The 115,343-nt window shown below is 53.0% G+C and carries 102 protein-coding genes and 5 pseudogenes (2 of these 107 only partly in view); 41 read left to right on the top strand and 66 right to left on the bottom strand.

Annotated features, from left to right (window positions below; genetic code table 11):
- Window positions 1–556: the 5' end (the start) of a cytochrome-c peroxidase gene (locus Q9L42_RS13790; protein WP_305907823.1), read on the bottom strand. 755 nt of this gene lie to the left of the window's left edge; only the first 556 of its 1,311 coding nucleotides appear in the window; its start codon is at window positions 554–556; its stop codon lies beyond the left edge, outside the window.
- A gap of 367 nt (window positions 557–923) precedes the next feature.
- On the opposite strand from Q9L42_RS13790, the gene Q9L42_RS13785 reads away from it, so the two are divergent.
- A complete protein-coding gene (locus tag Q9L42_RS13785) occupies window positions 924–1,538 on the top strand; it encodes a hypothetical protein (protein WP_349431256.1) in 615 nt (204 codons plus the stop codon).
- A 115-nt stretch (window positions 1,539–1,653) separates the two neighbouring features.
- A complete protein-coding gene (locus tag Q9L42_RS13780; protein ID WP_305907826.1) occupies window positions 1,654–2,049 on the top strand; it encodes a hypothetical protein in 396 nt (131 codons plus the stop codon).
- Between the two features lie 233 nt (window positions 2,050–2,282).
- Here Q9L42_RS13780 and Q9L42_RS13775 read toward each other — a convergent pair whose 3' ends face one another.
- The 12 genes from Q9L42_RS13775 to Q9L42_RS13720 all read right to left on the bottom strand — a co-directional run bounded on the left by Q9L42_RS13775 (window position 2,283) and on the right by Q9L42_RS13720 (window position 18,527).
- On the bottom strand, window positions 2,283–4,592 hold the full coding sequence (locus tag Q9L42_RS13775; protein WP_349431255.1) for an acyl-CoA dehydrogenase: 2,310 nt from the start codon (window positions 4,590–4,592) through the stop codon (window positions 2,283–2,285).
- A 66-nt stretch (window positions 4,593–4,658) separates the two neighbouring features.
- Window positions 4,659–6,971, bottom strand: coding sequence for a 3-hydroxyacyl-CoA dehydrogenase/enoyl-CoA hydratase family protein (locus Q9L42_RS13770; protein ID WP_305907829.1), 2,313 nt, complete (start codon window positions 6,969–6,971; stop codon window positions 4,659–4,661).
- Window positions 6,961–8,109, bottom strand: coding sequence for a thiolase family protein (locus Q9L42_RS13765; protein ID WP_305907830.1), 1,149 nt, complete (start codon window positions 8,107–8,109; stop codon window positions 6,961–6,963). Before Q9L42_RS13765 ends, Q9L42_RS13770 begins: the two co-directional genes overlap by 11 nt.
- Entirely contained in the window at window positions 8,106–10,445 is a 2,340-nt protein-coding gene (locus tag Q9L42_RS13760; protein ID WP_349431254.1) for an alpha/beta hydrolase, read from the bottom strand. The genes Q9L42_RS13765 and Q9L42_RS13760 overlap by 4 nt, the downstream gene beginning before the upstream one ends.
- A 269-nt stretch (window positions 10,446–10,714) precedes the next feature.
- Window positions 10,715–10,975, bottom strand: a complete 261-nt coding sequence (locus tag Q9L42_RS13755; RefSeq protein WP_305907834.1) for a hypothetical protein — start codon at window positions 10,973–10,975, stop codon at window positions 10,715–10,717.
- 335 nt (window positions 10,976–11,310) lie between these two features.
- Entirely contained in the window at window positions 11,311–12,765 is a 1,455-nt protein-coding gene (locus Q9L42_RS13750; protein WP_305907835.1) for a TrkH family potassium uptake protein, read from the bottom strand.
- Window positions 12,766–12,785: 20 nt separating this feature from the next.
- Window positions 12,786–14,147, bottom strand: coding sequence for a Trk system potassium transporter TrkA (trkA, locus tag Q9L42_RS13745; protein WP_305907836.1), 1,362 nt, complete (start codon window positions 14,145–14,147; stop codon window positions 12,786–12,788).
- A gap of 864 nt (window positions 14,148–15,011) precedes the next feature.
- Window positions 15,012–16,382, bottom strand: a complete 1,371-nt coding sequence (locus Q9L42_RS13740; protein ID WP_349431253.1) for a TrkH family potassium uptake protein — start codon at window positions 16,380–16,382, stop codon at window positions 15,012–15,014.
- A gap of 4 nt (window positions 16,383–16,386) precedes the next feature.
- Window positions 16,387–17,040 carry a potassium channel family protein gene (locus Q9L42_RS13735; RefSeq protein ID WP_305907839.1) on the bottom strand — a complete coding sequence of 218 codons (654 nt, stop codon included), beginning with the start codon at window positions 17,038–17,040 and terminating at the stop codon, window positions 16,387–16,389.
- A gap of 257 nt (window positions 17,041–17,297) precedes the next feature.
- Window positions 17,298–17,855, bottom strand: a complete 558-nt coding sequence (locus tag Q9L42_RS13730) for a transposase (RefSeq protein ID WP_305907840.1) — start codon at window positions 17,853–17,855, stop codon at window positions 17,298–17,300.
- Window positions 17,792–18,049, bottom strand: a complete 258-nt coding sequence (locus tag Q9L42_RS13725; protein WP_305910319.1) for a hypothetical protein — start codon at window positions 18,047–18,049, stop codon at window positions 17,792–17,794. The genes Q9L42_RS13730 and Q9L42_RS13725 overlap by 64 nt, the downstream gene beginning before the upstream one ends.
- The gene (locus tag Q9L42_RS13720; RefSeq protein WP_349431252.1) at window positions 18,030–18,527 is read right to left on the bottom strand and encodes a helix-turn-helix domain-containing protein; all 498 of its coding nucleotides are present in this window, start codon (window positions 18,525–18,527) and stop codon (window positions 18,030–18,032) included. Before Q9L42_RS13720 ends, Q9L42_RS13725 begins: the two co-directional genes overlap by 20 nt.
- Window positions 18,528–18,819: 292 nt before the next feature.
- Between Q9L42_RS13720 and Q9L42_RS13715 the strand changes: the two genes are divergently transcribed.
- Together Q9L42_RS13715 and Q9L42_RS13710 are read left to right on the top strand one after the other, a co-directional pair.
- Window positions 18,820–19,248 (top strand): hypothetical protein, encoded by a 429-nt coding sequence (locus tag Q9L42_RS13715; RefSeq protein WP_305907841.1) that lies wholly within the window; start codon window positions 18,820–18,822, stop codon window positions 19,246–19,248.
- 208 nt (window positions 19,249–19,456) lie between these two features.
- Window positions 19,457–19,888, top strand: a complete 432-nt coding sequence (locus tag Q9L42_RS13710) for a hypothetical protein (protein ID WP_305907842.1) — start codon at window positions 19,457–19,459, stop codon at window positions 19,886–19,888.
- 372 nt (window positions 19,889–20,260) lie between these two features.
- Here Q9L42_RS13710 and Q9L42_RS13705 read toward each other — a convergent pair whose 3' ends face one another.
- The 4 genes from Q9L42_RS13705 to Q9L42_RS13690 all read right to left on the bottom strand — a co-directional run bounded on the left by Q9L42_RS13705 (window position 20,261) and on the right by Q9L42_RS13690 (window position 23,628).
- Window positions 20,261–20,767, bottom strand: coding sequence for a GTP-binding protein (locus Q9L42_RS13705; RefSeq protein ID WP_349431251.1), 507 nt, complete (start codon window positions 20,765–20,767; stop codon window positions 20,261–20,263).
- Between the two features lie 44 nt (window positions 20,768–20,811).
- A complete protein-coding gene (locus Q9L42_RS13700) occupies window positions 20,812–21,912 on the bottom strand; it encodes an IS701 family transposase (protein WP_305910195.1) in 1,101 nt (366 codons plus the stop codon).
- A 119-nt stretch (window positions 21,913–22,031) separates the two neighbouring features.
- Window positions 22,032–22,382, bottom strand: coding sequence for a hypothetical protein (locus Q9L42_RS13695; RefSeq protein ID WP_305907844.1), 351 nt, complete (start codon window positions 22,380–22,382; stop codon window positions 22,032–22,034).
- A 79-nt stretch (window positions 22,383–22,461) separates the two neighbouring features.
- Entirely contained in the window at window positions 22,462–23,628 is a 1,167-nt protein-coding gene (locus Q9L42_RS13690) for a Fic family protein (protein WP_305907845.1), read from the bottom strand.
- A gap of 400 nt (window positions 23,629–24,028) precedes the next feature.
- Between Q9L42_RS13690 and Q9L42_RS13685 the strand changes: the two genes are divergently transcribed.
- Window positions 24,029–24,964: an IS1595 family transposase gene (locus Q9L42_RS13685; protein WP_305907846.1), complete on the top strand. Its 936-nt coding sequence runs from the start codon at window positions 24,029–24,031 to the stop codon at window positions 24,962–24,964.
- Window positions 24,965–25,378: 414 nt separating this feature from the next.
- Here the strand turns inward: Q9L42_RS13685 and Q9L42_RS13680 are convergent, their stop codons facing one another.
- The 5 genes and pseudogenes from Q9L42_RS13680 to Q9L42_RS13660 form a co-directional block, all read right to left on the bottom strand.
- The gene (locus Q9L42_RS13680; RefSeq protein ID WP_349431453.1) at window positions 25,379–25,792 is read right to left on the bottom strand and encodes a group II intron maturase-specific domain-containing protein; all 414 of its coding nucleotides are present in this window, start codon (window positions 25,790–25,792) and stop codon (window positions 25,379–25,381) included.
- A gap of 105 nt (window positions 25,793–25,897) precedes the next feature.
- Window positions 25,898–26,403: pseudogene (locus Q9L42_RS13675) on the bottom strand (reverse transcriptase domain-containing protein); the annotation flags it as partial.
- 1,076 nt (window positions 26,404–27,479) lie between these two features.
- The gene (locus tag Q9L42_RS13670) at window positions 27,480–27,716 is read right to left on the bottom strand and encodes a hypothetical protein (RefSeq protein WP_305907847.1); all 237 of its coding nucleotides are present in this window, start codon (window positions 27,714–27,716) and stop codon (window positions 27,480–27,482) included.
- 50 nt (window positions 27,717–27,766) lie between these two features.
- A complete protein-coding gene (locus Q9L42_RS13665) occupies window positions 27,767–28,336 on the bottom strand; it encodes a sigma-70 family RNA polymerase sigma factor (RefSeq protein ID WP_305907848.1) in 570 nt (189 codons plus the stop codon).
- Window positions 28,337–28,560: 224 nt separating this feature from the next.
- Entirely contained in the window at window positions 28,561–29,298 is a 738-nt protein-coding gene (locus Q9L42_RS13660; protein WP_305907849.1) for a DUF547 domain-containing protein, read from the bottom strand.
- A 205-nt stretch (window positions 29,299–29,503) separates the two neighbouring features.
- Between Q9L42_RS13660 and Q9L42_RS13655 the strand changes: the two genes are divergently transcribed.
- From Q9L42_RS13655 to Q9L42_RS13635, 5 genes are all read left to right on the top strand, one after another.
- Window positions 29,504–31,084 (top strand): FMN-binding glutamate synthase family protein, encoded by a 1,581-nt coding sequence (locus Q9L42_RS13655; protein WP_305907850.1) that lies wholly within the window; start codon window positions 29,504–29,506, stop codon window positions 31,082–31,084.
- A 134-nt stretch (window positions 31,085–31,218) separates the two neighbouring features.
- Window positions 31,219–31,542, top strand: a complete 324-nt coding sequence (locus Q9L42_RS13650; RefSeq protein ID WP_305907851.1) for a Slp family lipoprotein — start codon at window positions 31,219–31,221, stop codon at window positions 31,540–31,542.
- A 537-nt stretch (window positions 31,543–32,079) separates the two neighbouring features.
- Window positions 32,080–33,369: a transposase gene (locus tag Q9L42_RS13645; RefSeq protein WP_432648903.1), complete on the top strand. Its 1,290-nt coding sequence runs from the start codon at window positions 32,080–32,082 to the stop codon at window positions 33,367–33,369.
- Between the two features lie 98 nt (window positions 33,370–33,467).
- Window positions 33,468–33,758, top strand: coding sequence for a hypothetical protein (locus Q9L42_RS13640; RefSeq protein WP_305907852.1), 291 nt, complete (start codon window positions 33,468–33,470; stop codon window positions 33,756–33,758).
- 479 nt (window positions 33,759–34,237) lie between these two features.
- Window positions 34,238–35,020, top strand: coding sequence for an MlaA family lipoprotein (locus tag Q9L42_RS13635; protein WP_305907853.1), 783 nt, complete (start codon window positions 34,238–34,240; stop codon window positions 35,018–35,020).
- A 143-nt stretch (window positions 35,021–35,163) separates the two neighbouring features.
- Here Q9L42_RS13635 and Q9L42_RS13630 read toward each other — a convergent pair whose 3' ends face one another.
- From Q9L42_RS13630 to Q9L42_RS13610, 5 genes are all read right to left on the bottom strand, one after another.
- Complete coding sequence (locus Q9L42_RS13630; RefSeq protein ID WP_305907854.1) at window positions 35,164–35,703, bottom strand: hypothetical protein; 540 nt, start codon at window positions 35,701–35,703, stop codon at window positions 35,164–35,166.
- On the bottom strand, window positions 35,700–36,647 hold the full coding sequence (locus Q9L42_RS13625) for an MlaD family protein (RefSeq protein ID WP_305907855.1): 948 nt from the start codon (window positions 36,645–36,647) through the stop codon (window positions 35,700–35,702). The genes Q9L42_RS13630 and Q9L42_RS13625 overlap by 4 nt, the downstream gene beginning before the upstream one ends.
- Window positions 36,622–37,404, bottom strand: a complete 783-nt coding sequence (locus Q9L42_RS13620; RefSeq protein WP_305907856.1) for an ABC transporter ATP-binding protein — start codon at window positions 37,402–37,404, stop codon at window positions 36,622–36,624. The genes Q9L42_RS13625 and Q9L42_RS13620 overlap by 26 nt, the downstream gene beginning before the upstream one ends.
- The gene (locus Q9L42_RS13615; protein WP_349431249.1) at window positions 37,401–38,540 is read right to left on the bottom strand and encodes an MlaE family ABC transporter permease; all 1,140 of its coding nucleotides are present in this window, start codon (window positions 38,538–38,540) and stop codon (window positions 37,401–37,403) included. The genes Q9L42_RS13620 and Q9L42_RS13615 overlap by 4 nt, the downstream gene beginning before the upstream one ends.
- Window positions 38,541–38,929: 389 nt before the next feature.
- The gene (locus tag Q9L42_RS13610) at window positions 38,930–40,705 is read right to left on the bottom strand and encodes an SLC13 family permease (RefSeq protein ID WP_305907858.1); all 1,776 of its coding nucleotides are present in this window, start codon (window positions 40,703–40,705) and stop codon (window positions 38,930–38,932) included.
- Between the two features lie 282 nt (window positions 40,706–40,987).
- Between Q9L42_RS13610 and Q9L42_RS13605 the strand changes: the two genes are divergently transcribed.
- The 15 genes from Q9L42_RS13605 (at window position 40,988) to Q9L42_RS13535 (ending at window position 56,802) form a co-directional block, all read left to right on the top strand.
- The gene (locus Q9L42_RS13605; protein WP_305907859.1) at window positions 40,988–41,446 is read left to right on the top strand and encodes a DUF6789 family protein; all 459 of its coding nucleotides are present in this window, start codon (window positions 40,988–40,990) and stop codon (window positions 41,444–41,446) included.
- 118 nt (window positions 41,447–41,564) lie between these two features.
- A complete protein-coding gene (locus tag Q9L42_RS13600) occupies window positions 41,565–41,711 on the top strand; it encodes a hypothetical protein (RefSeq protein WP_305907860.1) in 147 nt (48 codons plus the stop codon).
- A complete protein-coding gene (locus tag Q9L42_RS13595) occupies window positions 41,708–44,353 on the top strand; it encodes an MGH1-like glycoside hydrolase domain-containing protein (RefSeq protein WP_305907861.1) in 2,646 nt (881 codons plus the stop codon). The genes Q9L42_RS13600 and Q9L42_RS13595 overlap by 4 nt, the downstream gene beginning before the upstream one ends.
- Window positions 44,354–44,627: 274 nt before the next feature.
- Entirely contained in the window at window positions 44,628–44,813 is a 186-nt protein-coding gene (locus Q9L42_RS13590; RefSeq protein WP_305907862.1) for a YezD family protein, read from the top strand.
- A 91-nt stretch (window positions 44,814–44,904) separates the two neighbouring features.
- Window positions 44,905–46,401 (top strand): alginate export family protein, encoded by a 1,497-nt coding sequence (locus Q9L42_RS13585; protein WP_349431248.1) that lies wholly within the window; start codon window positions 44,905–44,907, stop codon window positions 46,399–46,401.
- Between the two features lie 40 nt (window positions 46,402–46,441).
- Window positions 46,442–47,446, top strand: a complete 1,005-nt coding sequence (locus Q9L42_RS13580) for a sulfate ABC transporter substrate-binding protein (RefSeq protein ID WP_349431247.1) — start codon at window positions 46,442–46,444, stop codon at window positions 47,444–47,446.
- 305 nt (window positions 47,447–47,751) lie between these two features.
- A complete protein-coding gene (gene cysT / locus Q9L42_RS13575; RefSeq protein WP_305907864.1) occupies window positions 47,752–48,579 on the top strand; it encodes a sulfate ABC transporter permease subunit CysT in 828 nt (275 codons plus the stop codon).
- 12 nt (window positions 48,580–48,591) lie between these two features.
- A complete protein-coding gene (gene cysW / locus Q9L42_RS13570; protein WP_305907865.1) occupies window positions 48,592–49,455 on the top strand; it encodes a sulfate ABC transporter permease subunit CysW in 864 nt (287 codons plus the stop codon).
- 112 nt (window positions 49,456–49,567) lie between these two features.
- Window positions 49,568–50,611 (top strand): sulfate/molybdate ABC transporter ATP-binding protein, encoded by a 1,044-nt coding sequence (locus Q9L42_RS13565; RefSeq protein ID WP_305907866.1) that lies wholly within the window; start codon window positions 49,568–49,570, stop codon window positions 50,609–50,611.
- Window positions 50,612–50,637: 26 nt separating this feature from the next.
- A complete protein-coding gene (locus Q9L42_RS13560; RefSeq protein ID WP_305910196.1) occupies window positions 50,638–51,558 on the top strand; it encodes a LysR substrate-binding domain-containing protein in 921 nt (306 codons plus the stop codon).
- 67 nt (window positions 51,559–51,625) lie between these two features.
- A complete protein-coding gene (locus Q9L42_RS13555) occupies window positions 51,626–51,838 on the top strand; it encodes a hypothetical protein (protein WP_349431246.1) in 213 nt (70 codons plus the stop codon).
- Window positions 51,839–52,221: 383 nt separating this feature from the next.
- Entirely contained in the window at window positions 52,222–53,139 is a 918-nt protein-coding gene (gene epsC, locus Q9L42_RS13550) for a serine O-acetyltransferase EpsC (RefSeq protein ID WP_305907867.1), read from the top strand.
- Window positions 53,140–53,165: 26 nt separating this feature from the next.
- Window positions 53,166–54,089 (top strand): family 2A encapsulin nanocompartment shell protein, encoded by a 924-nt coding sequence (locus Q9L42_RS13545; RefSeq protein WP_305907868.1) that lies wholly within the window; start codon window positions 53,166–53,168, stop codon window positions 54,087–54,089.
- Window positions 54,076–55,872, top strand: coding sequence for a family 2A encapsulin nanocompartment cargo protein cysteine desulfurase (locus Q9L42_RS13540; RefSeq protein ID WP_305907869.1), 1,797 nt, complete (start codon window positions 54,076–54,078; stop codon window positions 55,870–55,872). Before Q9L42_RS13545 ends, Q9L42_RS13540 begins: the two co-directional genes overlap by 14 nt.
- 213 nt (window positions 55,873–56,085) lie before the next feature.
- The gene (locus Q9L42_RS13535) at window positions 56,086–56,802 is read left to right on the top strand and encodes a sulfite exporter TauE/SafE family protein (RefSeq protein ID WP_305907870.1); all 717 of its coding nucleotides are present in this window, start codon (window positions 56,086–56,088) and stop codon (window positions 56,800–56,802) included.
- Between the two features lie 91 nt (window positions 56,803–56,893).
- Here the strand turns inward: Q9L42_RS13535 and Q9L42_RS13530 are convergent, their stop codons facing one another.
- From Q9L42_RS13530 to Q9L42_RS13520, 3 genes are read right to left on the bottom strand one after another with little or no spacing between them, the layout of a single operon-like run.
- Complete coding sequence (locus tag Q9L42_RS13530; RefSeq protein ID WP_349431245.1) at window positions 56,894–57,721, bottom strand: hypothetical protein; 828 nt, start codon at window positions 57,719–57,721, stop codon at window positions 56,894–56,896.
- Window positions 57,721–58,350 carry an RBBP9/YdeN family alpha/beta hydrolase gene (locus Q9L42_RS13525; RefSeq protein ID WP_305907872.1) on the bottom strand — a complete coding sequence of 210 codons (630 nt, stop codon included), beginning with the start codon at window positions 58,348–58,350 and terminating at the stop codon, window positions 57,721–57,723. The genes Q9L42_RS13530 and Q9L42_RS13525 overlap by 1 nt, the downstream gene beginning before the upstream one ends.
- Window positions 58,351–58,394: 44 nt before the next feature.
- Window positions 58,395–59,264 carry a hypothetical protein gene (locus tag Q9L42_RS13520; protein WP_349431244.1) on the bottom strand — a complete coding sequence of 290 codons (870 nt, stop codon included), beginning with the start codon at window positions 59,262–59,264 and terminating at the stop codon, window positions 58,395–58,397.
- 273 nt (window positions 59,265–59,537) lie between these two features.
- Here Q9L42_RS13520 and Q9L42_RS13515 point away from each other — a divergent pair, with 273 nt between their 5' ends.
- The gene (locus Q9L42_RS13515) at window positions 59,538–60,440 is read left to right on the top strand and encodes a LysR substrate-binding domain-containing protein (RefSeq protein ID WP_305907874.1); all 903 of its coding nucleotides are present in this window, start codon (window positions 59,538–59,540) and stop codon (window positions 60,438–60,440) included.
- A gap of 387 nt (window positions 60,441–60,827) precedes the next feature.
- Here the strand turns inward: Q9L42_RS13515 and Q9L42_RS13510 are convergent, their stop codons facing one another.
- The 4 genes and pseudogenes from Q9L42_RS13510 to Q9L42_RS13495 form a co-directional block, all read right to left on the bottom strand.
- Window positions 60,828–62,384, bottom strand: coding sequence for a mercuric reductase (locus Q9L42_RS13510; RefSeq protein WP_305907875.1), 1,557 nt, complete (start codon window positions 62,382–62,384; stop codon window positions 60,828–60,830).
- 457 nt (window positions 62,385–62,841) lie between these two features.
- Window positions 62,842–63,855, bottom strand: a complete 1,014-nt coding sequence (locus Q9L42_RS13505; protein WP_305907107.1) for an IS110 family transposase — start codon at window positions 63,853–63,855, stop codon at window positions 62,842–62,844.
- A 384-nt stretch (window positions 63,856–64,239) separates the two neighbouring features.
- A complete protein-coding gene (locus tag Q9L42_RS13500) occupies window positions 64,240–64,908 on the bottom strand; it encodes a haloacid dehalogenase type II (protein ID WP_305907876.1) in 669 nt (222 codons plus the stop codon).
- 137 nt (window positions 64,909–65,045) lie between these two features.
- Window positions 65,046–66,471: pseudogene (locus Q9L42_RS13495) on the bottom strand (transposase); the annotation flags it as partial.
- A gap of 198 nt (window positions 66,472–66,669) precedes the next feature.
- Here Q9L42_RS13495 and Q9L42_RS13490 point away from each other — a divergent pair.
- A complete protein-coding gene (locus tag Q9L42_RS13490) occupies window positions 66,670–67,446 on the top strand; it encodes an IS701 family transposase (RefSeq protein ID WP_349431243.1) in 777 nt (258 codons plus the stop codon).
- Complete coding sequence (locus Q9L42_RS13485; RefSeq protein WP_349431242.1) at window positions 67,418–68,014, top strand: transposase; 597 nt, start codon at window positions 67,418–67,420, stop codon at window positions 68,012–68,014. The genes Q9L42_RS13490 and Q9L42_RS13485 overlap by 29 nt, the downstream gene beginning before the upstream one ends.
- A 16-nt stretch (window positions 68,015–68,030) precedes the next feature.
- On the opposite strand, the pseudogene Q9L42_RS13480 reads toward Q9L42_RS13485, so the two are convergent.
- Window positions 68,031–69,680 (bottom strand): annotated as a pseudogene (locus Q9L42_RS13480) (DUF4158 domain-containing protein); the annotation flags it as partial.
- Between the two features lie 292 nt (window positions 69,681–69,972).
- On the opposite strand from Q9L42_RS13480, the gene Q9L42_RS13475 reads away from it, so the two are divergent.
- From Q9L42_RS13475 to Q9L42_RS13465, 3 genes are read left to right on the top strand one after another with little or no spacing between them, the layout of a single operon-like run.
- A complete protein-coding gene (locus Q9L42_RS13475) occupies window positions 69,973–70,299 on the top strand; it encodes a recombinase family protein (protein ID WP_349431241.1) in 327 nt (108 codons plus the stop codon).
- 13 nt (window positions 70,300–70,312) lie between these two features.
- A complete protein-coding gene (locus tag Q9L42_RS13470) occupies window positions 70,313–70,462 on the top strand; it encodes a helix-turn-helix domain-containing protein (protein WP_349431240.1) in 150 nt (49 codons plus the stop codon).
- 37 nt (window positions 70,463–70,499) lie between these two features.
- Complete coding sequence (locus Q9L42_RS13465; protein ID WP_305907880.1) at window positions 70,500–70,688, top strand: hypothetical protein; 189 nt, start codon at window positions 70,500–70,502, stop codon at window positions 70,686–70,688.
- Here the strand turns inward: Q9L42_RS13465 and Q9L42_RS13460 are convergent.
- The 29 genes and pseudogenes from Q9L42_RS13460 to Q9L42_RS13320 form a co-directional block, all read right to left on the bottom strand.
- Complete coding sequence (locus Q9L42_RS13460; RefSeq protein WP_305907881.1) at window positions 70,685–71,065, bottom strand: hypothetical protein; 381 nt, start codon at window positions 71,063–71,065, stop codon at window positions 70,685–70,687. The genes Q9L42_RS13465 and Q9L42_RS13460 overlap by 4 nt on opposite strands.
- Before the next feature lie 6 nt (window positions 71,066–71,071).
- Window positions 71,072–73,150: an RHS repeat-associated core domain-containing protein gene (locus Q9L42_RS13455; RefSeq protein ID WP_349431239.1), complete on the bottom strand. Its 2,079-nt coding sequence runs from the start codon at window positions 73,148–73,150 to the stop codon at window positions 71,072–71,074.
- Window positions 73,128–74,030, bottom strand: coding sequence for a hypothetical protein (locus Q9L42_RS13450; RefSeq protein WP_349431238.1), 903 nt, complete (start codon window positions 74,028–74,030; stop codon window positions 73,128–73,130). The genes Q9L42_RS13455 and Q9L42_RS13450 overlap by 23 nt, the downstream gene beginning before the upstream one ends.
- 44 nt (window positions 74,031–74,074) lie before the next feature.
- A complete protein-coding gene (locus tag Q9L42_RS13445; RefSeq protein ID WP_349431237.1) occupies window positions 74,075–75,067 on the bottom strand; it encodes a hypothetical protein in 993 nt (330 codons plus the stop codon).
- Between the two features lie 14 nt (window positions 75,068–75,081).
- On the bottom strand, window positions 75,082–76,356 hold the full coding sequence (locus Q9L42_RS13440; protein WP_349431236.1) for a tetratricopeptide repeat protein: 1,275 nt from the start codon (window positions 76,354–76,356) through the stop codon (window positions 75,082–75,084).
- A gap of 321 nt (window positions 76,357–76,677) precedes the next feature.
- Window positions 76,678–77,511, bottom strand: a complete 834-nt coding sequence (locus Q9L42_RS13435; RefSeq protein ID WP_349431235.1) for an alpha/beta fold hydrolase — start codon at window positions 77,509–77,511, stop codon at window positions 76,678–76,680.
- Between the two features lie 150 nt (window positions 77,512–77,661).
- Entirely contained in the window at window positions 77,662–78,177 is a 516-nt protein-coding gene (locus Q9L42_RS13430; protein WP_349431234.1) for a redoxin domain-containing protein, read from the bottom strand.
- Window positions 78,178–78,231: 54 nt separating this feature from the next.
- Window positions 78,232–78,924, bottom strand: a complete 693-nt coding sequence (locus Q9L42_RS13425; protein WP_349431233.1) for an HAD family hydrolase — start codon at window positions 78,922–78,924, stop codon at window positions 78,232–78,234.
- A 222-nt stretch (window positions 78,925–79,146) separates the two neighbouring features.
- Window positions 79,147–79,854 carry a ZIP family metal transporter gene (locus Q9L42_RS13420; protein ID WP_305907885.1) on the bottom strand — a complete coding sequence of 236 codons (708 nt, stop codon included), beginning with the start codon at window positions 79,852–79,854 and terminating at the stop codon, window positions 79,147–79,149.
- Window positions 79,855–80,185: 331 nt separating this feature from the next.
- A complete protein-coding gene (gene pgi / locus Q9L42_RS13415; protein WP_305907886.1) occupies window positions 80,186–81,835 on the bottom strand; it encodes a glucose-6-phosphate isomerase in 1,650 nt (549 codons plus the stop codon).
- A 2-nt stretch (window positions 81,836–81,837) separates the two neighbouring features.
- A complete protein-coding gene (zwf, locus tag Q9L42_RS13410; RefSeq protein WP_305907887.1) occupies window positions 81,838–83,406 on the bottom strand; it encodes a glucose-6-phosphate dehydrogenase in 1,569 nt (522 codons plus the stop codon).
- On the bottom strand, window positions 83,403–84,392 hold the full coding sequence (gene gnd / locus Q9L42_RS13405) for a phosphogluconate dehydrogenase (NAD(+)-dependent, decarboxylating) (RefSeq protein ID WP_305907888.1): 990 nt from the start codon (window positions 84,390–84,392) through the stop codon (window positions 83,403–83,405). Before gnd ends, zwf begins: the two co-directional genes overlap by 4 nt.
- A 392-nt stretch (window positions 84,393–84,784) precedes the next feature.
- On the bottom strand, window positions 84,785–86,185 hold the full coding sequence (locus Q9L42_RS13400; RefSeq protein ID WP_305907889.1) for a glycoside hydrolase 100 family protein: 1,401 nt from the start codon (window positions 86,183–86,185) through the stop codon (window positions 84,785–84,787).
- A gap of 434 nt (window positions 86,186–86,619) precedes the next feature.
- Window positions 86,620–87,429 (bottom strand): annotated as a pseudogene (locus Q9L42_RS13395) (reverse transcriptase domain-containing protein); the annotation flags it as partial.
- A gap of 207 nt (window positions 87,430–87,636) precedes the next feature.
- Window positions 87,637–87,936, bottom strand: a complete 300-nt coding sequence (locus Q9L42_RS13390; protein ID WP_349431232.1) for a hypothetical protein — start codon at window positions 87,934–87,936, stop codon at window positions 87,637–87,639.
- Between the two features lie 639 nt (window positions 87,937–88,575).
- Window positions 88,576–89,799, bottom strand: coding sequence for an alpha/beta hydrolase (locus tag Q9L42_RS13385; RefSeq protein ID WP_349431231.1), 1,224 nt, complete (start codon window positions 89,797–89,799; stop codon window positions 88,576–88,578).
- Window positions 89,800–90,007: 208 nt separating this feature from the next.
- Window positions 90,008–91,622: pseudogene (locus Q9L42_RS13380) on the bottom strand (ISNCY family transposase).
- Between the two features lie 470 nt (window positions 91,623–92,092).
- Window positions 92,093–92,626 (bottom strand): hypothetical protein, encoded by a 534-nt coding sequence (locus tag Q9L42_RS13375; protein ID WP_305907891.1) that lies wholly within the window; start codon window positions 92,624–92,626, stop codon window positions 92,093–92,095.
- A gap of 460 nt (window positions 92,627–93,086) precedes the next feature.
- Window positions 93,087–94,715 (bottom strand): NAD-dependent malic enzyme, encoded by a 1,629-nt coding sequence (locus tag Q9L42_RS13370; RefSeq protein WP_305907892.1) that lies wholly within the window; start codon window positions 94,713–94,715, stop codon window positions 93,087–93,089.
- Window positions 94,716–95,792: a cobalamin-independent methionine synthase II family protein gene (locus tag Q9L42_RS13365; protein ID WP_305907893.1), complete on the bottom strand. Its 1,077-nt coding sequence runs from the start codon at window positions 95,790–95,792 to the stop codon at window positions 94,716–94,718.
- The gene (locus tag Q9L42_RS13360) at window positions 95,789–96,757 is read right to left on the bottom strand and encodes a DUF3179 domain-containing protein (protein WP_305907894.1); all 969 of its coding nucleotides are present in this window, start codon (window positions 96,755–96,757) and stop codon (window positions 95,789–95,791) included. The genes Q9L42_RS13365 and Q9L42_RS13360 overlap by 4 nt, the downstream gene beginning before the upstream one ends.
- Window positions 96,758–96,776: 19 nt before the next feature.
- Window positions 96,777–98,210: an aldehyde dehydrogenase family protein gene (locus Q9L42_RS13355; protein ID WP_305907895.1), complete on the bottom strand. Its 1,434-nt coding sequence runs from the start codon at window positions 98,208–98,210 to the stop codon at window positions 96,777–96,779.
- Window positions 98,211–98,224: 14 nt separating this feature from the next.
- Window positions 98,225–99,865, bottom strand: a complete 1,641-nt coding sequence (locus tag Q9L42_RS13350) for an acetolactate synthase large subunit (RefSeq protein ID WP_305907896.1) — start codon at window positions 99,863–99,865, stop codon at window positions 98,225–98,227.
- Between the two features lie 621 nt (window positions 99,866–100,486).
- On the bottom strand, window positions 100,487–101,326 hold the full coding sequence (tssL, locus tag Q9L42_RS13345) for a type VI secretion system protein TssL, long form (protein WP_349431230.1): 840 nt from the start codon (window positions 101,324–101,326) through the stop codon (window positions 100,487–100,489).
- Window positions 101,327–101,361: 35 nt separating this feature from the next.
- Window positions 101,362–101,799: a DUF3592 domain-containing protein gene (locus Q9L42_RS13340; RefSeq protein WP_349431229.1), complete on the bottom strand. Its 438-nt coding sequence runs from the start codon at window positions 101,797–101,799 to the stop codon at window positions 101,362–101,364.
- A 13-nt stretch (window positions 101,800–101,812) separates the two neighbouring features.
- A complete protein-coding gene (gene lpdA, locus Q9L42_RS13335; RefSeq protein ID WP_349431228.1) occupies window positions 101,813–103,960 on the bottom strand; it encodes a dihydrolipoyl dehydrogenase in 2,148 nt (715 codons plus the stop codon).
- A 292-nt stretch (window positions 103,961–104,252) separates the two neighbouring features.
- Entirely contained in the window at window positions 104,253–104,834 is a 582-nt protein-coding gene (locus Q9L42_RS13330) for a redoxin domain-containing protein (protein ID WP_305907899.1), read from the bottom strand.
- A 23-nt stretch (window positions 104,835–104,857) separates the two neighbouring features.
- Entirely contained in the window at window positions 104,858–105,262 is a 405-nt protein-coding gene (locus Q9L42_RS13325) for a hypothetical protein (protein WP_305907900.1), read from the bottom strand.
- On the bottom strand, window positions 105,259–105,690 hold the full coding sequence (locus tag Q9L42_RS13320; protein ID WP_305907901.1) for an SRPBCC family protein: 432 nt from the start codon (window positions 105,688–105,690) through the stop codon (window positions 105,259–105,261). Before Q9L42_RS13320 ends, Q9L42_RS13325 begins: the two co-directional genes overlap by 4 nt.
- A 119-nt stretch (window positions 105,691–105,809) precedes the next feature.
- Here Q9L42_RS13320 and Q9L42_RS21480 point away from each other — a divergent pair, with 119 nt between their 5' ends.
- From Q9L42_RS21480 to Q9L42_RS13285, 8 genes are all read left to right on the top strand, one after another.
- Window positions 105,810–106,007 carry a TetR family transcriptional regulator gene (locus Q9L42_RS21480; protein ID WP_432648842.1) on the top strand — a complete coding sequence of 66 codons (198 nt, stop codon included), beginning with the start codon at window positions 105,810–105,812 and terminating at the stop codon, window positions 106,005–106,007.
- Window positions 105,913–106,434: a TetR family transcriptional regulator C-terminal domain-containing protein gene (locus tag Q9L42_RS13315; protein WP_349431227.1), complete on the top strand. Its 522-nt coding sequence runs from the start codon at window positions 105,913–105,915 to the stop codon at window positions 106,432–106,434. The genes Q9L42_RS21480 and Q9L42_RS13315 overlap by 95 nt, the downstream gene beginning before the upstream one ends.
- Before the next feature lie 139 nt (window positions 106,435–106,573).
- Window positions 106,574–106,966, top strand: a complete 393-nt coding sequence (locus Q9L42_RS13310; protein ID WP_305907903.1) for a hypothetical protein — start codon at window positions 106,574–106,576, stop codon at window positions 106,964–106,966.
- Window positions 106,857–107,258, top strand: a complete 402-nt coding sequence (locus tag Q9L42_RS13305) for a phosphate ABC transporter ATP-binding protein (RefSeq protein WP_349431226.1) — start codon at window positions 106,857–106,859, stop codon at window positions 107,256–107,258. The genes Q9L42_RS13310 and Q9L42_RS13305 overlap by 110 nt, the downstream gene beginning before the upstream one ends.
- A 296-nt stretch (window positions 107,259–107,554) precedes the next feature.
- Complete coding sequence (locus Q9L42_RS13300) at window positions 107,555–107,878, top strand: HvfA family oxazolone/thioamide-modified RiPP metallophore (RefSeq protein ID WP_349431225.1); 324 nt, start codon at window positions 107,555–107,557, stop codon at window positions 107,876–107,878.
- A 15-nt stretch (window positions 107,879–107,893) separates the two neighbouring features.
- Entirely contained in the window at window positions 107,894–108,742 is an 849-nt protein-coding gene (locus tag Q9L42_RS13295; protein WP_349431224.1) for an HvfB family MNIO-type RiPP peptide maturase, read from the top strand.
- A gap of 9 nt (window positions 108,743–108,751) precedes the next feature.
- Window positions 108,752–109,564 (top strand): HvfC family RiPP maturation protein, encoded by an 813-nt coding sequence (locus Q9L42_RS13290; protein ID WP_305907905.1) that lies wholly within the window; start codon window positions 108,752–108,754, stop codon window positions 109,562–109,564.
- Window positions 109,557–110,120 carry an HvfX family Cu-binding RiPP maturation protein gene (locus Q9L42_RS13285; RefSeq protein ID WP_305907906.1) on the top strand — a complete coding sequence of 188 codons (564 nt, stop codon included), beginning with the start codon at window positions 109,557–109,559 and terminating at the stop codon, window positions 110,118–110,120. The genes Q9L42_RS13290 and Q9L42_RS13285 overlap by 8 nt, the downstream gene beginning before the upstream one ends.
- A 686-nt stretch (window positions 110,121–110,806) precedes the next feature.
- Here the strand turns inward: Q9L42_RS13285 and Q9L42_RS13280 are convergent.
- Window positions 110,807–111,496: a Crp/Fnr family transcriptional regulator gene (locus tag Q9L42_RS13280; RefSeq protein ID WP_305907907.1), complete on the bottom strand. Its 690-nt coding sequence runs from the start codon at window positions 111,494–111,496 to the stop codon at window positions 110,807–110,809.
- Window positions 111,497–111,590: 94 nt separating this feature from the next.
- On the opposite strand from Q9L42_RS13280, the gene hcp reads away from it, so the two are divergent.
- Together hcp and Q9L42_RS13270 are read left to right on the top strand one after the other, a co-directional pair.
- Window positions 111,591–113,255 carry a hydroxylamine reductase gene (gene hcp, locus Q9L42_RS13275; RefSeq protein WP_305907908.1) on the top strand — a complete coding sequence of 555 codons (1,665 nt, stop codon included), beginning with the start codon at window positions 111,591–111,593 and terminating at the stop codon, window positions 113,253–113,255.
- A 15-nt stretch (window positions 113,256–113,270) separates the two neighbouring features.
- Window positions 113,271–114,299, top strand: coding sequence for an FAD-binding oxidoreductase (locus tag Q9L42_RS13270; protein ID WP_305907909.1), 1,029 nt, complete (start codon window positions 113,271–113,273; stop codon window positions 114,297–114,299).
- A 382-nt stretch (window positions 114,300–114,681) separates the two neighbouring features.
- Here Q9L42_RS13270 and Q9L42_RS13265 read toward each other — a convergent pair whose 3' ends face one another.
- Window positions 114,682–115,343: the 3' portion of a transposase gene (locus Q9L42_RS13265; protein WP_305907910.1), read on the bottom strand. The gene runs 478 nt beyond the window's last position; the window shows 662 of its 1,140 coding nt (coding positions 479–1,140); the start codon falls outside the window, past its right edge; its stop codon occupies window positions 114,682–114,684.

The raw sequence follows: 115,343 nt of genomic DNA, 5'->3' as shown, positions 1-115,343 counted from the left end.
CTGTAGTGACGTCACCCGCAGCGGCGGCATCGGCGACCGGGTTTTCGCCGGCTTGGCCAGCCATTTCGGTATTCGATGTCGGCGGAAACATCGCCTGTACGGCCAAGGAGTGATCCAGGCCGGGCGGTAACGCATCGCCGGCTGGAGAGTCGAATCCAGATGGATGATCCGGATTTTCAGTCACTCGGCCGTCATGGAACATCGTTACGAATTCCTTTGCGCCCAGGTTATATAGATGCGGCGCATTTCTCGGTACGCGCTCGTGAATGGCGTCACTGCCAGATCCGGTGTCGCGGGTGACACCCAATCCCTTGCCGCCTTCACCAACCGGCAGAGCCAGGCCGTCGCCGGTGCCGGCTAAGGGATGGTGGCAAGTGGCGCACGAGGTGTTTTTATTGCCCGATATGATTTTGTCATAAAACAGAAACTGCCCGAGTTTGATTTTTTCCGGACTGGCGTTATGAAAATCCATATCCGTTAATGCGCTGTGGTTAGCGGCGTGGGCTGCAGGGCTTATCATTGCCCCCAGCAAAATGGTCTTTATTATATTTTTCATTGCTTGGTTTCTACTTGATTGAATCACACACATGCTAGGTTTAAGCAAAAGGAGTGCCAACCATAGATCTCTAACATAATAAAAATAAAGCCGCTTCGAAACAATTTCTTACAGCATGTGTGATTAATCTGACAAGATGCTAGCTTAATGACGAAGTTCATAACTGTGTTATATGACATATTGGGGGGAGGTGAAATAACACAGTTAGCAATGTTTAAAGAAGTGACGTTAAGCGATAAAAATAAACTTGCGCGTTTTATTTATTTGTTACATTTTTAGCTAGTCCGGATATTTGCAAACTGTAACGGGAAAATGGCCATCTTTGTGAAATATCCAGGCTAGAATCGATTGAACTACAGGAACGATGATGAACAAAGATAACAAGATTCCAAACTGGAGTATGGACAGCGCGTTACGCTATATCTACATCAATGAAGTAATATTCGTCGTGTTGGTGTTGTTGTGCTTTATCGGTGAATTATTGGCCGAAGCAACCGATCGTATTGCGTTTTTTTATTGGTTATGCGTCACGCCGCTCTTTTTCTATTGCTCTTTATTGAGTGAAAAAGCTAAAGCCATCAGTACCGGTATTAGCAACAAACATCTGATCCGTTATGAGTTGTTCTACTGGGGCAGTGCCTTCGGTTGTGTATTATTGGTTTTTTTGATGTGGCATGCAGAAACGATCACGCCTGGAGGCGGCGCGATGACCATTCATATTATTCTGGCTCATACGATGTTTTTGAGCGGTATCGTATTGGGTGTTCATTATTATCTGATTGGCGGAATTCTGTTTGTGACGGCTGCATTATCGATTGTGATGGGCGGAAACTTCGGTGTGGATCTAGTTTTGTCGCTGCCATTTATCTGGTTGGGATTTTATCTTGAAGAAACGCTGTTGTTTCCAACCCTTAAAAGAAAGAATGATTACCTTAAAGAACGGGAAGAATCTGATTGGCAGGAGGGGGATCGGCGATCCTAGCCACGGAAAAAGTTTTAACTCGAAACCGCCATGGACACACTGTATACTGAAGTTTGAACCATAACTTCTCTGACTCTCTGTATGCCTTTCTGAGAATCTAAATAATAAATCAAACATGCTAAATAAGCTTACACCAAAACTATCCGCCATTTTAGTAACTGCCGTCGTCATCGTCTTGTTCTTATTTTATCAGTGGTTTTCTAGTAATAACCAGATCAATACGGCTGATATGCCACCGAGGGTTACAGAGCCTGTCCTTAATATACTCCATAAGCAAAACCTCGATAAACGTCTGGAATATGCCGAGTCTATGCCGATCATACGAGACATGACAAAATATCTTTACCAGCTTGATGCGTTAATACAAACCAATAAGGACAAGGCAAGAGCGCCATTATCGATCGTGTATCGTAGGCTCTTATATCTGAAAGCCAAGGGTTTAAACATTGACGGTGCGAACAAAATACTGAAAGATCACACCACAAAATACTTGGCAAAAGAAGAGCCGTAAGACGAATTCGGCAATATCAAGTCGCTAAGCCTAATCAGATGTAAATGACTGATATTACCTTACACATGGTCGCTACAAGATTTGGTTGTCTGTCGCAACGTATAGTTACTGAATGAGGCATTGCGCAGCATCTGCGCCCAGCCCTGAGCTTCTTCTAGTTCGGGACGTTTTCTTCCGATCGACCGCCGTTTGGAAGAATTTTTGGGGCACAAGTATTAATCTCCACTGAAACGTTAGTGTTCGTTTGACTCAAAGAAACCGGTCAGTTGCTCCGGGGTGAAATCGTCGACGCGAATGGCATTCCGTCGGGCTTGCCCAGCTCGCCGCATCGATGCGGCCTCCGAGGGGTCAATAATGCCGTCTTGCAATGCGTCAGCCAATATTTCATCTGGCGTTCCGGTGGAAAGTCGACCTTGTTTCTGAGCAAGGTGAATCTTTGCTTCGACCGGCGCCGCCGCCAGCACCGCCTTGAATGCTGCTTCGATACGGCCGCTGGCGTCCTCAGGCATGGCATTGATGTATATTCCCGCCGTCAAGCGTTCTCGAGCAGGGTTGTCGGTCAAAAGTTTTTGCGCCAGCGCGCCGGTCAACGACTCTTGCGGCGGCGCATAGGGCTTACCCAGCGGAAACAGCGCATGGCGCAAAAGCTGGGCGGGCACCCTTGCCGGCAACAGCCCGAACACCGCCAACAGAGATTGTTGGGCGCGATGTAGACTGTATTGGCAGGCCCAATCCAGCAAGGGCAGATCATCCCGCTGTGATCCCTGGTTTTCGAAGTGTTTCAGTGCGCACGAACAGAGATACAGATGACTGAGGATGTCGGCGAAGCGGCCGGAGAGACGCTCCTTGCGTTTCAGTCGACCACCGAGCGTCAACAGCGCGAAATCTGCAGCCAGTGCGAAGCCAGTGCTGAGCCGGGTTAATTGCCGGTAATAACGCCGGGTCTGTTTATCGCCCGGCGTGCGAACCAGTGCTACACCTCCCAACCCGAAGCAGAAGCCTCGGGTCAGATTGCCCAAAAAAAAGCCGACATGCCGCCACAGGAGATCGTCGAACTCCGCTAGGGACCGGTCCGGGTCAGGCTCGTTCAGCGCATTCATTTCGAGTTGTACGAAAGGATGGCAGCGCACCGACCCCTGGCCGAAGATCATCATCGTCCGGGTGAGGATATTGGCGCCTTCGACGGTAATGCCGACCGGAATCACCTGATACAAGCGACCGATGAAGTTCGAGGGTCCAAGGCAAATGCCTGAACCGCCCTGAATATCCATGCCGTCGTTGATGATGCGGCGCATGGCTTCGGTGGCGTGGTATTTGAGTATGGCGGAAATGATCGCCGGTTTTTCGCCGACATCGAGTGCGGCGCAGGTAATATGCCGTGCGGCATCCAGCAAATAAGTCAAACCAGCCATCCGCGCCAGCACTTCCTCGATCCCTTCGAAGACGCCTATGGGTCTATTGAATTGGGTGCGAATCCGTGCATAGGCGCCGCAGTTGCGGCAAACGAATTTGGCCGCACCAACGCTGAGCGCCGGCAGTGAAATAGCGCGACCGGTAGCGAGACTTTGCATCAGCATTCTCCAGCCCTGGCCGGCCTGGGCTACGCCGCCGATGATCCAATCGAGCGGGATGAAAACGTCTTTACCCCAATTGGGGCCGTTTTGAAAAGCCGAATCGAGCGGAAAATGGCGATGTCCGATCGAGATGCCGGAGGTGTCGGTCGGGATCAATGCGACAGTGATTCCCAGGTCTTCAGTTTCTCCTAACAGATGATCCGGGTCGTATAATTTAAAAGCCAAGCCTAGCACCGTGGCGACCGGCCCCAGGGTAATGTAACGTTTTTCCCAGTTCAGACGGATACCCAATATCTTTTCGTCGCCTTGGAAAGTGTCGTAACAAACCACGCCGTTGTCGGTCATCGATCCGGCATCGCTGCCCGCCTCCGGACTCGTCAGCCCAAAGGCGGGTATTTCCAGGCCATCCGCCAGACGGGGTAAATAATGTTGCTTTTGCTGTTCCGTGCCATAGGCCAGTAACAGCTTGGCCGGACCCAATGAATTCGGCACCATTACCGTGACGGCGGCGGAAACCGAACGGCTGGCTATTTTCATGACGACCTGGGAGTGAGCGAATTCGGAGAAATCCAGGCCGCCATAGGATTTGGGGATGATGAGGCCGCAAAATTTATGTTGTTTGATATACTTCCAAACTGCTTCGGACAAGTCACGGCGATTGTGAGTAATATCCCAGTCGTCGAGCATTGCACACAAGGTCTCCACCGGGCCGTCGAGATAGTCCCGTTCCTCCTTACTTAATTGTGCGGGAGCAAGGCTGAGTTTGCGCCAGTCAGGCTTGCCGTTGAACAATTCGGCATCCCACCAGGTGTTGCCGGCTTCCAATGCCTCTCGTTCTGTTTGCGACATCGTTGGCATACGTTTTCGCATCCATTTGAATAACGGCCGGGTCAGAAATTGCCGTCTCAAGGGTCGAACCACCAGTATCGTTACTGCGCCAATGACGATGATCAGAAAAAATTCGTTCATTGCATACTCCTTTTCTGTCGTTCCCATTGTTACCGGAGAGCGTGACAGCTTCTTGGTCCTTACTCCTCAGTTACGTAAGGGCTTGCCTGTTTTCAGCAAATGTTCCAAGCGCGCCTGAGTGCCGGGCTGCTGGACCAGATGCAAAAATGCTTCCCGTTCAAGGTCGAGCAGCCCCTGTTCGCTCAATGGCAGGGTGATGTCGGTATCGTCGCCGCAGAGGACATGGGCGAGCTGCCTGGCGATGACGCCGTCGTAGGCGCTCGCCTTGCCGGACTGTTGCTGGTTACGCACAGCGATATCCAACGTCGCCTGGGCCGATGCGCCGGGCAAATAAAACTCGTAAGGCTCCGGCGGCGAGTAATTTTCCGTTAAACTCAAGGCGAGAGCTTTGGCGTCGGCTAACAAGCGTTCCTTGTTCATCGTGATGCCGTCGGATCGATCGAGAAAGAGAAATTTCTTGGCGTCGAATGCCGATTGCGATACCTTGGCCAGGGCGATGGTCTCAAAGCATTGCGCGATCGCCGGCATCGGACCGCCCGGGCGTTTCGGAAATTCCAGCCAGCGCCGCAGTAATTCCTTGCAGCCGCCCCAGCCGGGCACCAAACCGACGCCGGTTTCCACCAGGCCTACATAGAGTTCGGCATGGGCCTGAATGGCATCGCAGTGCAACAGAATCTCGCAGCCGCCGCCGAGCGCCAGGCCGGTCGGCGCGCCGACGACAGGGAAGGGGGCGTATTTCAAGGCCGCATAGCTTTGCTGACCGAGGCGCAAAATGTCATCGACCGCTTGCCAGTCTTGTTGCATCAGCGAGGGCGCCAATAACTTGAGGTTAGCCCCTGCGGAAAAGTTTTCGCCTTCGTTGTAGATCACCAGGCCTTGGAAATCCTGCCGGATCAATTCGGCTGCTTCGCTGAGCAAGGTGAGGCTGTCGGGATCCAGCGTGTTCATCTTGCTATGAAATTCGAAACAAACGATGCCGTCGCCGATGTCCCAAAGACTGGCCGACGCATTATGCAACAGCGCTTCGCCGCTGTGTTTGAGGGCGTTCAAGGACAGCACGCCCGGCCGTATCGGCAGTGGACGATAGTGTCCCGGTTGATGCTTGAATTGCAGCCGGTGCTTGTCGAAACGGTAGAAACTCTGGCCGTCCGTCAGCAGCGAGGGCGCGGGGCGACCTTCATCGCGCAAGCGCTGGGCGAACCAATCGACGCCGAAGCGATCCAGCAGTTGAAACGGGCCGTAACGCCAGTTGTAACCCATTAGCATGGCGTCGTCGATGGAGACGATATCGTCGGCGATTTCGGGTATCAGCTCGGCGCAATAAGTCAAGGTCTCGGACCAGACCCGCCAGGCATAACGGTTAAGCGAACCGTCGCCAGCTAAGAATTTTCGTAAAGACTCGGGACTGTCGCCGACGTCTTCGATGCGGAATTTTTCACTGGTATGATAGTCTCCGTTTTTGAGATCAATGGATTCTTTGATCTTATCGGTGCTGCCTGGTTTTAGGCGGTAAAAGCCACCCTTGCCTTTGCGGCCGGTATAGCCTTGTTCGATCATGTCCGTCATTAACGATGGAATGGCGGCGATGTCGCGCAGCTTATCTTCCGCCGGCAGGGTTTGTAGAAAACTCTTCAGGATATGCGGCATTAAATCCAGACCGACTAGATCCAGCAATCCGAATACGCCGGTTTTGGGAATGCCAAACAACGTCATGACGGCATCGCTTTGTTCGACGCTTAAATTCAGGGCGATGGCTTCCCGTATCGCGGTTTGAATCCAGAAAGTGCCGATGCGGTTGGCTATGAACCCCGGCGTGTCGTGACACAATACACAGCCCTTACCGAGTTTTTGGTCGGCGAAGACGCGAATGCGGTCAAGCGCCTCGGGCGCCAGGTCCGAAGAAGTAACCAGTTCCAGCAGACGCATATAGCGCGGTGGATTGAAAAAGTGAGTGATCAGGAAGCGGCGTTTGAAGCTGTCGGGCAATTCCTGAGTCAAGACATGCAACGGCAAGGATGAGGTATTCGAAGAAATGAGCGTGCCGGGACGACAAACCTTATCCAGCTTTCGGTATAAATCGCGTTTGACGGCCGGATTTTCGACCACCGCCTCGATCACCCAATCGACCTCGGCGAGACGGAATAAATCGTCCTCGTTGTTTCCGGGATGGATCAAACCCACATTTTCCGAGAGCATCAACGGCGGCGGTTCGGTTGTGAGTAATTTGGCGATGGCGGCTTCGGCAATGGCATTGCGATTAGAGCCTTCCTGGGCCGGTAGATCCAATAAATAGACCGCTATGCCGGCATTGGCGACTTGCGCGGCGATGCCGGAGCCCATGACACCGGCGCCGATGACGGCAACTCTTTCAATGTTCATGACAGGTCTCCAATATTGTCGCAATGCCTTGACCACCGCCGATACATTGAGTGGCCAGGGCGTAGCGTTTACGTTCACGTTGCAATAACGCGGCGGCCTTGCCCGTAATGCGCGCGCCGGTTGCGCCAAGAGGATGGCCCAGAGCGATCGCGCCGCCGTCCAGATTCAGTTTGTCCGCGGCGACAGGAAGCTCTTTAAGAACGGCCAAGACTTGTGCGGCAAAAGCTTCATTCAATTCGACGATGTCGATGTCGTCGAGCCTCAATCCCGCCCGGCGCAAAGCTTTATGGCTTGCCACGACCGGCCCGATGCCCATGATTTCGGGCTGGCACGCGGAAACTGCGACAGCCTTGATGCGCGCCAGTTTAGGCAGATTGTGCGCGTCTGCATACGCCTCGCTGCAAACCAGGACGGCCGCCGCACCGTCGGTCAAGGGCGATGAGGTTGCCGCCGTGACGCTGCCGTTTTCGCTAAAGGCCGGAGAGAGTTCGGTCATGGCTTCCGGCGTCGTTTCCGGACGCAAGCAACCGTCCCGTTCGATACCTTCGCCGCTCGCAGTCACGATCGGGATGATTTCATCGATGAACAGCCTCTGTTGCTCGGCCGCATGGGCTTTTTGCTGACTGGTCAATGCGAAGGCCTCTTGATCGGCGCGGGCGATGGCGTATTTCAACGCCAGGTTTTCCGCAGTTTCCCCCATGCCAATATAGGCCTGAGGATAGTCCCGGTAAAGTCCGGGATGGGGCAGAGTGTTGAATCCCCCCATCGGCACTCGGCTCATCGATTCGACGCCGGCGCAGATAAAGACGTCGCCGGCATTCATCTGAATCGCGCCGGCGGCCATATGGATGGCTTGCATCGAGGAACCGCAGAAGCGGTTGACGGTTACGCCGGCAATGCCGATGGGCAATTCCGCCAGATGCACGACCAGGCGGGCCAAGTTCAACCCTTGCTCACCTTCAGGAAAGGCGCAGCCTAAAATCAGGTCTTCGATGTCGTTGAGGTCGATCCCGCTTTCCCGGACTAAAGATTTGACCAATTGCGCGGCCAGCTCATCCGGTCTGACGGCGGCGAGAGCGCCCTTGTGCGCGGGAGTGAATGGCGAGCGCGCATAACCCGCGATAATGGCATTGTTCATGAGGCAATCTCCTTGATGAGTTCTGTAACGGGTGTTAAAGACATTGGTGATGGACGCCGCCGTTGTTTTTGTATGAATGCATCGATCACGGCCCAGGTTTCGCCCAAATTTTCCATTAAAATGCCGTGCCGATCGGCCGTGACCGCTTGCAATTGTTTATCTTTCGCTCCGATTTTGTTGAAAAATATTTCCGCGCTTTCCGGCGCCACGATCGGATCTTGGTCGGCATAAACTAAGAGCGTCGGTGTTTCAATATCGCCTAATAATGCTTCCGTATGTTGAATGAGGCGTCTCAATTCATACAAAGCGCGGACAGGGATGTTGCGGTAATTGATGTCGGGATGCTCCGGTTTGTTTTCGATGAACGGTTTAACGCCTTCGAAGGAAGAAACCCAATGCACCAAAGCGTTGGTGTTATGCAGCAAGGAAACCAGCATGAAAGCGGGGTTAGTGAATTTGACCGGGACTGTTACAGCAACCACGCCAGCCAATTCAGGCGGATTATTCGCCGCCAGTTTCAGGCCCAGTACCCCGCCGGTGGAAAAACCGACGATGAAGAGTTTGTCGCAATGAATTTTCAGGATGTTAAAACCGTGCCTGACGCTTTCATCCCAGTCTTCAAAACTCAAGTCGCGCAGAGCGTAAGGCGAAGTACCATGTCCCTTGAGTCTGACCCCCATCACCGTATATCCTTGTGAGGAGAGCTTTCGACCATAATCCCGGACTTCCGCCGGGCTGGCCAACAAACCATGAATCAACAGAATACCGAAGCCGTTGGCTTGTTTCGGCTGGATCAGAAAAGGGGAGGGATCGGCAATTGCGGTTTCGCTATCCTTGAAGTTCCCGTTTTGCCGCTTGCTGCAGCTTTCCTGCTCGATCGCCAGCGCCAGTTGTTCATCCTCGAAGCGCCAGGCGGCCAGTTGAAGGGGGGAGATTTGCGGGTATGTCCGGTCTGCCGTCAGCAAGGCTTCGCGCACGCTGCTTAACGGCGCGGCTTCGTTATGGTAAACGATAATGGGGTTTTCCAGGCGAACCTGATCGAAATCGTGATCCTCACAGAGTTTAGGTAAAAATCGGTAGCACTCGTCTTGTTCGGCGATCAATCCGGCTTCCTTGGCGACGCATATGAAATGATCGAATCGGCGATTGACGCCATGCGCTAAATCGCCATATTCGTCGGGAATCAACAGGCTGCGGTGGAGATAGATGTCAGGATTTTTTTGCAGGTTTTTGATGGCAATATACAGCACCGTATAGAAACGGCTTTTTTCGATGTAGTCACGTTTGTCGCCCAAATAGTTCATGATTAACGTCGATGCCAAATGGCTCAGGTTGATCGTGACCGAGGCGTAGATTTTTTCCATATATTGATTGCGCGAACATTGTGCGTTTTTTATGAAAAAATACCCCAATAATCGCTGTTTCCAGTTTGTCGCTTGCTTGTTCAATTTGAAAACGGTATTTGAATCGGTGATGTCCGGCGCCAACTTTTCCATGAGCCAATGCGTGCGCCAATCCCAAACGCAACAAGGATTGACCGGATCGCCCAGGCGTATATCCATGTCGGTATCTTTGAGCAGTATGTTGCCTTCGATCAATAGCTCCTCGGATTGCCGTTCGGTCAAGTCGCCGGAAAATCTTTCAACAATTTTGAACAACAGGTTTTCCGAGGATCGGATCGGATAAAAGGTGATGCTGCCCGGCACGATCAAGGTCGGTTTCAGCGACACTGCCATCAAGACATCTAAACTGTCGAATTTCAGTTGATCTTGCCAGTGTTGCAAGCGCTCCTGGTCATGGATTTTAAAAGCATGGCGAATGGCCGCTTTCAAGGCCTCTACGCCTTGGCCCAACACTGCCGGTCCGGTATGAAGTTTACGCCGCTTGCCGGTGGATCGAGAAAAAATACTGTATTGACCTTTGTGATCGATCACGCGGTGGTCTTTGACCATACTCCCTTCCGGAAAAACGATGACCTTGCGTCCGCGCAGTATTTGTTCCGCCAACATGGCGAATAGGCGAGGATGATCGTGAGGAAAGACACCGACCTGCATGAGATAATTAGACAGAATAGTGTCTTCCTTGAAAAATTCGCCGGACGCAATCGCGCAACTGTAGGCGCCGGTTTGTTCGAAAATCAGAAACTGGGGTATGAAGGTTTCGAAACGAGAGAAATGATTGAACAGAAATATATCGCCTTGCAGCACTTGGGTGTCGGCAAATAGTTCTAATTTAACCTTGAGCAGGTTCTTGAGGTTCCTGAACAGCTTGACTGAGCGGTTGTAAAGCACGGTGTCGATGTCGGGCCAGTCTTCGGCATAGATGGGGTGTTTCATGTTAGCCTCCACTTCACTGCATTGACGATGTCAGGCAAACCCGTTCAATGGGTCGAAAAAAAAACGGACAATGCTTATCGTTAAGTCGTCTTCCTCGCCCCAGACTTACACAACGACAGACAATAAATCGTAATTACATAATTAATCACTGTGACAGAATCTAAAAAAATAGGTCATTTAACACACACAAAAGCGGTTGACAGGATCATTTAGACTCTGATTATTTGAATTAGACAGATAATCACAAAAATTGATCCGACACCGTGGCGTTAGGCGATAAATCCGCCGTTCATGCCGACGTCGTATCGGATAGGATTGGTGTAATCCATTCGACGCCTCTGATCGCGGCGATGTCCGGGAGGGAGGGGTAGGTCGGCAAGACGCCGCCGTGGTCGGGCTTCGCCCTGGGAAAGCTTGATTTCGATTATTTTGACTTGCGGTTGCGGCGCTTTTTCGGCAAATAACCCTTCATCAAACATGCCCCGTGCGTTGCGGCAATCAAAATAAACCGTGTCGATTTGCCAAATCAAATCTTCGCCCGTGGGATGACGGGATCTTAACCGATGTGTCGGTTCAGGTAATTTAATGAGGGAGCCCTGGCTCGTGCCATAAGTTATCGAGAAGTTACTTCGAACTTTGCTGATTTTTTTTAACCGGACAGTAGTGCGTCAATGTGTAACTTCTATTTAAGTTGTTTGCTTCAGGAAGACTAAAAGAAAGAAATGAATAGCCTAGGGTATTTAGGCGCTGGGTGAATACCTTAGCTATATGGCTGCAACGCCTGAACATCAGAGTCAATGGACCCGATAAATCAATTACCTACTCATCTTGATAATAGTCCGCTGAATAATTACAAAAATGGATGTCAATAGCGCCAGTAACGAGGCGATAGCAAAACCAAGATAGTGAAAATTTCCAGTCGTCCCAACAGCATGGCGAAACAACCCAACCATTTGACCGGATCGGAAACGGTAATGAAGCTCACGGCAACTTCACCAAGCCCCGGACCTACATTGTTGATGCAAGCCGCGACTGCGGCGAAGGCAGATACCTGGTCGAGACCGAATTCCATCATCAACAGCATGATAATGACAAAGGCGACAACGTACAACGAGAAGAAGCCCCAGACTGCATCGATAATGTTTTCCGCCTGCACTTCATTATTTACCTTGACCGGTATGTAGGCGTTTGGGTGAATCAAGCGTTTGATTTCCCTTTCTCCCTGTTTATAGAGAAAGATGACGCGGATGACCTTCAGGCCGCCGGCTGTCGACCCCGCACAGCCGCCGATAAATCCGGCAAACACCAGCAACACCGGCACCACGCCCGGCCACAGATAAAACTCGGTGGTAGTAAATCCTGACGTAGTCATAAAGGAAACGGTTTGGAACATGCCGTGCCGCATGGCGTCGAACAGTGATAAACCGGCGGTTCCATTAAAATAGATATGCCCTCCAACCAGGCCGCCACAGATCAACAAGATGGAGATGTAGGTGAAGGCTTCGCTGTCCTTGAAGTAGCAAGAAATTGATCGTTTTTGCAACGCGATGAAATGCAGGGCGAAATTGAGGCCGGACACCATCATGAAGAAAATCGCGATGAACTCTAGGGCAGGGTTGTTGAAGTAACCGAAGCTGGCGTCATGAGTTGAGTAACCGCCATTGGCGACGGTCGAAAAGGAATGTGCGATGGCGTCGAACCAATCCATACCGGCGAGTCGATAACAAATTGCACAGACCACAGTGATAAAAAGATAAATGACCCATAGCGCCTTGGCAGTCTCGGTAATGCGTGGCGTCAATTTCGCATCCTTGACCGGCCCCGGCACCTCCGCCCGATATAACTGCATGCCGCCGATACCGAGGATGGGTAGAACGGCCAACGCCAACACGATGACGCCCATGCCGCCCAGCCATTGCAATTGTTGTCGGTAAAACAGGATCGATGGCGGCAATTGGTCTAACCCTTCCAGTACCGTGGCGCCTGTGGTGGTAAATCCGGAAATCGACTCGAACACCGCATCGGTAAAGCTCATATTGGGTGTTTCGGCCAGTTGAAAGGGAACCGATCCAATGGTGCCCAGAATCATCCAATAAAAGGCCACGATTAAAAAACCATCACGGTGGTAGAGCTGATGCTTTTCTTTGCGCAGTGGAAACCACAGCGACAAACCGATCACGAGGATAATTAAAAAGCTTTGCCAAAAAAGATGTTCGTTTTGGTCATGAAAAATGATAGAAACCAGCAGTGGCGTGAACATCGTGAAACTAAACAAGATCAGCAACAGGCCGATGCTTCTGAGGACGACTTTAGCTTGCATAAGGGTAGGGTGCTCTTGTGTCAGAGGCGTTGAAAATAGCTTTCAACGTGTTTAATCAGCATTTTATCGAGCACGAACATGACGATGTGGTCGTTTTCTTCGAAAACGGTGTCGTGATGGATAGGAATGATCTTGCCGCGTCTGATCAATGAACCAAGAACCACCCCCTCGGGCAGTTTGATCTGTTCTACTTTCAGGCCCACCACGGAGCGTGCCGCGCCGTCTTTATGGGCGATCGCTTCCAGAGCTTCGGCGGTTCCGCCACACAGCGAACTGACTCGGGCGACATCGCCTTTGCGAACATGTTTTAGAATGCTGCCCAACGTTTCTTGATTCGGCAGCACGACGACATCGATATCGGTTTCTTCGACCAATTTGACGTAGGCGCTATGATTGAGCAGGCAAATGGCTTTTTTGGCGCCCAGTTTTTTTGCCAGCGCGGCCGAAATGATGTTTGCGCCGTCGTTATTGGTCACCGCGCAAAACAAATCGGTTCTTTCGATCATTTCATCAAGCAGAAGCGTTTCATCGGTGCTGTCTCCGTGCAGAACGGTGGCTTTTTTCAGATCGACCGCGATATTTTTGATACGATCGATATCCTGTTCGATCACCTTGACTTGATGTTCTTTTTCCAAAGCCATCGCCAAGCGCTTGCCGACATGTCCACCGCCGGCGATGATAACGCTCTTGATGGGCTCTTCCAGCGTATGGAGTTCGGTCAGCACTTTACGGATTTTCTCTCTGGGAGAAACGAAGAATACTTCGTCGGCTTCCTTGATGACGGCCTCGCCATTGACCGGAATAGGGGAGCCTTGCCTGAAGATCGCGACCACACGAATTTTTCCGCTGGTCAATCGCTCTTTCAAGTCTTTGATCCGTCTTCCGGTCAGAAAGCCTTCAGCCGCCGCCTTGATCGAGAACAGTCTGACCATGCCATTGGCGAAGGAAGAAATATGTTTGACGCCCGGAAACTTGATCAGATTATGAATGGCTTGCATGACGATCTGTTCGGGACTGATCACGATGTCAATGGGAATGCCGCCGGGGCGAAACAGTTCGGGATGCTTCAGATAATCGATCGCCCTGACACGGGCGATGGTTTTCGGTTTACTGTAAAGCGTGTTGATGATCTGGCAGGCGAGCATATTGGTTTCGTCCCGATCCGTGACCGCTATGACGATATCGGCATTTTGTACGCCGGCTTCCTCCAATATTCTTGGATGTCCGGCATTGCCCGTTACCGTGGCGATATCCAAGCGCTCTTTCAGATTAGCCAGCAAATGCGTCCTGATATCGATCACGACAATATCATTTTCCTCGCTGGCCAAAGCGGTGGCGACTGATGAGCCGGTCACTCCGGCCCCTAAAATGACAATTTTCATTTTTCGTTAGGTGATAGGATGATAGTGTTTTGATAGGAAACCGGTTGACATGCTCAGTAGCCGCCTCTAGCCTAGTTAAGGCGTCTAAAGTAACATAGAATGGGATGCAGGCATCAATCTTAACAGACTAAAAGACATGGACGTTAATTTGTGAGTTCATGCGTATTTTTTGAATTCCAAAACATCAGCCCGCTGATGCTCCCCGAGAACCGAAAATACAAGTTGTATAATATAGACAGGATTGTTATTTTTTGGACTTTCATGGAATAGCAATTATAGAGAATATGGCTAAAAAATTCTACGCTGAATAGTTATAAATGCAGGGTTCCCTCATTAAAAAGTACCTGAACCAACACATTGGTTAATATCGCATCATCCCTCTGGGCGGGGCGGGTTATTTCACCCGCCCCAAACGTTTGAATCGTTCAGGACCACGTTGACCTGCATTTCGCATAGCGACATGCGGCTACTTGCGCCGCGGCTCCGCCGAAGTCTGCCCGTAGGAGGAGGCCCGCCCTCGGGCCGAATGGCTCTTTTCGCGCCGAGGGCGGCGCTCCTACGCAAAGCACCGTCTTGCCTTCGGATGTTGAACAGCGTGAGCGGCTTCGCGAAGCAAGCTGCCAAAAACCGCCACCGGGGCAAAATTGGTCATGCACGCGAGGCGGGGTATTTAACACACCCTAAACGTTTAACTTACTTCAGGCGTATTTGTCGTTAAATTCTGTTTTGCCACTCATTCATTTAATGAGGTAGCCCTGGTTATAAATGACTTAACTTTTGGGGTGATATTTTATCGTCTTGCGCCGCAAGATGCTTTCCTTTCAGAGAAAAAACTATAGGGTTGGGTCAAGTCAGCTTGGTGAATTATCCGACCTGAATATCGACTCCAGGGTACTTGATGCGTCGCTGTCTCGGCGTTGCGATTACGTAAACAAAGGTCAAGGGCCCTAAGCGACCCACGAACATCAGCACCATGATCAGCCATTGGCCGGCAACGGACAACTCGCCGGTCAGGCCTCTCGACAAGCCCACAGTGCCGAGAGCGGAAACCACTTCGAACAAGATGTCAATCAACGGCGCTTGTTGCAACACCGACAATAACAGCGTGCCGGCAAATACAAGAGCCAGGGAAATCACGCTGATGGCAAAAGCCTTCATGACGGTATTTTGGGAAATCGATCGATGCATCAAGGTCACTTCGTCCCGTCTTCCCAGAAAAGCGTAAATCGACATAAAAATGACGATGAACGTGCCTAATTTGATGCCGCTTGCGGTGCTCAGGGAGCCGCCGCCGATAAACATCAACAACAGCGTCATTAGGGTCGTCGAATCGCTCAACGCTTCGACCGGCAAGGCATTGAAACCGGCCGTGCGCGGCGTCACCGCCTGAAACCAAGCGGCGGTCAATTGATCGGCCAGTGGAAGGCTGCCAATCGTGCCGGGATTGTTCCGCTCAAACAGCCAGACCAGCAACCAAGCTAACAGATTGATGATTACGGTGCTGCCGATCATTGCTTTGCTGTAGATCTGGAGTTTCTTCCAGCCCCGGATTTGCCAAAGATCCAGCAACACGACGAAGCCGAGCCCGCCGATAATGAACAACGCGCTGACAACCAGGTTGACCGGCAGATTGAACGCATAGCGCGTCAAACTGTCCGCCGATAACGCGAAACCGGCATTATTGAAGGCCGAGATCGTATAAAAAAAGGCCTCATACAGTGCCTGGCTCCAGCCGTGATCGGTGCTCCATAACAGGGTCAGCAATACGATGCCGGCCGCTTCTATGGAGAAGGCGAAATAAAACACCGCAAAGGCCACTTCCCAGATTTTACTGAGACTGGTCTGGTTTAGCGCCTCGAGCGCCAGCAATTGATGTTTGATGCCGATGCGCTTGCCCATGCTCATCGCGGTCAGAATCGAAAACGTCATGAATCCCAAACCGCCGGCCTGAATCAGTAGGGCAATGACAATTTGTCCGAATACAGTGAAGTCGGCGCCGGTATCGAGCACGACCAGGCCGGTCACCGTGACGGCCGATGTTGCGGTAAATAGGGCATCAAGCCAGCCGATCGCTTTAGGGGTCGCAATCTGAAGTTTGAGCAATAACGTGCCGGTGACGATCAGACCCAGATAACCGGCAATTAGAATCGCGGGAGGACTGGCTTTCAAAACGGTATTGGACAGATGAATTCGAGCTAATTTGAATCGACGCCGCAAAGAGAACATGATTGTCATCGAATTATACGAGTCTCGGCACCAGCTTGGTCAATGACAGTCGGTCTCCCGCTAGCACCAACATGTCGCCTTGTTCGATGACGAATTGCTCGTGCGGGGACGGATAGAGTTTCTCTCGCCGCTTGATCAACAGACAAAAGACATGCCCAGTCACTTCGGACAATAAATCGGAAAGCACCGTCCCCGACAGTTTTTCGATGGCGGGGATTTCGACCACGTATTGTCTGTCGCCCAAAGACATGTACTCCCTTATCATCGGATAATAAAGTGTTCGCGCCGTCCTGACGCCCATTTCCTCTTCCGGGTGAATGATGCGGCTGACCCCCAGACTCTTTAAAATGAGATGGTGCTCGTCGGTCGTCGCTTTCACCCAAATGTTTTGGAGACCTAAGTTTTTTAAATGGACGACGCAAATCAGACTGGCCTTCATGTCCTCGCCGATCGCGACGACCACGGCATCGTAATAGGCCAGGCTCAATTCCTCCAACGCGACTTCGTCGGTCGCGTCGGCGATCACCGCGTGAGAGAGCGAGCTGGCGACGCTTTCGACCACCTTCCTGTCGTTATCGATCCCGATGACCTCATTTCCCATCTTCGCCAATTGCAAGGCCAGCGTGATGCCGAAGCTCCCCAAACCAATGATTGCGTACTGAGCCATTTCTTTTCCTCAAATCAATCCAAAATCTTCCATTCGTGAAACGAGGCGCGGATTCACAAATTATTCAAAACAACGGTTCGCGTTCCAACCGGCGCTACCAGGAATGCTTGTTTTTAGCTATTTTATGGTAACACGCGTTATTCGCGATCAAATCAAAATGCATATTTTCACAAGAGCAAACAACCTATGCAAATTAAAAATCAAAAAGTTTCCGCAATTGAAGCCTAGTACTCGCCTTCTGAAATACCTTCGATAATTTAGACAAGTAGAGGCTTACCAATATAGGTCCATCGAAACGGTTTTGCCAATGTTTCATTAAAAAATGCAATGAACGCCTGAATTCTTTGATTCAGAGCCTTAATCGAAGGGAAACTTCCGCGTTTGAGTAAGCGACGGCTTAAAATGCCGAACCAAATCTCGACTTGGTTCAGCCATGAACAATGTTTTGGTGTATAAACAAAACGGATACGGTGCTCGGTGCATTGTAAAAAGTCCGCGCGCGACGCCATGTTCTCTAAAATGCCGGATTGTCCTTTCTCGCCCAGCGGGGCTTCGATGCCGCAGAGTTCTGCCACACATTTCACCAATGAAGCGGATTTATGCGTATTCAGTTGGTCGGCAATAAATACCCATTTTGCCGTGGGGTCAGTAGCGACGGTCGCCTGGATATGGGCCACAAAATCGTTTTCTGTTCGGGTGTCGCCCAACGTTGGACACAGGATTTTTCCGGTCGCTACTTCAAAATTGGCTATCAGGGTTTGTGTGCCATGCCGTTTGTACTCAAATTCGTGTAATTCCAGTTTTCCTTTGGACATCGGGGGTGATCCGGATGAATCCGTTCCAGCGCCTGAATACCGGTTTTCTCGTCCACACTGATCACATGTACACCGGATTCGTGTAGCTCTTGAGCTTGATGGTAGAGCTTGCAAACGTCTCTCACTTCTTGTCGAAAGGTCGCTTCATCTTCGGCTTTGTGGTTGAGCCAATATTTAGTGCGATGCGGTTTCAAATCCCCCTGATTTTAAAAAACGCCCGATACTGCTGAGCGAAATGGTGTCTACAATCCCCCTATCAATAGCGGTTCGGACGAGTGCCGGTTGCGTCCAATGACTGAGATGCTCGGGAGGCGTTTCACAAGCGAGCGCCAATAACTGGCAAATCTGCTCCGCAGTAAAGACGCCGGGGCAGCCAGCGCGTGGTTTGTCGGCCAACACGTGACTGATCGCCTCGCGCAACTTTTTTGATTGGTCGGCATATTTTTCCAACTCAATACTGTCGCCTAACCAACGCTTTCGCCAAAACCCGACCGTTTCTTCACAGAGCCCCAGGTTTTGAGCGATCGATTTATTGGTGTTGCCGACGTGGGCCAATAACACGATTTGAGCACGTTGCACCAGACTGTGTGGCGCTTCGCGACTTCGAACAATGGTTTCCAAAATGCTCTGCTGTTCAGAGCTCAATGTCAGTGGGAGGAGTGGGCGTGCCAAGGGATTATTTTATTGGTTTCAAATCGTTGTATTATCCAATATATTTCAAGTTTATTGTACTAGGAGGTCAATTCATAAAAATATCGTAAAGAATTTCTAGGGTAATGAGGCTTTGATAAATAATCAATATGTTCGCATAATGTATATTATGTCAAATTACAAAACTCGCCGCCGTCGCAATCGTTACCGCATGCGTCATCCTATTTTCCGGTGGCTTTTATGGTCTATTTTCCCGATCCCCTGGCCAACGCATCAACCGGCCATCGGGTTGCGCGCCTGTTAGGTGGACGTGATGACCCTGTCCGAATTCCATTGGCTGATGATCGATGCCGGTTTCCACACGGAAAAAGAACTGGCCGACTTCTTCGAGGTCACCGAAAGAACCGTGCGCAATTGGCAAAAGCATCGGTTGCCGAAACCGGTACGGGCCTGTCTGGAACTGATGAGCGGCAAACTCGATTGCCTAGGTAAACCCTGGCGAGGCTTCCGGTTGACGCCGGAAGCCATCGAATCCCCCAACGGCGATTTCATTTATGCCCATGAAGTCCGCGCGATCGCCTATGTCTACCTGGCGGCCGACATCGATCGCGCTCGGCTTTGTACCATGCTGAAGTATACGACCCCGATCCGTCGGCGCAACCGTTGCCGGAAAGCGGAAAAACCGGCGCTGACCGTCGTCACGGACACAGCGCATCCATGCAAACATAAGACGCGAAATTGACACAATCCCGTCAAACCGTTGAGCCACCAAGGATGGCGCCAATCACGAATCCTTTGGTTGTTACTAAGCATAACGCGACGCTGAGTCGATGGAATGTAGCTATAGACTGACAAAATCATCGCGATCCCCCCTCAAAAGTCCCTAACATCATAAAAAAAGGAATTGCCCGGCCGATATCGAATATCAATCGTGTTTTCAGGAGATGCCGATGAATCAAGCCCATTTTCACTGGTTGCTCATCGACGCCGGTTTTCGAGATGAAAAAGAACTGGCGGCTTTTTTTGAAGTGACCGAAAGAACCGTCCATAATTGGAAAAAACAGCGTCCGCCTAAGTCCGTGCAAGCGTGTTTGGAACTGATGAGCGGTCGCCTCGATTGCTTGGGCAAGCCGTGGCGAGGTTTTCGTTTGACGCCGGAAGCCATCGAATCCCCCAACGGCGATTTTATTTATGCCCATGAAGTCCGCGCGATCAGATATGTGTATCAAGCGGCCGGCATCGAGCGCGCCCGCCTCTGCACCATGCTGAAACATACGACGCCGATTCAGCGACGCGAGCGAAGCTCGAAGCTTAGTGACGTTTCTGGAAAAAATAAACAACTCAACTTAGAGGTTAGTAAGCTTGATACCGATACTTCTTAAGTAACTGCGGATTAACTAAAAAGGGTGATAGCCATTGTCCGCACTGATTTGCTCGGGCAGTAGTTGCCCAGCGTTGTCTTGCAGATCTTGAAGGGCCGGCCCAACCTCCAGCTTGTCGTTGGCGTGCTGACTGAGGTGTTGGCCTACGATGATTTGATGATCGGCATCGACACTGATTTTCCCATTGTAGGCGAATTGCCTGTTTGGCGGCTCGAATTTTAGCCAATCGGCTTTGTTTGAATTACAAATCTTCCGGGAGCTCGTAGTATGTGAATCAAGCGGCCGGCATCGAGTGCGCCCGCCTCTGCCTCAGAAACGCGGTCGGAATTTGAAGAACTCGGCCATCATGCGACTGTTTTTAGACGCCTCCGGTCAAGTCACGTTCAACAGGCCTCGCTGAACGATAAAACCGACTACCTTATTCAAGCCCTCCGCGGTTTTAAGATTTGTAAAAACAAAGGGATGCCCTCCTCGCATCTTACGGGCATCGCTATCCATCACATCAAGTGAAGCGCCGACATAAGGCGCCAAGTCGATTTTGTTGATCACCAGCAAATCGGAACGGGTGATGCCCGGCCCGCCCTTGCGGGGAATCTTGTCGCCGGCAGACACATCTATGACATAAATAGTCAAATCGGCCAATTCCGGGCTAAAGGTCGCACTCAAGTTGTCACCGCCGGTTTCGACGCCCAAGATACGTTCCTCGGGCAAGGCCTGGCTGCGAATCAGGAACTGTTGATCTTCTCGCGTGTATATATCGTTGGTCACGACGCCGATTTGATAATCCTGGCTCATTTCTTTGCACAAGGCATCGACCAGTGCAGTCTTGCCTGACCCGACCGGGCCGCCTATACCGACTCTCAGAATTTGTTTATCCATTTTTATGGTCCTTTATTAATGTCCTGAAGTTTCCTAAAAACGCCTCAAGCCACCATGCGTAACAACACCGCGACCAGCGAATTTTTCATGGGATTGGTGGGTTTATGGCAAAGCCTATCAAAATCTTCACTCAGTGAGGCTTCGGCGATGAGGCGCCGGACATCGGAAAAGGCGAAACTCGTCCGCCCCTTGACCTTGTGCCGACGTTGCGGATCCGCTTTGATGCGATCGGCGTACATCCAGGTGACCGTGGTGGCCATCATACAGAAATGCAGGTGGTTTATCACGGCCTGGGCATTCCGGCTCTGGCATTTTTGACTGCCAATGTCTTGCTTGAGTTCTTTAAAGCCGGACTCGATCTTCCACCGAGCGCCATAATATTCGATGACCTGGGTGACCGACAAGTCGAGATCGGTCGTAAACAAGGCGACCCACTGGGTTTTACGAAACACCCACACGACCTTGATGGGGCATTTTAAGGTCTTCAGCATGACGGTTTTCTCAACCGCCAGTACTTCGCGTACTTTGCCATACAGGTTAACCTGATAGGCAGCAGTTTGCTGCCGGAGCGCGTGCGCTCGGTCGGTCACGGTCCCCAGACGCTGGCCGTATTTACGGGGGCGTCCGCGTGTCTTGGCATCGGCGGGCCGGGCGTCGGGGAGCGCATAGAGCACCTGGTTGCTGCGCAATCGGGATAACAGGTGAAAACGTTCGCCTACCGTTTGGCGCACCGGCTTCCATAACCCCTGATTCCCAAACCAGCTGTCGGTGACCGCCAGCATCGGTGTCGAAGCAAAGTGACCGGCGACGGCGATTAGCATTTCCGCCGCTTGCGTGAGTTTGCTTTGAAACGGCGCGACTTGGCCTTTGATTTTGGCGGTTTCCTTTTGTTCGGCGATCATGTGACGGGGTAAGTAAAAACGAAAGCCCAAAAACAAACAGGCCCAACGACCTTTGACCTGCTTCAGTAAGCCGATCGACACCACATTTTGCGCCCAGGGGTAACGGCTTTGATTCGCTTTGGCGGCATGATCGAAAATCGACGCGCAGCCGAAAATGTGTTGACCCACTTTGAGGTTGATAAAATCGTCCAAGCCAATCAATAAGCGGCCATCGGTCGTGGGGGACGGAATCAATCCCCACAGCGTCCTTGTCGAACAACCATAGATGGACGATATCGCCGAATAGATTAGCCTTCGGCATTCGGCCGCTCATTTTGTCCAGCCGATCCGGATTGCCGATATTCACCGTGCGATCAGCCGCATCACCCACAAAGGTCAACCGGTTCAATCCGCCTTCGCTGTTCGGCAAAGTCAATCGAGCCAATTTTCTCTTGCACCACGTCACCGACACCGGGAAACGCGACGTTAAAACGCCGGGCTTTGGCGGCGGCTTTCTCTCGCAGGTAATCGGTGAAGCTTTTACCGTTGTAGTCGCTTTCCAGGTTATGGAAGTGTTTCGCGGCATCGAAGAAAGCTTGGAAGGCTTGTTCGGGATCGTTAATCCCCTCTCTTGCCATAAAGGAGGTTAAACCGGATAAGCCGTTGATAAACAGCCAGCGATCCGAAGGCAGATTGGCCGCCCTGACAGCAATCGAAAGCGCTTGATCCGGCATCTTTTTCCCCAAACAGAGAACGGACGTAAGTTCGACTCATTCCGCCATGCCCAGCGTAACAAATTCAAACCACATCCGACTAGCGTGGCAGCTCGGTACCTTCGTTCATTATCCGGATGTATTCTACATAGGAATAAAGGCGGTTTCGCTTCTGACCGGTTACCTCTTCGACAATGCCAAGTTGTTCCAGTTCACGCAGGCATGCGTTAACGGTTGCCGGTGACAGCTGGGTCTTCTCCTGAATCCAGTTTGGCGAGGCCATCGGCCGCTCCAGCATCACTTTGTGAATCAGATGCGCAGAGCCGGAAATGCGTTTGAGACCATTGATACGTTGACCATCCTCAGCAGAAAGCTTCATCAGTTGCTGGGCTGTCTCCACTGCCTGAGTGGCTGTATGGATGACGGCGTCAGCAAAGAAGTCCAGCCAAGCCTCCCAGTCACCAGTCAGGCGTACTTCATTCAGCAGTTCATAATACCGCTGCCGATGAGTTTTGAAATACAAACTCAAGTAAAGCATCGGCTCTTTAAGCACTCGCTCAGAACAGAGCAGCAGAGTGATGATCAAACGCCCCAGACGTCCGTTACCATCTAAAAACGGGTGGATGGTTTCAAACTGAACATGGGCCAGAGCCGCTTTGATAAGAACAGACGTCTTTTCCGGTTGATCGTGCAAAAACAGCTCCAGCTTACCCATGCACTCCTGAACATATTCCGGAGGCGGAGGTACGAAAGCAGCTGTACCGGGACGGCTACCACCAATCCAGTTCTGGCTTCTGCGAAACTCACCCGGATCACATTCCTTACCGCGCCCCTTCGACAGCAGAACACTGTGAATCTCTTTCAGCAATCGGAGAGAGATAGGAAAATCTTCATTCAGTCGATTCAAGCCGTGATTCAGCGCCGCCACATAATTACTGACCTCCTGCACGTCATCCAGCGGCACACCGGGTTGATGCTCAAATTCAAACAACAACAGGTCGGAAAGCGAAGATTGTGTTCCCTCAATCATCGAGGAAAGAACCGCTTCTTTACGCACATACATATAAAGAAAGAGCGAGGTGTCCGGGAGCAACACCGAAACACTGTCCAGACGACCGAGAGCCAACAGGGCCTGATCAAACTTTTCCCTGAGTTCGGATGACCATTCAATAGGTGGCGTTGGCGGCAATGGAGCCGGAACAAAGGCTTGTGCCTTTTCACCAACTGTCGAAATGGTTATGTAATGGCCTTGTAGATCCCTGTTCATGCTCTTATTTCACTTTTTGAATTAACAGTTCTTTTATTTTAACTTAGGCCTCTATCTAAAATAAGGTCGCAACAGGAAATTGTCAAGGGAGCGTTATGGAATGTCGTTCAGACTCGGTTAGAGGATTGATGTACATCCTCTAGGCGGTGCAGACTTGCCGATTTTTCGGAAAGGGAAAACCGCGTTAACTTCGTTTCCCGAGCCATCCGGACCAAAATTGCCAAAATCAGCTGTCTGCCGGTGCCATGGGTGGGGAAATCGACATTTTTGACCCTTCCCAAGCGTTTCTCCAGACTTGAGTTACCTGATTAGCAAGCTTCTTCAGCTAAAGCCCAAAAACCAGGATATTCTCGACCAGAAGGCGCATACTGGCCACTTAATTCCCCCAGGAGTCCAACTCATGGCCATGAATAAAATTCAGTTTCAAACAGGCCTGTCACTGCCTGCCTTTTTAGCGCAATGTAAAGTCAGCCTGGAACAGTCCCGTTGGCCCCAGGGCTTTCGCTGCCCCGGCTGCGGGGATGCCGAACACTATGTGCTTAAATCTGGCAGGCGCAAAACCTTCCAATGTCGGTCCTGCCGGTTACAGACGTCGCTGATTTCGGGCACTTTATTCCAGAGCACCCACCTTAAACTGACGGTCTGGTTTCTGGCGATCTACTTGATCAGCCAGGCTAAGACCGGCTTGTCCGCCCTCACTTTGAAACGGCAATTGGGCGTCAGTTACCCCACTGCATGGTTGATCCAGCAGAAACTGATGCAAGCGATGGTCGAACGGGAGGCCCGATACACCTTGGACGGCGACATCCAGGTAGACGATGCCTATCTCGGGGGCGAATTAGCTGGCGGCAAGGCCGGTCGCGGTTCGGAGAACAAGGTACCGTTTATCGCGGCACTCTCACTCACCCCCGAGGGACAGCCGAGGTTTATCAAGATGGCGCCGATTCCCGGTTTTACCCGCAAAGCCATTGCCAATTGGGCACAAGATGATCTCAGCTCCGGCTGTGTCGTGCGGTCCGATGGCTTGGCCTGTTTTTCCGGCGTGACCGATGCCGATTGCAAACACCAGGTGATCATCGCCGGTGGCCGGAAGCCCAGGGACCTGCCGGAATTCTGTTGGATCAATACGGTGCTGGGCAATCTCAAAACCAGTCTAGGCGGCGCCTACCATGCTTTCGATTTCGCAAAATACGGCACCCGTTACTTAGGTGCGTTCGCATACCGCTTTAACCGACGCTTCCGTCTCGATACCATTACGACGCGCCTTATCGTGGCTGCGGCTACGACTGAACCCCGCCCGGATTATTGGCTTCGGCAAGCTGACGCATCTTGCTAATCAGGAAATTCATTGGTTTATTAAGCTATGATTTGTCGGAAACTTTCTACAAAGGAATTCTTGCAGTCATATCCAAGTTAATATTGCCTCGGTTTCTGCCGTAGCCAGGCACAGCGCTGTGGTGTATTTAACCTAGCGCGCCACTATTTCTGCGAAAGCTTGTTTTGGGCATCCCAGCCCAAGCAAGCGGCAGAAATTACGTGGCGATTATTGCCTCCGGCGGCCCCGATTCGTCCTGCGTCCGTGCCACTCCGCCATATCATCGTAAACTCGATGCTGGCTCCGTCGCACTCCCACAAATGACTTGACGGCGTTTCGGGAGACCTTTTATTTTGTCTCCACCTTATCGGGTCAGAGGGAGCCGCAGCTCCCGTCTGCCCACAGAACCGTGCGTACGGGTCCGTACACGGCTCCTCACGTAAGACGAATCCATTGAGATACCTCAAACCAATGCGCTAACTGTCGGTCGGATCGTATTTCCTGTCCCATCAGGTTGATAAACCAACTGTTCGGATAGGCTCTCGTCACCGCTCGGGTTGCGGAAAGCGCCCACCGTTTCTTGTTGGAAAAGACCGTCTGGGCGGCTTGCTTTCGCGGTACGCCCCGTTTGACCAGGTTTCGATACAGATGCTGTTTCCGCTTCTGCTGACTCACCAGCCTCGCTCGTAATCGTCGCCGGATATGGGCTTCGATTTTCCTCAGCTGGGACGGGTATTGGGTCAAGCTGTAGTAGTTGGCCCAGCCCACGTACCACTGATTAAGGTCGGCCAGGGTGTGATTCAGCGTCTGATGGGTGCCTCGCGGCGTTAAGGCTTTGACTTTACTCATGGCCGTTTGCAGGGCTTTGTGCGCAATCGCTACCGTCCCGTCGACCACGGTAAAGCCTAAGAACTTTACCGCATCGGATTTAGCCACTTGGCTTTTCTCCCGGTTCACCTTCAGTTTCAGCTTGTTTTCGATGAATTGGCTGACTTTCTCCATCACTCGCTCCGCCGCCTTTTGCGACCCAACGAAAATGTTGCAGTCATCGGCAAACCGACAAAATTCCAGTCCGCGCTTTTCCAATTCCTGATCCAGTTCGTCCAGAACAATGTTGCTCAGCAAGGGCTTAACGGTCCGCCCTGCATCGCACCTTCCTTGTTAGGGTTGACGACGCCGTTGATCATCACGCCACTGCGCAGCATCATGCCGATCAAGCGCAAGATGCGTTTGTCGGCGATCCGTTGCCCCATCCGGCCAATCAGCCGGTCGTGGTGAATACGATCGAAGAACTTCGATAAGTCGATGTCCACCACATAGGGTTTACCGCTTTCCACGATCCGTTGCGCCGCTTGCACCGCTTGGTGTTGACTCCGTCCCGGACGAAAGCCATAGCTGTGCCCTGAAAAATGCGGATCAAAGATCGGTTCCAGCAACAATTTCAGGGTCGTCTGTACCACACGATCCCGCACCGTCGGTATGCCGAGCAGACGTACGCCCTTGCCGCCAGGCTTAGGTATTTCCACTCGGCGAACCGGCGAGGGTTGGTAAGTCCAATCCTGCAATTCCTGTTGCAGACGACTTAGCTCTTCGTCTAAACGGGCTTCAAAGTCGGCTATCGTGACCCCGTCAATGCCGGGTTTGCCTTTGTTCTTCTTCACCTGTTCAAATCCGCACTCAAATACAACGTTGAGCACAGTTGGTCAAAGAGTCTTGGTTCCTCAATCAATCGGTCATGTTCGTTCATTTCACTTTTTCTCTCTCTTGCAATGGCCTTTCTTCAATCTCGCGCAATCGATTCGTTCACTGTTTACGACGCGAATAGTCGATTGCTCCTGTCAGGCTGATCTCAGACCCTCAGTTTATAATCAACGGCCATGGCCGCTACGTGTTCCACCCTTCACCTCCAACTTCCTGTCACTGGTTCGATGTTTTCCCTCAGCTATGTCACCATAACCTCATCGGCATCGAACTTTACGATTACTACGGCTTCATCTGCAGACCCTCGGTTCATCACGTCAGCATTACTGCTGCGCTTAGGGCTTAAGGTGTCGCAGTTACACCGACCCGAAGCCGACGGCCCTTCACTGGGTAAGATAGTCAACTTTATCTCGGTCCACCTACCTTCAATACAACAGCAAGTTACGGTGAGAATATCGGACTTCGGTGGACGCGGGCACCTCATCCTCTTGCTGCCGCCTTACGAAGGTTCACTCTCGTTTAGGTGACCGATTCGGCTAGAGCTTCTTTCAGATTCCGCATTGGCTCTCGGTAACCGTGCTTCCCTGTTGGGTAGCTACCGGGAGTTTCTTTGGACACCCTTGCTTTCGCCTACTTCTTCCCTTCTCACAGGGCAAAGGCTGGACTTTCACCAGCTAGCTGACTACCATGCCAGTCACACCGCTCTCGCTTCGATTCCGACAAAACAATCGGCCCTACGCCTATCGGGGACTAAAAATCTTCACTTCGCTGGCGCTCCGTTTCCAAGATTTTCAGCGGATGCGTTAAAACGGTACGGGACACTGCTATTGTTTAGTTAAACCCGATCATCACCTTCATGCTCCATGGATTTGGCCAACACTTGTTTGATACGAGCTTTCGATTGCTTCGAAAGCGTTACCGATTCCGGTAGTAACACGCCGCCCGTTTGCCTCTTACGACGCAAGAGTGAGCGCAGTTTTTTCATATCTCTGACATAGCGCCGGCACAAACCGCACATCGCAATATGAAATGAAAGTCCCAAACGCTCACGCCAGGTCAATTTGGTATCCATTGATTTCGAAGCCAAATGGCTCGCTTGTTTACATGTCAACATGGCCCTTCTCATTTCTGACCAAACCAATTCAAGTCAAGACAATGCCGCAATTGCGTACGCATCCTCGACATCATTACCCACAAATTATTCAATGTTGAAATAGACAATGTCTGCCTCAGCTCCTCGCTTTCCATTCCGTCGACTTCGCGCAGGATAAACAATTGCGCCAATCGCGGCGGTAATCTATCAATGCATTCTTGTAGTACTCGAATGAATTGCTCTTGTTCCAATACCTTATCCGGATTCGACCAGGAAGCCAGATCAATACTCCAATTGCCTTGCTCATCGAAAAAATCATTCTCTGGATCATTGGCCAAACCATCGTCATATTCCTGTGCTTGTTCCTTGGTCGCCTTACGGAAATAATCCATGATTTTATGTTTCAGTATGCCAATCAGCCAGGTTCTCTCGGAAGCCTGACCTGCATAATTTTCCTTCGCCTTCAAGGCAGCCAACAAAGTTTCTTGCACCAGGTCCTCGGCCACATCGGGGGCTCTCACCCTGGCTAGGCTAAATCGGTACAAAACATCTCCATATTTATCCAACCATTGTTCAGGTGCGGAACCTTTATGCGGCATCTCGGTAACCTTATAGTTATTATTGAAAAAGTTACCGCTATTTTATCCAAGATGAGGCCCCGGGTCATGCATTGACAACATTTATAGCCGACTATCATCGGTTAAATGGAGCTTATATTCGCAAATTACTGGCGTTTATTGTCTCGTTTGACAATCAATCTCTATCGTGATGCTTGATTAAAATGTAAACGCTTAAACTCTACACCCTTTAATCAGACCTGACATTATGATCCATTAACCGACCAGTCGTAAGGAATGTTCGTCTTGATCCTCAAATCCGGCAATCCGGGACGATAACGCTTGATAAAAGACGCTACGCCACCATAGGCCTCGAAATCCTCTTCGAACCAGTCGAAAATCTTCGATACTTGGATGACCTTCCCCGCTATCCTCAGACCCTTTCCCGAATTATCCAGAAATTGACGGGTCTGCTCGTCCAATTGTTCGTTTAAACGAACGGCCGTATAAGGTTCGGCTCTGAGGTCGGGACAACTGACCGAGGCGCAAACAATGGCCATGTGGATACGCGGTTCCCCCATCTTGCGCAAGATCTCATGTTCAACTTCCCCCAGCGTCACCGTTTTGCCGCCCAGTTGACCGGCGGGTTTATTCCAGACCGGACTGAAAAAACTGCCGGCATCCTTGATGCTGTCGGTCGGCCAATGGTCGGCGACCATCTTCAACGCCAATATATTGTACGCGTTGATATAAAACGCCAACCGCTCTTCCTTGCTAGCTAGGTGGTTAATATCGAATGCGGATAGATTTCGATAGGCCTTTTCCAGACTGCCGTCGCTGTTCAGTGCGGCATAATCGACCTGCATCAATTTCACGCCATTTTTCAGACCCGGTTTCACATGCTTCAACACACTACGGTAATCATTCCAGTCCGGTTCTTCGGCGGCAACGGGTTGAATCGCCAGCGCGACTACGATAATAAAAAATAATGCTCTCAACGACATGATTCGCTCCATTTTTAAATTTACACGTTTTTTAAATTTACACGTTGGTCGTATTCGATACGCAATCCTTACAGGCGGCTAAAAAAAAGCGCCCTGAATGTTGGTTGTAAGGATCTTCCTTTGAGCGCGACAGCTTAATATTCATCAAGATCTTTAAGATCTTTTGATTTTCATTCAACATCTCCAAAGAAAAGGATATAACCTCATGCGCCTTCAATTTATTTTTGTCAGCCTCTGCCTTTTATTAGCTATTGCGCTGTTCTCATACTATTGGCGATCGCTATTGTGGACTCTGGCCATCGTATTGCCGGTTGTATTCTTAGGGCTGTATGACATGTTGCAACGAAGGCATTCCCTGCTCAGGAATTATCCGGTAATCGGTCGGGCGCGCCGAATGATGGAAAGCCTAAGGCCTATGGTTCAACAATACTTCATCGAACCGGACACCGAAGGTGCGCCGATCAACCGGGTATTCCGTTCGGTGGTCTACCAAAGGGCTAAATGCGAACTGGACACCGTTCCCTACGGCACCAAATTCGATGTCTATCGGGTCGGCTACGAATGGATCGGACATTCCCTGGCGGCGCAGAACCTAGCCGAGATCGAGAAGGATTTACGGGTAACCGTGGGCGGTCGGTTCTGTAAACAGCCCTATTCCGCCAGCATCCTGAACATTTCAGCAATGAGCTTCGGTGCGCTCAGCCGCAACGCCATCATGGCGCTTAACGGCGGCGCCGCCTTGGGCGATTTTGCCCATAATACCGGCGAAGGCGGACTCAGCGACCACCATCTGCAACCCGGCGGCGATTTGATTTGGCAAATCGGCACCGCCTATTTCGGCTGCCGCAATGCGCTCGGGCTATTCGATGAAAGTCTGTTTGCCGAAAAAGCAGCGCATCCGCAGGTTAAAATGATCGAAATCAAACTTTCCCAGGGCGCCAAACCCGGCCACGGCGGCGTCCTGCCGGCCTGCAAAAACACCCCGGAAATTGCGGCGATCAGAGGCGTCGAAGCCTATAAACAGGTCAATTCTCCTGCCGTTCATTCGGCCTTTTCCTCGCCATTGGAATTGATGGCATTTATCCGGAAACTGCGTGATCTGTCCGACGGCAAACCGGTAGGCTTCAAGCTCAGCATCGGCCGGCGTAGCGAATTCATTGCTTTATGCAAGGCCATGTTGGAAACCGGCATCACCCCGGATTTCATAACCGTGGATGGCGGCGAAGGCGGCACCGGTGCAGCTCCGCTGGAATACACCAATTCCGTTGGCATGCCGTTACTCGACGCATTGGCCTTCGTCAGCGATTGCCTGGTTGGTTTCGGTCTAAAACCGGAGATCAAGATCATCGCCTCCGGCAAGGTATTCACCGGCTTTCATCTGGTCAAACGTTTGGCGCTGGGTGCGGATCTGTGCAACAGCGCCCGCGGCATGATGCTCGCGTTAGGCTGCATTCAATCGTTGCAATGCAACAAAGACACCTGCCCGACCGGCATCGCTACGCAAAACAAAGCGCTCATGAAGGGCCTGGTAGTAACCGATAAAAAACGGCGGGTGGCTAATTTTCAACGCGAAACGGTCATCAGCGCGGCGGAAATCATCGCAGCGGCCGGCCTTCGGCATACCCAGGAATTGAACCGTAGTCATATTTTTCGCCGGGTCAGCGCGACCGAAATAAAGCGCTACGCAGATATCTATCCCAGCCTGATCGAGGGTTGTTTGTTGAGCGATGATCTATCCGATGCTTACCGCGAAGATATGCGTTTGGCCAATTCCAATCGTTATTAAAGTCAGTGAAAGGGTCTGTAAGTTTTCGTTTTCCAAGCCGACTGATGGGTATGGAATCCTAAAGAGACAGCTCTTTAGGCCCCTGAATTAACAAGAAACCTAAGTGAACATTTTATCACTTGCTGGAGGTTATTATGTTCAGACCCGCAATATTGGCGCTTACTTTGATGGCGAGCGCCTGCTCGACAATACCCGAGCAGATTCGGCATGCGCCAAGCCCTGATGTTCGTCTGCCGGAAGTTCAAGAAGATTTCTCGGCGCATCAGGGTAAATCGGTGCGTTGGGGAGGAACCGTACTGGAGGTGATCAATGACGAATCTTTTACAACAATACAAACTCTCCATTACCCGTTACAGTCTAATGGCCGTCCAGAAACGGACGATCCATCGAATGGCCGTTTCATCATCAAAAGCGAAAAGTTTCTCGACCCGCCGTTTATACGAAAGGGCGCGAACTGACGGTGACAGGAACGCTCAGCTCAGCGAGCTGAGCGAGAACAAAGGCGGTCACAAAACCCTTAAATTACCTGTTATCGAGTCACGGCAAATTCATCTTTGGCCGCAACAACATGAGTATCGCCATTACGGTTATTGTGGCTATTATCCCTTGTATGGCGGTTATCATTACGCGGGATGTCATCGTCCACCGGTCAGGAGATATTCAGCAAAGGGGGTAGTCAGTTAGCTCCTCTTAGTACAATATATAGTGGTGGAACAATTTGACGATTGCTCGAGCAAGCGGTTGTTACAGGTCCAGTAATCGACTCTGAAATTGCCCATGGCTATGATTGGTTGCACCACAACATGTAGTAGGTAGAGGAGCTAACCGACTACCCCGTTTCAGCAATTCCCATATATGGACTGTTTGAGTATTATTGCGGGGTTTAGGGCATGGTCACAGCAATTCCCAATTTAAAACCCTGGTAAAATAGTGGCAATTTTAAACCTGTAAATCACCCCCCATAATCCCATAGGTCAATTCAAATGGACTTGGAAATAATTAACCAGATTCGCACTACCTTCGAAAACCTGCCTGACCACCGCAAACCCGGCAACAATCGGAAATATGCGGTGGAAGATGCCGCCCTGAGCGCCTTCTCGGTCTTCTTTACGCAAAGCCCGTCTTTTCTGGACTATCAGCAGCGAATGCAAAAGCTTCACAATCGAAATAATGCGCAATCAATTTTTGGTGTCCATCAAATTCCTTCGACCAGCCAAATCGGCAACCTGCTGGATCCGATTGCACCGGAAACACTCTATCCGGTGTTGGCCGAGGTGGGTGACCAGCTTTACACGCAGGGTTGTCTGAAGCCGTTCATGAGTGTTGGCGGCACCTTGTTGGTGGCGATGGACGGCACCGATTCCTTCAGCTCGGAAAAGATTTCCTGTCCGTGCTGTACTCAACAAACGCTGAAAAACGGCCAAACCTTATACCGTCACACCGTCGTGACACCGGTGATTGTCGCCCCCGGGCAAAGCCGCGTGGTGCCTTTGCCGCCGGAATTTGTTCGCGTCCAAGACGGCGTCGACAAACAAGACTGCGAATTGGCGGCGGCCAAGCGCTGGCTCACCACGTGGGGTGCTCATTACGCTCCTCGAGGCATCACCGTGCTGGGCGATGATTTGTATTGTCACCAGCCGTTTTGTGAGGCCGTGCGTGCGCAGCACCTGGATTTTCTGTTCGTCTGCAAGCCTGATTCCCATGCGTTATTGTACGAATGGCTCGACGATTTTACCCGGACCGGCGAGGTCCAAACGCTCGAAAAAAGCCGTTGGAACGGCAAACAACGCCTGACCGAACGCTACCGTTACCTCAATCAAGTCCCGCTCCGCAACAGCGACGATGCGTTAATGGTCAATTGGTGCGAAGTGACGATCCTCAATGCCAAACAAGAAGTGGTCTACCGTAATGCCTGGGCGACATCACACACCCTCGACGAACACAATGTGATCGACATGGTCGCTGCAGGCCGCGCGCGCTGGAAAATAGAGAACGAAAACAACAATGTTCTCAAGAATCACGGCTATCATTTCGAGCATAACTTTGCCCACGGCAAGCAGCATTTGTCCAACTTCTTGGCGACCCTTAACTTATTGGCTTTCCTCGCTCATACCGCGCTTGAATGGTTGGACGAGGCTTACCGGGCCGTCCGCCATGCGGCGCCCTCCAGGCGCACTTTCTTCGAACAATTCCGAACCTTGCTTCAGTTCATGCCTTTTGATAATTGGCAGCATCTGATGCGGTTCATGCTATATGGTGAAAATCTAATACCCAGGAAAACGTAAGGTTTTAAATTGGGAATTGCTGGCATGGTCACTAGATTTTGTTAAGCCATGAAAATGCGTACTCGAAATAAGTGATCATCCGAAAAACGGAGGCGATCATGAAAACTATTCTGTTGACCCTGGTATTATTAAGTTTTTCCTTTGTAGGCTCACAAGAAGCGGAAGCCAGGCGCTTCGGAGGCCACCATTTTAGCCACGGCCGGCATCATCCCCATACAGGTTATGGCCGTCGACATGTCAAACCCAGATATGGATTGCCGTTAAATTATCGCCATGGTCATCGCCGGAATCATTTTCATGGCGGCCACCACTACGGCCGTAGGCGATTTTATTATGGCAATCGTTATCCTGGTTATCGATTTTATTACGGAAAACGCTTTTATCGCTAAACAACCGGCGCCGCGTCGGGTAGCATGAAGTTACTCAACGCGGCTCTCCCCCCATGCCCTAAACACAGCACAAATGCTCAAACCGGGAATATCTGGCGCCTGCCGAGTACCCGTCATATATAAAATGACTGAGCACTAGATTATAGATCCGTTTGTTTTGCCAGCCAATCGACCAATTCCTGCTCTTCTATAATCCTCAAGTGACGGATTTCCTGATGATCGCGACTAAAAAATGCGTGACCGGCAATTCTCCTCGCCAACGCTTATTGACGTCGAAATAAATTTTTTACGGAACTGCTCAAGCCTTTGCGTTTCTTACCATTCAGATCGCTCTCCCCTATTCTTCTTTCGCAGCGCGAATAGGTCCGGCATGATGGAGGTCTACCTGTCTAACAACCCGAACATGGCTATTCACTGTAAGTAAAACCATTTCATTACGACTCATTATTAAACGATAACAATCCATTCAGGAGCGCGCTATGGGCAAGTCCATACGAAACAGAAATGTATTTATCGTCAGTGCAGTGTTGCTGGCTTCATCGAGTGGCTGTGTCTCGGTCCCGGTGGAAAATCCGGATGATCCATGGGAAAGCTGGAACCGCGGCGCGCAACAGTTCAATGACGACTTCGACGAGAACATTATGAAACCATTGGCGAAAGGCTATCTGGTCGCCACCCCGGAGCCTGTCGACCGGGGCATCAGTAATTTCTTCAGTAACATCGATGATATCGGCGTCACCCTCAACGATGCGTTGCAATGGAAAGTGCAACAGGCGGGCATGGACATGGGTCGTTTTCTGCTGAACACCACGGTCGGCGTCGCCGGCTTCATCGATGTCGCGACCGACATCGGCCTGCCCAAGCACAATGAAGACTTCGAGCAAACCCTGGGCGTTTGGGGCGTATCGTCCGGCCCCTATTTGGTCATTCCCTTTTGGGGACCCAGTTCGCCTAGAGGCGTCGGTGGCCTGATCGGCGACGCCGCGATGGATCCCGTCAACTATACCGTCTTCGGCGGCGTCGCCGCGAATGTCGCCGGCACCGCCTCCGATCTATTGGACGTCACTGATCGCCGAGCCGGTCTGATGACCACCGAAAAAATCGTCGACGAAGCCGCGATAGACCGTTATGCCTTCATCCGGAATTCTTATCAGCAACACAGAGAATACCTGGTTAATGATGGAAATATACCTGAAGACGACTTGCTGGAACCGATTGAGAGCAACGAAAGCGAAGGAATGACTATGGAGCCGAGTCAATAATTTTCTTTATGGCTCCCAAGATCCAGTTTACCCAATGGCGCATCGATGGAAACCGCCATCACTGACCTTTTGACCCCCCTTGTTTTACCAAAAGCTTTCAACGGCGACAATGGCAACATCCGAATCTACGCTGGATTTTGTTGCTATAGCGCCTTGAGCCACCTGTGAATTTCACTTCGGGCCCTTTCTGTTAACGCGGCCAAACCCGCAATAGCACCTGCCGCATCGGGGCTTACGGGGTCTTGCGATAAAACGATCGAACGACGGCCTAACAGGCGGTTGTCGCGACCGTTCAAGGCCTCGATCTTCATGTCGATGAACAACCTGGCATGATCCGGGGTGACGAATTGTTGCTCGAAGCGATCGAGCCGAATCTTCAATGTTATCGATCGTTGTCCGGGAATGGCGAGGTAAGGCTCGATCAACACCGGCAGCGGCGCTTCCCAGCGATCCAGGTTGTAATAGCGAATCGCCGAGGGGTCCCGGTATAACAGTCGGTAGCGGATCCGCTCGTCCCATAGCCAGGCCGGTGCATCGACGCGCACCTGGACTCGTTGTTCCGACGCTATGTCAATCGGCCCCAGATCGTGTTGGAGCGGCAGTCTCCGGCCCGCACCGCCCGAGCAGGCGGCGACGGTCAACGCCAGAAAGAGCCAGCTTGCGCGTATCATAAACGGTTTCATCGTGCCTCCTCGAAGCCCGGTTCGCCGGGCGCGGGTTGTAATGGATCTGCGCCCAGCAACAGGGACTGCGGATCGTATTCCAAAATTGTCGCGATTCGATCGAAACGCCGCGCGGAATCTTGTAATCGCAGCATCAGACGGTCGGCTTTCGGCAGGGTCGTATCGAGCAGATGGCGGCCAACCTGCCGACCGGTCGCCAGCGTCGCGACGCTCTCCTCGCTCAATACCTGCAGATCGTCGCGAACTTGTCCGCCCAACATCCGATATTCGTCCGCCAGTCGATGGACATCAGTCAATGCGCGGCGCGCGTCGGCAAGCAGCGCCGGCGCATCGTCCAAAACAGTCAAAACGTGATCCTGAAGTCGATTGAAACGCAGGCTTGCGCGCTCGAGATTAAGCAGCGTCCCTTGCGCATGGGCGATGGTTTCGTCGTCCAGCAAGCGATTCAAACGCCGTATCAGTTCCCGGCTTTCCACCAGTGTATCTTCGCCCGACTCGGACAAGCGGTCGATCAAGGAAGGCTCGATAGGGATACGCTTGCCCGGGTTATCGCCCTCCGGCAGATAACCGCCCGGCATATTCTCGCGGTTTTTCAGCGCGATCCGGGTCAGCCCGGTGACGCCCTGCATTTCCAGCGTCGCATAAACGCCCCGTTTCAGCCTTACGCCTTCGTTAATCGCCATCGGCACGACGATCAGGCCCGGGTCGTCGGGGTCGAAACTCACGTCACTGACCTTGCCGATCGCGATCCCCCGGTAATAAACGGTAGAACCCGGCTTCAGACCGGTCACCGCCCCCCGGCTGACGGCGACATAGGTATGACTGCGGTGGTCGAATTCGCCCAGCCAGATGACGATGATCACGCTGACAGCGATCAGAACCGCCATGAACAAACCGGTCAGCAACGCGAAACTGTCTTTACCCATGGTCGGACTCCATTGCATTGAACACTCGCCGGGCGCGGTGATTCTGGAAAAATTCCCCGATGAAAGGATGGTCGATTTTCAACACCTCAATCAAGGGTGCGAACGCGATCAGCCGACCATCCGCCAGCACCGCGATCTTGTCACACAAGTCGCGCAGGATATGAAGGTCGTGAGTCACCATCACCACGGTAAAATTCAGTTCATGGTGCAATTCACGCAGCAGCGAGACGAAGTCCTCGCTGGCGACCGGATCCAGCCCCGAGGTCGGTTCGTCCAGCAACAGCAGCTCGGGTTCAAGAATCAGGGCCCGGGCCAGCGCCGCACGCTTGACCATGCCGCCGGAAAGTTCGGCCGGCATCAACATCGCGTCATGCGCGTTCAGGCCGACCATGGCCAGCCGCATGCATACCAATTGCCCAATCAATCCTTCGTCGTCGATACCCAGTTCGCGCAGCGGCAAGGCGATATTATCGAAGACGCTCAAGGCGCTGAACAAAGCCCCTCCCTGAAACAGAACGCCGATATGATTACGCCGTTGCCGGCAATCCAGCGCACAGGTGTCCGCAACCTCCTCGCCCAAGACGCGCACATGCCCCCTGCTGGGATATTCCAGCCCCATCATTTCGCGCAACAAGGTGGTTTTGCCACTGCCGGAGGCGCCCACAAGGCCGACGATTTCGCCGGCCGGAAGATGCAAGCTGATGTCGCGGTGGACACGGTGTGCGCCAAAAGCCGTATGGATATGATCCAGCTCGACCGCATAAGGACTATTCATGGCAATCCCACCTCCCTGAACAAAATTGAATAAACGGTATCGACCATGATCACGACAGTGATGGCCGCCACCACGGCGCGCGTGGTTTCCCGGCCCAGGCTTTCGCTGTTCGGCTGGATCAAAAAACCGAAATGGCAGGCGATCAGGGCGATCATCATGCCGAAGGTCACGCCCTTGGCGAGACCGATATAGAAATTGACCACCGGCACCGCCTTCGGCAGCTGATCGATAAACTGCCGGTAGCCGATGTCCAGCGTCAACTGCGCCGATATCATGCCGCCCACCAACGCCATGATATCGGTCCAGACGATCAGCAACGGCACGGCCAGCGACAGCGCGGCGACTTTCGGCAAGACCAGCCGCTGAGAATGCGACATACCCAATACCGCCATCGCATCCAGTTCCTGGGTTACGCGCATGATGCCGATTTCGGCGGTCATCGCGGAACCGGAGCGGCCGGCGATCAATATGGCAGCCAGCATCGGCCCCAACTCGCGAATGATGGAAAGCCCGAGCAGGTCGATGATATAGATTTCGGCGCCGAAACGCTGTAATTGCAAAGACGACAGATAGCTCATCGACACCCCCACCAACAGGCCGATCAACGCGGTAATGCCCAGCGCGCTGACTCCCGCCTGGTAAATCGTGATAGAGGTTTCCTTGAGCGGAAATGAAGCGGGATGACGCAGCATAAAGCCGATATCGAGCAATAGGCGCCCGAACAAGGTCAGCCAAGCCGAGAGATGGCGGTAAAAACCCTCTCCAAGACCCCGCCAGTAAGCAGCCAGCCCCGACAAATTCACTTTCATCGGCGCCTGGCGGGGAATCGTCCGGCCGCGCCAGTAGAGGAACAAAGCCCGATGCTCGGGACGCATCTCGATGTCATCCGGCAACTTTTCGCCCCAGGCCTGCCAAAGCAAAAAGGCTGCCGCCCGATCCATGCTTTCGACGGCTTCGAGATTCCATGTCCGGCCGTTTGCGTCGTCCAGTTTGTTGAGTCTCCGGCGCACTTCGGGCGCCGTGGCCAACGACCGCAACGTCCATCGGCCTTGCAGCCTTATCGTACCAGTCATCTCTTCCGACACTTTCAGAACAGCCATGTCATCGTCGTCGTTTGCCTTCGGCTTATGGGTCATAATGCACGTATTAATAAAACAATTTTTTAATAAGTCGGTTGCCGGAGCCAAACCTTACGGGCCCCTAAGGAAATGCTGATTAATTCAGCATTTCCTGGAGTGCAAGGATGCACGACCAAAATCGATCGCCATAACCGATTGGTTTTGTGAGGTTAAGGGAGGTCGCATTTTCCTTAACTGGGCGCTGAGAAATCCAGGACGGATTTATTCAGCGCTTCCCTAATATAAACTCCGGCATGGATTCACGGTGATGCTGCCCGGCCTACCGTAAAAGAGAGATCCCCTTCCGTCCACTCCGTTTTGGAGCAGCGCTTGAATAGAGCTTTCTCGGCGCCCGTAAGTCTTGGCACACCGTGAACTAAGGATTTAATCGGTATTTCGCTCGAAAATCACGCATAAATCGGCCAACCGATAACCAATACGACTAATGTGACGATGCCAATAAAGATATTCATTGGCAGTCCTACTTTCAGAAAATCCGTGAAACGGTAGCCGCCGGGGCCATATACCATCAAGTTGGTTTGGTAGCCTAAGGGTGTGGCGAAACTGGCCGATGCCGCCATCATGATCGCGAACACGAACGGTTCCTGGTTCAATGATGCTTTTTCGGTAATCTCGAGTACCACCGGCAGCATCAATACGGCCGCGGCATTGTTGGTGATGGTTTCGGTCAACAACGACACGGCTGCATAGGTCAGGATCAGCAACAACAGACCGTCGCCGTGACTAAAGCCGACGATATTTTCCGCCAGGAAGGCCGCGACGCCGGTTTTTTGCAGCGCCGCGCCCAACGCAAACGAAGCCGCGATAGTCATGATCACGCTCAGATCCAGGCTTTTTTCCGCCTGACTGACCGAACAACAGCCGGTGGCGATCATCGCCACCGCCCCGATCAACGCCGCGTTCAACATCGAAATCCAGCCCACCCCGGCCGCCGAAACCACCGCGATCAGAATAGCCCAGGATAACAGCGCGCGTTCATGCCTGGGTGGTTCGTGATCCAGTTCATTGATCAACAGAAAATCCTTGTTGTAACGTTGCCGGGTGACGAAGGCTGGACGCGCCTCCAACAACAAGGTGTCGCCCGCCTGCAGTCTGATATTGCCCAAGTTGCCCTTAACCCTTTCGCCGTTGCGGGCGACCGCCAATACGATGGCGCCGTAGCGATTTCTGAAGCGGGCATCGCGTATCGCATGACCGATTGCGTCGCAATGCGGCGACACGACCGCTTCGACCAATCGGCGCCCCGCCCTGTTTTCACTCAGCGTCTGCTGCGGATCCAAATCCGCCGAGGAAGCGATGCCGTTGATTCGCAGCAGTTCCGAAATCGCTTCGGTATCGCCGGCGAAAATTAAATGATCGTCGCCTTGCAGAATCTCATCGGACGATACCGCCGTTAAGACGACGCCCTGGCGTTCGATTTCCACCAAGTAAACGCGCTTTAAATCGCGCAAGCCCGCCTCGACGATGGATTTGCCGACCAGCGGCCCATTCGGTGTGATCTTGACCTCGAGCGTGAATTCGCGCAGATTGTCAAATGCTTTCTTGTCGCTGCGATCGGGCAGCCACTTGGGAAAAAACAGCCAGATAAACAGCAGTCCCAGGATGGCGACCGGCAAGCCGACGGCCGTTATCGCGAACAGCGAGAATCCCGGTTGACCGGTCAACGCTTGATATTGGCCATTCAGAACCAAATTGGTGCTGGTGCCGATCAGGGTCAGGGTGCCGCCTAAAATAGCCGTGTAGCTCAGCGGTATCATCAACTTGGATGGCGCGATATTGATTCGTTTCGCCCAGGTATTGATGGCCGGAATCATCGTCGCGACCACGGGCGTGTTGTTCAGAAAGCCGCTCAACAGAACCACCGGCAGGAAGATCCGCGACAGGGCCGAACGTTCGCTCTTAGGAGCCCCCAACACTTTGTTGACCAAAAGATCGACGCCCCCCGACGAATGGATGCCGGCGGCCACGACAAACATCGCCGCGACGGTAATCAAGCCGGTATTGCTGAAACCGGCGACCGCCTCGGCGCCGGACAGCACGCCGCAAACGCTCAGAATCGTCAACACGGTAACCAACACGATGTGCGGACCTATTCGGGTAAAAATGAGCGTAACGAGCGTACCCACAGTGAGAGATAAAGACAACCAACCCTGCCATTCCATAACCAATCCGGTCTCTTGCTTGTGTTAAAACAGCACATTTTATAGGACATCGTTTATGATAAAAAGAATTTAAAAACGATATAGTTATTACTTTTTAGAATATAGGCGCCGTCGAATTGCCTGTCGGCAAAATAACGACGCCTGACTCAAACCCACGCCCCGCAAAATTTCACGGCTGCCAACCTCATTCAGGATTATTTTGTAAGGCTAACCCGAACACTGCGACACACGTATAGCTATCGAACATAGCGAACTCATTCATTATCAATCCGGAGGTGTATTATGAACACGAAATTAATCAAAACGTTGGCCGGCGGTTTCGCCGGCACATTGGTCATGACCCTGATGATGCGGTTCGCAGCGCCGATGCTGGTCGGGCAACCGATGGACATCGCCGCGATGCTGGGCAACATGATGGGCGGCATCTATGCGTTGGGCATGGCGGTTCATATCATGCTTGGCGTCGTTGCGTTTCCATTGCTGTACGCCTTGTTACTGTACCGCTTTTTGCCGGGCGCGCCGGTCATGAAAGGCCTGTTGTTCGGTACAGCATTATGGCTACTGGCCGCCACGATGGTGATGCCGATGGCCGGCGCTGGTTTCTTCATGGCCAACATCGGCGGCTTCAAGGCGGCCATGGCGGCTTTGATGGGACATTGGGTGTACGGTGGCCTGCTGGGTGCGGTAGCCGGAAAAGTGGGATGCGACCATTGCACCGAGCATTCCCATGTTCATGGATGACCGATAGCCAATTGGAGGCGCTGGCTCCAAAGCGATCGGCTCCCGCTGTCCGTCCCTTATCTTTAAGGGGCGCTACCGCGCCGGTCCGATAGCTTCGAATACTCAGGAGGACTCAGCCATGAACAGTAAACACACAATAACCCTGCACGAAGAGACCGGCCCGAAAAGCTATCCGCTAACGCGGTTAGCCGGAACGCTTGGCCCCGATGTCGTCGACATACGCCCGCTTTATCGCCGAACGGGCCAGCCGGAGCAACGACTATGAACATCAAACCCGCCGCGGCCGAACAACGCCGCATCGACGCGCAGAGCAGCGGACATTCCGATTCCGCCTGGCGCGATTGGGGTCCCTATCTGAGCGAACGGCAATGGGGCACGGTGCGGGAGGATTATAGCGCCGACGGCGAAGCCTGGGACTACTTTCCGTTCGAACACGCCGGCAGCCGCGCCTATCGCTGGGGCGAGGACGGCATCGCCGGTTTTTGCGACATCCGCCAGCACTTATGCCTGAGCGTTGCCGTATGGAACGAAAAAGACCCCATTTTGAAAGAGCGCCTGTTCGGCCTCGGCAACGGCCAAGGCAATCATGGCGAGGACGTCAAGGAGCTGTATTACTACCTCGATGCGACGCCCAGTCATGCCTATCTGAAAATGCTCTACAAATATCCACAGGCGGCGTTTCCATATAGCCGCTTGGTCGAGGAAAACCGCCGCCGGGACAGACACGAACGAGAATACGAACTGCTCGACAGCGGCGTGTTCGACGAGGACCGTTACTTCGACGTCTTCGTCGAATACGCCAAGGCCTCCCCGGACGACATCCTGATGCGCGTCACTGCCCATAACCGAGGGCTCGAACCCGCGCCGCTGCATATCCTGCCGCAACTGTGGTTCCGCAACACCTGGAGCTGGGGCTATGATGCAAGCCGGCCGTCGCTGTCCGCCACCGAAACAGGGTGCATCGTCATCGAGCATGAAGCCCTGGGCGCCTACCATTGCTACCTGGACGGCTCACCGGAACTCTTGTTCTGCGACAACGATACCCATGTCAAGCGGCTCTATGACATCGAAGCCGAAGGATTCTTCAAGGACGGTTTCCACGACGCCGTCGTGCACGGCAATCGCCGGGCCGTCAATCCGGCCGAACAAGGCACCAAGGCCTGCGGCCATTACGCCTTGACCTTGCCCGCGGGCGGGCATAGCGAATTCCGCTTGCGCCTGACCCGGACACCCAACCGCAAAGCGTTCATCGATTTCGACAAAATCTTCGCCGCCCGCATTGAAGAGGCCGATGAATTTTACGCCGTCTTGCAACAGGATTTGACCGATGCCGAATCACGCCGGATTCAGCGTCAGGCGCTCGCCGGCATGATCTGGAATAAACAGTTTTATTATTACGATATTCCTCAATGGTTGAACGGCGACCCAGGACAGCCCGCGCCGCCGTCGGAACGCCGACGCGGACGCAACCGTAACTGGTTGCATCTGAACAACGCCGACATCATCTCGATGCCGGACAAATGGGAATATCCGTGGTACGCCTCGTGGGATCTGGCGTTCCACTGCGTGGCGCTGGCGATGATCGACCCGGCCTTCGCCAAGCATCAGATCCTGTTGATGACGCGGGTCTGGTACATGCACCCCAACGGCCAGATTCCCGCCTACGAATGGTCGTTCGACGACGTCAATCCGCCGGTGCATGCCTGGGCCGCCTGGGAAGTGTACAAAAGCGAATGCGATGCCAACGGCGGCGTCGGCGACCTGGATTTTCTCGAACGGGTTCTACACAAACTGATCGTCAATTTCACCTGGTGGGTCAACCGCAAGGATATCGACGACAACAACGTGTTTCAGGGCGGCTTTCTGGGCCTGGACAACATCGGCGTTTTCGACCGCAGCGCCCCGCTGCCGACCGGCGGCCACCTCAACCAATCGGACGCCACCAGTTGGATGGCGATGTATTGCCTCAACTTGATGCGCATCGCGCTGGAGCTGGCGCTGCATAACCGCACCTATGAGGATATCGCCACCAAGTTTTTCGAACATTTTCTCTACATCGCCAAGGCCATGACCCATATCGGTGATGATGGATTCGGCCTGTGGAATGAAGAAGACGGCTTCTTTTACGACGTGCTGCGCCTTCCCGATGGCCAGATGATGCCGCTGAAAGTCCGCTCTATGATCGGCCTGATTCCGCTGTTCGCGGTCGAAATTCTGGAACCGGAAATCCTCGATCGTTTGCCCGATTTCAATCGGCGCCTGCAATGGTTTCTGAACTACCGACCGGATTTGGCCGGACTGGTGTCGCACTGGAACGAACCCGGCCGCGGCAACCGCCGCCTGTTGTCGCTGCTGCGCGGGCATCGCATGAAATTGCTGTTGAAACGCATGCTCGATGAAAGCGAATTTTTGTCCGATTACGGCGTCCGTTCGTTGTCGCGCGTCTATCTCGATGCACCCTATGTGTTCGATTGCTGCGGCGAACCGGTCTCGGTGCGCTATCAACCGGGCGAAACCGAAACGGTGATGTTCGGCGGCAATTCCAACTGGCGAGGACCGGTCTGGTTTCCGGTCAACTATTTGATCGTGACCTCGCTGAAACGCTTCGCGTCGTATTACGGCGACGATTTTAAAATCGAATGTCCGACCGGATCGGGGCAATTTCTGAATATCACCGAAATCGCCGACGAACTGACGTTGCGCTTGACCCGCTTGTTCCGCTACGACCGGAACGGACAACGGCCGCTGTTCGGCGCCGCTGATAAACTGCAAAAAGGCCCGCATTTCAGAGATTATCTGTTGTTTCATGAATATTTCCACGGCGACGACGGGCGAGGTCTGGGCGCGTCGCATCAGACCGGCTGGACCGGCCTGGTGGCGAAACTGCTGCAAGCCGATAAGCGGTAGGATGCAGTCGATAGGCGAATGCCGAGCATTCCGGCCTCGCCGAACGTATTAATCAGCGCTCTATGAAGAAAACCTTAAGGGCGCCTGTCTAACTCCGTGCGCTTCACGTTTCCAATCCCTTCCGTAACAATTCCTCTTGTCCCCGTATTTTCAATATCTAATTATCAGATATCATAATCGAATTATATCGTTTCATTTGTCTTGCGCAATTCATTAACATTTCCCCAACAAAAGTTCACTACCAAACAACAAAAGCGTGAAAGCCCGAGGTTATATGGATAAGCCAATAAAGTTTGATTTATCGAAACCGGAAAACCACAACGAAATCGCGATACAGATCCTGTCGATTTTACAAGATATTCGTTTCGGTTCTATCGAAATCGTGGTGCATGACGGCCGCGTGGTGCAAATCGACAAACACGAAAAATACCGGATCAAGACCGGACACAACAAACAGTAAATCCACCGAACCCATCGGAGATACATAAAAAGATTGAACGGTTGACTGACCGGAACACCGGAAGCGGCCGTGTTTTCAGGGGAAACGAAACATGACCAATAACAAACAGTCCGCGCTGGCGTTGGCGGTTGCGAGTTTGATCGCGCAACCGGCGTTGGCGTCAGACGGCTCGATTATCGAATCGGCCTACGACAGGGCCGAGAAGGCTTATTACTCAAAAGAATGGAAAGAACTGCCCGACGAAGCCTTGATTCGATCGAATCGCATCAAATGGAACCGGGTCGCCAAGGCGGCGCTGAACCTGCCCGACTGGGTCGAGTTCAGCCTCAGTCAGCGCACCCGTTACGAGAATGTCGGCCATAACTGGCGTTCCGGGCAAAATCCCGGCACCAACGACCAATTGCCGCTACTATCACGCATTCACTTGGGCGTCAATCAGGGGCCGTTCTGGGTCATGTTCGAAGGTCAGGACTCACGCACGCATTATGACGAGCCGGGCGATTTTACCCGGCGCATGGTCAATGAGTTCGATATTTTGCAATTGTTCGGCTCGGCCACGTTCAAGAACGTGTTCGACACCGGCTTGCGCACCGATTTCCATGTCGGCCGCATCACGCTGGAATTGGGTAAGGCGCGCTTGATCGGCCGCAACAATTATCCGAATACCACCAATGCCTTCGACGGCGGCCACATCGCGCTGGGCAACGACAAGGACTGGCGGGTGCGGGCGTTCTTGACCTCGCCGGTCAATCGCTTTGAACGGCAGTTGGATGAAAGCAGCAAGAAAACTCTGTTCTGGGGAACGGCGTTCGAGTCGAAACAACTGAGTTGGCTGAACGGCGAGGTGTATTACCTGGGGATCAGCGAAAACAAAGATCCCAAACGCAGCCGCCATTTCTCGACCTTCGGCGCCCACGGTTATGTAAAAGAAATCAAGAAAACAGGGGATTTTAACAAAGGCGAGTCCGGGCGCTGGTACTATGATTTCGAAGGCATCGTGCAAGACGGTGAGAGGCGGAACAAGGATCATTTCGCCTATGCCGGTTTCGCCAGAATTGGCTACTCCTTCAATGTTCCCTGGATTCCGCAAGTGTTGGCCGAATACGTTTATGCCAGCGGCAGCGACGATCCGAATAGCGGCAAAAGCCAAACCTTCGACCGGCTGTTCGGCTTGCGCCGTACCGGATCCGACCTGATGCAGACCAGCCTGTACGGACCGTTCGGCCATTCCAACCTGGAAGCAGCCGGTTGGCGCCTTTCGGTGAGACCGACCGGCAACAGCAGGATTCACTTCAAGCACCACGCCAACTGGCTGGCGGAAGCCAAGGACGCCTTCGACGGCTCGCAAGTGTCGGGCGGCAACCTGCAGGACAAGACTGGCAGCTCAGGCCGTTGGCTGGGCCATGACATCGAGCTGCTCGGTGAATACAAATTCGGCTCCAACTGGATTCTGTCGGCCGGCTACTCGCACTGGCTCAAGGGCGATTATTTCGACCGGCTGGCGCAACTGCCGAACCGCGGAAAACTGCCGCAAGGCGGTGAAAAGGATACCGATTACTTTTTCGTACAGTCGGAACTGCGTTTCTGACAGCCTTTTTTAACCTTCATTTAACGACAAGAGAATTATTATGAAAGCATTTAAATTACTCGCATTGCCTATTCTGGCCGCCAATTTGTTGATTGCCCCAACCGCGCAAGCCGATCGTAGCCTACTCAATATTTCCTACGACCCGACCCGGGAGCTGTATCAAGAATTCAACCAGAAATTCATCGACCACTGGCAGGAAAAAACCGGCGAGACGGTCACGATCCAGCAATCGCACGGCGGCGCCGGCAAGCAGGCGCGCGCGGTCATCGACGGACTGGAAGGCGACGTACTGACCTTGGCGCTGTCCTATGACATCGATCAGATCGCCAAGCTCACCGGCAAGCTCGATAAAGACTGGCAAACGCGTTTGCCGAACAACAGCGCGCCGTACACCTCGACCATCGTGTTTCTGGTGCGCAAGGGCAATCCGAAAGCCATCAAGGATTGGGACGATTTGATCAAGGATGGCGTGTCGGTCATCACCCCAAATCCGAAAACGTCCGGCGGCGCGCGTTACAACTATCTGGCCGCCTGGGCCTTTGCCGAGAAAAAATACGGCAGCAAGGACGCCGCCAAGGATTTCGTGAAAAAGCTGTATAAAAACGTGCCGGTCTTGGATTCCGGCGCGCGCGGCTCGACCACCACCTTCGTGCAACGCGGCATCGGCGACGTGTTGCTGGCCTGGGAAAACGAAGCCTTCCTGGCGGTCAATCAACTGGGTCCCGATCAGTTCGACATTGTCGTGCCAAAGGCCAGTATCCTGGCGGAAACGCCGGTCACGGTGCTTGATAAAGTCGCCGAGAAACACGGCGCCACGGATCTGGCCACGGCTTATCTGGAATATTTGTATTCACCGGTAGGCCAGCGTCTGGCGGCCAAGTATTACTATCGTCCGCAACAGCCGGAGCACGCCGACCCCAAAGACCTGGCGCGTTTCCCAGAACTGGAACGCTTTTCGGTAGATGAGGTGTTTGGCGGCTGGCAACAAGCCCAGGAAACCCACTTCAACGATGGCGGCACCTTCGACCAGATTTATGCACCGTAATACCCGCATCGTTCCCACGCTCCGCGTGGGAACGCATCGCGAGACGCTCCGCGTCGTATCCCGCCCCGTCGCTCTACACAGCGCGGGAACCGGCATCACTTCGCGCCAAACACAAAAACGGATGAGAGATAAAACACCGCCGTTTTTTGCCATTTAACTCCACTCATTCCCAAGCTCTTTGCTTGGGAATGTGGGCAGAGAAGCACTAGCTTCTCGAAACCGGCAAGCTAGAGCTTGCGGTAATGGTTTTCCCAAACGGAGTTTGGGAAACAGGAAAATGATTACTATTTAAAAAGGCTAACGACATGCCACAAAGTTACATCATGCCGGGATTTCGCCCGGCCCTGGGGTTTACCCTGTTTTATCTGGCGCTGATCGTGCTGATACCCTTGAGCGCGCTGGTATTCAAAAGCCTGCAGCTCAGCCTGGATCAATACTGGGACATACTGACCAACCAACGAGTCCAGGCCTCGTTCCGGGTCAGTTTCGTCTCGGCCTTGATCGCCGCCGCCATCGCTGCGTTATTTGGCTTCATCATCGCCTGGACCCTGGTGCGCTATCCGTTTCCCGGCAAGCGCTTGTTCGATGCCCTGATCGATTTGCCGTTCGCGTTGCCGACCGCGGTCGCCGGCATCGTGCTGGCGGCCATCTACGAACCGAAAGGCATCATCGGTGAAATCGTCATGCAGACACTCGGCGTGCAAATCGCCTACAAGCCACTCGGCATCGTATTCGCGCTGATTTTTATCGGCCTGCCGTTTGTCGTGCGCACCATAGAGCCGGTGTTGCAGGAATTCGATACGGCAATGGAAGAAGCGGCTGCCAGCCTCGGCGCCAATCGCCTGCAAACGTTTATCAGAATTATTCTGCCCAATATCCTGCCGGCGGCGCTGACCGGTTTCGCCTTGGCGTTCGCGCGCGGGGTCGGAGAGTACGGCTCGGTGATTTTCATCGCCGGTAATATGCCTTATGTCTCGGAAATCGTGCCGCTGCTGATCATCACCAAGCTGGAACAATATGATTACGCCGGCGCGACCGCCATCGGCCTGACCATGCTGATTATCTCGTTTTTATTATTATTGCTGGTCAATGCGCTGCAATGGTGGGTGCGCCGGCGCAGCGGCCAACTTTAAAAGGGAACTACGATGAATACACTTACAAATTCCGCTACGAACCCTGAAGCCATCGTCCTAAGCGAACCGGACTGGGTGCGCTACGGCTTGACCGGACTGACGCTGTCCATTATCGGCCTGTTCTTGATTCTGCCGTTGGCCACGGTATTACTCGAAGCCTTTTCCAAAGGATGGGAAACCTATAGCGCCAGCCTCGGCCATCCCGACACCTTGGCCGCGATACGCCTGACGCTGTTGACCGCAGCCATTACCGTGCCATTGACCACTGTGTTCGGCATCAGCGCGGCCTGGGCCATCGCTCGCTTCGAATTTCGCGGCAAAAGCTTTTTGATCACATTGATCGACCTGCCGTTTTCGGTGTCGCCGGTCATCGCCGGCTTGATTTATGTACTGGTATTCGGCGCCCAGGGCTGGCTGGGGCCTTGGTTGTCCGAACATGATATCAAAATCGTGTTCGCGGTGCCGGGCATTATCCTGGCGACCCTGTTCGTCACTTTTCCGTTCGTCGCCCGTGAGCTGATTCCGCTGATGCAGGAAATGGGACACGAGGAAGAAGAAGCGGCCTTGTCGCTCGGCGCCAGCGGCTGGAAAACCTTTTTCAGGATCACCCTGCCCAACATCAAATGGGGACTGCTGTACGGCGTACTCTTGTGTAATGCCCGCGCGATGGGTGAATTCGGGGCGGTATCCGTGGTGTCCGGCCACATTCGTGGGCTGACCAATACGCTGCCGCTGCACGTCGAAATTACCTATAACGAATACGACTTCGTCGGCTCCTTCGCTAGCGCCTCGTTATTGGCCGGTTTGGCGGTGGTCACGCTAGTCGTGAAGACCTATTTGGAATGGAAGCAAAACCAGGATCGGAAAGTGGCATAAGTCGGCAGTAGGCTGGGTTGAGCGATAGCGATACCCAGCAGAAATAACCGAAAAGCTGGGTTTCACGTTGTTCAACCCAGCCTACATAAACGAATTGAACGAGAGCACCACGATGAGTATCACCCTTAACAACATCAACAAGAACTTTGGCGGGTTTACCGCGCTGGACAACATTAACCTGGAGATTCCCGAAGGCGAACTGGTCGCCTTGCTGGGACCGTCCGGCTGCGGCAAAACCACGCTGCTCAGAATCATCGCCGGCCTGGAACAGGCCGATCAAGGAGAAGTGTTCCTCAAAGGCGACAATGTGACCGATCAACCGGTCAAAAACCGGCAAATCGGCTTCGTGTTCCAGCATTACGCCTTGTTTCGGCATATGACCGTGTTCGACAACATCGCCTTTGGCTTGCGCGTGAAACCTCGCAAGGAACGCCCAAGCGAGGTGGAAATCAAGGACAAGGTGCATAAATTGCTCAACCTGGTGCAACTGGACTGGCTGGCCGACCGCTTTCCCGATCAACTGTCCGGCGGCCAACGTCAACGCATCGCCCTGGCCCGCGCCCTGGCGGTGGAACCATCGGTGTTGTTGCTGGACGAGCCGTTCGGCGCGCTCGATGCCAGCGTGCGCAAGGACTTGCGGCTGTGGCTGCGACATCTGCACCACGAATTGAACGTCACCAGCATCTTCGTGACCCACGACCAGGAAGAGGCGATGGAAGTCGCCAGCCAGATCGTCGTGCTGAATCACGGCAAAATCGAACAGAAAGGCACGCCCAGCGAAATTTATGATCACCCTAACAACGATTTCGTCTCCCGTTTCATCGGCCATACCAACGTGTTTCATCTGGAAAAGGACGACAGCGCTTGGCTGCAAAGCGCCGGCATCATCATCGACGAACCCAAGGGCGTTATCGCGCATGTGCGCCCGCACAATATTCAAATCGAAAAACCTATCGATTCGGCTAATACACCGGTTTATTTGAAGGATTGGCAGCACCTGGGCGGCACTATCCGACTGGAATTAAGCAAAGACGGCGCCAACGGCAACGCGGCGACGATCTATGCCGAAATGCCGAACGAACAATTTCGCGCATTGGATTTGCACAAAGGCGACGGAGTGGCATTGCGCATCAAGCATGCGCATTGGTTCAACTGATCGAACCCGGCATCGATGTCAACAATATGAATCTAAATCAATTGGAAATTTTGCAGTATTTACAGGAAACCGGCTACAACGTGACCAAGGTGGCGGAACGCATGAATATCGTGCAGTCGGCGGTCAGTCGGCAACTGCTGATGCTGGAGGACGAACTAGGCAGTCCGCTGTTCAAGCGCCACGGTAAACGCCTGATTGGCTCCACCGCGTTGGGAAACAGCATCCTGGAACAGGTGGCCACCATCAGGCAAGCCAAACGCAACATCCGCATGCTGGCCGACGATTATCTGGAAAACCGCAACGGCACACTGAACATCGCGACCACGCATACCCAGGCTAAATACCTCTTGCCGAAACCGATCACCCAATTCAAGAAGAAATACCCGGACATCAAAATCTACATCGAACAATCATCGCCCGATAATTTGATTCACTTGCTGCATGAGCAAAAGGCCGACATCGCCATCTGTACCGAAAAGCTCGATGACGACCCGAAACTGGTCATCAAACCTTGCTACCAGTGGCACCATGTCGTCATCGTGCCGCACAGCCATCCGCTAACCCATGGCGAAATCACGTTGGAACGTCTGGCGAATTTTCCGATTCTTACCTACAGCCGGGGCTTTACCGGCCGCAGCAACCTGGAAAAAGCCTTCGCCGCGGCCGGCATGGAGTTGGATGTCACGCTGGCGGCGGCCGATTCCGATGTGATCAAGACCTATGTTCGCTTGGGTCTTGGCATCGGCTTGATTGCAGAAACATCGTTGGAACCCGGAACGGATTACGACCTGTCGATACTGAGCCTCGAGCATTTGATTCCGCACTCGACGACAAAATTCGCCTATTTGAAAGACAGTTACTTGCCTGCCTATACCCATTATTTCATCGATCAATTGCTGGCGGCATCCAGAAACAATGCGTTGTTCAGTTCCGATAATAAATGTTAGGAATCATTCCTAGAAACCGTGTGAGGAAAATATTATCTCGGGAATTTCCTCGGGGGCGGCCGTTACCGTGGCGGACCGTATTGCCAGGCGCCAGGAAAACGCAGGCAAAACCATCGTCGTGGTGCTGCCGGACTCGGGCGAGCGCTATTTAAGCTCGGTGTTGTTCGAGGGGCTTGTTCGATACATAAAAGCCGGCCCCGTCATCACATACCCATCCGCATACGGACTTTTGATGACTATTGGCAGCAATTCCCAGTTTGAGCATTTTCGCGGTGTTTAGGGCATGGGCCGTGTCTGTCGAGGAGCGCCGTTCACTCAGCACCTAAATAAACGACGATAATAAATCATAGCCAATAGTCTATGGTATTTAGGTGCTGGGTAAACCCTTCCTTGGGGGCTTGACGGCAGCAAGCCTTGCTGCCGACATCCTCGCCAAACACGCCCCATGCCCTTTTTGAGCTCCAAATTGGTATTGGCATGACTGTTGACAATGAGTGCACAAGAGCTGTATCTTAGCCCTAACGTCACAAGCTGACCGGACAACCGGAAGCCAGTGACGCCAGAGCGCTCAGCGCTCTGGCGTCACTGGCTTTTTTTATGTCTGAATATATTGGCCTTTACACAGCTATTGCCTGAATAATTCGGAGTTCAGAGTAAACACTTATGAATAATCGAAGGAATGAAAAAGCGTCGACCGGCTTAAGCATCGACGGGATCGTCGCGCAGTTACGCGGCCTCCGCAACCATTCACTGGAGTTGCGCGAACGTCTTGACAAACCGCCAAAACTGCCGTCCCGCACCGCGCTGGCAGCGGTCGTCGAGGGGCTGAGCGCCGCGTTGTTTCCCAATAGACTCGGGCTGCCCGACCTTGACGAAGACGGTATCGATGCCTACGTCGGTCACACGCTCGATACCCATTTACGCGGCCTGAAAAAGCAAATTCGGCGCGAGCTGGGCTTTAGATCGCGCCAAGATTGTTATAGCGATCCGGTGCAACGGCAGGCAACCCAATTGATCCGCGGCTTCGCCAATGAGTTGCCGAAAATCCGGCAGCTGCTTGACACCGACATCCAGGCCGCCTTCGAAGGCGACCCCGCCGCCGGCAGCAGCGACGAGGTATTGGTGTGCTACCCGGGAATCAATGCCATCATTCATCACCGTATCGCGCATGTCCTGTACGGGCTGGGAGCGCCGCTGACCGCGCGCATGATTGCCGAAATTGCCCATTCCGCCACCGGCATCGACATCCACCCCGGCGCCACGATCGGCGAAAGTTTCTTCATCGATCACGGCACCGGCGTCGTGATCGGCGAAACCGCGGTCATCGGTCGGCATGTCCGCGTGTATCAGGCCGTCACCTTGGGCGCCAAACGCTTTCCGAAAAACCCGGATGGCAGCCTGGTGAAAGGCAACCTCCGCCATCCCATCGTCGAAGACGACGTGGTGATTTATGCGGGCGCCACCATTCTGGGCCGTATCACCCTCGGCAAAGGCTCCACGATCGGCGGCAATGTGTGGCTGACCGAAAGCGTTCCGCCCGGCAGCGTGATCACGCAACAACACATGCAACAACAAAATTGAACTTAATAACAACCAGGAGATAAATCATGACCGAATCCGATATTCATCAAGCCCATACCGCGCTAGGCGACGTCGCCGCGCGTACGCTGTCGAATGCGACCAAAACCGTGCCGATGATGGGGACGATCACGCCGCGCTGGCTCGTTCATCTGTTGCCCTGGGTGCCGGTCGAAGCCGGTATCTACCGTGTCAACAAAGTCAAGAGCGAAACCAGTATCGCGGTCGATTGTTCCAGCCTCGACGAAAAAGTGTTGCCGCAAACCTATGTCGATTACGAGGAATGGGGCCGCGAATACCGTTTGAACGCGGTGAATACGGTACTCGATGTCCACACCCGCGTCGCCGATTTATACAGCAGCCCGCACAATCAAATTCACGAACAGTTGCGACTGACCATCGAGACCGTCAAGGAAAGGCAGGAAAGCGAATTGATCAACAACGCCGAATACGGCTTGCTGAACAATGTCGCCGATTCGCAAAAGGTGCAAACCCGTAATGGCGCACCGACCCCTGACGACCTTGACGAATTGATCTCAAAAGTGTGGAAAGAACCTGCGTTTTTCCTCGCGCATCCGCGCGCAATCGCCGCCTTCGGCCGGGAAGCGACCCGCCGCGGCACACCGCCGCCGACCTTAAGCCTATTCGGTTCTCAATTCGTCACCTGGCGCGGCATTCCGTTGATTCCCACCGATAAACTCAAAGTCACCAATGAAACGACCAACATCCTGCTGCTGCGCACCGGCGAAAGCCGCCAAGGCGTCGTCGGTCTGTATCAACCCAACCTGACCGACGAACTGAGCATGGGCTTGTCGGTGCGCTTCATGGGCATCAATCATAAAGCCATCGCTTCATACTTGGTATCACTCTATTGTTCGCTGGCCGTTTTGACCGAAGACGCGATCGGCGTACTCGAAAATGTTGCCGTGGACCAATACTATGACTACAAATAATTCAACAAACATCGACTCAAGCGCATTAGGCCTACCCGATGAAAGCCAGTTAACGCAGTGGGCCAACGCGCTGTTCGCCGCCCCGCCGGTTTCGGAGGCTGATTTCGGCGTACCGGGCTCGGCTGCCACGCATAATCCGGTTCAGCCGATTCCGGCAGCGGAGCAAGCGATTATTGGCCGTCATTCGTTGCAACCGAGCGGCTTGCCACTGGAAACCGATCTCAAGGAACAACTCAGCGATTATTTACAACGTTCCGCCAAAGCACCCGTCAGTTCGGAAACGCAAGCTTTGGACTTGAAAATTCCAGGCTCGGCGGCGACTCACGAGTCGATCCCGCCGATTCCGGCTGCCGAACAATCGTTACTCGGTCGGCATCCGCTTCAACCCAGCGGTTTGCCGTTACAAGCGGAACTCAAAACCTTGTTAGCGCAACATTTGAAGGCTCCGGCAAATACTTTGGCAACGCCACAGTCGGTAGGTGGTTATTATTTTCTCAATGAAGTAGCGCAATTGGGCCGTGCGGCTCAAGAGGCCGGGTTGGGTTCGACTCATCCGCCATTCGATGTCCATGCCATACGCCGTGACTTTCCGATATTGAGCGAATTAGTCAATGGCCGGCCTTTGGTATGGTTTGACAATGCCGCGACGACACAAAAGCCGCAAGTCGTGATCGACCGGTTGAGCGAGTTTTACAGCTACGAAAACTCGAACATTCACCGTGCTGCCCATGAACTGGCCGCGCGTGCGACCGATGCCTATGAAAAAGCTCGCGATATCGTCACACGTTTCCTGAATGCGTCATCGCCAAAGGAGATCGTGTTTGTGCGCGGGTCCACCGAAGCTATCAATCTAGTGGCGCAAAGTTACGGCAGACAACATATCGGTGAAGGCGACGAAATCGTCATCAGTTGGCTCGAACATCACGCCAACATCGTGCCGTGGCAACAGCTTTGCCGGGAAACCGGCGCGGTGCTGCGCGTCATTCCGGTCGATGACAGCGGCCAGGTCATTTTGAGTGAGTATCAGAAACTGCTGAATGCCAAAACCAAACTGGTTTCGTTCACGCATGTCTCGAACGCTTTGGGCACGATTACACCGGCTGAGGAAATGATCGCGATGGCGCAACAGGTCGGCGCAAAGGTCTTATTGGATGCCGCGCAATCGGTGTCGCATCTCGGCGTCGACGTTCAGCAACTGAACTGCGATTGGCTGGTGTTTTCCGGACACAAGATATTTGGCCCCACCGGTATCGGCGTGTTGTACGGCAAGGAAGAACTGCTCAATTCGATGGAGCCGTGGCAAGGCGGCGGTAACATGATCGAGGATGTCACGTTTGAAAAGACCGTTTACCAACCCGCACCCGCCCGCTTCGAAGCCGGTACCGGCAACATCGCCGACGCAGTCGGTCTCGGCGCCGCGCTAGAATACCTTCAAGGCATCGGCATCGTGAATGTTGCCCGTTACGAGCACGAACTGCTCGAATACGCGACCGAACTGCTCAAGTGCATTCCTGGGTTACGTCTGATCGGCGCCGCGCAAGACAAAACCAGTGTCTTGTCGTTCGTGTTGAAAGGACACAGCACCGCGGACGTCGGCAAAGCACTGAACCAGGAAGGTATCGCAGTCCGTTCCGGGCATCACTGCGCGCAACCGATACTGCGCCATTTCGGCCATGAAAGCACGGTGCGCCCGTCATTGGCGTTTTACAACACCCATGAGGAGGTCAATGTTCTGATCGAATCCTTAAAACGCCTGGCGGGAACGAAAACCTTTTTCAGTTGAAAAAATTACCGGATGAGCTGTTTGGAAGAGCGGTAAAATCCGTTACGCCAACGCATCGCTTCTTTCACCCTTTCAAAAACCGTGACGCTATAATACCTTGGCAAATCATTTCCAAACGGCTTCCGATTACAAGGGCGCCAGACCGCCAAACAAGCCGCCAGCCCTCGTGCCAAACGGTTTGACGGTTGTTTCTACCAGTAGCGGCTTCATTTGATGGATGTCGCTTTTCTGATAGCAAGCGCCGCGCTGGCTGCTTCAACGCTTGCCGCCGTAGCAGGAACAGGCGGCGGCGTGATTTTACTGCCGGTGCTGGTCTCCGTATTTGGCGCCCGGGAAGCCGTTTCCATCTATACGGCTGCTCAACTGTGCGGAAATTTGAGCCGAGTCGTTTTGAACCGCCAAGCCATTCAGCCGGTCGTCGTATTCTGGTTTTGCTGCGGTGCGATCCCCTGTTCATTCCTTGGCGCCTGGCTGTTTGCCCGGCTCCCCGATAGCAAGCTAACCGCTATTCTGGGGGCGTTTTTGATTGCATCGGTGGCATGGCGCCATCTGTTTAAATATTCGGCGACCGGTTTCCAAACGCCTTGGTTTATGCCGATCGGCGCGGCATTTTCGGTTGTTTCGGCGCTGGTTGGCAGTGCGGGCCCTTTTCTGGCCCCGTTTTATTTGTCTTACGGCTTGGTCAAAGGCGCTTTCATCGGCACCGAAGCCTTGGGTACGAGCATGGTACACATCAGTAAATTACTTGCCTATCAGGGCCTGAACGCGACCACGACAAATACGTGGCTAGTAGGGTTACTAACCGGTCCGGTGATGATTTTGGGTTCATTGATCGGCAAGCGTTGGTTGGCTGAAATGTCCGTTTCGATGTTCACTTGTTTGATAGACGCGATGATCGCCGGTTTTGGACTGTGGTTTCTTATTCAATAACGAAAAACAGCTCCTCCGCTGACGCAGATGCTGTTTTTTCCCGTCGCGCAACTGTTTGATCGAATCAAGCGGACCATTGACCGGCATGGAATTAAGTCCCGGATACGGTCGACGCGTTGCTGAATTGCTTCAGGTAACGTTCGCTGTCCGGTTCATTCAGCCAGCGATGGGCGTGATGCTCGATGAGATCGAACAGCCGGTTGTATTTATCGACTTCCGCCTTCTCGTGGGTTTTGATACCGAAATAGTATTGATTACCCTGTTCACGATCGGCAACCACCCTATCGTTATAAACGGCAAAATCCAGCGAACCATTGAAACCGTCCCCGTTTTTCAGCGGCAAATCCTCGCGAAACGCGATACGCACATCGACGCCGTCGTCACTTTGCCGTTGCAAAACCTTTTGTACCGCCGGATCGTGGCAATCCCGGCGGCCTATCACGAACACACGGGTAATCCGAACCCCGCGCGCCAAAGCGTCCAGATTGGCCTGATAGTAATTGACCAACGCCCCCCGGCTATCCCAGTTGACCAGCATCGGATCGACCGCTTTGACACGGTGTTTTGTCTGCTCCAGCGCTTTCGCGCTTTCCAGATAAAACTCCGCTTCGTTCAACAACAGGCAACCGCGTTCGAGCAGGCCCAGATTGCGCCTGAAGTCCTTCAACAATTCCCGTGATTTCTCCCGGCACGCTGGTTCGGCGATGGCCGCGAGGGCTTCGCTGATTTTGTAGCCGCTGTGGTGCAAATTCGCCAAACTGCGCCGTGCGCGGACAATTTCTTCGCGAATCAAATAAGTGGCCAGAGACAGCAGCACGCCGACGCCGAAGATGATAAAGGCCGCTTCCTCGTATTTGAGCATCCAGTGAAAATACAGGGCAAGCAGCGCACCGATGATGAATTCGATAAAAATAGCCATCATCCCCCTCCCGGCAAATGATCGAAAGCGCGCGCCGCATAAAGTGGTTGGCTGCCTGATAAATCAGGTGCTGTTTTCTCCTGCAATTCCAGGACGAGTTCCCGAATCAACGGCCATTGGCCATGACCGGAATCGCTGTTGATGTGGCCCGCCGGACCGGCATTGTAAAAAGCCAGCCCCCAGAACCGGCTGAGTTGTTTGGCATGCGCGAAACTCAGCCACGGGTCGTTCTCACTCGCCACTAACAAACCCGTGGTTTCGAGCTTTTGCCGAGGCAGATGAACAGCGATCGAGGCGCTTGCATCGGATTCATGCTCGATCAAGCCGTGCAGCGAGAAGCGCAGCGGCGATGCCGGCGCCACCATGATCAGTCCATTCACCTGGTCCGGCCGGCGAGAGGCGACGATACTGCTGGCCAGACAGCCAAAACTGTGCGCGACCAGAATGACTCGATGGCCGATTTTCTCAATATGATTATCAATGGCATCGGCCCAAGAGAACAGTTCCGGTCGTTCCCAATCGATGCCACGGACGCGCTCGCACCCGGGCAAGGCCCGTTCCAGCCAGGTTTGCCAATGATTTTCGCCGCTGCCATGATAGCCGGGCACTATGAGAATCTTACTGTTCATCGCTTCACCTCATGCTTGTTGACTCTGATTCTATAAAAATGGGTTCAACCAACTTGCGCCAAACGTGGCGAGTCATCCTTCCAGACCGAACCGGGTGTTTGGTAATAGCTTCCCGCCACCCATTCAAAACCGACATCGCGGGCCAAATTATCGATCTTTTGATCGTCGATATCCGACAATACGGATCGCGCTCCGACCGAAGCCGCCAGCCTTTGCGCCTGTTGCAGTTTTTGCGACAAATTCGGGTCTTCGATCACGGCGAAGCCCTTGGCGGACACCTCGACCCAATCCGGAGACAGCGTGCTTATCAGCGCCACCGCCGAACCGCCCAGCGCCGGATAGTCAAGCTTCAGGGCCAGGCGGTATCCGCGTTTCCGGTAGTTTTCGAGTCCGACCATCAACGCTTCGTAGTATTGCGCATAGACGGGGCTGAGCCGCAAGGCGATCACGATATTGCCGGTCTCCAGGCCGCATTTGGCGATGACTTCCTTGAAATAAGCGCCGTGGTCTTTTTTGACGCCGAGGATGTGCCGGGGATCGACCTCCAATTGCAGGAAAACCGGCTCATGCGAATGCGGCAGAAAATTGAGCATGTGCACAGTGCGAGCCAGGCGATCGAATTCGACGATCGAATCCGCGCCGAATGCTCGCCTGTTGGGCAGCGACAGAATCAGCTCCAGCTCATGACTCTGAAGATGCGGTATTTCGGCAGTCGTGACCTGCAAGCCCGCGGCATAACCTAGGATTCGTTCAGGATCCAGCGTTTCCCGGACCGGCTCCAAATGGGTTCCGATCCGAATGGGACCGAATAGGCCATGAACGGCGCCCTGTTTCAAGAAAAAAGGGCGGAAATGGGTACGATGCTCCCACTCCAAGCGATCATTGAAATATTCGACCAGTTGTTGTAAAGGCATTTTTCGCTCCTTGTCGTTTATTGGATTTGCGCTTCAGGTTTAAAAAAGGCGGAGCATAGGCTCCGCCGGAAAGATATCCTTATTTTTGAGGAGGACAACATCACCCGCTCCTTCAGACAATGCTCATGATGGCAATCTTCATTGCATGGCTGTAGCTTAGCGAATTCAATACTTTTCTAAAAACGATATAATTAGATTTTTAATTCTAAAATTTAGATAATGCATCCGTCACGGTTGTTTCCCGGTCGCCTAACAAAAGGAATGTCAATCATCATGAATATGAACCAAATTGAATTATTGCGGGTGCTTTACGAAAACGGCTTCAATCTGTCGAAAGCCGCCGACCGCATGCATGTCGTACAATCGGCAGTCAGCCGCCAATTACAATTGTTCGAGGAGGAACTGGGTTCGCCGCTGCTGACCCGGCATGGCAAGAAGTTGACAGGATTGACGCCTTTGGGGCAAAAGGTGTTGGCCCAAACGCAGACCATGCAGCAGGCCAAAAAAAACATCCTGTCGATCGCGTCCGAATATAAAAACGGCGACACCGGCATCCTGCACATCGCGACCACGCATACCCAAGCCAAATATTTCCTGCCAAAGCCGATTCGGCGATTCCGCGACAAATACCCCAAAGTCAAAGTCTATATCGTACAATCCTCGCCCGAGCACCTGATCGATTTTCTGCACAACGGCGAGGCCGATCTGGCCATTTGCACCGAAAAGGTGTCCGAGGATGGAACGCTGGTCGTCAAACCTTGTTACGAGTGGCATCATGCCGTCGTAATGCCGAAACAGCACCCTTTGGCGAGCGGAGAACTGACATTGGAGCGGCTGGCTTCGTGTCCGGTTCTGACCTATTCGTTCGGTTTTACCGGCCGCTCCAATATCGAAAAAGCCTTCGAGAACTCTGGCTTGACCTTGGATGTGGTGCTCGCGGCCGCCGATACCGATGTCATCAAGACCTATGTGCGGCTGGGTCTGGGGGTCGGCTTGATCGCCGAAATGGCTTACGATGCGGTTGCCGATGCCGATTTAGTGGTTCGCAATTTGTCCAGTCTTATTCCAAGCTCGGTGACCAAAATCGCCTATTTGCGGCAAAACTATCTACCCGCTTACGGCCGTCATTTTATCGAAGAATTGTTGGAAGCCGCCGAGGACATCAACTTTCAATAGACACGCAAACGAAACGATGACGGGAGATTGCCATCACGATCCGAGTCCGTCTGCAGGACAGCAAAAGCATCAAGATCCTCGACGGCAGCGACGCCCTGCCCTCCTCGTCGCGTGTCGCAACGTAGGCGTCGCTCCCACAGCGAATATTGCCAATCCAGAGCGAGTCCAAACAGTACAGCTGTAGGCGCTGAATAGTTAGTGCGGACGCTCATTTTACACGACTGTTTTCATTCACAAGAAATCCCGCTTGCCTCTCTTCTGTCGTTGCCGCCAGAAGCTGCTCCACTCCAATAAAGGTTCCGAATCTCCGGCATGTCTTGATAAGCCCGGGCATTGAATGCGGGTTCCGAGAGCCGAAGAGCGGATAACGACTGCGGGCTTGGGCCATCAACGGGTCCGGGCCAGCCACTTGTTGAAGAGCCACTTCACAAGGGGTGTCATGCGCGTGCGATTGAATTGATCGCCCAGTTTGCGGATCGCCTCGGCCTGGGTCGGGTACGGGTGAATCGTGCTGCCGATCTGCTTCAGTCCCAGGCCGTGAGTCATGGCCAGGGTGATCTCGGAAATCATGTCGCCCGCATGGCCCGCGACGAGGGTGGCGCCGATGATCTTGTCAGTCCCTTTCCTGACGTGGATTTTCACGAAGCCTTCGTCTTCTCCGTCCAGGATCGCGCGGTCGACATCGCTGAATGCCTGCACGAAGGTGTCAACTTCGATTCCCTGTTCCTGGGCTTGATGCTCGTAGAGCCCGACGTGGGCAATCTCTGGTGACGTGTAGGTGCACCAGGGCATCACCAGCGACGTGGACTTCTTGCGACCCTTGAACAGCGCGTTTTGAATCACGATGCGCGCCATGAAATCGGCCGCGTGCGTGAACTGAAACGGCGAACAAATGTCTCCGGCGGCGTAAATCCGGGAGTTCGTCGTTTGCATGCGTTCATTGACCTTAACGCCCTTGTTGTCGTAATCAACGCCTACGTCTTCCAGGTTCAGATTTTCGACGTTGGGCGCCCGGCCGACGGCTACCAACAGTTTGTCGATCGGCTCGTCATAGCCCTGGCCGTGCGATTCGACGACGAGCCGAATGCCGCCATCGTGCTTGATCTCCAGTTTCTTGCCGCAGCAAAGCAACTTGACGCCGGATCGTGTGATCGCCTGTTGCACGATCCCGGCCGCGTCACGATCTTCGCGCGGCAGGATGCCATGCGTCGCCTCCACCAGGAAGACTTCGGAACCCAGCTGTGCGAACGCCTGGGCCATTTCGCAGCCGATCGGTCCAGCGCCAATGACGCCGAATCGTGCGGGCAACTCGGTCAGCGAGAACAACGTTTCATTGGTCAGATAGTCAACGGCATCCAAACCCGGAATCGGCGGCGCCGCGGCGCGCGCACCGGTTGCGATCACCGCCCGCTTGAAGTGAAGATGGCTGCCGTCCACGTTAACAGTGCTGGAATCCACAAAGCGCGCCTGCCCGAAATAGACATCGATACCGAGATCACGAAATCGTGACGCCGAATCATTCAGGCTGATACTGGCCCGCAATCGTCGCATCCGCTGCATGGCGGCGGCGAAGTTCACATTCATCCCGTCAGGCACTTCGACACCAAACTCGCGTGCATTGCGCACGGCTGCCGCGACCCTTGCCGCGCTGATGACGCCCTTGGACGGCACGCAACCGACATTCAGACAGTCGCCGCCCATCAGACTGCGTTCGATCAACGCGACTCTGGCCCCTAGTCCCGCCGCGCCGACCGCGGTGACCAAGCCGGCAGTGCCGGCTCCGATGACGACCAAATTGTATCGCCCGGCCGGTTTCGGGTTCACCCAGTCCGAAGGATGAACGTTGCGAACCAGCTCCTGATTGAACGCGTCCGCCGGACTGGTTTGCGGCAATCGCTCGATCACCGGCTGATCGACCGGATTCATGGTTTCTTGATAAGTCATTGATTCCTCCATTGTGTAGTTAACGAGACAGTCTTTGTTTGATTGAACGGCAGTTGATCAGCCCTATCGACCCCAGCAATTCCCATATATGGACTCCTCTCCAATTGCAAGCCAAGATTGTTCAAAAATGATGTTTCCAACAGAGATCGAGATTGCCGCCATATATTCGGCCTCTTGATGAAGGTATTTATCGACCTTCGGGCCCTGATGAAGCTATCCGCGCGCTTTTATCTCTATCACTTTGCCGATTTCAAGGAATCTTCGGGAATAACGGATTTTAAAAGCGCCGGTCTGACCTGTTGAATGTCATCACTTTGAGAGTCTTGCCTCCGCAATTTGGTTGAACTCGTTTACTACAGTGTTGTTAGGGTTATCCACGCTTTGTCCACATGCGTAGAGCCCTTCAATCGTGCTCGGAGCTTGTGGGCAAAGGGTGGATAACCCGGTTTTCATCGGCTTAGGCCATTTGTGGCACGTAATCGCCGCCACGCGTTGCCAGCGCCCAAATGATCCGGGCGTTCTTGTTGGCCAAAGCCACGGCCGCTTTGTTGAAGCCTCGCCGTTCAATCAAGCCTTTGAGCCACAGGCTCAAGGGGTCGCTCTTGTCACCGCAGTATTTCAGCACCGCTCTTGCCCCGTGAATCAAGGATGTGCGCAATTGGCGGTTGCCGCGTTTACTGATGCCCAGTAATACCTGCTTATCGCCGCTGCTGTGCTGCCTTGGCACCACGCCCAAGCTGGCCGCGTAATCTCGGCTCGAATCATAACCCTTGCCATCGCCGACGTCAGCCGTGGCCAAAATGGCGGTCAAAGGACCGATACCCGGTATGTCAAGCAATCGTCGGGCTAAGGCATTGTTTTGGCATACTGCCGTAATTTCCCGGTCCAGAGCCCGGATCGCTTCGTCCAAGGCTTTCAGCGCTTGATACTGCTCGGCAAACAGCTTCCGGCTCAGCGTGCTGAGGTCATTTTCCCCGTCCTCCAGAATACTGGGCAGTTGTTTTCTGAACTGATTCACGCTACGCGGCAGCACGATGCCTCGTTCAGCCAGATAACCGCGCATTTGATTGACCAAGGCCGTGCGTTCGTCCACCTTACCTCGCCGGACACCTTGCAGCATGGCTAAGTCTTGCTGCTCAATGCCTTTGATCGCCACGCTGCGTTTGTTCGGCTGGCAGGCCGCCGTGTAAATCGCCTCGGCGTCGTTGTAATCGTTTTTATTGCCAACCACGAATGCCTTCACGAAGCGAGTATTCAACAGCACTACTTCGTGGCCCAGGGCCTGAAATGCCCGGGCCCAATGATGAGCGCCGCCGCAGGCTTCCATCGCGATCACGCTCACCGGCATCTGAGCCACAAAGGCCAACAGTTCCGACCGTTTCAATTTCTTTTTCTTTGCTTTGCCGTCTTGCATCATGAACATATGAAACACTAGTTTTGCAATATCTAAACCCACTACGTTAAGATTCATCTCGAACTCCTCTTTGTTCTGTTTAAGTTGTTAGTAGGTGTATTGTGACACCGTTAGAGGGTGGAGAGGAGTCCATATCATCACTTTGGCGTTCAAAAAGGGCATGGGGTGTGTTTGGCGAGGATGTCGGCAGCAAGGATGCTGCCGTCAAGCCCCCAGGGATGGGTTTACCCAGCACCTAAATTCCATGGCTACTGGACTATATTTTACATTCCAGCATAATTTAGGTGCTGGGTGAACGGCGCTCCTCGACAGACACACCCTGTGCCCTAAACCCCGCAAAAATACTCAAACTGATGGGAATTGCTGTTATCGACCCTCAGCTCGACAACGTGGATTTGTCGACAAGCTGGAGGATGGCATTGAACCTTGCCTTTTTCATTTTCACAGGACATTCGTCAGCTCATCGAAGTTCTTGACAACCAGATCCGGCCTGGGGCCCAAGGCATCGAATGGCGCACCGGTCCGATTGATCCAGCAGACTTTGAAGCCGAAGCTTTTAGCGCCCAGCGCATCCCAGGAGTTCGAGGAGACGAAAAGGACCTCCTCTTTTGGAAGTCCCGTTTGCTGTAGCGCAAGCTGATAGACCTTGGGTGAAGGCTTATAAAGTTTCACTGCATCTGCGCTGAGCACCCACTGAAAGTGTGGCCGGAGCCCGGTTCGCTCCAAGCCGCTACTAAGCATTTCCGGAGTTCCGTTGGACAATACCGCCAATGAGTATTTTTCCTTCAGTCGAGGCAGAGCCGCTGCGACATCGGGGTACGGACTGGGAAGCAGCCAGGCCTCCATCAGCCGTTGCCGTTGCCCGGTGGTCATTTGCAAGCCGAAGCGCTCTACAGCAAACTCAAGCGCTTCCCCGGTCACTTGCCAGAAATCCCGGTATTGCTCCATCAGCACCCGCAAAAACGTGTACTCAAGCTGCTTGGCTCGCCACTGCTTGTTAAAAGCGATCGGATCGGGCGCCACCTCTTTACAGGCTTTGGCGACCGCCCCAACATCGACAACCGTCCCGTACATGTCGAAGACAATGCCATTGATAAGTAATTTCGTCATAATTTTGGCTCCCGGTGGTTCTACCCTTGTGTGCTTTACGGCTTACGCATCCCATCCGTTCCTTGAATCATTTCCCGTCAAGGGGTTAATTAACCAAAAGAACGATTTATCCCGGCACCTCGCTGAAACCCTTGGTATCACTGGCTTGTAGCCGAAAAATCGATTTCAGAATCCCCAATCAGTTTTTTTGATAACCTCTTGAATATTAAGAAGACTTCCCTGGTTGTAAAATTCATATTTGCCGATGAAGTTGATGTGCTGCCAGGCGACGGGTGAAAAACGCAGTATTTCCTTCGCTTTGCTTGGGTCCGAGGTTTGATAATGCTGATAAAGTGCCGACAAAATAGTTGCATTGTAAAAAATCACCGCGTTGGCAATGAGCCGGATGGATTCGGCATTGATGTCGAGTTCAATTTCAGTCTTTCCATTGAGCATCCGGCCGCCGCTGACTTTGGCAATGGTCGCGCTTAATTGGTGATAGGATTCGCCGCGATTCAATGAACCTTGCACAACCTCGCGTACTTCTTTGTTGTCGATATAATCCAGCAAATAATCGGTCTTGATGATTTCATCGAAGGCGATCAGCGCTTTCAAGGTCGGGTTCAGCTTTTTATAAGAGGATAATTTGCTGACGATCTGGCTTTGTGTCGTCTTTTTAGTGGTCAGTGAAGCCAGTATTCTCAAGACCTTATCCCACTCCTTGATAATCAGGGCTTTATTAACCTTTTTGCTGGGTTTGATAATTTGTTTGGCATAGTGCTCGATCTCATCGAAGCACACCAGATCATGCTCGGATTTGTCCCGCAACAGAGTAAAGCGCGGCATAAACCGGTAACCGAACAGATACATCAGGGCGAAGTTGACGCGATTGATGCTGTGCATATCGCCGGAAACAGCCGTAATTTCAACATCCGAAGTATTGCTTTCGACAATATCCAACAAGAAATGGCTTTCATGCTGATTGGCGCCGATGACCTTAAGACAAAGCGGTAGATGATTGGCGTTTAGTGAGAATAAGACCACGCCTTGCAACATGCCAAAATATTTCTTCGAATACCGCGATTTGATTGTATTGTATTTCGTTGCGAACTTTTGACCGTCAACACTGGCGTGAACGCCATAATCGGACAAGTTGTACTCCGAAAAAATGGGCAATTTGGCCGTATGATTCATGATGACATCATTGGCTGTCGCGAGGGTTTGATAGCGAATATGGTTCTTATTCACCCGATCCAGGTCTTGTTCTTTTATATCGCTAATCGCTTTCATCTTTTTGGTTTCCGTCCCCGTCGCGTTGGCGATAATGCAGGCATGAATGACTTCGGAATCGGGGAACGATTTCGCGTATTTGGGTTGAAGGTGCGAAAATGATTTTAGAAACCCCGTGTTTTCCGCTGAAAACTTGAGAATATCGGCAATACTGCAAACATGAAGCTTTTCGTAGAAGGGGTTGTTAACGCCGTCATCGAGCCGGGTATACGGCAGCGTCCATTTGACGCTGTCGCCTTGCTTATTGTGCTGAATTTTTAGGCTGGTATTTTCGCCGGCATGAATATGCTGACTGAAGTTTCCCAATTTTTTGAGGGCAAGGAATATCAGATAATGCTAATATTCAGCTTAAACATTAGCTGGCTCTAATATTGATTGTTAGGCTATGCCGAATCTCATTAAAAACAATAGCTTATGGGTGAATGAGGTCGCCTTTTGTAGTATAATATTGGTTTCTAAATCATTGATTACACAAACAAAAGGGCCTCATTCATGTTCATTTTACGCGATCTTCTCCGCCCTCTCCAAGCCCATTTTTCCGAGACTGATCTGGGACGGGAGCGAGCTTCTTTGTTTGTCTACACGCTGCTCGCCGTGATTGTTCCGTTTACCTCATCGATGTCGTCTAATTTATGGCGGGCCTTGGAGACTTTGTTCGGGATCGAGATTAAGCAAAAGCGGTTCTATACCTTCATGGCTTCGTCGACACTGCCCTGGGAAAGGCTTTGGACGACGCTGTGGGGATTGATTCCGTCCCCCACGACCGATGGCCGCTTATTGATTGGCTTGGACGATTTTATCAACCTCAAAGTGGGTCAACACATTTTCGGCTGCGCGTCGATTTTCGATCATGCCGCCAAAGCGAATCAAAGCCGTTACCCCTGGGCGCAAAATGTGGTGTCGATCGGCTTACTGAAGCAGGTCAAAGGTCGTTGGGCCTGTTTGTTTTTGGGCTTTCGTTTTTACTTACCCCGTCACATGATCGCCGAACAAAAGGAAACCGCCAAAATCAAAGGCCAAGTCGCGCCGTTTCAAAGCAAACTCACGCAAGCGGCGGAATTGCTAATCGCCGTCGCCGGTCACTTTGCTTCGACACCAATGCTGGCGGTCACCGACAGCTGGTTTGGGAATCAGGGGTTATGGAAGCCGGTGCGCCAAACGGTAGGCGAACGTTTTCACCTGTTATCCCGATTGCGCAGCAACCAGGTGCTCTATGCGCTCCCCGACGCCCGGTCCGCCGATGCCAAGACACGCGGACGCCCCCCGTAAATACGGCCAGCGTCTGGGGACCGTGACCGACCGAGCGCACGCGCTCCGGCAGCAAACTGCTGCCTATCAGGTTAACCTGTATGGCAAAGTACGCGAAGTACTGGCGGTTGAGAAAACCGTCATGCTGAAGACCTTAAAATGCCCCATCAAGGTCGTGTGGGTGTTTCGTAAAACCCAGTGGGTCGCCTTGTTTACGACCGATCTCGACTTGTCGGTCACCCAGGTCATCGAATATTATGGCGCTCGCTGGAAGATCGAGTCCGGCTTTAAAGAACTCAAGCAAGACATTGGCAGTCAAAAATGCCAGAGCCGGAATGCCCAGGCCGTGATAAACCACCTGCATTTCTGTATGATGGCCACCACGGTCACCTGGATGTACGCCGATCGCATCAAAGCGGATCCGCAACGTCGGCACAAGGTCAAGGGGCGGACGAGTTTCGCCTTTTCCGATGTCCGGCGCCTCATCGCCGAAGCCTCACTGAGTGAAGATTTTGATAGGCTTTGCCATAAACCCACCAATCCCATGAAAAATTCGCTGGTCGCGGTGTTGTTACGCATGGTGGCTTGAGGCGTTTTTAGGAAACTTCAGTATGCTGATTGACCAAGTCGTATTTGGGTTTCAGGTTTTTTTCGAGTTCGTCCAGCAAGGTAGCAATATCCATCGACAACAAAGGCATATTGAGCTGTTTTAAAATTTCATCCTTGTGCTCGGCCCAATGTTCCGCGTCTATCAGCTCATCGTCCAGGGTACGATAGTTGATGCTGTCTTTGATGAAGACCGTGTTGTTGGCTATACCTTGCTTGATCTGGTGGTAAACCATGCATTCGTAGCGGTCGCCATCGACCCGCTTGACGACTTTTTGAGCGTCGGTTTTTACTTTGAGGGTGAGAAGCTTTTTTAGCGATTGGGGAAAAAAGTTCAGGGGCGCCTCTTGATAGGGATAATCCCGAAAAGATTGGCCCGTGCTCAGATGTTTTCTTAAAAAGCAATGGCCTGCGTCAATCCCTCATTCGTGCAAGAAAACTCCAGCACCTTGAATAAGGGCCGAATATTCTTCTTAATGGTCAAGGCTTGTTGTGTGTAGTATTGCCAGCGATAAAATCCCGATCCAGATTGGGCTTTTAAAATCATCCAGGAACTGTCTGTAATCGGCCTGTGGAACCACCTCGAAGGCTTTGGCTCTCACTTGTTCATCGGGAATGCGGCTATCGATATTAATGGCTAACACTTGGCAAGCCTGATTTCTCAGTTTTGTATCGACGTTTTCCAGCAGCTCAATTTTTGAGCGTTGATAATCGTCGGCGTCATCGGCATATTTGTTCATCTTCTGGATGAGGCTGGTCACCAGAGAATCGTTGATTTTAAGAAAGCGGCGATGCACGTAGCAAAGCAAATACAGCCGGGTCAGGTTTTTATCGCTAATCCGCCTAAGTTTCTGGATGGTGTAGAATTCCGCTAGATTCGCATAGTAGATAATATTCTGTTCCGACAACCCCAGTTTTGGCATCAGAAGCCGGGACTGTTGATAAATGTCGACGATCAATTGTTGTTTGGCCACGCTATTCTTGATTTCCGTGGTGCTGAAATTCTTCTGATCCTTTTTCAGTAAGGTGAGGTTATAAAACAGCTCGTCGTTTTGTAAAAGCTTATCCAATTGCGCGCGAAGTGCTTTATCGGCATCGGTGTACAGCTTATTGACTAAACGGTTGCGCTCTTCCTGAAGCGCGGTCGAAACGATATCCTGGAAAGTCGAATACGCCGGCCGGATTACATTCTGTTGTTGGCAGTAGACCAGCAAGCCTTCCAACACAAATTTTGCCAGCGCGTGGCGTTTGACCAAGCCTTTGGCCTCTTTGAGCAATTGGGTCTGAAAGCCGGCATCGGCCTCTTTCAAACCGAATTTACGCATCAGTTCGCAACGGTTCCGGTAATGGTGATTTTTCGATACCTGTTTTTTAGGAAAGGGCTCTCCCGGAAAATACAGTTGCATAATAAAAGCCGTATCCGCTTTCACCCGTTGAAAACTGAACAGGAAGAAATAATTGACGGCTCGGTAATAGCCTAGCTGCAAGACATAGTCGACTTTACGGGCGGTGTTGTTTTCGAGGCTATCGAGGACGGCTCTATCGTCTGCATCGAGGGAGAACAGAAATGACCGCTCTTCATCATCGAGCTTGGGTATCGAATAAAGCGCGTTGATTTCGTCCTGGGTCAATATGTTCAGTCGTGCCATGTGTTTTGTAGGATTGCCGGCGATTGCTATGACAAGGCATCTTATGTCGATCACAGTTGCTTCTGAAACAGGATTTTGACAAATGATGCCTATCAATAGATCAAGGTCTAGTGATCGATTGGGAGTCGAACCGAAAAGTCTATCAATAGACAGCATTTTACTTTATGATCGACAGTCTATCACAACATTAAAAATTCATTTGATAGAAAATGATCATCGGATACGCCAGAACCTCGACCATCGATCAAATTGCCGGCCTCGAAGCGCAGCTCTGGGAACTCGAAGCCGTTCAGTGCCAAAAATATTTCAGGAGCAAGTATCGTCTGTCGCGGTTCGCATACAGCTCGAAGCGGCCTTGGACTTTGCGCGGGAAGGCGATGTACTGGTGGCCACCAAACTCGACCGGCTTGCCCGGTCGGTCGCTGACCTCATGACGATTATTAACACGCTGGAACAAAAAGCGGTTGGTCTCAGGATTTTGAATCTGGGTATGGACACCCAGACGCCGACCGGCAAATTAATGCTGACCGTTTTAGGCGGCGTTGCCCAGTTCGAGCGGGAAATGATGCTGGAACGGCAACGGAAGGCGTCGCTAGGCCAAGGCCGCCGGCAAGTATAAAGGCCGTAAACCGTTGGACGATGCGTTGCGGGAAGAAGTCGTGCGTCTTGCCGATAGCAGATTGACCAAAAGCAAAATCGCCCGCCAATTGAACATCGGCGAGGCTACGGTCTATCGTATTCTGTCCGCGAAGAAAAAGAACCGGCAGGAATCAGAGACGTAAGGATTCCTTCGTAAAGCTGTATGCAAACAGGTTGATTTTGAATCCGGGGCAGACGCGAAAGCAACCCAAGGGCGATAAGCCGGCGACATCGCAAGCCGAAAAGGCGGAACCCGGCGCTACGCAGGCGGCGGACAAGGCTAAGGGTTTTGTCTGGAATCCGAACCCTACAACACACCACCGTGCGATTCATACGCCGTATGGCCGTATCCATCTTCCCAGCAGTTAAGAAATATGTAAGTCTAATTCAGCTCCAATATTAGCAAAATATAACATTTGACTTGGCGTCATATGAAAATGGGGCACCCTAATATTCTCATCTAGCGAGATTGAAATTTGAACCTCAAGTTGAGAGCTATTAAACACAAGGTTTTTAAGGTTCTGATCGTTATCAATATTTTCAATAAGGTGATCTATAGCTACTAAAAAACCAATTTCATAAACAACTTTAATACGGTATTTAAAAAAATTACTCGCATATAATTCACCTGTGCGAGAGCGCCATACATCACCTTTTTTGTGAAAAACAATATCCTCTTGATACTTAAGGCTTATGTATTCATCTGAAAACCCAGAACCAATTAGATTCAAATAAAATTCTTCCATAATTTTCTACAAATTGTTGACATTAAACCCAGTAGGCTCTCCTGGCCCCGATCCACCTTTTGGCTTAACAACAATATCTCCATTTGGTTTGACATATAAGTCATATCCTCCTGCCCCTTTCCCACCTGGAGTCTTTAAATCCTCTATCGTTTCTCCCTCTTCAGCCAATATATCTTTGAGTTTTTTCTCGTCACTTTTGCCCAAATATTTATCTTGAGAATCGCTAGAATCATCAGCCTCGTTGTGCATAGCATTCGCACAAGCCTGAACTCCACGCTGCAAAGCATCCCGACAACTTGGATTCAGGATACAAGCAACACTCACCCCAGCTGCCGCACAAGCAACTGGATTGGCAAGACAGAGAGCTACAGCCGCAGCATCACCTGCAACTAACCCCTGAGGATCGGTATATCTAAGCGGATTGTTATAAACATAGGCATAAGTATTCAGCCCACCCTCAAGCCCAATCGGGTCGGAGGTAATGTATCGTCCAATATTGGGATCATAATACCGGTTCCAGTTGTAATACAAGCCCGACTCCCGATCGTAATACTGCCCCGGAAAGCGCAAGTCGTTGTCGATGGTTTCGGTGGTGATCGCGGTTTGTCCGAACGGCGCGTAACTCGCTTGCCAGACGATGTTTTGCGCTTGGTCGGTGATGACTTGCGGCGTTCCGATGTGGTCGAGGTGGTAATAATAGGCGTTTAAGCTGCGCTCGCTTTCGTCCAGCCGGTATTCCTGGGGATGGCCCTGAGTTTTGTCCATGATATGGGCGAAGCCTTTGCCGTCGTCGGGCAGGCGTATCCAGCCTTTAAGTTCTTGGTTTGCGCCTTGACCGATGGCGAAATGGTAGACCGTGCCTGCGCCGGTGGTATCGATCTGCCATAAGGCGGCGTCGATGACGGTGTCCAGCAAACTGCCGTCGATGCGGAGCAGACGGATGCGCCGGGTGTTGATGTCGACACGCAGTTCGGCATCCCGGTGCGGTTTCTTGGAAAGAAAACGGTAGACGCCTTCGCGATCGGTCCGGTACTGCGCCAGCGGCTGTCCTTGCCAATACAGGGTATTGTGCAGCAGTTCGCCGCTGCCGCTCAGTTGGGCGATGCGCCGGCCTTGCAGATCGTACAGGCTGTATTCGGCGCCCTCGGCGCTTTGTTTGACCACGCGTTGGCCGAGACCGTTGTATTGATAGCTGGCAATTTGGCCTTGGCCGCCGGCGATGCTCGCCAAGCGGTTGTGCGGATCGTATTGATAGGCGTATCCGGCGCTACCAGCGGTTTTTTCGATCAGGTTGCCGGCGGCATCGTAGCTCAAGGCGGTATTCAGCCCGCTATCGGAGATAGATTGTAGCCGGTTACTGTGGGCATCGATGCCGTAGTTTTCGGTATTGCGGACGGTGCGGTTGCCGTTGGCGTCGTATTGATACGCATTCGGAAACGGTCCGGCCGCTTGGCTTAGGCGATGCAAGGCGTCGTATTGGTAAGTGCGGTTTTGCAAGGGATCGAGCAGATCGCCGATAGCCGCCACGTCGGATGCCGGCGTGTACTGCCATTGCCGGTGGAATACCGTTTGTTGGCCACTCAGGTTCAGCTCGGTAAGCCTTCCGAGTCCATCCACCTGGCGTTGGTAATGGATACCGTTGCCATATTGGAAGGCGGCGATGCCGTCGGCCGCGACCGGATGGTAGCTGACGCCGGAAACGACCGGCGTTTTGCCGCCGCCCGCCGTGCTGCCTATGCTTTCGACCCGGCCATGGTTGTCGTATTGGAAGTCGAAGACTTGGCCGTTCGGGTAAACGTGTTGAGTCAACAGTCCTTGGCCCGGTTCGTAGCGGTAGTCGTAGGCGAATTGTTGGCTGAAGGTTTTGCCGCCCAAAGCGCTCAAGCCGGTATCCTGGCGTTCGATGTCGCCGTAACGATTGTACAACCATTGGGTTTGGCCGGTCGGATCGCTCATTCCGGTGCGTTTACCGAGCGCGGTTTGACGCAGTTCGGTGCTTACGGAGTCGCCGTAGTTGTCGCCGTCGTAATACCAGCGCAGGTCGTAGCCGCTATCGGCATAGTTAACCTCGGTCAGGCGGTTCAAGGCGTCGTAATGGTATGGCTGACGCTGCCGCGGGCGTCGGTTTTTGCACCGCTTGGCCGAGCACGTTATAGGTATAGGCGGTCAAGCCGCTGTCCGGACTGTCGGTTTGCAAGGTATTGCCGACTTCGTCCAATAGATATTGGGTGGCATGGCCGTTCGGGTCGGTCACAGCCACCAGGCGGTTGGAACGGTCATAGTCGAAGTCGCTCGCGCCCTGGTCGGCGTCGATCACACGGGCTAAACGGCTCGTGCTTTGTTCGTAAACGTAACGGGTTTTATGGCCTTCGGCATCGATCATGGCGGTTTTGCGGCCTTGGATGTCGTATTCGTAGTGGGTCGTCTGGTCTAACGGATCGGTTACGGAGAGTAGCCGGTCGCTGGCGTCGTAGGCATAAGTGGTTTCCCGGCCCAGATGATCTTTTTCGCTGATTTTGCGGCGCAGGGCGTCATACGTGTAATGGGTTTCGCGGCCGAGGCGGTCGCGTATTTTGACCAAGTCCAGCTTGTCCCAGGTGTATTCCACCGCGGTGCCGTCGTCATAACTCACGCTGAGCAGCCGATTCAAGTCGTCGTAGGCTTGCGTGCGGGTGTGGCCGCCGGTATCGGTGTAGGCGACGACGCGGCCGCTGTCGTCGTAAGCGTATTGTTCGGTTTTGCCGCTCGGATAGCTCACCTTGACCCGATAGCCCAGCGCGTCATATTCGTAGCGGGTGACATGGCCCAAGGCATTGCGGCGGGTCAGTATTTGCCCGGCGGCATTGTAGGTAAAGGTGGTGCTATGGCCTAAACCGTCGGTGGCACGGACCAGGTTGTGGTGGTCGTTCCATTCGAATTCAGCCACGGTTTCTTCGCTGCCGTTACGCCATTTGACGATTTTCACCGGATCGATTTGGTTGTCGGCGTAGAGATAGCGGGTGACATGGCCTAACGGGCTTTTTCCAGCGTGGGTTTGCCAAAGGCGTTGAATTCGCGGATGAAGATTTGCGAGCTGCCGTCGTCCAACACGCGGCCGAGACGCGAAGGGTTTTCCTGGTAGATATTGTGTTCCGTTATAGCGGAAGTTTGCCCCGGGTAGTTGAACCACACCCGGTGCTCCAGGGGTTTTTTAAAGGTTTCCAACAGGCCGCTGGTTTTGCTGTCCGGCGTGTGCAGCCAATGGGAAACTTCCGCTTTGGACAGGTTCCGTCCGTAGTCTTTATAGGTTTGCTTGTCCCAGTAGGCGGTGTTGCGGTAATGGTGATAATTATTGAGCGTTTTAATGTCACCGCGGGGTTGGTCGGAAACGTATCGCGGAATGCCTAACGATTGACCGTATTCGATGCGTTCTTGTTCGCCGTAGGGATCGGTGACGATCAAGGTTCTGGATGTACCGTTGCCGCTGTAAGCGAATCGGGTATCGCCATAGGGCGTGGTCATGACGTTGATGAAGTCGCCGCTATCATAGCCGAAGGCCGACACGATTCCAACTGGGTCGGTAATGCTGGCTAAACGGCCGTTATTATCGTAATCGATGATCGCTTCCCGGCCGAACGGGTCGGTGACTCGGGTGATTAACTTGGTATTAGCGAAATGCTCATAAGACAAAACAGTCGTTTGTCCCAAGGCATCGGTAATGCCGGTCAGGCGCAATTGTGCGTCGTAGGTTAACTGGACGGCATGGCCTTGCGGATCGATTTTTTGCGTTAAGAACACCCGGCGCACACCGCTGACGGCGCCGTCGCTGAAACTGTAGATTTCTTTGGCGCCATTGGACAGACGCCGTTCGTAAACGATCGGATCGGCGGAAATCCGGTAGAGCCGGGCATTGTCCGAAACGCCTTTCTGGAATTCGCCGGTCGCCGCGTTGTAGTTAGCGTAATCGACGGCGCCGCCGCCGGCCGCGATACGATTGACGACAGCGGACGGATTGGTCGGCACGTCTTGGATGTAAGTTAACCAATTGTGAGTCCATTTGGGTCCCAGGTTGCCGAACGTAAAGTTGGCCGGCTGGTTGGCTTCGCGTTGATTGTAGGTGAAGGTGAAGCGAATGGAGCGCCCAGCGCCGGCGTATAGCGGATCGGCGTGTCGGTGATATTCAGGCTGACCAACATGGTATGGACGTCGTAATAGGCCATGCCGACCTTCCCATCCGGTTGATCAATGCTGTTGCACGGTTGTTTGGATTTTTTGACGTCGCAAGTAGTGGTGCGGTTAGGGTCGCTGCTGGCCGTATAGCCCTGGCCGTAGACGCTCTCGGCTTGGGCTATGGTGACCGGTTGCCAATCAGCGCCTAACTCGATGCCGCTATCCGGCACTAAAAAATAGCCGCTGGCTTGGGCGTTGATCGCATCGGCGCTAAACCAGAGATCTTGGCCGAAAGTCGGGTCTTGGATATGGTACAGATCGCCTTGCTTCTCGACGATGGCGGCGTAATGGTTAACGTTCCAATGGATCACGGACGGCACCGGAATACTTTGCCCGGCATTACGGTAGACCGTCCGGTAAGGCATGTGGGCTTGTTCCGCCAATTGGCCCAGTTCAAGCAAATTAACACCGTTAACGCCAGAGCGGTAAGCATCGAGCACTTGCAGCCCTTCGGCATCGGGTTGTTGCCATTTGAGCACGGAGTACAGCGCCTTGGGACCGCATAAATAGGTGATTCCCGGATGGTTGCGCATCATCCACAGGCCTTCTTCAGCCCCGGCGACCGCGGCGGTGGCCGGGCCGGTAAACGCGCGGCCTTTGATGGAGGCTAATAAGCTTTCCACCCGGTCCGCATGGCCCAAGCGGGCATGCATGCGGATGAGTTCGCTGAAAGCGCGGTCGGCTAAGGCTTTCGCTTCGGATTCCTTATGGTCTTTGCTGAGTGTCCACGCCTTTTCGAAGGCGGCGAAGGTTTGGCTAAAGTAACCGTTGCGGTAATAGGCCAATCCTAAATTCAATTGGATGGAAGCTGCCCAGGGCGTATTGCGGTTGAGTCGCTGGTATTGGGACAAGCGTTCCAAGTCAGTCGCCCCAGGCCGGGTTTCCGGTTTTACCAGGGGAATCAAATCTGCCGTCGCTGCATTGAGATAAATCAGCGGCTCGTCAAATCCGGGAACTACGACGGGTTGCACAATAGAAACGGTGTTTGGGGAATTGACTCGCGTCGCACTGGGTGTGCAGGCCGCTAAATAGAGCCCGAAAAACAAAACGAACAAGCCTTGACAGAAATGGCGTGCCTTCATGAAACGCTTCCTTAGTTCAATGGTGACTGGGCATTACCCGATATTGGCTCTGAGTCGAGCAGGGAATCTTGAGCCGGTTCCGAAGCTCATTCACCTAGCTCCGTGCCGGTTCGTTCAACGTCGCGCCATTCCGGGGTGTCGGAACCGCACATGACGAATGGGATCAACTTATATCATACGTTAGGAGCGCAACGCAAGAACGCCAAAGGATGACAGCGAATTCAGAGATAAATCAATCGGCCAACTTGAAATCGATTTTTCGGCTGCAAGCCAGTAATACCAAAGGTTTCGGTGGAGTGCCGGGACAAATCGTTCTTTTGGTTAATTAACCCCGTCAAGGAAAGCGATCAGGTGGCCGCTTATCTGTTCCGGCTTTTCCTCCATCAGCCAATGCCCGGCGTCCTTGATCCAGATCAGCTTGGCGTTTGGAATCGTCTGCTGAAGCTGGCTTGCGTAGGCCGGTTTTTGAAAGATGTCATTCTCTGCCCACATAATGAGCGTTTCATGGGGCAGATGCCTAAGGTCGCCGGCAATCGCTTGGGTGTACTCCGGGTTCAATCGCCGAAAATTGCGAAATAAGGCCTTTTTGCCGGCTTCGGACGACCACGGCGCAAGATATAGGTCGACAACTTCATCGGTCATCGCTGCTTTGTTGTAGACGCCTTGCGGCATGAATCCGCGCATCATTGTCAGGAAGGCTTCGAGGCTCATGTTCTCCTCAGCACCCGTTTTCTGCAGCGGTATGAACTCCGGAATCGGCCAGGAATCAAAACAGACCGCATCGATCAAGACCAGCTTTCGAACTCTTTCAGGATAATTGACCGCGATAAGTTGTGCGACCCCTCCGCCTATATCATGCGCCACGATGTCGGCGGACTTGATGCCGAGTTCATCCATAAACTTCACGATCAGGCGGCTCTGCGCTTCAATGGAGACGTTGGCCTCCACCGGTTTATCCGATTTTCCGTAATTCAGCAGATCGGGCGCAAACACCTGGTGTGTTTTGGCCAATTCCGGCATTACCTTCCGCCACAACAGATTTGATGTCGGGATGCCATGAATCAGGACGACCGGACTGCCCTCGCCCTGTTCAGCGTAAGCGATGCTGTGTCCATCGATTTTGATAATGTGATGCTTGGATTGTTTCATGATCATTAATGCTCCTCTTTAGATTCGTTATTGATGAACGGGTTGAGCCAGCTTTCGGCAGGTGAATCTCGCTTCCTGTAGCGCATCCAGGACAACAATTCATCGGCAAAAGCCACTGGCCGCGCGTTGTATTGAATGCACTGAGTCTGGTGCCAGCTATGCACGTCCCCTGATCGGGTAGTCCTTACTCATCACGAACTGAAGCCCCTTCAAGAGCGACTTCAAGTCGGGGCGGGCGAACGGCGCGTTGGAGATGTCGATGATCTGCGCGTTGCCCTCCGGATTAATCACGAACAGCCCCGGCTCCGCAAACGGCCGGTCGGTCTCCTCTGGCGAGCGCGGGTCCGAGATGTAAAGGCCGAGCTCGCGCATCTGATCGACGGACAGGTCGTAACCGACCGGAAATTTCCAGCCGCATTCGGCCACTTCAGCCTCGGCCTTTTCCTTGCTATCGGCTGAAACGGTCGATACGGCGATATTCATGGCCCGGAAGTCTTCGAGCATCTCGTTGAGCGTGTTCAGGTACGCCTTGCAGAGTGGGCAATGTTGTCCTCGATAGACGATGAGAACTCGCCAGCCCGACCCATCCGCCGGAACCACGCGTTCGCCGGAAACGGCATTCCAAGTCATTGTCGGAAACTTCTCGCCAGCGGTCATTTTTTTTGTGTTCATCATTCCTCCCAGATATTTTGTGATTAATTGAGTTGATACACACGGGCAAAGTGGCTATTCGACCGATTGCCGATGCTTCAGCAATTGCGCCAAGTCGTATTGAAGCAAATCGCCAATGCGCTCAAGACTCAGGTCTGCGGCGGGGTAGGCAGCCAGAATCTTTGGATCCAGCGCGTAATGACCCTGCCGCACGAAGACAGTGGTGACCTGCGAACCCCAGCTTTTTTTTACAGAAGTGAGCAGGCGCAGTTTGTCCTCGACCAGTATGTAATGTTCAGCCGGGCAGCGCTCGGCGACATCGTCGAGTTCCTTTTCCTTATGCAAATAAATCAAGACTTTACCGGCCACCGCTTCAGACAGTCCGGAGCGGTCCACCTTGTGCGGCTGGAAGACTACATCACCGTCGGTGAGGAGAGCCGCCGACCCCCATTGCTTGACGTGCGCGATGACCTCAAGCGCATGGGGAAAGAGACGGTCGGCAAAGGGATAGTTGAGCAAAAAGCGGGAGACAGTGAGAATACCGGGATCGCGCGGATACTCGCCGCGATAGCGCTGCAGGGCGCCCAGATAATCGGCATAGCCCAGCTCGGTTCGCAGTTGCTCGAAGAGGCGCCAGTAGTGCTGCGCGCGTTCGGCGCCCACTTCGCGTTCGAGGTGGCATTCCAGTTCGGCGATGACGTGGTCGTTGTCGAGCAGCGTGTTGTCCACGTCGAACAGGAAGGCAATGTCGGCTCTGGATGTGTTCATTGTTTAATCCTATTTTGGGTGGTTGTTTTATAGCTTACTTCTCGATGTGTCCGTCGAACTCATTAACTACATCCCGGTAGGCAAGGAATCCACCTTACCTATATTTCGCTGCCGAGAGGACTACCGCCGCATTAGAAGTGGTCGAATGGCGGCGGCTGAAACCGATATTGATCCAGCGTCTTGTAATGCCCATGCCCATAAGCGTGAATGGCGTCCATCCGTTTAGTGAATTAACATCGTTCCCACCAGACCCAGCAGGAACCCGGAGACAGCGCCGATAGCAGGAAAGTCATGGTGTTTCAGGTGCGCACGGGGTGCAATGTCGTCAAAAATCAAATAGAGAATGCCTCCGCTACAAAAAAGCATCAGTACGCCCAGCGTTTCGTTGCTTGTCGATAACCGGAAAAAACCTAGCCACGCCGCAAGCGGACCCGTCAAAGGGATGACAAGGAAAAGCAGCCACAGCCACCCATGCGACATTCCGCTGTCATGCATCTCATGATAGGCGGCAAAGCCCTCCGGCATGTTTTGCAACGCGATCATTAGGGCAAGCAGATAGACGATATCAGAGCCGGTTGCGGCGGCTGCACCGAGAAGCAAGGCTTCCGGAATAAAGTCCAGTAACATGCCGATGAATTGTGACGCAGTACTGCCCGAGCGTTTTAGCCGTGAATCGAGTTGCCAGAATACGAGACCTCCCATCAAGAAGGCGAATGAGGCAGAAAGCACCGAGACATACTCGATGCCGTAAGGCAATAGGACAAGCGCTATCGCAGCGAGCAAAGCTCCGCCGCCAAAGTATGACACGAAGCTATCTAAGTCATGTTGCAAGCAGATCGACCTCAGCGAAACGCTTGAAGAAATCAAGGCGCCCACCGGAATCGACAGGCCCGCGGCAAGAGCCAGCGATAAGGTCAATGTTAATGTCATCGTGAAGTCCTCGGGATGTCATAAATCCGGACAACAGGGCTGCCTTCACCCCGTTCAGGACCTGCGCGAGAATGCCTGTCCCTCTTCATCATGTCGCGGCGCCGTTGCACCCTATTGGCGCCCATTCTTCCAAGGCCGATCATTCCAGTTTTCATGGGTGTCTGCTTTTTCCTAACCGATTGTTTGATGTTTGTGTTGCGTTCGCCCATAGCCGAAACCCTCCTGGGAACGCGTTGGCATTGTTTCCGGCGCGGCAACCCGGCGGAGGGCCGCGCCGAGAATCCGGATAGCCACTGATAATCCGCTGGCACTGAGGGGTTATCACCGACATTCATGATTGCCCTCTGTTAAACCGGCGATAACGCCGGATCAGCGTATTGGTTGAACTGTCATGGTCGAGTTGTGGTTCATCCGCGCCTTTGAGTTCGCCGGCGGTTTTCTTGGCCAGCGCCTTTCCCAATTCGACGCCCCACTGATCGAATGAGTCGATATTCCAAATCACGCCTTGGGTGAAGACACTGTGTTCAAAGAGCGCGACCAGCAAACCCAGCGTTCTGGGTGTCAACCGGTCCAGAAGCAAGGTATTGCTGGGGCGGTTTCCTTCGAAGCTACGGTGCGGCGCCAGCCAGTCGGGCGTACCCTCGGCCTTGACTTCGGCCTCCGTCTTGCCGAAGGCCAGCGCCTCGGTCTGCGCGAAGCAATTGGCCATCAACAGATCGTGTTGATCACCCAGCGGATTCAAGCTCTTATAGAATCCGATGAAATCGCAGGGAATCAGGCGGGTACCCTGGTGCAGCAACTGGAAAAACGAGTGTTGGCCGTTGGTGCCCGGCTCGCCCCAATAGATCGGCGCGGTTTGATAATCGACGTTGGCGCCCTCCAGCGTGACATGCTTGCCGTTGCTTTCCATGGTCAATTGTTGCAAATAGGCCGGGAAGCGCTTCAAATATTGGCAATACGGAAACACCGCCACCGACTGGGCGTCGAGGAAATTGTTGTACCAGAGTTTCAGCAAAGCCATGATGACCGGCATGTTGCGCTCGAACGGCGTATGCCGAAAATGCTCGTCCATGGCATGAAAGCCTTCCAGCATCGCCCGAAAATGATTCGGCCCGACCGCGATCATGGTCGACAGGCCGATGGCCGAATCCATCGAATAACGTCCGCCGTCCCAATCCCAGAAACCGAACATGTTATCGGTATCGATGCCGAATTTCTTGACTTCCTCAGCATTGGTCGAGACCGCGACGAAATGCCGGCTGATGGCCTGTTCGTCGCCAAGCTTTTGCAGACACCAGTTGCGGGCGGCACGGGCATTGGTCAGGGTTTCCAGTGTAGTGAAGGTTTTCGAGCAAACGATGAACAGGGTCTGTTCAGGATCGAGGTCACGGGTAGCTTCGACGAAGTCCGTGCCATCGACGTTGGAAACGAAGCGCAGCGTCAGATTGCGCTGACTGTAAGATTTAAGTGCTTCATAAGCCATCACGGGCCCCAGATCGGAACCGCCGATACCGATATTGACGATATTGACGATGGGCTTGCCGGTGTGTCCCAGCCATTGCCTGTTTCTCAACTGCTCGGCAAACACGCTCATGCGGTCGAGCACAGCATGTACTTCGGCCACCACGTTCACGCCGTCAAGCATAATACGCGCGCCTTCCGGCGCTCGTAATGCGGTATGCAGTGCGGCGCGTCCTTCGGTGCTGTTGATGGCTTCGCCGTTAAACATGGACTCGATGCGTTCGCGCAACTGACATTCATTAGCCAACCGGATCAGTAGACGCAGGGTTTCATCGGTGATGCGATTTTTCGAATAATCCAGATAAAGGTCCGGAATTTCGATGACCAGGCGCTCGCCGCGCTTAGGATCGGCGGCGAAAAGCTCGCGTAAATGCGTGTCTTTGACTTGCTCGCTGTGAGTGTGCAAGGCTTTCCAGGCGGGTCGCTGAGTCAGCGGCAGGAAATTTGAATCGTGAGTCATGGTTATTGTTCCTTTCCTGTTTGATCAGTGCCGTCGGGTTGCGTGGTTAATCGCCGCCAACGATGGCCGTTACGCGCCAATAGTTCATCGGCAACCGCAGGCCCCTCGCTGCCGGCTGTATAGCTGGGTATGTCCCCGGAGGGCTGTTTGCGCCAGGCTTCGAGAATCGGGTCGATCAAGCGCCATTGCGCCTCGACACCATCGCTGCGGGTGAACAACGTCGCGTCACCGCAGAGCGCGTCCAGCAACAGCGTCTCGTAGGCTTCTGGAATGCGTTGTTCGAAGGCTTGCTGATAGCTGAAGTCCATCCGTACATGAGCGGTTTTCATGTCAGCGCCCGGTTGTTTGGCGTCGAAGCCGATATCGATGCCTTCGTTGGGATGGATGCGCAAAGCGATGACATTGGGCTCGATCAGCTCTGCCTTGTCTGCGAACAAGGGTTGCGGCGGCCGCTTGAAGTGCACGGTTAATTCGGTGACACCGCGCGCCAAACGCTTGCCGGTGCGAAGATAAAACGGTACCCTGGCCCAGCGCCAGTTTTCGATCCGAAATTCGGCGGCGACATAGGTTTCGGTGTGTGACTCGGCGGTAACCCCGGGTTCCTGCCGATAACCCGGCACTTCATTGCCTTCGATCAGACCGGAGCCGTATCGTCCTCGCACGGTTTTCTCAGCGACTTCCTTTGCGGTCATCGGTTTAATGGTTTTCCAGAGCAGAATTTTCGCATCCCGCACGGCGTCGGCGTCGAAGGCAATGGGTGGCTCCATCGCGATCAGCGCCAGTAATTGCATCAAATGGTTGGTGACCATATCGCGCAGGGCGCCGGCCTCTTCGTAGTAGCCGCCGCGATGGCCTACGCCCAAGGTTTCCGCGGCGGTGATTTCGATATACTCGATATGCTGCCGATTCCACACCGGTTCGAACAGCGCATTGCCGAAGCGGAAAAACAGGATATTCTGCACCGTTTCTTTACCCAGGTAATGGTCGATCCGATAGATCTGATGTTCCGAAAACACCTTTGCAACCGTCTCACTCAAGTCTTGCGCGGAGGCTAGATCATGTCCGAAAGGTTTCTCGATGATGATTCTGGCCCAACCCGCTGTCTCGCGATGCAGTCCGGCTTGACCCAAGCCGCCAACAATCGAACTGGCCAGTATCGGCGGCGTGGCGCAATAATAGAGTCGGTTGCCGAGACTGCCGTTCAACGCCTGGATACGGGCCGCAAGCCCCGAATAACAGTCCGGGTCTTTCAAGTTCCCGGCAAAATAATGTAATTTTTCGGCGAATTGACACCAGTCTCCGGCATCGAATAAATGCTCGCCTTTGGCCTTGCGCACGGCCGTTTGCATCGTCACCCGAAATTGTTCGTCACTCATCGGTTCACGATCCACGCCGATGATCAGCGATTTGGCGGATAGCCCACCTTGATGGGCTAGATGACACAAAGCCGGCATCAGTTTTCGCTGCGTTAAATCGCCGCTGGCGCCGAAAATGACGATCACACTCGGCTCGGCTTGAGTGACCGAGGATTCACTGGTATTTTCGGCGACTGCTTCAATGTTGATAGTCATGATGTACCCGCCTGTTTGGCTTCTACATGGCCGCCGAATTGCCGGCGCATCGCCGACAGCATTTTTTCACCGAAGGTATGCTCCTGACGCGAGCGAAAACGAGCGTAAAGCGCTGCCGTCAACACGTCGGCGGATACCGCTTCTTCGACGGCTGCCTGTACTGTCCAACGGCCTTCGCCGGAATCGGTGACATAGCCGCTGTAATTCGACAGTTCGGGGTCTTCGGCCAGGGCTTGCGCCGTCAGGTCCAGCAGCCATGAGCCGATCACGCTGCCGCGCCGCCACAGTTCGGCGATTTCGCCGCTTTCAAAGTGGTACCGGTAAGCCTCGGGTAGCGACTCGGAAGCTGCGCCGCGCAAAATGTCGAAACCTTCCGCATAAGCCTGCATCAGGCCGTATTCAATGCCATTGTGCACCATCTTGACGAAATGGCCGGAGCCTACCGGGCCGCAGTGTAGGTAACCCAATTCAGCGGTGCTAACCGAATTATCCCGGTTCGGGGTAGGCGGTATATCGCCCCGTCCCGGCGCCAAGGCCGCGAAGATCGGTTCGAGCCGTTGCACCGGGCCTTGTTCGCCGCCGATCATCAACGAATAGCCTCGCTCGATACCCCAGGTGCCGCCGCTGGTGCCTACATCCAGATAGTGAATGCCACGCTCTTTCAGGAGCTCGGCCCGGCGCACGTCATCCTTGAAATAAGAATTGCCGCCATCGATGAGGATATCGCTAGACTCCAGAAGCTTGGCCAACGCCGTCACGGTTTGTTCGACGATGTCGCCCGCAGGAACCATCATCCACACGGCGCGCGGCGCCGGCAGTCGGCTTGCCAACTCCTCAAGCGAAGCAGCGCCCTCTGCGCCTTCCTCGACCAAATGCGCGACATTGTCCGGATTAAGATCATAGACGACGACTTCATGACCGCTCTTGAGCAATCGCCGGGTCATGTTCGCGCCCATCTTTCCCAAACCTATCATGGCTATTTTCATCGGTGTGTCTCCAGTTCTGAGTAATCGAAATTTATCGTTTAGTGTTGCAACGATAATGGGTCGTAGCTTATGGGAAGTCCTTACATAGCCTGATTAAACCTAAAAACATCAGTCGAATGCTACGTAGCGTAATAAGGCATTGACTGATAAATTTAACTTCATTTCCTCTGATTCACCTATGGGGTGATTCAAACCCGCTTCACGGTTTTGTGAAGAAATCTGAACGCGGAATTCAGCAGAATAGCTCTAGATAAGGACTACGGCCATTATCGTCGAGCGATTCTTTGTCTTCCACGCCCAGATTTTCCACAAAATCCGTGCTCAACTGATGTTTTTAGGTTAAACAAAGCCCCTCTCCACCCGCTAAAAAAGGCAGGAGGGAAATTCCAGAATCAGTTCCCGCCTCCGCCTTCTGTCGGCTGAATGCAACCTTGCAAGGCTTTCTCGTCGTAGCGCAGGAGATTCAAATGCGTCGGATTTGCGAGCAGTTGTTGCGCCGACAGGAATCCCGCCACTGTCCAGCTCTGGAATCGTCTTGCTTCCTTTCCTAACAGACGCCCTTCCCGGCCATCGAAGTATTCGGACCAATCTTCAACCATGAGCCTGTCGGCAGCTGTTTCGAGCGCGCGTTTCGCCAATTCGGTCCGGCCTGTCATCTGCGCCGCTGCGGCCAATAACCACAACAGGAACGGCCAACTGCCGCCATTATGATAAGACCACGGACTGTTCTTTGGGTCACTGCCGGTGACGATCGCCCAATCCCGCCCCTCCAGCGCGGGGAAACAGAGCTTTAGCGGCATTTGTCCGATCAGGTCATCCCAGCGTTGCGCTATCAGATCCATGATGCTCTGGGATTGTTCCGCCGTTGCCAGGGACGATACCACCGCCAATAGATTACCTTGAGCGAAATACCGAAAATCCATTCGCGCCGGCCCCAGATTGCCGGCGAAGTAGCCGCCTTTAGAGGGCATCCAATCCACCAGCGCCGGGGGGATGGTTTCCGGATAAATATTGAACTCATTGACAATGTTTTGCCCGTATTCCTCTACCTTGTACCGATAGATAGCATTCAAGCGACGCAGATCCAACCAGTAATAACGCCTGATATGATAGGCCAGATGAGCCAGTCGGTCGGCGACAGCCGCCAGGCAAGTTTCGTCGCCTACGAGCAATTCCTGCGCCGCAGATAACGCGGTAAAAAACAAGGACTGGATATCAAGGGGATAACCATAAACACCCATGCGCCGATCGATCATATAGCCGCCGTCGGGAACCAGGAGGGTGGGATACATATCGAAACGCGCCACCAAGCTCAGCTCGACAATCATTTTTATCGCCTGTTGAAATTCAGCCTTCCTAGCCAGATCGACATCCCCGCTTGCCTGTACGTAGGCACGCAGTAAAATGAGCCACCAGAAACCGGAATCGACCGGGGCCACCCGCGCGATGGCGCGCTCTCCAAAATCCGGAACCAGTTCCTCGCCGTTTTTGCTTTGCTGCACGGTAAAACTGGCAGGCATAAGCCCTCGACCGGCTTTGAAACAGTTCATCTGCTTTTCCCTGCTCTGCAATTTAACCAGTACCGTCAGGAAATTACGAACGATGTCCGTTTCGCCGCGCATTAAAAACGCCAGTGCAGAGACTGCAAAATCGCGCGTGAAACACTGACTGTAATTGAGTTCGGCAGCACTCGGGTCGCGGGCGGCTACCGTCCCTACCGGATTACCCCGGAAGTAAACCACCGATTGTTTTAGCTCACGCCATGCAGCATCTATGATCTTTGCATCAATCACATCGTTCCCCCTTGAAGCATTGTCTTAAAGCGTCTTGTCCCTTTGCTTCCAGTATAAGTCGAACCAATACGGCGTTCCTTACAATTAAATAGTATTCCTGGCATGTGCGTAGTTTTTATATATTTTATACGGCTAGTCGCACAGCACTACTTCCCTCGGGAATAGCGTAAGGTCAGTCGACATCCGGTCATCATATTATTGAGTGTTTTTCCGAGTGATTATGTACAAATGTTTAAACTTTTGGTTGAGTAGACCGGTTTCTTTCGACCAAATAACATCGTACTTGCCATGCTTCTCTGGAACGCCCCGCCGCACGCGGCTACTACGTGATTGCAAATAGTTTGTTATTTCATCAATTGTTACCAAGCCCCTCACAGAACCGTGCTTGCGCTATTTACGCACACGGCTCCTCATTAAGAACCCTATTCACGGATTCAGAATAGATTCACCAAGATTTTAGGTTTCGGCAGTGGAAAACGCGCTAACAATAGAGCAAACTTTGCCCAACTACAGCAGTTTCTCCGACCTCGCCGATTCAGCCATTTGTGTAGAATGCGTTGCACTTGATAAAAGTACAGGTTTATTCCTCGACTGTTATCGGTGACGCCATAGTAGCCGTAATGGCCTCGCAGTTTGCGGGCGGTTCGCTTGAGTATTTCGGCGGTCGGCAGGTTTCGGTTTGCCTTAAGCCATGCACGGTAGGCTTTCAGCTTCGCCGTTAGGCGTTTACCGATCGTCTTCCGCTTCATCCGAAAGCGTTTTCCGTCTCGCGTCCGTGAACAGTAATGGGTAAACCCCAGAAAATCAAAGGTCGCCGCCTTTTCGCCACGCGCTCTCGCACGTTTGACCGCTAACGGGCCAAATTCAATGCATTGCGTTTTCTCCGGTGCTAACGTCAGCTCAAACAGGGCGAGCCGTGCTTCTAGCTCGTTCCGGAATCGTTTGGCATCCGCTTCCTGCTGGAAGCAGACGACAAAGTCGTCCGCATAGCGTATCATTCGGGCGACTCCACCGCAGCTTTTCGCAAACTTGCGGGTCATCCACAAGTCTAGGCTGTAGTGCAAATAGAGATTAGCTAGCAAGGGCGATATCACGCCACCTTGCGGCGTACCTGTTTCACTGGCTTTAAACTGTCCGTCTTCGACGATACCCGCTTTCAAGAAGCGTTTGATGTAGCGCAATACGCGTTTGTCGGCGATACGATGCGCGAGAAAAGTCATCAGCTGCTCTTGGTCAACCGTATCGAAAAAGCCTTTATATCGGCTTCCACAATGTGGTTTATCGGTCGATTTTCGACTGTTTGGCTTAACGCTCGCAGCGCATCATGACAGCTTTACCCGGCCTGAATCCATACGAGTCGTCTATAAAGTCTTGCTCATAGATAGCCTGTAAGATTTTGACCAGCCCGGCTTGCACCAGTTTGTCTTCCAGCGCCGGTATCCCTAAGGGCCTTAACTTATCAGTCCCGGGCTTGGGATGTAAACCCGTTGCACCGGTTGGGGTATGTAGGCCATTCGGTGCAGTTTACCAACTAGCTGCTGAAGGTTTTCCAGTAAGTTGTTCTCGTACTGTTGCTTGGTGACTCCATCAATACCTGACGCAGCATGATTCCTCAGCGCGTCAAAGCATCCCCATAACATTTCCACTGTCATCAGATGAAACAAGCTGGTGAACTGACAGTTCGGTTCGTTACGGGCTTTCTCCGCTATACGTTGCAGTTTCGTGGTTACCGTTTCTTCGTTTCTGGGCACGTTCGGTATGTCTCCTTAACGTTGTTTCTTAATGTAACGGTCTTCCCTCCCGCAGCATTACCCGCGTTCATCGGTACTACACCGTTATCCGACTACCTATAGGCATTTGTCTTTCTTACTTTATGATCGCTTGTCCGACATACTCGCTTCCTTGTGAGGCCTGATAGGTTCTCCCAGGTTGCCGTTTATTCCCGGTGTCCAACATGCCATGCTCTTCGACCCCGGAGAGGCAGAGTAAGACTTGTCATGACGCCTCACTCTGTGTTGATTTCCGCATAGTTAACTACGTCATCCCTCTCTTGTCTCTGCTTTCGAGGCTCAATCACTTCAGCTTTCGCTTACGGCCTGTTGTCTTGAGTTGCTTTGTGCTTAATCTTTGGGGTTACCCCCGCCGACCCAAAGACTCTACCCAGTGGCTGACCGGCCTTCTGGGACGGGATTCTCGCCCGCTGGAATAAACGACCTTGCCTGGCCGCACTAACTATTCAGTATCTTTCAGGGTTTAGGGAGTAGACCATTGATTTCTCGGGACGCGTGAATACTTCCATGTAAGCTCTGACTGCAACGTCCTGTTGCAGACAGCCCGATAAATCAATAGCCTACTCCCTCTGATAAAAATACGCTGAATAACAAACTTTTTTACTGAATGGGATACATTACTGGCAGCGTCCAGAAATTGATTTGATCATGAATCAGCGGACGGCCCTTCTCGCCCGGACGCAAACGCTCGCGGATCACGATCGCGATATCGGATAAAACCCCCGGATGTTTACGGTAATATCCGTGGCCGATAAAACTGCTTATTCCTTCTACATCGATAAAATTCACGTTCCTCATCCGAGAGAAGATTTTCCGATCGATTGGCTCCAGATTGTTATGCGCCAGTTTACCGAAGCGCAGACCGGACATCAGTAACTGGGAAATACCCAGGGCCTCATCTGAAGGATTCATATAGACGGTTATCTGCCCGATAGCGGGTCCAAACTTTTCCGCCATCAAACGCTGTCTGACCACGTCAAAATCCAGATCCGGCGCCGCCAGAATGAGGTTTTCTATTTTTAGAACGGTACGCGGGTCGTGTCCGGCGGCCCTGACTTCGATCACCAGCTCACGCAAGGCGCTCGTCGTGATATCGGTGCCGCGGCTGTGGGCGATGATGTGGATGCGTTCGAGCTCCGGCACGGCGGCCAGTATTCGTAGCGTTTCCTTGAGATGATAGATGCTGAACTCGCCCGATTCACGATCGGTGAAATAACCGAAAGGGCCGCCGCTGGCCGCGGGCCAGGAATAAAACAGCGGTAAGCCTAGACGGCCGGTAAAGTGCCAAAGCTCGGCCATGCTTAGAGCGGCCTCGTTGAAATCCGTGTTAAAGCCATGCACGAAGACAATGACTTCTTTGTTTTTGATTGCAGTAAGACGCCTCCGCAGCGTAGCTTGCAGGGTCACAATCGCTTTTTGATAGGCCGCCTCCGCATCCGGTAAAATTTTTATCACCCCACCCTTAAACGAAAAAGGCAATGGCGTATCCGGAAAGCGCACTATCTCTTCCGGGTCAGCCGGCTTCAGAGAAATGGCCTTTTCACGGTCAGCTGAACTGCTGGCCTTGACCAGTCCCTCCCATGTCAACCCCTCGCCGAATTCAATTATTAACCTGCCGAAAGCCATCGAGGACGACCGTTTGTTACCATAGGACAGCGCGTCCTGCCCGGATGACGCCTGCTGTCTGTCGGTGACAAATAAAAGCCCGGCCGACGATGTTCGATGAACAGGCGCAACACTCTCGGACGGATAAGGTTTGGCATAGGCGAAGAGATTGGGAGCTTCGACCAGCGAACGGGAGGAGCCGCACGCCGACAATAGCATTGCCAGAATGATATTAACTAGTGTCTGACAGAAAAAGCCTTTTTTTCAACCGATACCCAACTTTTGCCACACTCATTTTGATCAACCCAGGCCATTTTCCGGAAAAAATCCATCGCTGTCTCGTCTGATTTCTTCATTAGCGGGCCATTCACCGGTCTGCGGGCGCAACTATCCTGTAGTGAGCCTTTTCTCGCTCCGATGGTATTGTTCAGGCCGCTTGTTGGTAGGGGCCGCGCTTGCGTTTTTCTTTCGCCTGCGCCTGCTGACGCAGGATGGCGCCCAACCGTTTGATATTGCGCGAGACGACCGCCAGTGCGACATAGCGTTTGAAGCCATCGAGGCCGTGGTCGGGGCAGATATCCAAGCCGTTATGCTCCAGGGCATTGATGGCCGATTCCACGGCGGAGTGTTGGTGGCGTAGTTGTTTAAAAGCATTGCTGCCTTCCCGCGCTTGATCCGCGGCGCTGAGTCGGCCTTTTTTGGGCAGAATCACCTGTTCCAGATGATTTTTCAGTTCCTTTTGGTTAGCCGGGCTGTGAAAGCCTTTGTCGAAGCTGGTCACGGTCAGTTCGGGGAAGCGCCGGCGCGTTTCGGTGACCATGTCGACGGCGACTTTGTCATCGGTTTGCTTTTCCATCACTAGGTGGTGAAGAACGAAGCGATGGTGGTCCTCCATCACGCAGACCCTTAAACCCAACTCAACCGGGACGCCTGCTTTGCCTACAGGGATGTAGGTAAGGAGCGTGAGCAGGAGCGGAAGCTTTGCCTTTGCTGATCCATTCGGTGTGCGGTTCAAACACGGAGAAGATCTTTTCGGCATGAGGGATGGTTTCGCTGCGTATGACGCGGCGCTCAATTTGGTCCAGCAGCAGGCGGGCATAGGCCTGGTAGGATTGCAACGGCTGCGTTTCATCGGCCAGGGCGCCACGGTCCAGGGCTTGTTTTAAGGTGCGCTCGGATTTGCCCAGGTAGGCGCTCGCCAGGTCCAGGTAGGTCTGATGAGCCTGTTGGATGGCTTGTTCCCGTACGGCTTGTTTGTTTTCATCCTGGCTGGTGGAGCGTTTGAGCTGTTGAGCTCTTCGGTACTGTTGTTTGAGTCGCCGGATGTTGTGCCGGTATTGGCGCCAGTCCGGCAGGTCATAGTGTTTCGCCAGCGTATGACTCTCTTCAATGGCTTTGCGGATCGCATCATACAGCAGGTTGATGTCGGTCGGAAAATGGACGTCGGTTTCGACCACAAAGGAATCGCACCGCCCTCTCAGTTTATCGCTGTGGTCGACCGTCGCGGCGGCAGTCGAGTCACTGCGGACGGTTGGCCCAGCGTTTGGCTTTTTTTTTACCAGGGCATGGCCGGCTCTGACCACTTCCTGGTTGATTTGATCGAACAGTTCCGGGGTGAACAGCCTTAGATTGTCTTTGATGCGCTGGAGAGAATACTTCGTGTCGTCACACCAGTCGCTATGGCCCAGCATCTGTCGAATGGTATTGTGGTGGTTGGCCAGTTCATGGATGCGGTCGTAGTCGGTATTCAGGCCCAGACGCAAAACGCCCAGCACTAGAATTTTCCATTGTTCCAGGCCGGGCCGACCGCGCCCTGGGTCAGCGGGTTGCTGACGCTCTGCTTCGCTAAGGCCCTGACCGCTTCGGTAGGGGATAACCTGCTCGAGGATGGCGAACACACGGTCGCGCAGTTCGGGCGTGGTATAGATGTACTGCAACCCTAGCAGCAGTTGCGGGATGTCGTCTCTGGATTTGAGGTTAATCTCGATGTCGGCAATATCGACCTGACCGAGGCTCATTTGCGGATTCTTGACGGTGCGCATAGGATTTCAACGGACGAAGATTTCTGGTTTTCGTAAATTTTTATGGCGGCGCTCACCTAAAATCAGTACCTTACGGATTGAGCAACGCAACAATCGTGATTTTGGGCTGCAAACTCATTTCCCGGAATTCATTATATCCCATTGATTATTTTAGGGATAATCAATTTTCGGTCAGGCACTAACTAGGACAACGCCTGTTGACCGGTTAGCACACACTCTCTTCAACATAATTTTCAACTCATTCCGGTTCAATCATCATTACCAAAGGCGACCCGACCGGCGGCGCCGATGAGCGTACAACCTCATATTTTGTTAATGTAGGTAGGGCTTACCGCGATCCTGATCTAGCGCATCGGGGAACCCGCATGCACCGTTCCTCCGTGCGTGACGCAGCACGACCCGGCGTGCATTTCTACGCCGAGCGCGGAAACGATACGCCCCTTGTAAACAAGCGGTTTCACACCCAGGATTCAGATCCGTTTCAGTCTTGTCAAGGGATTGTAAAAACTGCTGTCAATAGCAGCGAGTTCCGCTTCCGGGTGTTGCCTCGACATGATCTTCCCTATGACGCTCTCGGCGTCCTTTTTGGCATAGATCAAGACAAGGTTTTTACCGTTCTCCAGGTCGTCGTGAAATTGTGAAATCTTTTTATTTTCCGTGGCAATTCCGGTCAGGCCGCCTTCCCATGCGCCAAACAATGAAAAAAACACAACGATCGCATAATAGGCGCCGACCGATACGTCCGGGCCGAAAGGCTTGGCCGAATAAAACCAATACGCAGCCAATAATCCCACGACAAAACCGCCGATCGCGCCGATGATGCCGAAACGAAGGATATCCAGTTGCTCGAGATAGTTGCTCGAATGGATCTTGTTTGTTGTCAACCCGGTTTCATCCTTGCTCATCACATGAATGAACCAGTCGTCGATACCGGCCTTATGTAGATCATCGGTAATCTTGCTGACACTGGCGATGGTGGGACTCAGATAGTAAAGACATTTCATGGCATTCTCCCGTTAATTAATGACGACTTTGGTAACTAAGGAACGAGCATGAAGTAACTTCTTCAAGTAGGAAGGGGGTTCGGTGGCTCGTTTGACAGGTGTCGGCGGCAGGGATAGCCGCCGTCAAGCCTACACCGCACAAGGACGTGTAAGTGCAGCGGTAAGCAGGAGCTGTTAGCTGCCACGGATGTATTCACCCAGCACCTAAATTCCATAGGATAATGGCTGCGATAAATCATCTTCGTTTATTTAGGTGCTGGGTGAACGGCGTCCTGTCAAGCGAGTTACCGAACCTCCACAAAGCTTACGGTTTCGAGAAGCTATTTTGTGCATGCTCCTAAGCTATAGCGATTCCTTGTGAATCGACTATTAGTCGTCGGTTACAACGACTCCTTACGCTTATCGCAGCCGGCTTACGCAGAGAATTGCGACTGATGCCCTCGTGGCATGAGGCGCTCGCTCAATAGACGGGGTCATACATCATGGCTCGGATCGTTTCTATCCGGATATCCCGGTCAGCCGCTTTAGCCAGGCCTTGCCTATAAGCGACTTCCGCGACAGCGGCAGCGATTTTCAGCGAAACCTCCCTGAGTTGCGACAACGGTGGATACAAGCTTCCCTGACGCAAATCGTCGTCGGCGACACTGTCGGCCAGCACTTCGGCGGCCTTCAGGAACATTTCATCGCTGATGCGAGTGGCTTGGCAAGCCAGCGCACCCAGGCCGATGCCGGGAAAGATATAGGCATTGTTGCCCTGCCCCGGTTTCAGCGTTTTTCCGTTCATCAGGACAGGCGCGAACGGGCTGCCGCTGGCGAATAAGGCTCTTCCCTCGCTCCAACGATAAGCCTGTTCGGCGCTGCATTCGGCCCGCTCGGTCGGATTCGACAAGGCGAAGATCACCGGCCGTTCATTGATACTCGCCATGGTCCGGATAATCCGCTCGCCGAAGGCGCCCGGCGAGCCGGTTGCGCCGATTAATACTTGGGGTTTGATACGTTCGATCGCTTCGATGACGCCGGCCGGCGACGCATCGTGCGCATAAGGGCGGTTGTGCGGCGCCAAGCCCTCGCGGCCAGCCACCAATAAACCGTCGACATCGGCGAACCATAGACGCTTGCGCGCCTGATCCGGCGTCAAGCCGGCCGCAACCAACGCGAACTGTACTAAATCGCCGATACCGGTCGCGGCCGACCCGGCCCCTAAGAACAGTATTTTCAACGTCTCAAAGGCCTTTCCGGTGGTTCGGCAAGCCGCAAATACCCCGGCCAGGGCCACGGCGGCGGTTCCCTGAATATCATCGTTGAAGCATAGCGCCTTGTTCCGATACCGGTTCAATAACGTATAAGCATTGGGCGTCAGAAAATCCTCGAACTGAATCAAGGCGCGCGGATATCTGAGTTGCACCGCGGCGACGAATTCATCGACCAGAGCCAGATAGTCGGCGCCACGCAGTCGGGGTTGCCGGGTTCCAAGGTATAAAGGGTCCTCTCGCAACATCTGATTATCGGTGCCGACATCAAGCATCACCGGTAGACATTGCGCCGGCGGAATGCCGGCGAACGCGGTGTATAAGGCCAGCTTGCCGATCGGGATGCCCATGCCGTTCGCGCCCAGGTCGCCGAGACCGAGAATGCGCTCGCCATCGGTCACGACGATCATGCGCACATCCCGCTCCGGCCAATTATCCAGAATATCGAAGATGTCGCCGCGGTCGGTCGGCGTGATATAAAAACCGCGCGGCTGCCTGAAAATATGGGCAAATTCCCGGCAGGCCTGGCCCACGGTCGGGGTATAGACGAGCGGCATGATTTCTTCGATATATTCCAGCAACACTCGGTAAAACAAGCGTTCGTTACGCTGCTGCAGCGCCATCAACAAGATATAGCGCTCGATGTCGTAAGCCTTGCGCCTGAGATTCTCCATGATTAGTTCAGTCTGTAGCCGCTGGGAACTGACCGCGGCCGGCAATAGACCACGTAATTTAAAGCGTTCGCGTTCGTCTTCGGTGAAGGCGGTCGATTTGTTGTATTGGCTGTTGTTCAGCAAGGCCAATCCAGTCAGGCCGGCGGGCGGTCGGGAATTCGCCATTCACGCCACCCGCTTCTGTAGCTTCAGACGTTCCGCCGCCATTCGCGTGCCCTGCACGCGGGCCCGGATCTTCGCGAAAGCGAGGTCTCGGCCTGTCGACGTGTCGTCCTCGAACGGCGAAAAACCGCAATCGTCGGTGGTCCCCAGCTGCTCCGGCGCGATATACTGGCTTGCCAGCAAGATGCGGTCGCACACCAGCTTCGGCGTTTCGATGGTATTGTCGAGCACATCGACGACACCGATAAAAACGCGTTGATCGGGTTTTATACAACGGGCGACGGTTTCCAGCACCCGGCAGGGATCTTGTTCACTGGCCAGTTGCAGGTAGAAATTTCCCGCCTTGAGGCGGAACAAATCCGGCAGCAACGCGGTGTAGTCGACATCGCCGCTGTGGGTGGCGTCATGATCGCCGCCGGGGCATGTATGCACCCCGATGCGCGCCCTCTGTTCCGGGGGAAATTGCTCCAGCACCCGATTGTTCAAGGCTATGAATTGCCGCAGCAGCGCCTTGCTGGGATCGAGTTTTATCGCCAGCCGGCCCTCGGTGAAATCGATTTGCACCTTATGCGCGCCGGCGGCGAGACATAGGCGGATATCGCCTGCCACTTCCCTCACCAAGTCGTCCAGGAATTGCTCGCGACTATATCCGGCCAGTCCGTGCTCGGGGTACAGCAGGCTTAGCGCGGAAGCGGATATCACCGCCTGCTTGACCGGAACGCTTGCATAATACATGGCCGACTGCAGGTATTTGACCGCGTACTGGCGATAATGGAACGGTCCTCCGGTCAAGCGGGGCAACTGCCGGCTATGACCGTCGTCGAACTCAATCATCAGGCCGTCGGCGACAATGTTATCGAGGCCCTCCAGCGGATAACTCAGAAAACTGCTTTTGCGTTGTTCACCGTCGCTGATGATCGGCGAACCGGTGTCCTCGAAGCGCCGCACGGTATCCTGCAAAGCCTGGTCGTACGCCTCGGCCAATTCCGCAGGCGAGGCCTCGCCGACGCGGTAACGTTGTAACACCGCCAGCAATTGCGGTGGTCTGGGAATGCTGCCTATCGGTTCGGTGGGAATCATCGTGAGCTCCTGAGTATCAATGCGCTGGATTTTTTCGGCGCGACATAAACGGCGGTGTCCAGATGGAAAGAATACCAGGCGAACCAGAAGGTTCTGACGGCCGGCAGCGGCTTGCCGGAGGCATCGAACGCCTCGGCGATTCGGTGTTCGGAATCATAACGGATGATGATCTCGTGGCCGCCGACACTATCGCTGAATTTGCTCGGGCTCTGCTCCAGTTCGATGAACGGATAGGCCTTGTAGACCCCCTTGATTTCGACGCCCAGCACCGCTTCCTTGGGATGGTAACGCTTGCTGACCGCGGTGACGACCGGAAACATCAGCCGCGGACTGTCCAGATAGGCCTGGTAGGGGCTGTGCCGATAAGCGCGGCGATAACCGGTATCGGTCGACAGCACCCGGGTATCGGGATGACGGCTTAACCAATCTTGCCAGGTGGTGTGCAATACCGGCAAGGGGTGTAACTGTTTGCCTTTGTGCGGTCCCGAAACCGCCTGCGTCATCAGCTGCGACCATAGCGACTCGGTTTGACGGTCGTATAGCAATACGTCGCTGTTATATAGCAGCCCGGAGACGCCGAATGTGTGCGGCTCGCCATCGATGCGGGCGGAAAACGCCATGCCGCTGCCGCATAACGGACAAAACGTGATCACGACCGGTTCGTCGCCGAAGCGGTCGTTGACGATTTCATGCCAGTTGAGAATATTGATCGGATACGCCCTGGCTTCACCATGGTAGGTCATGCCCAACACCGGCGAAGATTCTTTTAAATAATCGGCCTGGGAAGGCTCGATAAACGTCGGGTTGTCGATGGCCGGAATGCCGTCCTTGACCGGGCCGCCGCTCAGAATGTGGTCGGCCGGAACCAGGGCCCCGGTCAGATCGAAACCGTTTTTGCTTTGCGCCGAGCAGCCGCTCAGCCACAACAGCAGGTAAAGCATCGTAAAGGGTTTTAACAGCTTCATCGCTCTCTCCTCCTCATGTTCATCGCAACGCGGCGGAATGAAACACCAGCATTTTTTCGTTCTGCATCTCCCTGAAGGTATAGGGAATGCCGCCAACGCCGTAACCGGATTGCTTGAGGCCGGCGAACGGCATCCAGTCCACGCGAAACGCGGTGTGGTCGTTGAGCATCACGCTCGATGCTTGCAAATGATGGTATGCATACAGGGCTGTATCGATATCGCGCGTCATGACCGCCGCCTGAAAGGCGAACGGTGTGTCATTGGCTCGGCTGATTGCTTCGTCGAGGGTATCGTAGGGATAAATGCAGACCACAGGGCCGAAGATTTCCTCCCGGCTCACCCGGCTGGCCGTATCGGGATCGAACAACACTGTTGGCGGATAGAGGACTTCCGACATTCTCTTGCCACCGGTCAGGCAGTCGGCGCCCGCCTCCAGCGCTTGATTGACCCAGGCGTCGATGCGTTCGACCGCCTCGGGCCGAATCAACGGACCGACATCGGTGTCGGCATTAGCCGGGTCGCCGACCCGCAATTCGCCGGCGCCGTGCGCCAATCTTTCGGCCAGATCCCTGGCGATGGGGCGCTGAGCGAAAATCCGTTGCACCGAGACGCAGACTTGCCCGGCATGATAAAAAGCGCCCTTCAGCAACAACGGCAACATGGCGTCGAGGTCGGCGTCATCCGCGACGATGACCGGCGCCGCGCCGCCATGTTCCAACGCGCAACGTGTTCCCGGCGCCAACTTCGAGCGTAACCGCCAACCGACCTCGGCGCTGCCGATGAAACTGAGAAAGGCGACCCGGGAATCGGTCGCCAGGGCTTCGGCGACTGTCAAATTTTCGGTCACCAGCGGTTGGCACCAGGCTTCGGGTAAACCCGCTTCGCGCAGCAGATCGACCAGCAGAAAGGCGGACAGCGGGGTTTTTTCGGCCGGCTTGACGATGACCGGACAGCCGGCGGCAATCGCCGGACCGATTTGATGCACGATCAAATTGAGCGGATGATTGAACGCGCTGATCGCCACCACCGGACCGATCGGTTCGCGATGGGTGAATGCCAGGCGTCCGGCCGAGGCGGCGTTGAGCTGCATCGGTACTTCCCGACCGCTTTCCGAGCGCAGGCATTCCCGACAATTCTTGACGCCGTCGATCGCCCGCATGAGTTCGGCCTGGGTATCCCGGTAGGGCTTGCCGCCTTCGGCGACCGCTGCGGCAATCAACTGTTCGGCGCGTTGCTCCATCAACGTCGCCATCCGTTCCAGGATGGCGGCGCGCCGGGCGGCCGGCAACCACTGATTGCGTTTTTGATAAAGCGAGAAACTGGTGTTCAGCGCCTGTTCGACACCGGCCGAATCGACGCTGGCGACGGTTCCGACGACGTCGCCGCTGTACGGCGATTTGACTTCGAGGATGCCCGCTTGATCTGCGCCCGGCACTTTAACAGAAAAATGCATGAAAACCTCCCAATTCAAGACTGACTCAATAACTTGCCGAGTTTTTCGGTCAAGCGCATGTTTTCCGAATAATCCACCGGCACGTCGATGACGACGACGGTGTCGTCGGCGAACGCCTGTTTCAGCGTCGGCAGCAACTGGTCGGCCGCATTGACCCGATAGCCTTTAGCGCCGAAGGCCTCGGCGTATTTGACGAAATCCGGATTGTTGAACTCGATGAAACCGGTGCGGCCGAAACGGCGTTGCTGATGCCACTTGATCAGGCCGTATTCACCATCATTCCAGATCATGATCACGATCGGGATTTGATAACGCAGCGCGGTTTCGATTTCCTGCGAATTCATCATGAAACCGGCGTCACCGGTGATGGTCAACACCTTGCGCTCAGGATGCACCAATTTAGCGGCGATTGCGCCAGGCACACCGATGCCCATCGACGCAAATCCGTTGGAGATAATGCAGGTGTTCGGCGCCTCGCAGCGGAACAGGCGGGCAATCCACATCTTGTGGGCGCCGACATCGGAAATCAGAATATCCTCATCGTCCAACATCGCCCGGGTATCGGCGAGGATGCGTTGCGGCTTGAGCGGAAAGCCGGCGTCCTGCGCATAGGCATCCAGTTCGCTGACGATGGTCCGCTTCAAGTCGTCGCCGTTATGGTGGGATTTCGGCCGCACATACTCGGCGATATCGCGCAACGCCAGCGCAATGTCGCCGACCACGTCGGCGGAAACCCCATAATGGGCGTCGATCTCGGCGGGGGTGTTATGAATGTGGACGATTTTTTTATCGCGGCGGGGATGCCATAAATACGGATGATATTCCACCATGTCGAAGCCGATGCAAATCACCAGGTCGGCTTGCTCGAAGCCGCAGGCGACATAATCGTGCGCCTGCAGGCCGATCGTGCCGAGTGACAGAGCATGGGAAAAAGGAATGACGCCCTTGGCCATGAAGGTTTGTGAAACCGGAATATTCAGGCGCTCGGCGAATTGCATCAGGTCCTGACAAGCCCGATTGCGAATCACGCCATTGCCGGCCAGAATGATCGGCGCCTCGGCCTTGGAAATCAACTGCACGGCCTGTGTGATGCTGGCTTCGGTCGGCTTGGGCAGGAACGAGCGATTGACTGACAACGCCTCCTGAGCCTGATCGAGCGTTTGCCCGGCTATATTTTCCGGCAGACAAATAAAGGCGCCGCCGGGGTTATGTCCCTGCGCTTCCTGAAAAGCCTTACGGGTGATTTCCGGAATGTTTTCCGCTTCCATCGCCATTGCACTGTAATGGGATATCGGCTTGAACAGACTCACCAAATCGAGCACCTGATGGCTTTCCTTGTGCAAGCGGGTCGTCGCGCCCTGGCCTGCGATGGCGACGATCGGCGCCCGGTCCATGTTGGCGTCGGCGAAACCGGTGATCAGGTTGGTGGCGCCGGGACCGAGCGTCGCCAGGCAGACGCCGGCGTTGCCGGTCAGGCGGCCGTATACGTCGGCCATGAACGCCGCTCCTTGTTCGTGGCGCACCGTGATGAAGCGAATCTTGCTGTCCCTCAAGGCGTCCATCACATGCAAGTTTTCCTCGCCGGGAATGCCAAAGATATATTCAACGCCTTCGTTTTCCAAACATTTGACGAGTAATTCGGCGGCGGTCGACATGGTGGATCTCCTCTAAGGATATGGTCGTAAATAACTTCCAAGGTCCCTCCATCGTTCCCGCTCTGCGTGGGAATGAAGTCTGAACCGCTCTGCGGTTCGGGACGCTGGAGCGTCCCTAGCCGGGTTCCCACGCAGAGCACTCATCGTTATACACATCTTTATGTTATCCATGTCATTCCGGCAGGGATTGCCGGAATCCAGGCTACATGGATGTATTCGGGCTATCATCCTTGACCCTGGATACCCGCATCCCAGCGGGTATGACGAGACTTATGTATAACGATGAGCGCAGAGCATGGGAACCCTATCGGGAAGTTATTGTTAGCAAAAGTATTAGCATTGCAATTTGGATTGTTGAGCAAGCCGTTGGCTGTATAGGGAAGTCGCTCACAAGCATCATGAAAACTCCGCTTGCAAGGTTGCTCGTCCATGAGCGCCGGCTTCCCGCCATCCATTCAAGCATTACGGTTACCGCATCTCTGGCATTCGTTGAAAAACGAATGCCAGAGATGCCTCAATCAACCTATCTTGTCTATACGTCGCGCTAGTTCTCCAATACTTACACTGAGAAAAAGATTTATGCTCAAGTCCTGTTTTCAGCCAAGCCAGGATGCCAAGTCGTTACTCGATGTCTTGCGCCAGAATGATTTCAACCCGCCGGTTTTTCGCTCTGTTTGCGGCTGTATTATTCGGCGCTAGCGGTTGAGTATCGGCGTGTCCTTCAACCTCGACGCGGACCGGGTCGATGAGTGGATCCTGCAATAAGTGATGTGCGACAGTCACCGCCCGGGAAGCCGAGAGTTCCCAATTAGAGCGGTAGTAATCGGTTTCGATCGGTATGTCGTCGGTATGGCCGCCTACTAAAATCTTGCCGGACAGTCTCTTTATCGAAGCACTTATTTTTTTCATCACCGGAGAAAACCCCGCCTTCAATTCGGCGCTGCCGGAAGAAAACGAACCGGTTTCGTTGATGCGGATGATGATATCTAGATCACGAGTCTCGACTGTAACCAAGCCGGATTCGATTTCCTCGGCTAGCGCCTTGCGAATTTGCTCCGCCGCGTCCTCTATTTCCTGTCTTTTGGCTTCGACGATCAGTTTTTTCAGCTCGTCGACCTGCAAGCGCAAGTCTTTCAGTCTGGCGTCTCTGTCTTGCGGCGTTTCTGTATCGAGGTTTTGCGCGACGCTTTGCTTCACCTCCGCCAGCGGCGTCGGTTCCGTTACCGCCGGCGAAAAATGCTGAGCGATGATACTGGTCCCCATCGGCACTTCGGTGACCTTAACCACCTTTTGCACTCCGAATGCATCCTGGATCGATTGGGCCATTTCCTTGAAATGCTTGACATCCATCGACGAAAACGACAGCAATAAAACAAAAAAAGCCATTAACAACGTCACCATATCGGCAAACGTCGCCATCCAGGGTGGTGCGCCAGTCGGTGGACATTTTTTTTCCGCCATTTCTTACTCCTTTTGACTATTGATATTCTCGGCGTTTACCTGTCTTTTCCGGTCAGTACTTTTTTATACTCCTCGACCGCCATCCAACTAAAAAAAACAGCCATGAGAAGACTCAACAAGGGGCCAAAAAATGATTCCCATACGGTTGACAGCATCGCGATACGAGTATCGTTACGCCAATATCGCACAGTCACCCTATCGTCGGCTTCGGGGGCAAACAAATAACTATAAGGATGCCGGTTTTTGAATCGATGGCTTTTGCCCCGATGGTCGCTGAATCGAATCTCCAGATAAAAGTTATCCTGACCGGACCGATAAACACGATCCACCGTAACGACCCGGCCTTCGGTCTTGAGGCCGTCCATGGCAATGCGCAGACTGTTAAATAAATCGCTTCCGCTGGTGTAGAAAAGAAATCCGCTCAAGGCGGTAAAAGCGCAGGCATAGACGAACGCTTTCAGCCGTATTGTCATGATATTTGTAAACTTATCTTCTGCGCCAGCGATGATAACGGGCTACCCAGCGCAACAAACCTTCCGGCGCATGCGCTTTCTTCCAAACGCCGGCCGCGTATTTGTTGGCCTCGGCCAGGGTCGGATAGATATGTATCGTCCCCAACACCTTGTTCAGGCCAATACCGTGTTTCATTGCCAGCACGAATTCGGCGATCAAATCGCCGGCGTGTTCTCCGACGATGGTGACCCCTAGAATCTTGTCCTTGCCAGGCTTGGTCAATATCTTCACGAAACCGTGCGCCTCGCCGTCGGCGATCGCCCGGTCCAGATCGTCGATGCCGTAGGACACGACTTCATAGGCAATGCCTTGCTGCTTGGCGTCCTGTTCGTTAAGCCCGACACGCGCGACTTCCGGATCGGTGAAAGTCGACCACGGAATCACCGAATAATCGGTGCGGAATTTCTTGAAGCGGCCGAACAGGGCGTTGACCGCGGCATACCAGGCCTGATGGGCGGCGGTATGGGTGAATTGATATGGCCCTGCAACATCGCCGACCGCATAGATATTGGGATAATTGGTGCGTTGGAACGGGTCGGTGGCGATGGTCTTACGTGGCGACAACGCTATTCCCAGTTCCTCGATGCCATAGCCGGTCACATTGGGTGCGCGCCCTATCGCGACCAAGACCTGGTCGAACGGGATCTTGACCGTTTGTTCTTCGTGTTCAGCCAGCAGGATTTTTTCACCGTTTTCTATGATGAACGCCTTGGCCGTGTGTTCCACCCGCACATCGACGCCTTCCTTGCTGAATCGCTTCATGACCGCCTCGGATACTTCGGGGTCTTCGCGGCCCATGATGCGCGGCGCCATTTCCACTTGAGTGACGCGACTGCCCAAACGGGCGAAACTTTGCGTCAACTCGCTGCCGATCGGTCCGCCGCCCAGGACCAACAGGCGCTTTGGGAGCTCGCGCAGATTCCAGACATTATCCGAAGTCAGGTAGTCAATTTTATCGAGCCCCGGAATTGGCGGCACGAACGGGCGTGCCCCGGCGGCGATGACGATGGCCCGGGTGGTCAGGGTCTTCACGCCCTGCGCCGTGGTGACCTTCACTTCCCAGGGAGACAGAATTTTAGCCTCGCCGGTCACGACCTCGACGCCGAGTTCGCTATAACGCTCGATCGAATCATGCGGTTCGACGGTTTTAATAACAGTCTGCACCCGCTCCATCACAGCGGCGAAATCGACATCGGCCTGGGCCTGCTTGATGCCGAATTCCTCATGGCGTTTGAGATGCGACAGCCACTTGGCCGAACGGATCAGCGCTTTGGACGGCACGCAGCCGGTGTTCAGGCAATCGCCCCCCATCTTGTGTTTTTCGATCAGCGTCACCTTGGCCTTGACCGCCGCGGCGATATAGGCGGTCACCAAACCGCCGGAACCGGCGCCGATGACGATCAGGTTGTTGTCGTAAGCTTTGGGTTTGCGCCATCCCCGATAGACTTTCAGACGGCGCGCCGCCTCGACGATTTTTTTCGCCAATAACGGAAACAACCCCAACAGCACGAAAGAGCCCAACAAGGCCGGCGACAGAATGTCGGACAGCGAATCGATCTGCGCCAGTTGCGTGCCGGCATTGACGTAAACGACCGTACCCGCCAACATACCGACCTGGCTGACCCAATAAAAGGTCCAGGTGCGAATCGCCGTCAATCCCATCGCCAGATTGATCACGAAAAACGGAAACAGCGGCACCAATCGCAAGGTGAATAAATAAAAGGCGCCGTCACGGGCGACGCCTTCGTCGATCGCTTGCAATCGTTTTTCGAAGCGCGCCCTGACGGCGTCCCGAAACACGAAGCGCGCGGCCAGGAACGCCAGTGTCGCGCCGATGGTCGAGGCGAAGGAGACGATCAAGGTTCCCCACAGCAGACCGAATACGGCGCCGCCGGCCAGCGTCAATACCGCCGCGCCGGGCAGCGATAGACCGGTAACGGCGATATAGAGTAGAGCGTAGATTGCAATAGCTAAGACCTTATTTGCGCTACGAAAGGATTCGATATCGGCCTGTCGGGCCTTTAACGTATCCAGGGTTAGATACTGTTGCAGGTCGAAGGCGAAAAAAGCCGCGACGGCGCCCGCGATCAACAATAACAACAGCCATTTTGACAGTTTCATTGCCCACCCTCCTTCGATAAGGCTAAATCCATGTCGGTAAAAGTTGATCGGGGCCGAAACGGCTCCCTACCCTGGCTAGTTGCTAACATCATAGTCACTCCAATTAAATCGATTGTCGATGCCTGTTGGTCGCTGAATCGAGACAATACTTACAGGCCGTAGCCCGGATGCAGCGCAGCGGAATCCGGGGATGTTCGTATCTCCGACGCCTCGCATTCCATAGGGCTATCTGCGGGCTGCGGACTGGCGACCTAGCGAAAGCACGATACACAAGTTACCGGACCGATAGTTGTCAATTAACGCCGCTGGCGAAAACCTTGATTCGCTCGAACGACAAATGATCGCCACTGTCCTTACCGTGATAAATTTCTACGATCATTCCCTGTTCATCGACCAGAATATCGGCTGGCATCGTCGTCATTTCGCCTTTAATGGAAGAAGGGAAATAGCCTTTGACGAACATGGCATTCAATAACATCGGCATCCTGAACAACATTGCCTTCAGTGTTCCCGTCAACGACCGTCGAATGGCGAATTTATCGTAATATTTCGAATACTCGTCCGCCAGTATCGGGAAGGGCGTCGACTGCTTGCCGGCCTGTTTTTGCAAGTTGCTCAGCGGCGAATCGAACACGGCAATGACGGTGAAATCATCGCTTAACTCTTGCCAACGGCTGATCAGTTCATGAATCCTCAATTGGCAAAACGGGCAAGCGGCAAAGCGCATGAATGACAGCAGATAACGTTTGCCTTGGATTTGTTTTAGATTGAAACGGCTACCGTCGATGGCAGGCAGGCTGAGTTCGGTAATTAAATGGCCAATTTGATAAGATTTGCTTTGTTCTTGCTTCGATGTCTTTGTTGAGACGTGCATGGCGAGTCCTTTGCTTTGTAAGCTTAACGTTTCACTGTCATAAAATTATCTTCATCGCGCATCAAATAAAGCATCAAGCAACCGGCCAACATCGGCCAGGCGGCAAAAAACAATAAATTCGGGCCTTCGAACGGCGCCAGATATTGCCGGAACGATGATAGGGTCGAAACGGCGTGGAAAAGCAATACGGCGCCATAGCAAAAACGTTTATAAAGGCCGAGCAAGAACCCTAGTAAAATAATCAGTTCGGCAGCGCCGATCAGCGCTATGACCGTATCGTTAAATCCACCCAGCCAATAGAATTTCTGGTAGACCTTAGCCGCATGTTCGGGGTTGATGAACTTGTCCAAAGTCCACATCAACATCACGACAAAGATGCTGACACGCATGAAAAACAATGACCATTGCAAACGAGCCTGAGCATTCATAGCCCCGCCATCCGTTCGGCCAGAGCCCTCAGCAGGGCGATATAGATTTGATGGCAAAAATCGCGCGCTTCCTCGGAGGTCGACTCCCATCTGGAGCTCCATTCGACGAAAGTCGAACCCGACAGGGTTATCGGTTTGAGCTGGATCTGACCAACATAATTCTGCACTTCGTCGGACGATACCGGCGACGGTCCGTCGTCGATGGAATAACGGATGCGATAATCGTCATTATTGCATTCGAGCAGCGTTTCGTGGAAAACATCATTCAGGACGCGCTTGGCGCCGACTTCGGTCCCGCCTGAAACGCCAACAGCGACGCAGGATTGAATGACATTATCGGCCCAGGACATATCGTGAAAATCCTTCAGGGTATCCCAAACTTGTTCGATAGGCGCCTCGACGACGATGGATTGATAACATTGCGGCATAGTGTCCTCCCTAAAATTGAAGATGCAGTTTTATTGAATGATTGTTCAACAATCAAAATCAGCATAGCTTTTATTGAACAATTGTTCAATAATTAAGTTTTAAACGACGAGATATTAGTATGGCCAGACCCATTGCATTCGACCGCGACCACGTTCTGCAACAGGCGATCGATGTCTTTTGGCTAAGAGGTTATACGGCAACCTCGATCAAAAACCTGGTAAATGCCACCGGCCTCCAGCCTGGCAGTCTGTACGTACGCCGCTTTTGGCGACAAGCGGGGGCTTTTTTTGGCGTCGCTGGATGCTTATTTCGCTAATTTGAAAAAATCCCTGTTCAACGTGTTACACAGCGATGATGATCCGCTGCAGCGTTTGCGCGCGTTTTTCGAACAGCTGGTGCAAGAATCCTGCAACGATCCCGATCGCAAAGGCTGTTTATTGATCAACACGTTGTCGGAAATACCCGTGCAGGATGCTGAAATCAATGCCCGATTGCAACGCATGTTTACCGAGGTACGACGGGAACTACAGCAAGTGTTATCCGAAGCGCAACGGCAAGGCCGGCTCGCCTCCAAGCAAAATCCTGAAGCATTGGCCCAATTCTTGGTGACGGGGATTTTCGGTTTACGTCTGTTTAATAAAATGCAACCCGACCGCTTAGATTTACAAATTATCGTCGATCAATTGCTGAGTGTGATCGATCCCGACAGTCGCCACCGCCCGTCCCCTTTTCAACATCCTTGATTTCATCCACGGAAAATTGATCGCAACGTGCGGAGAAACTCCATGTAAGGTTCGCCGCAATCATCCGACACCATATAGGTGTGAACACCAATATCTTTCAACCCGATCCAAGCCGATGGACAACATGCGGTCGTAACTGTTGTTGTCCAGCCTGGGTGCGCTGCTGGCAACACCACTGGGTATCGCCTCGGCGTTGTTCAGCCGTTACTATGCCCGTCCTTGGTTGGCCGCCGCCTACCGCCGTTTGATCGAGTTGTTGGCCGGTATCCCTTCGGTGGTTTACGGCTTTTGGGGGCTGACGACCCTGGCGCCGCTGATCGGCCGCCTGCAGCCGCCGGGCGTCAGTCTGTTATCGGCGATTTTGATATTAGCCTTGATGATAACCGTGGCGCTGACCGCCAACATCGCCCTGGAAATGGCGTATGCGATGGGCGAGCATCGCTCCGCTTCCGTTATCGATCCGCCGCAACATCGAGTTGCCGCTGCGCGAACACGGCCTGCGCAGGCAAGCCGATCTGAACCGGCGGGTTGAGGAGGTACTCCGGGACGTCGGCTTGTGGGAGGAAGTCAAAGACAGGCTGGACTCGCCGGCGCAGGCCTTATCCGGCGGCCAGCAACAGCGCCTCTACATTGCCCGGGCGTTGGCGTTGAGACCGAAGGCGTTATTGATGGACGAACCCTGCAGCGCGCTGGACCCGATTTCCTCCGGGGTCGTGGAGGATTTGATTCTGCGCCTCAGCGGGCGCTACACCATCGTGATCGTCACCCATAATCTGGCACAGGGCCCGCCGCATCGCCAATTATGCCGGGCTATTCTGGCTTAAAGACCAGGCCGGTTGCCTGATCGAATTCGGCCGCTGCCAACAGGTTTTCGAAGCCCCGGCGCACGAACTGACCGCGGCTTATGTTAACGGCAATCGAGGATGAATATTCGATCCATGAGCGAAAAGATTCGGCCTCAACGATTGAAAAATCGTCGGCAAAAATATATCTCTCACTTTCAAATTTATTTTGTAAGGTTTAAGAAGTCTTTCCGACTTAACAGTGCAAGTTTTTGAACCGATCCGGATAATTTAACGGGTCGATTTTCTTGCAATTCAACCAAAATTCGGAGACAAACATGAAAAAAAATAAATTGATTGCTTCATTGAGCGGCGTTGCTGCGATTTCGTTATTGAGCGGCCACGCAGTACAGGCTGATGAAAATCCATTCGCGATGCAGAAAATCGACCATTCCATGCAACTGGCGGAAGCGGGTTCTAAGGGCCGCGAAGGTAAATGCGGCGAAGGTAAATGTGGAGCAGGCAAAATGAAGGAAGGCGGTTGCAGCGGCAGCATGGAAAAGATGAAAGAAGGCAAATGCAGCGAAGGTAAATGCGGGGCCGGCAAGATGAAGGAAGGCGGTTGCAGCGGCAGCATGACTGCGCCTGACTCCGAGCAATAACAGAAAGGTCCCGTCATGAGCAAGCTCAACCTGGACGGGGCCGGACTTGGCCTTCGGCGGGAACTGATGTTTCCGTTGATGGCCGAGCCTTCGCCCGTGATCGATTTTTTTGAAATCTCGCCTGAAAACTATCTCGATTTGGGCGGAAAAAGAGCCCGTGATTTTCGCTGGTTCAGCGAACGCTATCCGATGGTCGCCCATGGTCTGTCATTGAACATTGGCGGTCCCGACCCATTGGATGAGGCGTTTTTAATACGCCTTAAACGTTTTATGGATGAACATCAGATTCGTCTCTATACAGAACATCTCAGCTATTGCGCAGCCGAAGGACATTTGTACGACTTGCTGCCGATTCCTTTTACCGAAGAAGCCGTGCATTATGTAGCGGAACGTGTACGCCGCACACAGGACATACTAGAGCGCCCCATCGCTCTGGAAAATGCTTCTTACTATGTTCAAGCGCCAATTTCCGAGATGGATGAATTGAGTTTTATTCGCGCCGTACTCGACGAAGCCGATTGTTGGCTTCACCTGGACGTTAACAATATCTATGTCAATAGCGTCAATCATGGTTATGACGCGGCTATGTTCTTGTCGGGCTTGCCGGGGGAGCGAATTGTCTACGGCCATGTCGCCGGACACGACCGCGATTCAACCGACCTGATCATCGACACCCACGGACAGGACGTGATCAATCCAGTTTGGCGTTTATTGGAATTGGCTTACGACAATTTCGGCCTATTCCCGACACTCTTGGAAAGGGACTTCAATATTCCGCCATTGAATGATTTAGTGAATGAAGTCGGGCGCATTAGTAACCTGCAAAACCGATGGCTACTAACAAAGCTGGCAAAAAGCGCCTAGGACGAAACCATGACCGCAACGAAAAAGATATCAACAAACCAAGCGCAGCCCTCCCACTTTCAGGCTTATCAATGGCAATTCGCCAATTATTTGCGGGATCCGTTGAGAAATGAACCCTTTCCAGCGACATTGCCGGTGGGAATCGGTGTTTACGCCACATTACTGCACAACAAAATCGACGGCAGCTTACGGCATTGTTTCCCTATTACTCATGATTTGTTGGGTCCATCGCTATGGCGCCAATTGGTAGAGGCTTTTATTCGCAGCCACCGTTGCCAATCGCCTTTATACCGGGAAATTCCGGATGAATTCGTCGACTTTCTGGTAAACGGAAAGGCCGAACCGGAACTTCCCGAATTTATTATCGAATTGGCGCATTACGAATGGATGGAATTGCTCTTGGAAACGACGCCTGAAGATCAGATGCCGCCCCTTATCGCGATGACCGATCCACTGGAGCAGGTCCCCATTCTCAACCCGGTCTTGCATCTACTGTATTACCATTATCCGGTGCATCGCATCAATGCCATCACGTCGCCTTGGTCTTCGTGGCAACGCCAGCGAAAGCCGTATCCTCGCGAAACCGTTATCCTGATCGGCCTGAGAGACCCGGAGTTAAATCCTCAGTTTATCGAGGTCAATGCCGCTACCGCTCGCTTGATCGAACTGCTTAAACAACAAATATTGTCCGGTCGAAAAGCCCTTACTTTGCTGCAGAACGATATTAATCAGCATGACCGGGACAGCCTGTTGACTCATGGCGCCGACACACTGAAACGACTGCATAACCAAAACATCATTGTAGGAGCCCTCAATGTCTGACAAATACACTAAAACCTTATCCACTCGACAAAATACAGTTTCTTTAGCTGAATTTTGCGGTGCCATCAAAAAGAACCCGCTCATCGCTTTCTATAGTCGGGTAACCGCTTGGTTGGAGCGGCATGCCGATCAATTACCGCCTTTATTGTTGCGGCTCATCCTGGCTTATGAATTCTGGGAGGCTGGAATGATGAAGCTGAACGGCGAAAACTGGTTCGCCCAATTGAACTTCCCTTTTCCGTTCGGTTTGTTGTCTACCGATGCACTCTGGTTCATGGGAACCTGGCTGGAACTAATCGGCGCGATAGCTTTGCTGCTAGGCTTGGGGACGCGAATCATCACCTTATCGCTGATGGTTTTAACCATCGTAGCGATCGAGACCGTACATTGGCCGGCCGAATGGAGTTCACTGTCCGAACTGTGGCGTGGCTACGCGATCTCCAGCAAAGGTTTCGGTAACTATAAACTTCCGCTGCTCTATCTAATCATGTTTTTACCGTTGTTGTTCAGAGGCGCTGGACGCTGGAGTCTGGACCATGTATTTCGGCGTCTATAAGATTTTAGGGGGAAGTCCAAGGCACGAAAACACTCGTTTACGTCTATGTTAAGGCGTATATTATTCAGCGTATTTTATCAGAGGGAGTAAATTATTGATTTATCGGGCTGTCTGCAACAGGACGTTGCAGCCAGAGCTTACATGGCAGCAATTCCCACTTTGGCGTTCAAAAAGGGCATGGGGTGTGTTTGGCGAGGATGTCGGCAGCAAGGATGCTGCCGTCAAGCCCCCAGGGATGGGTTTACGGCGCTCCTCGACAGACACACCCCATGCCCTAAACACCGCAAAAATACTCAAACTGATGGGAATTGCTGCTTACATGGATGTATTCACCCAGCACCTAAATTAACGAAGATTATTAATCATAGCCAATAACCTAGGGTATTTAGGTGCTGGGTGAACGCGTCCCGAGAAATCAATGGTCTACTCCCTAAACCCTGAAAGATACTGAATAGTTACAATTTCATTTTAGATCAGCTGAACATCAGGTCCGACCCCAAGCTGCCGTTCGCCTATGGCAATCAACTATGTCGGCACTACATCAATGAGCTGTCATTAAGTTTGGATAGTGAGAGGCAACTTTTAGCTATCCTGAGAGACTTTCGGTGTATAGAATTTTGAATAAGTGTAAGCGTCAGTAACCTGACATCATGAAATTGTCGCTTTCAAATTCACAGCAAGCACGATTATTGAACAAAATTCAGTTCTTTTTGCAGGGATTTGAAATCCAAAATGAGTATGGTTTTACCTTGTACCGAAATTAACTCCTTGCGACTGAGTTGTTGCAGGATGCGGGAAAATGTCTCTGGTCTTACCGAGAGTCGTGAAGCCAATACTTGTTTTGGAGTTTCCAAATCTAGGCTGTACTGATTGCCGATGCCCTCTGGCGCCGCTTGTAACAAGAGTTGAATCACGCGCATGCTGGCATTTTGCAGGGTCAGTTGTTCAATGTCTTGAATCGCCGCATGCAGTCGTTTGCTCATACCTCCCAACATTCTCAAACAGAGTTCGTTTGACTCTTGCAGCAGGCTCAAAAACTGCTTCATATCGATTCGCCACAGTTGACTGTTTAATACGGCTTTGGCGCTGACCGGGTAACTGTTGATTTTAAAAAACATCACGGCCTCGGCAAAGCTTTGCCCCGGTTGAATTATCTCTATCACCTTTTCCTCGCCCATCGGCGATAGCCGGTACAGTTGAATTTGTCCGTCATCGAGCAAGTAAAAATATCGAGCTACATCGCCAAAATGAAATACGTGCTCGTTTTCTGTCAGTTCAAGCCTTTGAACACCTGACAGAATTTGAATGAATTGATCGTCATCCAGAATACTGAACAAATAATGCTTACCTAACTGTTGCTTGATCCTATTTGGCATAAAAACCCACTTGATTTAAGTCAAGGACACTTTAACGGTAGGCACATTATTCTTGCAACCACTTTAAACATTTATTCCAGCACCAGGAGACACTATGTTCTGTTATCAATGCGAACAAACCACTCGTTCTGAGAACGGTAACGGCTGCCATGAGGTCAAAGGCGTTTGCGGTAAGGATGAAACAACTGCCGATCTGCAGGACTTGATGATTTACGGCCTGCAAGGAATCGCCCAGTTTGCGAAGCGTATGAGACAAGCCGGCCAGCCTCAAACCAAAGCCGATGAATTTATTCTGTATGGCTTGTTTACAACACTGACCAACGTCAATTTCAACGCAAATCGCTTCGTGCAATTGATCAAGGAAACCGCTCAATGGCGCGATCAACTCAAGACGCAATACGCATCAATTAACCCGACTGATTGCGCGTCGCTTGAATCGGTATCCGAACAGGCGAAATGGCAACCGGCAGCCAATATGCCCGGCCTGTTAGCGCAAGCCAGACTGGCCGCAATCAATTTAGACGTCCAATCATTGGGCGAGGATGTCGTCGGTCTGCGTGCCATGCTGTTATACGGTATCAAAGGCGCAGCGGCTTATGCCTACCATGCCTTGATGCTCGGTTATCGAGATGATGCCATCTATGCCGGTTTTGAAGATGCCTTGGATTTTATCGCGTCACATCCAAGCAATGCGGATGACTTACTGACTTGGTGTCTGCGCATAGGCGAGTTGAATTATAAAGTTATGGAAATGTTGGATGCCGCCAATACCGGAAAATTCGGCGCTCAGGAAATCAGTACGGTCAATCTGGGTACAGTTAAGGGCAAGTCCATTTTGGTTAGCGGTCACGATATGCACGATTTGGCACAGTTGCTGGAACAAACCAAAGATACCGGTATCAATGTCTACACCCACGGCGAAATGTTGCCGGCCCATGCCTATCCAAAATTGAAAGCCTATCCGCATCTGGTCGGCAATTACGGCACGGCCTGGCAGAATCAACAGCACGAATTCGCCCAGTTTCCCGGCCCAATCGTGATGACTTCCAATTGTCTGATTGAACCCGATAGCGCTTATCGGCACCGCATTTTTACCGCCGGTCCAGTCGGTTGGCAGGGGCTGAGACATATCGCTAATGGCGATTTTTCCCCGGTCATCGAAGCGGCTCAAGCCTTGCCGGGTTTTACGGATGACACGGTTGGCCAACAGATTACCATTGGCTTTGGCCGCGATACCGTGATGAGCGTGGCGGATAAAGTCATCGATGCCGTTAAAACGGGCGCTATCAAACATTTCTTCTTGGTTGGCGGCTGCGACGGAGCTGCACCAGGGCGTAATTATTTCACGGATGTCGCGGAACAAGCTCCCGACAATACGGTGGTCATGACGCTCGGTTGCGGCAAGTATCGCTTCAATACCCATGAATTTGGTGATATTGGCGGCATCCCCCGTCTGTTGGATATGGGCCAGTGCAATGATGCCTATTCTGCTATCCAGGTGGCGGGGGCTTTGGCTAAAGCCTTCGATTGCGGCGTCAATGACTTGCCGCTATCGCTGATGATTTCCTGGTTTGAACAGAAAGCCGTTGCGGTATTGCTGACCTTGTTGTCGTTAGGTATTCGTGGCATTCGTTTGGGACCCACCTTGCCCGCGTTTTTGACGCCGGCATTATTGGCCAAACTCGGCGAAGCGTTCGATCTAAAGGCAACCGCTAACGCCGCGGAAGATATTCAGGATGCCATGCGCGCAGCCACCTAATTCAAGGACGTCACTATGTCAGAACATCAAATTAAAGTAACGACGCGGGATGGACATGAATTAAGCTTTGGTTGTAGCGACGATTGCGACGTAGTGAGTGCTGCCGAACAAGTAGAGATCAAGTTGCCGTCCCTGTGCCGGGACGGTGGCTGTGGCGCCTGTGTCGGTCACTGCGATAGTGGACAATACGTTTTGGGCCAATTCAACAATACCGTGTTGTCCAATGAGGCAGTAGCTAAAGGTGAGGTACTGTTATGCCGAACTTATCCGAAACAGGATTTGCATATCAGTGCGCCTTACGATTACGCTCATATCCGTTTTGGCAAACAAAACATGCGACAGGCGACGATCATCCATTTGGAAAAGATCGCCGAACGCACGGTGCGGTTAAAGTTGCAACTGATTGAGGATGAAGCCGGCTTGGCCGTGGAATTCGAGCCGGGCCAGTGCATGGAGCTGGAAATCCCCGGCACGGACATTCGCAGGGCTTATTCCCTGGCTAATACCGGTAATTGGCATGGCGAATTGGAGTTTTTGATTCGGCTGCAACCGGAAGGCAAATTTTCCGACTACCTCAACCAACAAGCTCAACCGGGACAGATACTCAACGTGTACGGCCCCAATGGCGCCTTTGGTTTGCAAGCCGATAGTTTTAGCCCAGCCATTTTTATCGCAGGCGGTACCGGCCTGGCACCTTTCCTTTCTATCCTGCGGCGTATGGCGGAATGGGGCGAGGACAGAGCTATTCATCTACTATTCGGTGTCAACCAGGAAAACGAATTGTTTTGCACCGAGGAACTGGAAAAACTACAGCAACAATTACCCAGTCTGACCGTGACCCTTTGCGTATGGAAACCGGCAGAGGCCTGGAGCAACGGCTTCCGCGGCACGCCTGCCGATGCCTTACAACAGTCTTTATCTGATAAGCCCGACGGTTATGACCTCTATTTATGCGGTCCACCACTAATGATCTCGGCGGCTAGACAGGTCGCGATCTCACAGGGAATCGATGAACAGAAAATTTATTCTGAAAAATTTGGATAAAAAATCATACCCTTTCCATCAAAAGCCGACAGACCTAAACGTTTTTGACTGTTTGGCTTTTGTTTTTCTTTGGGGGAATTTTATCACTGCTCTATCGACTATGACTTGACAGTAATTTTTTGTTTCTGCGTAAATGACTCAAAATCAGCAGTTACCTGACGCTCAGTTATCGAAATATTTGACTCTGTTAATGACTCTTGATGGCCGAAACCTGATGTTCAACCGATTGTTAATAAATGATTTCTCAGTGGCTGCTTTAGAGTAATTTCATACACTCGTAACTATCTAATGCTTTGGTTCAAATATTTTCCATGATCCGAATTGGTTAAGTTATTTGAAATGCTCGCGAGAGTCTTATGACAGCAATTCCCAATTTAAAACCTTACGTTTTCCTGGGTATTAGATTTTCACCATATAGCATGAACCGCATCAGATGCTGCCAATTATCAAAAGGCATGAACTGAAGCAAGGTTCGGAATTGTTCGAAGAAAGTGCGCCTGGAGGGCGCCGCATGGCGGACGGCCCGGTAAGCCTCGTCCAACCATTCAAGCGCGGTATGAGCGAGGAAAGCCAATAAGTTGAGGGTCGCCAAGAAGTTGGACAAATGCTGCTTGCCGTGGGCAAAGTTATGCTCGAAATGATAGCCGTGATTCTTGAGGACATTGTTGTTTTCGTTCTCTATTTTCCAGCGGGCGCGGCCTGCAGCGACCATGTCGATCACATTGTGTTCGTCGAGGGTGTGTGATGTCGCCCAGGCATTACGGTAGACCACTTCTTGTTTGGCATTGAGGATCGTCACTTCGCACCAATTGACCATTAACGCATCGTCGCTGTTGCGGAGCGGGACTTGATTGAGATAACGGTAGCGTTCGGTCAGGCGTTGTTTGCCGTTCCAACGGCTTTTTTCGAGCGTTTGGACCTCGCCGGTCCGGGTAAAATCGTCGAGCCATTCGTACAATAACGCATGGGAATCAGGCTTGCAGACGAACAGAAAATCCAGGTGCTGCGCACGCACGGCCTCACAAAACGGCTGGTGACAATACA

It is taken from the genome of Methylomarinum sp. Ch1-1 (assembly GCF_030717995.2).
In the GTDB taxonomy this organism is placed as follows: domain Bacteria; phylum Pseudomonadota; class Gammaproteobacteria; order Methylococcales; family Methylomonadaceae; genus Methylomarinum; species Methylomarinum roseum.
Note: the sequence above shows the minus strand (reverse complement) of the source record. Positions and strands in the feature narration are given on the sequence as shown.

Bases quoted from the DNA above. Each gene is read 5' to 3' on its own strand.
- Q9L42_RS13785 (WP_349431256.1), top strand. From the start codon at position 924: ATGAACAAAGATAACAAGATTCCAAACTGGAGTATGGACAGCGCGTTA.
- Q9L42_RS13780 (WP_305907826.1), top strand. From the start codon at position 1,654: ATGCTAAATAAGCTTACACCAAAACTATCCGCCATTTTAGTAACTGCC.
- Q9L42_RS13775 (WP_349431255.1), bottom strand. From the start codon at position 4,592: ATGAACGAATTTTTTCTGATCATCGTCATTGGCGCAGTAACGATACTG.
- Q9L42_RS13770 (WP_305907829.1), bottom strand. From the start codon at position 6,971: ATGAACATTGAAAGAGTTGCCGTCATCGGCGCCGGTGTCATGGGCTCC.
- Q9L42_RS13765 (WP_305907830.1), bottom strand. From the start codon at position 8,109: ATGAACAATGCCATTATCGCGGGTTATGCGCGCTCGCCATTCACTCCC.
- Q9L42_RS13760 (WP_349431254.1), bottom strand. From the start codon at position 10,445: ATGAAACACCCCATCTATGCCGAAGACTGGCCCGACATCGACACCGTG.
- Q9L42_RS13750 (WP_305907835.1), bottom strand. From the start codon at position 12,765: ATGCAAGCTAAAGTCGTCCTCAGAAGCATCGGCCTGTTGCTGATCTTG.
- trkA (WP_305907836.1), bottom strand. From the start codon at position 14,147: ATGAAAATTGTCATTTTAGGGGCCGGAGTGACCGGCTCATCAGTCGCC.
- Q9L42_RS13740 (WP_349431253.1), bottom strand. From the start codon at position 16,382: ATGACAATCATGTTCTCTTTGCGGCGTCGATTCAAATTAGCTCGAATT.
- Q9L42_RS13735 (WP_305907839.1), bottom strand. From the start codon at position 17,040: ATGGCTCAGTACGCAATCATTGGTTTGGGGAGCTTCGGCATCACGCTG.
- Q9L42_RS13730 (WP_305907840.1), bottom strand. From the start codon at position 17,855: ATGTCCAAAGGAAAACTGGAATTACACGAATTTGAGTACAAACGGCAT.
- Q9L42_RS13715 (WP_305907841.1), top strand. From the start codon at position 18,820: ATGACCCTGTCCGAATTCCATTGGCTGATGATCGATGCCGGTTTCCAC.
- Q9L42_RS13710 (WP_305907842.1), top strand. From the start codon at position 19,457: ATGAATCAAGCCCATTTTCACTGGTTGCTCATCGACGCCGGTTTTCGA.
- Q9L42_RS13705 (WP_349431251.1), bottom strand. From the start codon at position 20,767: ATGGATAAACAAATTCTGAGAGTCGGTATAGGCGGCCCGGTCGGGTCA.
- Q9L42_RS13695 (WP_305907844.1), bottom strand. From the start codon at position 22,382: ATGCCGGATCAAGCGCTTTCGATTGCTGTCAGGGCGGCCAATCTGCCT.
- Q9L42_RS13690 (WP_305907845.1), bottom strand. From the start codon at position 23,628: ATGAACAGGGATCTACAAGGCCATTACATAACCATTTCGACAGTTGGT.
- Q9L42_RS13685 (WP_305907846.1), top strand. From the start codon at position 24,029: ATGGCCATGAATAAAATTCAGTTTCAAACAGGCCTGTCACTGCCTGCC.
- Q9L42_RS13680 (WP_349431453.1), bottom strand. From the start codon at position 25,792: ATGAGTAAAGTCAAAGCCTTAACGCCGCGAGGCACCCATCAGACGCTG.
- Q9L42_RS13670 (WP_305907847.1), bottom strand. From the start codon at position 27,716: ATGGATACCAAATTGACCTGGCGTGAGCGTTTGGGACTTTCATTTCAT.
- Q9L42_RS13665 (WP_305907848.1), bottom strand. From the start codon at position 28,336: ATGCCGCATAAAGGTTCCGCACCTGAACAATGGTTGGATAAATATGGA.
- Q9L42_RS13660 (WP_305907849.1), bottom strand. From the start codon at position 29,298: ATGTCGTTGAGAGCATTATTTTTTATTATCGTAGTCGCGCTGGCGATT.
- Q9L42_RS13655 (WP_305907850.1), top strand. From the start codon at position 29,504: ATGCGCCTTCAATTTATTTTTGTCAGCCTCTGCCTTTTATTAGCTATT.
- Q9L42_RS13650 (WP_305907851.1), top strand. From the start codon at position 31,219: ATGTTCAGACCCGCAATATTGGCGCTTACTTTGATGGCGAGCGCCTGC.
- Q9L42_RS13640 (WP_305907852.1), top strand. From the start codon at position 33,468: ATGAAAACTATTCTGTTGACCCTGGTATTATTAAGTTTTTCCTTTGTA.
- Q9L42_RS13635 (WP_305907853.1), top strand. From the start codon at position 34,238: ATGGGCAAGTCCATACGAAACAGAAATGTATTTATCGTCAGTGCAGTG.
- Q9L42_RS13630 (WP_305907854.1), bottom strand. From the start codon at position 35,703: ATGAAACCGTTTATGATACGCGCAAGCTGGCTCTTTCTGGCGTTGACC.
- Q9L42_RS13625 (WP_305907855.1), bottom strand. From the start codon at position 36,647: ATGCAATGGAGTCCGACCATGGGTAAAGACAGTTTCGCGTTGCTGACC.
- Q9L42_RS13620 (WP_305907856.1), bottom strand. From the start codon at position 37,404: ATGAATAGTCCTTATGCGGTCGAGCTGGATCATATCCATACGGCTTTT.
- Q9L42_RS13615 (WP_349431249.1), bottom strand. From the start codon at position 38,540: ATGACCCATAAGCCGAAGGCAAACGACGACGATGACATGGCTGTTCTG.
- Q9L42_RS13610 (WP_305907858.1), bottom strand. From the start codon at position 40,705: ATGGAATGGCAGGGTTGGTTGTCTTTATCTCTCACTGTGGGTACGCTC.
- Q9L42_RS13605 (WP_305907859.1), top strand. From the start codon at position 40,988: ATGAACACGAAATTAATCAAAACGTTGGCCGGCGGTTTCGCCGGCACA.
- Q9L42_RS13600 (WP_305907860.1), top strand. From the start codon at position 41,565: ATGAACAGTAAACACACAATAACCCTGCACGAAGAGACCGGCCCGAAA.
- Q9L42_RS13595 (WP_305907861.1), top strand. From the start codon at position 41,708: ATGAACATCAAACCCGCCGCGGCCGAACAACGCCGCATCGACGCGCAG.
- Q9L42_RS13590 (WP_305907862.1), top strand. From the start codon at position 44,628: ATGGATAAGCCAATAAAGTTTGATTTATCGAAACCGGAAAACCACAAC.
- Q9L42_RS13585 (WP_349431248.1), top strand. From the start codon at position 44,905: ATGACCAATAACAAACAGTCCGCGCTGGCGTTGGCGGTTGCGAGTTTG.
- Q9L42_RS13580 (WP_349431247.1), top strand. From the start codon at position 46,442: ATGAAAGCATTTAAATTACTCGCATTGCCTATTCTGGCCGCCAATTTG.
- cysT (WP_305907864.1), top strand. From the start codon at position 47,752: ATGCCACAAAGTTACATCATGCCGGGATTTCGCCCGGCCCTGGGGTTT.
- cysW (WP_305907865.1), top strand. From the start codon at position 48,592: ATGAATACACTTACAAATTCCGCTACGAACCCTGAAGCCATCGTCCTA.
- Q9L42_RS13565 (WP_305907866.1), top strand. From the start codon at position 49,568: ATGAGTATCACCCTTAACAACATCAACAAGAACTTTGGCGGGTTTACC.
- Q9L42_RS13560 (WP_305910196.1), top strand. From the start codon at position 50,638: ATGAATCTAAATCAATTGGAAATTTTGCAGTATTTACAGGAAACCGGC.
- epsC (WP_305907867.1), top strand. From the start codon at position 52,222: ATGAATAATCGAAGGAATGAAAAAGCGTCGACCGGCTTAAGCATCGAC.
- Q9L42_RS13545 (WP_305907868.1), top strand. From the start codon at position 53,166: ATGACCGAATCCGATATTCATCAAGCCCATACCGCGCTAGGCGACGTC.
- Q9L42_RS13540 (WP_305907869.1), top strand. From the start codon at position 54,076: ATGACTACAAATAATTCAACAAACATCGACTCAAGCGCATTAGGCCTA.
- Q9L42_RS13535 (WP_305907870.1), top strand. From the start codon at position 56,086: ATGGATGTCGCTTTTCTGATAGCAAGCGCCGCGCTGGCTGCTTCAACG.
- Q9L42_RS13530 (WP_349431245.1), bottom strand. From the start codon at position 57,721: ATGGCTATTTTTATCGAATTCATCATCGGTGCGCTGCTTGCCCTGTAT.
- Q9L42_RS13525 (WP_305907872.1), bottom strand. From the start codon at position 58,350: ATGAACAGTAAGATTCTCATAGTGCCCGGCTATCATGGCAGCGGCGAA.
- Q9L42_RS13520 (WP_349431244.1), bottom strand. From the start codon at position 59,264: ATGCCTTTACAACAACTGGTCGAATATTTCAATGATCGCTTGGAGTGG.
- Q9L42_RS13515 (WP_305907874.1), top strand. From the start codon at position 59,538: ATGAATATGAACCAAATTGAATTATTGCGGGTGCTTTACGAAAACGGC.
- Q9L42_RS13510 (WP_305907875.1), bottom strand. From the start codon at position 62,384: ATGACTTATCAAGAAACCATGAATCCGGTCGATCAGCCGGTGATCGAG.
- Q9L42_RS13505 (WP_305907107.1), bottom strand. From the start codon at position 63,855: ATGAATCTTAACGTAGTGGGTTTAGATATTGCAAAACTAGTGTTTCAT.
- Q9L42_RS13500 (WP_305907876.1), bottom strand. From the start codon at position 64,908: ATGACGAAATTACTTATCAATGGCATTGTCTTCGACATGTACGGGACG.
- Q9L42_RS13490 (WP_349431243.1), top strand. From the start codon at position 66,670: ATGTTCATTTTACGCGATCTTCTCCGCCCTCTCCAAGCCCATTTTTCC.
- Q9L42_RS13485 (WP_349431242.1), top strand. From the start codon at position 67,418: ATGCCAAGACACGCGGACGCCCCCCGTAAATACGGCCAGCGTCTGGGG.
- Q9L42_RS13460 (WP_305907881.1), bottom strand. From the start codon at position 71,065: ATGGAAGAATTTTATTTGAATCTAATTGGTTCTGGGTTTTCAGATGAA.
- Q9L42_RS13440 (WP_349431236.1), bottom strand. From the start codon at position 76,356: ATGAAGGCACGCCATTTCTGTCAAGGCTTGTTCGTTTTGTTTTTCGGG.
- Q9L42_RS13435 (WP_349431235.1), bottom strand. From the start codon at position 77,511: ATGATCATGAAACAATCCAAGCATCACATTATCAAAATCGATGGACAC.
- Q9L42_RS13430 (WP_349431234.1), bottom strand. From the start codon at position 78,177: ATGAACACAAAAAAAATGACCGCTGGCGAGAAGTTTCCGACAATGACT.
- Q9L42_RS13425 (WP_349431233.1), bottom strand. From the start codon at position 78,924: ATGAACACATCCAGAGCCGACATTGCCTTCCTGTTCGACGTGGACAAC.
- Q9L42_RS13420 (WP_305907885.1), bottom strand. From the start codon at position 79,854: ATGACATTAACATTGACCTTATCGCTGGCTCTTGCCGCGGGCCTGTCG.
- pgi (WP_305907886.1), bottom strand. From the start codon at position 81,835: ATGACTCACGATTCAAATTTCCTGCCGCTGACTCAGCGACCCGCCTGG.
- zwf (WP_305907887.1), bottom strand. From the start codon at position 83,406: ATGACTATCAACATTGAAGCAGTCGCCGAAAATACCAGTGAATCCTCG.
- gnd (WP_305907888.1), bottom strand. From the start codon at position 84,392: ATGAAAATAGCCATGATAGGTTTGGGAAAGATGGGCGCGAACATGACC.
- Q9L42_RS13385 (WP_349431231.1), bottom strand. From the start codon at position 89,799: ATGCTATTGTCGGCGTGCGGCTCCTCCCGTTCGCTGGTCGAAGCTCCC.
- Q9L42_RS13375 (WP_305907891.1), bottom strand. From the start codon at position 92,626: ATGAAATGTCTTTACTATCTGAGTCCCACCATCGCCAGTGTCAGCAAG.
- Q9L42_RS13370 (WP_305907892.1), bottom strand. From the start codon at position 94,715: ATGGCGAATTCCCGACCGCCCGCCGGCCTGACTGGATTGGCCTTGCTG.
- Q9L42_RS13365 (WP_305907893.1), bottom strand. From the start codon at position 95,792: ATGATTCCCACCGAACCGATAGGCAGCATTCCCAGACCACCGCAATTG.
- Q9L42_RS13360 (WP_305907894.1), bottom strand. From the start codon at position 96,757: ATGAAGCTGTTAAAACCCTTTACGATGCTTTACCTGCTGTTGTGGCTG.
- Q9L42_RS13355 (WP_305907895.1), bottom strand. From the start codon at position 98,210: ATGCATTTTTCTGTTAAAGTGCCGGGCGCAGATCAAGCGGGCATCCTC.
- Q9L42_RS13350 (WP_305907896.1), bottom strand. From the start codon at position 99,865: ATGTCGACCGCCGCCGAATTACTCGTCAAATGTTTGGAAAACGAAGGC.
- tssL (WP_349431230.1), bottom strand. From the start codon at position 101,326: ATGGCGGAAAAAAAATGTCCACCGACTGGCGCACCACCCTGGATGGCG.
- Q9L42_RS13340 (WP_349431229.1), bottom strand. From the start codon at position 101,799: ATGACAATACGGCTGAAAGCGTTCGTCTATGCCTGCGCTTTTACCGCC.
- lpdA (WP_349431228.1), bottom strand. From the start codon at position 103,960: ATGAAACTGTCAAAATGGCTGTTGTTATTGTTGATCGCGGGCGCCGTC.
- Q9L42_RS13330 (WP_305907899.1), bottom strand. From the start codon at position 104,834: ATGCACGTCTCAACAAAGACATCGAAGCAAGAACAAAGCAAATCTTAT.
- Q9L42_RS13325 (WP_305907900.1), bottom strand. From the start codon at position 105,262: ATGAATGCTCAGGCTCGTTTGCAATGGTCATTGTTTTTCATGCGTGTC.
- Q9L42_RS13320 (WP_305907901.1), bottom strand. From the start codon at position 105,690: ATGCCGCAATGTTATCAATCCATCGTCGTCGAGGCGCCTATCGAACAA.
- Q9L42_RS21480 (WP_432648842.1), top strand. From the start codon at position 105,810: ATGGCCAGACCCATTGCATTCGACCGCGACCACGTTCTGCAACAGGCG.
- Q9L42_RS13315 (WP_349431227.1), top strand. From the start codon at position 105,913: ATGCCACCGGCCTCCAGCCTGGCAGTCTGTACGTACGCCGCTTTTGGC.
- Q9L42_RS13305 (WP_349431226.1), top strand. From the start codon at position 106,857: ATGCGATGGGCGAGCATCGCTCCGCTTCCGTTATCGATCCGCCGCAAC.
- Q9L42_RS13300 (WP_349431225.1), top strand. From the start codon at position 107,555: ATGAAAAAAAATAAATTGATTGCTTCATTGAGCGGCGTTGCTGCGATT.
- Q9L42_RS13295 (WP_349431224.1), top strand. From the start codon at position 107,894: ATGAGCAAGCTCAACCTGGACGGGGCCGGACTTGGCCTTCGGCGGGAA.
- Q9L42_RS13290 (WP_305907905.1), top strand. From the start codon at position 108,752: ATGACCGCAACGAAAAAGATATCAACAAACCAAGCGCAGCCCTCCCAC.
- Q9L42_RS13285 (WP_305907906.1), top strand. From the start codon at position 109,557: ATGTCTGACAAATACACTAAAACCTTATCCACTCGACAAAATACAGTT.
- Q9L42_RS13280 (WP_305907907.1), bottom strand. From the start codon at position 111,496: ATGCCAAATAGGATCAAGCAACAGTTAGGTAAGCATTATTTGTTCAGT.
- hcp (WP_305907908.1), top strand. From the start codon at position 111,591: ATGTTCTGTTATCAATGCGAACAAACCACTCGTTCTGAGAACGGTAAC.
- Q9L42_RS13270 (WP_305907909.1), top strand. From the start codon at position 113,271: ATGTCAGAACATCAAATTAAAGTAACGACGCGGGATGGACATGAATTA.